Source organism: Novosphingobium sp. SG720 (genome assembly GCF_012275365.1).
GTDB classification, from domain to species: domain Bacteria; phylum Pseudomonadota; class Alphaproteobacteria; order Sphingomonadales; family Sphingomonadaceae; genus Novosphingobium; species Novosphingobium rhizosphaerae.
The window spans coordinates 1-111,260 of sequence record NZ_JAAZQN010000003.1; the positions used below are offsets into that span (position 1 = coordinate 1).

The window sequence follows — 111,260 nt, forward strand, 5'->3', positions numbered from 1 at the left end:
GGGCTTTGTTGCTAACATCGCGGGGTGGAGCAGCCCGGTAGCTCGTCAGGCTCATAACCTGAAGGTCGCAGGTTCAAATCCTGCCCCCGCAACCAATCTCATAACACTCAAAATAGCCGCCTCCAGGGCGGCTTTTTGTGTTTGGGCCAGCTGCACCAAGCCGACCGACGTATTTTATCTGCAAGATCAATAGCCCGTGCCGGGATTATCATGCCCATCCCGGGGCGCTTGCTGCTAAGGGGCGGCCAGGGGGCGGTCGTGCCCCCAGATCCATCGGGATTCACGACACTTGCCCATCGCCGCGCCCGCCACCGCCCCGCGCCATCCGCTGGCCATTCCGGCCTACCGCGCTTTCTGGATCGCGCGCATTTGCGCCATGCTGGCGCAAAGCAACCTGGTGGTCGTGCTGGGCTGGGCGGTTTACGACGTGGCGCGCTCGTCAATGGACATGAAAGCAGCCTCGCTGCGCATTGGGCTGATCGGCCTTTCACAGTTCCTGCCCGTGCTGCTGATCAATCCCTTTGCGGGCCTGGTGGCCGATCGGCACGACCGCCGCATGGTGGTACGCCTGGCCTTGCTGGCGCAGATGGCCGCGGTGGGCGTGCTCGTGGTGCTAGAAGCGCTGGGCCAGGCCGATTTGCCTGTGTTCTATCTGGTTGCCGCCGGATTTGCTGCGGGGCGTGGGTTCTATGCCCCGGCGATGAATGCCTTGGCCCCTGCGCTGGTGCCGCCCGAAATCCTGCCGCGGGCCATTGCCGTGAGCGCCATTGCCGGGCGTATCGGCGGCATCGTGGGCCCGGTGCTGGGCGGCTTTGCCTATGGCCTTGCCCCCGAGGCGGCCTATGGCCTGACCCTGGCGCTGTTGCTGGCTGCTTTGCTGGCGCAACTCGCCATCGGCCCGCATGGCGCCAACCGCCGCGTGGTGGAAGGCAAGCCCCTGGCCCACATCATCGAAGGGCTGCGCTATGTGACGCGCAACCGCATACTGCTGGGCGCCATCAGCCTGGACCTGTTCGCGGTGTTGCTGGGCGGCGCGACGGCGATGCTGCCTGTCTATGCACGCGATATTCTGCACGTCGGCCCGACCGGACTGGGCCTCTTGCGCTCGGCCTCGTCCGTGGGGGCGGTATCGACCGCGCTGTGGTTATCCTGGCGGCCCGTGGACGACCGCGTCGGGCCAAAGATGCTGGTGGCGGTGGCCTTGTTCGGTGTGGCTTCGGCCGTGTTCGGCGTGTCACGCTGGTTGCCGCTATCGCTGGCGATGCTGGCATTGGCCGGCGCGGCCGACATGATTTCGGTCTATGTGCGGCAGACCCTGGTCCAGGTGGTGACGCCAGACGCCATGCGGGGCCGGGTGGGGGCAACGTCGGCCCTGTTCATCACCGCCTCTAACGAACTGGGCGAAATGGAAAGCGGCTTGATGGGCGCGCTGTTGGGGCCGGTGGGATCGGTGGTGTTTGGTGGCGTGAGCGCCGTTGCCGTCGCACTGGCATGGGGACGGCTGTTTCCAGAACTGCGACGCGTGCAGCGCTTCGAGGAAGTGGTCGCGCACGATTGAACGAGCAAGGCCCCCCTTTCGCGATGAAAGAGGGGCCTGCTTGTTTTCACCCGTGCTTGGATTCTCGGGTGGACTGCACCATGCCCGGCGCGAGGAAGCCGATCGTGGGGCTCGGCTCCACGGCGCGCTTCTTCAACTCACCCTTCATCCGCGCATATTCCGCTTCCATTTCCTCGGTCACGGTGGCGCGCGAATCTGCCAACGCATCGCCAAAATCTGCGGCGGTCACCGATTGCACGCTGCCCCCGGCGCGACGGATCGCGTTGAGGCCAGCCCGGCGGACCACATCCTCGAGATCGGCGCCGGTAAAGCGTTCCGTCTGCCGGGCCACGTCCGTCAGGTCCACATCGGGCGCGAGCGGCATTTGGCTGGTGTGGATCTTGAGGATATGGGCACGCCCTTCCTGGCTGGGCGTGCCGACATAGACGAGTTCGTCAAAGCGCCCGGGCCGCAACAATGCCGGATCGACGAGGTTGGGACGGTTGGTGGCGCCGATCAGCACCACCGATTGCAGTTCCTCCAATCCGTCCATTTCGGCCAGGATGGTATTGACCACGCGGGCGGTCACCTGCGGCTCGCCCACGCCGGTTCCACGGGCCGGCACCAGGCTGTCGATTTCGTCGATGAAGATCACGCATGGCGCCACCTGGCGTGCGCGGGCGAACAGACGCGCGATCTGCTGCTCGCTTTCGCCATACCATTTGCTGAGCAGGTCAGACGACTTGATCGCGATGAAATTGGCTTCCGCCTCTTTCGCCACGGCCTTGGCCAAAAGCGTCTTGCCGGTGCCTGGCGGGCCATAAAGCAGGAAGCCCTTGGCCGGCCGAATGCCCAGGCGATGAAAGGCCTCGGGTGTTTTCAGCGGCAGTTCCACGCCTTCCTTGAGCAATGCCTGCGCGCTATCGAGCCCGCCGACATCGGACCAACTGGTGGTGGGCGCTTGCACCATCACCTCGCGCATGGCCGACGGCTGCACGCGCTTGAGCGCTTCGAGGAAATCGTCGCGCACCACGCGCAGGTTGTCGAGCACTTCGGGCGGGATCGTCTGGCGTTCGAAATCCAGGCGCGGCATGATCCGGCGCACGGCTTCGATTGCGGCCTCGCGCGCCAGGGCAGCGAGGTCTGCACCCACGAAGCCGTGGGTGGTGCGGGCCAGTTCGCGCAAATCGACGTCTTCGGCCAGCGGCATGCCGCGGGTGTGGATGCCGAGGATTTCGCGACGCCCCGGTTCATCCGGTACGCCCACGACGATTTCACGGTCGAAGCGGCCCGGGCGGCGCAGCGCCTCGTCCAGCGCGTCGGGGCGGTTGGTCGCCGCGATGACCACCAGGTTTGAGCGGCTGTGCAACCCGTCCATCAAGGTAAGCAACTGCGCGACCAGGCGCTTTTCGGCTTCGCCGGAAACCTGGCTGCGCTTGGGTGCGATCGAATCGATCTCGTCGATGAAAATGATCGAGGGCGCGTTCTGGGTCGCTTCCTCGAACACTTCGCGCAGGCGCTTTTCGCTCTCGCCATAGGCCGAGCCCATGATTTCCGGGCCATTGATGGTGAAGAAGCTGGCGTCGCTTTCATTCGCCACGGCGCGCGCCAGGCGCGTCTTGCCGGTGCCCGGCGGGCCATGCAGCAACACGCCCTTGGGCGGATCGACGCCAAGGCGGGTGAACAGTTCGGGATAGCGCAGCGGCAGTTCGACCATCTCGCGCAACTGGCGGATGGTATCGCCCATGCCGCCAACGTCGTCATAGTTGACGTCGGCGCGGCTGCTGCGCGGCTCCTCGTACTCGGCGCGCAGCTCCACCTCGGTGGATTCGTCGATGTGCACCACGCCCTTGGGCACGGTGGAGACCACGGTCAGGCGGATCTGCGTCAGCGCGAAGGCCGGCGCATTGAGCATCTGGCGCAACTGGGGCGGCATATCCCCGCGGTTGACCTGCTGCTGTCCTGCGGTGGCGACGAGATCGCCGGTGAGCAGCGGGCGGCCAGCGAAATTGCGCTTGAGCGCGGCGGCCGGCCCTTGCAGGCGCAGATCGCGCTGCGCCGGGGCAAAGACCACGCGCTGGGCCACGCGCGATTCGATGCGGCGCACTTCGACGTGGTCGCCCGAGCCGACATCGGCATTGGCGCGCTGTAGCCCATCGAGCCGGATCAGTTCCAGCCCTTCATCTTCCGGATAGGGCAGCATTGCGCGAGCGGCGGTGCTGCGCTTGCCGATGATTTCGATAACGTCGCCTTCGGTCACGCCCAGGCGGCCCATCACCGCGCGGCTGATGCGCGCGACGCCGTGGCCTGATTCCTCTTGCCTGGCGCCTGCGACCTGAAGGCGGGCGATGCGATTGTCGCCCAATGTTGCTGCCTCTGCCATTGCCCTGTTTCACCCTTGGGGGTTTGCGGATCGGGGCAGACCTGCCCCGCTTGCACACTAGCTAGGATCGCGTGCCACGGTTTTCAAACGCAAGGCGGTGGCTTTGGTTCTTCCGCCGCTGCGGCCGCGATAGTGCGAGGCTTTGCCGGGGGTGGCAAGCGACACGCAAAGCCAGGGCAAAAAAAGGGCCCGACCGTTGCCGGCCAGGCCTTGGAAGTTTTGGGAGAGGATGCCTGAAAGGCAGTTTTCGTATGCCTTGCATGCCTAATTTGTGCAAATGCGAAAGACGGAATATGAATTGCGTTTAACGCAACTGCCTATGGAAAGTCAGGCTGGCCGGGGGAATCGCAATGCAAAGCGATCGGTCTTTCCGCGCAACGCCGGATCGAAAACGATTGCAGTGTGGGGATCATCATTGCGTTGCAAAACAGCGCTTTCGCTGTCCAGCACAAACCCTGCGGCGAGCATATCGGCCTTGACCTGGGCGGGGTCGATCCGATGCAGCGTATCAGCGACGGTCGCGGGTTGGCCTGCGGGGCCGACGTGATCGACGATCACCACCGTGCCGCCCGGGCGCAGCGCGGCAAACCAGTTGGCCAGCGTAGCGGCAATCGGGCGCGCCGGCGTGCTGCCGCCGTGGGCCGCAGGCAGATAGAGATCGTGAAATTCGAGATGGGCGAAAATCGCATCGAGGCTGGCGGGCGCAAGGGCCATGGCCGCAGGTGAGGCCGCGAGCACCAGCACATTGGTGTGGGCCTTGGCCACCACATCGAGCGTACCTGGTTTCAGATAGGCGGGGTTCGCCAAGGCATAGACGCGGCCCTTGGGCCCGACCACATCGGCGATCAATTCGGAATAATAGCCGCCACCGGCACCCCAGTCAGCGACCACCTGGCCAGGCTTGAAACCGGCAAAAGCGAGAATTTCTGCCGGTTTGCGGCTTTCGTCCAAGGCGCGGTTGGCCGCGCTGCGCGCGGGATCGGCCAAGGCGTGGGCAATGGTCCCCGCCGGTGCTGGCGCGGCGTGGGCGGCCGTACCGGCCATGGCCAGGACAACGGCGGAAAAGGGCAGGAACAGGCGGCGTCGCATCGGCAATCACTCCCAGGTCAGGCGGCAGCCCCTGTGCCCCGCCTGGGATGTGATCATGCCAGAGCCACGTTTGCGGGCAAGGACTTACCCGATGCGGCGTTCAATGCGCCAGCAGCAACGGCAGGCTGGAATTGTCGAGCATCGCGCGCGATACACCGCCCAGCAGCAATTCGCGCAGCCGGCTGCGCCCGAACAGGCCCATCACGATCAGGCCGGCGCCCAGTCGGCGTGCAGTCTCGACCAAGGTGGCAGCGATCGGCCCGCTGGCGGGGATGGCGTGGGTTTCGGCATGGATGCCGTGGCGCGAAAGATAAGCCGCGGCATCGATCGCTGGCAGGGCGTCGGGCTTTTCCTCCACCGCCACGAGATGTACCGCACTGGCGCGGACCAACAGCGGCAGGGCAGCGCGCAGGGCATGGGCCGCCTCGATCCCGCCGTCCCAAGCAATCATTACCGGCCCGGTAAAGTCGGTCAGCGGGGCGCCCTTGGGCACGGCAAGGACCGGGCTGCGCACGCCCAGCACCAGTTCCTCGACCAGGGGATCAGCGAGGCTGGTGACCACCACATCGGCAAAGCGTGCACCGGCATAAGCGGCGGGAATCGGCGCCTGGGCGGTTTGCGCCACGTCGAACGGTACGTCCTGCCCGGCAAGGCGGGTGTCGACCTTTTGCGCCAGCACGGTGTCTTCCTGGCGGACCTGTTCGATCACTTCGGCCGTCAGCGCGGCGCCGCCGAACGGCTCCCAAACCGCGAGTTCGGCAAAGGGGCTGGCGATTTGCACGCTGACGTGGCCATCGGTGGCGCGGGCCAGGGCAAGGGCGGTTTCGAGGCGGTCATCCAAGGTCTTGGCGCCGTCGATCGGGCAGAGAATGGAGCGCATGGGGATCCTCCTTCTTCCAACAATGATCGCATTGTGGCACCCACGCAGAAGAAAGCCATGACCTGGATCAATGGTTGGCGGAAACGCAAAAAAGAGGCGGCTCGACGATGACTTATACCCTTATCACCGCCAACCGGAACTATTCGAGCTGGTCGCTGCGGCCGTGGCTGCTGATGAAGGCGTTGGGCCTGGATTTCGTCGATCGCGTCGAACCCTTTGCCAAGCCGGTCAACTATGACGCGTTCCGCGCCTTTTCGCCCACGGGCCAGGTGCCGGTGCTGATCGATGGCGACACCACGATCTGGGATTCCCTGGGCATCGCGCTCTATCTGGCCGATCGCCATTCCGGCGTCTGGCCGGCCGACGATGCGGCGCGCGCCTTTGCGCAAAGCGCGGTGTGCGAAATGCATGGCGGCTTTTCCGCGCTGCGCAACGATTGCACGATGAACGTGGGCGTGCGCGTCCAACCGGTGCCGATGCGGGCGGCATTGCTGCGCGACGTTGCGCGCTTGCGTGAGCTGTTCGAGCAGGGACTGGACCGGTTTGGCGGGCCATGGCTGGCCGGTGGGGCGTTCAGCCTGCTCGACGCGTTCTTTGCGCCCGTGGCCTTTCGCATCCGCACCTATGGTCTCGATGTCGGGCGTGGCCAGGCTTGGGTGGACCATGTGTTGGCCCACCCGGCGATGGTGGAATGGGAGCGCCAGGCCCTGGCGGAAACCTGGCGCGAGGAAAGTCACGAAGCCGAACTGGCTGCAGCGGGCATGATCACGGCCGATTATCGGCAGGGGTGAGATATCCTGCACCACCAGCCGCTTGATTGCGCAGGCCCACGATGAAAGGATGCCGCTCTGGCGGACGGTGCGCTCCGCTCTGAAGGGGGCAGCAATGCGGCAGGGGGCTTGGTTTTTTGGGGCGGCGCTGGCGTTGACGCTGGCTGGTGGTGTGGCCCAGGGCGCGAGCCAGCCTGCCCCGCCATCGGCGGAGGACCATTCCGGCCTGACGCGTGAGCGATTTAGGCGCAATTGTCTGATGTGCCACAACCGTGCCGCGCCCGAAGGGATCGCGCCCGAGATCATGGCGGGCCTCTATCCCGAACCGGGCAAGGCGCCGCGCGAGATGATGCCGGGCCTGGTATGTTGGCGGCGCTGCACCGCGTGCCGCCTGCCCGACCAGCCGGCGGGGCATTGAGCGCGGTTTAGGCCCTAATCGACATCTGGCTTGTCGGGACGTTCTTCCAGCTTGGCCCATAGCCCTTCGGTGCCAGCCTCCGTCGCACGATTCATATATTGCGAGGCCACCAGCCAACCCTTGAACGGGCGCAGCGAACCCAGGCAGCCGATGGCGAGGATCGGCACCGAAGTAAGCAGGTGCACCCACCATGGCGGGCTGTAAGCGACTTCCAGCCAGACCGCGAAAAAGGTGAGCGGAAAGGCTGTCAGGCACAGGGCAAAGAAGGCCGGGCCATCGTCTGCGCGGGCAAAGCCCAGGTCGAGACCGCAAGCCGGGCAACTGCGCGCCAGCTTGAGCCAGCCGGCAAACATGCTGGCCTTGCCGCAGCGCGGGCAAAGCCCTTTCCACCCGCAATGCGCAATCCATCGGAACTTAGGGTTAGCCAGCAGCGCCATCAACAGGTCCTCTCTCCCCCGACGGTAGGGGCCAGGCGATGGCGCTGCAACCTTGCCGTGCGTGATCAGTGCGCGATGACGTTGATCCGCTCTTCTATCGGCACCTGGCGCACCGGCACGGCGCCGATCCAGGCCTGCAGGGCATCAAGATCGGTCATGCCCACCACGGCATCGGGCTTGTCGGCGAGGAGGGTGAACGTGTCGCCACCCTGGGCCAGGAAGTTGTTGACGGTCACGCGGTATTTCGCGTCTGCCGTCACGGGCCTGCCATCGACCAGCAGCCTGGTCACGCGGCTGCCCACCGGGCGGGTTAGATCGGCAGTAAAGCGCACGTTGGCCGATGCAGCCAGGCCCTGGTTCGGTCCCTGCTCGTCCAATCCCTGTTCCAGCACGGCCTTGAGCTGGGCGCCGGTCAGCGTTTCCGTGATCAGCACGTTGCTGAACGGCTGCACGCGATAGATGTCACCAAACGTCACCGTGCCGTCGGCCGCCGGGACCAGGTCGGTGCGGATGCCAAACCGGTTCATCAGCGCCAATTGCGCACCGGCGCCGCGCGTGGCCGCCAGTTGCGAATCGGCGATGAGGTTGCCCAGCGGCCCGCCGATGGGCAGCGCGGGATTGTCGCCGCGCAGTGCCGGCCCCGACAGCCGGCCCACGGGCCTGCTGGAATAGACCTTGGCCGCATCGACATAGCGCTGCACATAGCTGGCCACGTCCGGCCGCGGGGTGAAGACCGGGAAGCGATCGTCGTGCGGGATCAGCCGCGTGGACGATTGATAGGGATCGGATTGCACGATCACGTTGTGCGCCTGGGCAGAAACCACCTTGTGCGTCGCCGGATCGATCTGCAGCGCGATGTCGGTGACCATTTCGCCATAGAGCCCGGCGCTGGTAAGTAGCAGCGGATGCGCGCTGCCGGCCGCCGGAAACTGGCAGATATAGGACGCATGGGTGTGGCCCGAAATGATCAAGTCCACGCCGGGATCAAGCCGCTTGATGATGTCGAGAATGGCGCCAGACATGCCATCGCAGCCTTGCGGATCGGGAGCGCCCTGCTGCTTGCCGCCTTCGTGGATCAGCACCACGATGGCGTCGGCGCCCTGCGCCTTGAGCGCGGGGACTGCGGCATTGATCGTGGCGGCTTCATCTTCGAACGTCAGCCCGGCAATGCCCGCCGGACTGACCAGCGTGGGCGTGGTCCGCGTGGTCAGCCCGATCACGCCGACGGTTACCTTGTCGGGCCCGGTGCCAAAGGTTTTCAGGCCAGTAGCGGGGAACAGCGTGTGGCCGTCCTTGTCCACCGTGCTGGCCGCCAGATAGCGGAAGCTCGCGCCGAGAAAGGGTTCGAGCTGGCAGGGTTTGTGCGCGGTGAACTGGGCGCAGCCGCCGTTCTGCATGCGCAGCAATTCGTCGCGGCCGCGATCGAACTCGTGGTTGCCGACGGCGTTGAAATCCACCCCGATGCGATTCATCACCCCGATCGAAGGCTCGTCGAGATAGAGCGAGGAGGCCACCTGGCTGGCGCTGATCATGTCGCCGGCCGAAAGCGTGAGATGGTTGGGATAATGCCCGCGCACCGCATCGACGGCCGAGGCGAGCCAGGCCGCGCCGCCCGCCGGCACTTGCGCCGTTCCGCCATGGCCATCGGGGACCAGCACCGATTGGTGCGGCGGTTCAAGCTGGCCGTGAAAATCGTTGAATGCGGCAATGCCGACAGTGACCAGGTGCGGCGCTGGCGGCGCCGTGGGGGCCTGGGCAAGGTGCGTTGGCTGGGTGGCGCAGGCGGCAAGGGCAAGCAGGGCAGGAAGAATTGCGCCGCGTCTTGCAACACGCGGAAACAATGGAAAAAGCGGCTTCATCGGCAGGGCGGCTTTCGTCAGCGGAAGGTGCCCGCCCATAGCCTGTTGCGGTTACATCGAAAAGGCAGCCGGCAACGATAGCGGTTTCATCTGCACCAATTTCCGCGGCGGCCCTGCCAGTGTTCGGCCAGGCCCTCTGCCTCGAGCGTGGCGCCCAGGCTTTGCCCCTGGCGCACCACCACGCGCAAGGCGCGGCCATAGCGATCGACCGGGCGGCCTTGGGTCACGAGCGAGAAATGCCCGGCGTTGAGCAATTGCGTGAGACGCTGGGTGGCCTTGGCCCCGAGTTGGGCTTCCTGCGGGCAGCCGGGATGGCTCACTTCCGGGGCATTGATATCGGCGATGCGAATCTTGGTGCCCTGGTACCAGAACGTGTCACCATCGACCACGCAGGTCACTCGCTTGTCCGCGCCGCATAGGGCAAAGCGCGCCGCTTCATCATCCACGCGGGGCATGGCCGTCTCGGCTGGCATGGCAAAGGGCGTGGGGGCAGCAATTGTGGGAGCAGCGGCGCAGAGCAGCAGGGCAGCGGCCGAAGCGGTGGCGAGCGGGGGCATGGGGCGTTTCATGGGGGGATCATGAACCCGTGATTGTGCCGTAACGAAGGCCGGATACTACTTATAGTACAGGCGCTTAGTGGCATTGCGGATAAGATTGTGGTGCAGTGCAGCACTGCAAGGATCGTGTTAACACAATCGATCCAAAATGGAAGAATGTTTGGGCCCCGACTCACCACGATCTTTGCCAGCCGATGGAAAGCGCTGTGGTGGGCTGCGGCTGTGTTGTTCCTGGCCTGGCAATTGACGCCGGCGCCGGACGATGACGATGGTGCTGAGGCTACGGCAAGCGCGCCTGCCAGCAGCAATCCCTGGGCCAAATCGAGCGGCTAATCGCGCCACGGCCGAATGATGGGATAAGCACCGCCTCGATCACGCGAGCAAGGTGACCGCAGCCAAGCGGCTCGGCATGGCAGACAGAATTTGCCTGGCACGGCATACAGCGCGGCCATCAGAGACGGTGCGGTGGGAAGGGTACTCCGCGCGTCCGTTGGCGACGGGCAATGGGGTGCGCTGGGGGACACGCGGAGCAAGCTCGTTGTCCCTTGCCGCCGAGAGGGAGGCAATTCGCACCGTATCTTAGGTTAAATACGTAGCGCGAGCAGGCTCAGCGAGGACGGCGCAAAACGATATAGACAGCGCCGGCGCCGCCGTGCCGCGGCTGGGCCGGGCGCACCGCGGCGATGCGATCGGCATAGGGGCTGGCGGCCAGCCAATCGAGCAGCTTGGCGCGAATGGCCCCGCGCCGCTCGCCACGCAGATCGTGATCGCCATGCGGACGCGGCTTGCCGGTAACGAGCAGGATCACCCGCGCGCCGATGGCAAGCGCCTGGGCAAGGCTGGCCAGCAAGCGCCCGTGTGCCAGATCCAGGTTGAGCCCGTGCAGGTCGATCGCCACGTCGGGCGACACCGTGCCACGCGCCAGCTTGCGGTCCCAACTGGCATCGAGCCCTTGCCCACTCGCCTGCAAGGGACGCGCAACCGGCACTGGCGGTGGCGGCGCCGGGCGCGGCGGCGGCACACGACCCTTGACCTTGCGCGCCGGCGTGGCGGGCGTCGGATCGACCGGGGCAGGCATGGCTACGGGCGCGGCGGCGCGGGCACGCGGGGCGGGGTGCAAGGGGGTCACGGTGTCGGCAACCTTGCGCCACAGCGCCATTTCCTCGGCGCTCAGACCACGGGGCGTGCGCCTCATAGGCCGAGCCGGGCCAGCGCGCCTTTGGGCAGCAGCACCAGCGCCTGGCCACGCGCGCTCATCCCGCCCGCGGTAAGGCGGGCATCGGCGCCCGCGCCCCAGAAACTGTCGAACCGGTTGGGGCCCTTGATCGCCCCGCCGGTATCTTGCGCCACCCACAGCCCGCTGACGTTGGGGCGATCGACCTGGAGCCATACCGGTGCCCCCAGCGGCACGAAGGCCGGATCCGCCGCCACGGTGGTGCGCGGGCTGACAGGCACGCCCATGGCGCCCACGGCGCTGGGCTGGGGGTTTTCTCGAAAGAACACGTAGCTGCGGTTCTGCCGCATCAGCGCGTCGCCCTCGGCCGGGTGATCGTGGATGTAGCGCAGGATGCCCTGCATCGATCCGGGATACTGGCCGGGCCCGGTGCCGATCAATCCCTGCTGGGCCATGATCGTGCCGATGCCGGTGTAATCCCAGCCGTTGACCGCGCCGTAACCCAGGCGGATCACGCTGCCATCGGGCGCGCGCAACCGGCCAGAGCCCTGGACCTGGAGGAAGAACAGTTCGGCCGGATCGGCCACCCAGGCGATTTCCAGCCCCTTGCCGGCGAGCGCGCCGTCCTCGATCTGCCCACGATCGAAGTAGGGCACGAAATGCCCGGTTTCATCATAGCGGCCCAGCGGCTGGCGGCCATCGGGCAGCGGCGTGGCGTCGCCAGGGCGGGCGCGGACCAGATCGGTGGGAACACCATAGACCGGCACATCGAACCCTGGCTGGTGCGTGCGCACGCCGGCAATCTCCGGCTCGAAATAGCCGGTGACGAACGTGCTGCCGTCACCGACGCGTGCGGTTTCGAAATAGCCGTCGAAAAAAGTGGCAGCCGATTCGCGCGGCCAGGTCCGTGCCGCCGCGCAGGCCAGTGCCCAGTCCTGCGGCTGGGTCAGCCCGCTGCCATCGGCGCGGCGAACAAGGCCCGGGCATGACAGAATGAATGCGTTGAGTGCAGCCCCGGCATTGCCCGGCGCCATGCCGAGCGCAGAGGGGGCCGGTCCGCGGGCCAATCCCGCGGTGAGTGCGCTGGCGGTGGCCGCTGGCGGGCGCGTGGTTGGCGGCATGCCGGGCCTGCCGGGCGGCGTGGTGGTAGGCACGCAGGCAGCCAGCAGCGAAAGGGCCAGTGCAAGACCGGCCCTTTGTGCAAGCAGACGAGAAGAGTGGGGGAGACCGGCGCTGGCCACGGGATCATTGGCCAAACCGGTCAGCCCTTGCAGGCTTCAGGCTTCATCGGTTTCGTCGAGCAGCCAGTCTGGATCACGCGAAGTGAGATCGCGTGAGAACGTCCACAAGTCGCGGCTTTCGATCGCATCGTTGAGCGAACCGGCCACGACCTGGCCCTGCGCGTTGCGGGTAACCGTGGCGATGTCGGCCACGAAGCGCACGCTGACGCGGGCAGTGGTGCCCACCAGTTCGGCCGTGATGATGCGCGCTTCTTCGATGCGGATCAGGCGCGCGTCGAGCGTTTCGCCCGCTGCCTCGCGCGCGTCGAGCGCGTCAGCAAAGCCGGCATAGACATCGGCATCGCACAGCGCCTTGAGTTCCTGACGGTTGCCGCGCCAGAATGCATCGAGCACCATGCCATAGGCGCTTTTGGCGCCGGCCATGAACAGGCCCACGTCGAAGCGGCGATCGGCGGCGATGATCGCGCGGATGCCCGGTTCGGCCGCAGGGTCGAAATCACGGGTTTCCGGTGCGGGGGGCGCCAGGCGATTGGCCGGGGCAGCGATCGTTTCGGGCAGGCGCGGCCCCATCGGGCGGGGCGCACCCTGCGGATCGGGTTGTTCGATGCGGCGGCGGACCGGCTCTTCGTTCTGTTCGGGGCGACGGCCCAGAACCGAATAGAGCCTCAGGCCCAGGAAGGCCGCGATCATGGCCAGGATGACGATCTCAACAATCACACGCACATGTCCCGCAAAGGTAGCTCTGGGTGCCGATCCACGTTTTCGCAGCTCGGCTCGCTGCCGGTTGATCGTGCCTTAAGTAGGTACGAATTACAAATGAACAACGCGTGGACGGCACAATGGCGGATTCCCGCGTCATGACGTTACCGTTGGTGCAAATTCGTGCCACACCGGGTAATTCCCCCGGCGGCTGCCGGTTCCCGTCCTTTCGGGCAAAGACGCGCAAGGCGGCCGCTGGCGCGGCGCCATCCAGTCGGTTGCCGGGCGTTGCGCACAATGCTAGGCGCCGGGCACGTTTACACGGCGCCGCCGCGCGCCCCACCCGAACGAAAGCATGCGACCATGGCCGACGAAGGCAACATCATCAGCAATCTCTCTCTCGATGGCGTCGAAGGCGTGCCCGCCAATGGCGAAGACACCTCGCCCGCGATCGGCCTGATTTCGCAATATATCAAGGACCTGTCGGTCGAAAATCCCAACGCGCCGGAAAGCTATCAGTGGACCGAGGCGCCCGAAATCCATGTCGATTTCAACATCGCGGCGCGCGCGCTGGCACCCGAAGTCCACGAGATCGAACTGAAGATCAACGTCACGTCCAAGGGCGCGCAGGGCACTGCGTTCATCGTCGAGCTGGCCTATGGCGCGCTGATCGGCATGCGCAACGTGACCGAGGAACAGGCCCATCCGTTCCTGTTTGCCGAAGGCCCGCGCCTGGTCTTCCCGTTTGCCCGCCGCATCGTGGCCGATGCCGTCCGTGACGCCGGTTATCCGCCGCTGCTGCTCGATCCGATCGACTTCAATGGCCTTTACCTGGCCCAGTTGGCACAGGCGCAGCAGACCGCCACGGCCGAACCGGCCGGCCACGCCTGATCGGTTTGGCCTGATTCGCCGATTCGCACCGGTCGCCTGAAGGACACCGCATGAACCTCCTCAAGGCGACCGGGACGATCGGCGGCCTCACTTTGGCCAGCCGCGTGCTGGGCTTGGTGCGCGACAGCCTGTTTGCCCGCTACGTGGGCGCGGGCTTTGCCTCCGACGCATTCCTGATCGCGTTCCGGTTGCCCAACATGTTCCGGGCGCTGTTTGCCGAAGGGGCGTTCTCTTCGGCGTTCATCCCGATGTTCAACAAGAAGGTGGGCGATCCGCAAGGGCAGGGCCTGCCTGATGGCCTGCGCTTTGCCGAAGAGGCACTGGCGGTGCTGCTGCCCGCGCTGATCGTGATGACGGTCGTGCTCGAAGTGCTGGCCTGGCCGGTCACGTTGCTGCTTTCGGGTGGGTTCAACGGCGTTTCGCCCGAACAGTTCGCCTTTGCGGTTTCGCTGTCGCGGCTGACGATCCCCTATCTCATGCTGATCAGCCTGGTTTCGCTGTTTGGCGGGATTCTCAATTCGCTGCACAAGTTCTGGGTCAACGCCGCCGCACCGATCCTGCTCAACCTGACGCTGATCGCGGCGCTGCTGGGCTTCCATAGCGCCGATCCGCTGGCAACGGCGCGGATCCAGTCGGTCGCGGTTTCGGTTTCGGGCGCGCTGCAACTGGGCTGGTTGGCCTGGGCGTGCCGGCAGAATGGGGTAAGCCTCAAGCTGCGGCGCCCGCGTCTCAATCCCGAAGTGAAGAAGCTGATCGGCCTGATCTGGCCTGCGGCCGCCGGGGCCGGCGCGGTGCAGATCAATCTGGTCATTTCCACGGCGCTGGCCGCCAAGCTGCTGGCCCACGGCAGCGTCACCTATATCTACATGGCCGACCGGTTGAACCAGTTGCCGCTGGGCCTGATCGGCATCGGGCTCGGCACCGTGCTGCTGCCCACGATCTCGCGCCAATTGGGCGCGGGGGAAGATGCCGCCGCGCAGGACACGCAGAATCGCGGCATGGAACTGGCGCTCTTGCTGACGCTGCCCGCCACCATGGCGCTGGTGCTGTGCGGGGAACCGATTGCCGCCGCGCTGTTCGGCTATGGCCGCTATACGCCGGCCGACACGCATTTTACCGCGCAGGCCCTGGCGGCGTTTTCCATCGGCCTGCCGAGCTATATCCTGGTCAAGGTGCTCACGCCCGGTTTCTACGCGCGGCATGATACCAAGACGCCGGTGCGCTATGCCACGATCTCGATGGTGGTGAACCTGGTGGGCAACCTGGTGCTGATCGTACCGCTGCAGCACATGGGGCCGCCGCTTGCCACCGCCATTGCCTCGACCGTCAATGTCGCCATGCTCTATCGCACACTGCGCAAGCGCGGGCATTTCACCCCCGATGCCCAATTGAAGCGCCGGGCCCCGCGCCTGGCGCTGGCCGCTCTGGCCATGGGCCTGGTGCTGTGGGCCGGGCAGGGGCTGTTGACGCCCTATGTTCACGGCACCTGGGCGCTGCGCATCGCCGCACTGGCCGCGCTGGTCAGCGTTGGAATCGTGGTCTATGGCCTCGCCACCCTCGTCATGGGGGCGTTCACGCGCGAAGACCTCGCGCTGCTCACCCGCCGCCGCAGGGCGGCACCCGCCAACAAATCGTAAGGCAAGACGTTTCATGCGTATCGTTTCCGGCATTCAGCCCACCGGCAATCTTCACCTTGGCAATTACCTGGGTGCGATCCGCAACTGGGTGGCGATGCAGGACGAATGGACCGCGAAAGGCGCCACCTGCCTCTATTTCCTGGCCGACCTCCACGCCATCTCGATGCCGCATGAACCCGCGCAGCTTGCCGCCAACACGCGCGAGATGGTGGCGGCGCTGGTGTCCTGCGGGATCGATCCGGATCGTTCGATCCTGTTCAACCAGGCGCAAGTGCCGGCCCATGCGGAACTGCAATGGCTGCTCAACGGCACGGCGCGGATGGGCTGGCTGAACCGCATGACGCAGTGGAAGGACAAGGCCGGCAAGAACCGCGAAGGTGCCTCGGTGGCGCTGTTCACTTACCCGGTGCTCCAGGCGGCCGACGTGTTGCTCTATCAGGCCACACACGTGCCGGTGGGCGAGGACCAGAAGCAGCACCTGGAACTGGCGCGCGACATCGCGCAGAAGTTCAACAACGACTTCGCCAGCGAAGATGCGCCGGTGTTCACCCAGCCCGATCCGATCATCCCGCCCGAAGCCGCGCGCATCATGAGCCTGCGCGATGGCAGTGCCAAGATGAGCAAGTCCGATCCTTCGGACATGAGCCGGATCAACCTGGTGGATGATGCCGATACCATCATGCAGAAGGTGAAGAAGGCCAAGACCGATCCTGAGCCGCTGCCGAGCGAGGCGGCCGGCCTGGAAGGGCGGCCCGAGGCGCGCAACCTCGTGGGCATCTATGCAACGATGGCAGGCACCGATGTGGCCGGCGTGCTGGCGCAGTTCGGCGGGCAGGGCTTTGGCCAGTTCAAGCCGGCACTGGGCGATCTGCTGGTGAGCAAGCTGGCGCCGATGGCCGCGCGCTATCGCGAATTGCGCGAAGACCGCGCGGCGCTGGATGCGATCCTGGCGCGCGGCGCGGAAAAGGCGCGAAGCCTTGCCGTGCCCACGCTGAACGCGGCCTATGCCGCATTGGGCCTGGTGCGTTGAGCGCCGCCTACACGCGATGATGACCGGCAAAAGGGCGCTCCGGCAAGGGGCGCCCTTTTGTGCAAGCGCCTTGGATTGCGGAGCATTTCGGCGCCTCGTGCGTTATCATTCAAGCTCCATTCAGCCCCTCGCAGGCATCATTTCGTCGTGCTAACACACGACCGGCGCCGGGGATTGGGGACACCGGTGCGCATGAGGAGTCGAAATAAATGACCAAGATGCTTCGGGCCGGCCGACTTGCCCTGCTGGCTGCTCCCCTTCTCCTGGCACTCTCGGGCTGTGCGACCAGCTTCGATGCCAAGGTTTCCCGTTTCCAGCGCGAACTGCCGGCTCCGGCCGGGCAGACCTTCGCCGTGGTCGCCGAAGACCCACGTGACAATGGCGGCCTGGAATTCTCGCAATATGCCAGCCTGGTGTCGGCCAAGATGGCCAGCCTGGGCTATGTTCCGGGTGATCCGCAGACCTCTGACCTCGTGGTCAAGTTCAATTACGGCGTCGATCGCGGGCGCGAGCACGTGCGCTCCACCGGCATGGCCGATCCGTTCTGGGGGCCGTGGTATGGCCCCGGCTTCTATGGCCGGCCCTATGGCGGCTTCTGGGGCCGGCGTGGCTGGGGCTATGGCTGGTACGATCCGTTCTGGGGCGCCGGTTATGGCGGCGTGGACGTGGTGACCGTCTACACCAGCGGCATCGACCTGAAGATCGAGCGCCGGGCCGATGGCAAGCGCGTGTTCGAAGGCAAGGCCGAAGCGGCCTCCACCTCCAACCGCCTGCCCTATCTGGTGCCCAATCTGGTCGATGCGATGTTCACCGATTTCCCCGGCCACAACGGGGAAACCGTGCGCATCTCGGTGGCGCCCGAAAAGAAGAAGTAACCCGGCCTGCTTGGCTTGCAAAAAGGCCCTCGCCCGTGTCGGGCGGGGGCTTTTTTCATGGCTCGGCTCAATGCACCGGCGGATCGACTTCGGGTACGGCAGCGATCGGGGCGACCGGTTCGCCGGGCTGGCGCGGGGGCAGCGCGTTTTCGGGCACATCCTCGATCTGCATCGCCGGCGTCGGCACGGCGTCGAGGTTGCGCACGGTGACATTTATATCGCCATTGCCCAGCACGAGATCGTTGAAGCTGGGCGGGGTGGAGCGCGTGCGCAGCGAGAGCGTGCCGGCGCCGATCATCCGCACCGGGCCATGGGGCGTGGGGCGGATCAGGTCGAATGCGTCATGCACATGGCCCGACAGCACGGCCAGGACATTGCGCCGCGCAAGCTCGGCCAGGGCGGCATTGCCGTGGCGGGTCATGGCGTTGCCGCGCGTGCCGGCTTCGACCAGGGGATGGTGGCAGGCCACCAAGGCACGGGTGCCCGGGGGCAGGGCGTCGATCCGGGCGAGGCAATCGGCCAGCGCTTTGCGCCCCACATGGCCCTTGGACCAGTTGAAGCGCCACTGCGCCCGCGCCGTGGTCTTGAGCGGCACGATTGCCACGCCCGGCAGATCGAGCGGCCGCTCCACCAGGTGTTCGATGGCGCGGAAACGCCGATAAGGATCGAAGAACCGTTCGACCGGGTTGAAATAGGGCAGGTCGTGGTTGCCCACTTCCACCGTGACCGGCACGTCCAATCCCTGGATCCAGCGGCATGCGGCAGCAAATTCGCGGTGCCGCGCGCGCATGGTCAGGTCGCCGGTGATGGCCACGGCATCGGGGCGTTCGCGCGCCACGCAATCGACCAGCCATGCCAGGGCACGGGGATCTTCCAGTCCGAAGTGAATGTCGCTGATGTGAAAGATGCGGGTCATGCCGGGCCAATTCCTTGGGGATGCGCGCTGCGCTTTCCCCTCAGGCGCTTGCGCGGTCAAGAGGGCGCCACCGCACTGGCCAGGAATTCGACCGGCAGGGTTATGCAGCGGAACTCTTCCTGCGTGGCGCCGTCGCGGCGTTCGCCATCGATCATCAGAGCGATCGGCTCGCGGCTGGTGCAGACCACGGCGTCGGCCTGGCCCAGTTCTTCGTGCGGACCCTGGCGGAAATCGCGCTTTACCAGCATGGAAACACCATGGGCCGCCAAGTCTGCCCAATCCTGCGCATCATAGCCATCGAGCGTGAGCGTGCCGTCATCGGCATCCATGCGCACCGCACGATAGCCTTCCGGCTTGCCCAGTGGCGGCTGGCTGACGCTGACGGCAGCACCGCCCGCAGTACTGCGCACCGCTTCGCCCAAGGCGCTGGCAATGCTCGACAAGTCCATGTCGCGCACGCCTTCACGCACGTCGGCCCACGTCGCGCCAGGGCCGGCGAGCACTTCGACCAGCGCGTCGCCGGCCGACGTCTTGACGGCGCTGCGGCGCGTGCGGCGCAATTCGCCACGGCCCAGGCGCGCGGCAATAGTGGGGGCATCGGCATCGCCATGCAGCGCCTTGGCCAGCAGGTTTTGCGTGCCGCCCGGCAGGACCAGCACCGCGCCTTCCCACCCGTGCAGCAGCGCAACTTGCGCGTTGACGGTGCCATCGCCGGTGAAGATCGCCAGCGTGGCAACGTTGGCCGCTTCCAGCGCAGCGCGGGTGGGCAGTTCATCGGCCGGCAAGCGCAGCACCCGCGTGGGCGCGTGGCCGCCTTCGGCCAAGGCGGCGGTAAGCGTGGCAACCGCCGCTTCGGAATTGCTGCCGCTGGCCGGATTGACGACGAGCCAAAGGGGAATGGTGGTCATGCGCGAAAGGTCCTCCCCCGGGCCAATGCGCGGGGGTGTTGGCGGTTCCCGCCAGCAGAACCGCGACCAAGCCCCCGATCCGGGATCAGACCCGGCCCGACAGGATGAGCCAGGCGGAAAAACCGTTCATCATGCTGTAGACGCCATAGCCGATCGCCCCCCAGGCCCAGCCTTGTGCGGCGAGCAGCATGCCGGCCACCAGCATCAGGTATTCGATCAGCAGCGAGAAGCGACGGTTCATCGCCTTGAGCATGGGCGGCATCTGCCGCATCAGCGGGTGGTTGCACGCCATCACCGCGCGGTTGAGCGCGAAGTTGACGATGCCCAGCACAAAGATGACTGCCACTGCCATGAGCATGTCATAGTGCGCCTTTCTTGCCGCCGGGCAAAGGGTTTGCTGCGCATTGATGCGCAGCCATCGACGAATCGAGCACGCGGTGCGGGTGGTTCGTCGGGCGGTGGCGATGTCGAAATGTGTCGTCCGCCGATGCGGCATGGCGGTTCGTCGGGGACAGGCGGCGCTGGTCGGCGTGGGGCCGTGCCTGGTCGAGGGGCGCGCGCCGACCCTCGAAGATGCGGTTAAACCAGCGACATACCGCAAGGCCTGAACCGCCAGGCGGCCAGTCCAACGAGACCAAGCCCGAACCCATTTCGATCCGTGCTTTTGTCCCACCACGCAAAAGGAAACGACCGATGTCCGTCTTCAGCCCCGCCTTCCGCCCGCTTGCCCTTTCCCTTGCCGCCGCCGGTGCCCTGGCCGGCAGCAGCATGCCCGCTTTCGCCCAGGCCCCGGCCGACTCGATGATCGACGCGCCGAGCGGCATGACGATGACCGTCACCCGCGTGCCGGTGAAGATTTCCGATCTCAACCTGATGAGCGTGGAAGGCCGCGCGGCGGCCGATCGCCGGGTGCGTGCCGCCGCACGCCAGGCCTGCGCCATTGGCTTGGGTAAGGTGACTCTGGAACAGGCCCAGGACCAGCGCAACTGCTTCAGCGCCGCGCTGCGCCAGGGCAAGGTTCAGGTTGCGCTGGCGCGCGAGCAGGTTCTGGCCAGCCGCTGAGATCGTGGCGGGTCCTGCCTGCCGCGAATGGGGATCCCAGGCGCAGTGCGCAATCTCATCATCGATGAATTTGCGCGAACGAAACCGTTTTGGCCCCATTCATGAAACAAAGCCCAGACAAGAGCTTGCCGCACGCGCAGTCCCCCGTGCGGTTGGCGGGGCAGGGTCGCCGTTTCCACCGGCGATCCTGCCCCGAATACTTTTCAGCGGATCATAAGCCCGTCGACGCGCGAACCTGCTGGATCAGGCGAGCGTTCAGGCCGGTTCCTTGGCCGGGGCAGGCGGCGCGATTTCTTCCCGCCGACGCCAGGCAAGGTCTGCCGGGCCCAGCGGACGCCCATCGTGCGCACGCAGGACTATCGGCGCGATCGGCTGGCCATCGCGCGCATCGCACAGCACCGGGTTGCAGGAAATGCCAGCGCCCCACTTCTCGCCCCATTGGCGCAAGGCCAGCATCGCCGGCAGCAGATCGAATCCCTTGGGAGTCAGCCGGTATTCCACCCGCCGCCGATCATCGGAACAGGGGATGCGCGCCAGGATGCCGTGATCGACCAGGCGCGACAGCCGGTTGGACAAGATGTTGCGCGCAATGCCCAACTGGGTGAGGAATTCCTCGAAATGGTAGATGCCGTTGAACGCGGCGCGCAGGATCATGAACGACCAGCGCTCACCCATCACCTCCAACGCCACGGGAAGGCTGCACTGGGCAATGTCTGCCAGAGGTTCTTGCAATTTTTCCATCACGAGGCCGTCATAGCGCATTGTGCGCCGCTTTTTAAGCGATGTGCGACAGGAAGTGCCAGTATGGTCTGCGAAGGCTCGAACAGGGGCGCCGCGGCGATGTTGTGGCGTGGCGCCCGCGACCCCATATGGGCGGCAAAGGAGATCCCATCCATGAGCGAAAAACTGAACCTGACCGAGGCGGAATGGCGCGAACGCCTGAGCCCGGAGCAGTATCACATCCTGCGCCAGGCCGGCACCGAGCGGGCGTTTACCGGCAAGTATGACAAGAACAAGGCCAGCGGCGATTACACCTGCGCCGGGTGCGGGCAGCCGCTGTTCACCTCGGCCACCAAGTTCGACAGCGGGTGCGGCTGGCCCAGCTTTACCCACCCGATGGACGAAACCGCGGTGGAGGAAAATCGCGACACGTCACACGGGATGATTCGCACCGAAGTGCGTTGTGCCCGCTGCGACGGGCACCTGGGCCACGTGTTTCCCGATGGGCCAGCGCCGACCGGGCTGCGCTATTGCATGAACTCTGCCGCGCTCGACTTCACGCCGGAAGAATGATCGGCTAGGGAGCGAGCCAGGGCGCCCTGGCAGGCATCCATTAACCCTGCGTTACGGATCGCCTGTGCAAGGGCGGCTGATGGCTCGCAAACTTGGCGCAGTGTTGCGCTTTCGAGGAAACCGGTAACCACTGATGGCCAGACGGGACGTGCCCCGCCGCGGACAAGACGGCGAAGACCCCGCGCAGCGCAGCCGCGCGCCTTCCACGATCGGCCGATGGCTGCGCCGCCTTGCGGTGTGGGGCATCGGCATCGTGCTGCTGGTGGCGCTGGGCATCACTGGCGCGGTGCTGGTGACGGCCCGTTCGCTGCCCAGCTACGACAAGCTCAAGTCCAGCCAGGCTGGCCAGATGATCGTGGTGCGAGCCAACGACGGTTCGGAAATCGTCACGCTCGGGCCCAGCTACGGCAAGTGGATTCCCTACAACCGCATTCCCCAGCCGATGAAGGATGCGCTGGTTTCGGTGGAAGACCGCCGCTTCCGCGAACACTGGGGCGTGGACCCGGTGGGCATTGTCCGCTCGGTCATGGTGCGTGCGCAAAGCGGGCGATGGCGCCAGGGCGGATCGACCATCACCCAGCAGTTGGCGCGCAACATCTTCCTCAACAACAGCCGCACGTTCGATCGCAAGATTCGCGAGGCGATCCTGTCGCTGGCTTTGGAAAGCAAGTTTTCCAAGGACCAGATCCTCGAGCTGTACCTCAACAAGGTCTATTTCGGCGGCGGCGCCTATGGCGTGGATTCGGCCGCGCGCAAGTTCTTCGGCCATTCGGGCGAGGAACTCTCGCTGGGCGAGGCAGCGATCATCGCCGGCCTGGTCAAGGCGCCTTCGCACTATTCGCCCACCGCCGATGCGCAAGCCGCGGTGGACCGCGCCAAGGTCGTGCTGGAAACCATGGTCGATGCTGGCACGCTGACCCCGGCGCAGGCGGCGGCGGTCGATCTCAAGGCCGTGCACCTTGCCGCCGAGCAGGGCCAGAATTCGGCCCGCTATTTCACCGATTGGGTGCTGCCGCAGCTTGACGTGCTGGTGCCCGACAACGACCAGCCGATCGAGGTCTGGACCACGCTCGATCCCGTGGCGCAGCGCGCGGCGACCGATGCGATCACCACGCAGGTGCCCAAGGGCGCCCAGGGCGCCCTGGTGAGCGTGGACCGCGATGGCGCCGTGCTGGCCATGGTGGGCGGCACCGATTACGTCACCTCTAACTACAACCGCGCGACCAATGCCGTGCGCCAGCCCGGTTCGGCGTGGAAGCTGTTCGTCTATCTCGCCGCGCTGGAACGCGGCTATCGCCCAGAAGACCGCGTGGTGGACGAGCCCGTTACGATCGATGGGTGGAGCCCGCGCAATTCGGGCGGCAGCTATGCCGGCCAGATCGACGTGCGCACCGCCTTTGCCTATTCCAAGAATACGGTGGCCGCGCAGCTGGGCAACGAAGTGGGCTTTAGCGCAGTAGCCAACATGGCCCGCCGGTTTGGCATCACCACCCCGATCAACACGATGCCCTCGATGGTGCTGGGCACCAGCGACGTGCGCGTGATCGACATGGTGCGTGCTTTCGCCTCGGTAGACGCCAAGGGCCGCCTGGTGACGCCCTATGGCATCCGCAAGGTGACGACGACGGACGGGGAAGTGCTGTACAGCCACCGCCCCGATGCGCAGCAGCAGCTTGTGCCCGATTACGTCGCGGCCGAGATCACCGACCTGCTGCAAACCGCGGTGAACATCGGCACCGGCCGGGCCGCGCAGATCGGCCGCCCGGTGGCGGGCAAGACCGGCACCACCAGTTCCAACAAGGATGGCTGGTTCCTGGGCTTTTCCAGCGGCGTGACCACGGGCGTGTGGATGGGGCGCGACGATGCGCACCCTGTGCCCGGCCTGCAGGGTGGGACCGCCCCGGCGCGCGCCTTTGCCGCCTATATGCGCGTGGCCACGGCCAAACGCCCGGTGGAGCAGTTCGACAACCAGCTCAAGTTGCCGGAATGGCAGCTTGAGCCCGACGACGAAGCCCTGCTCAACAATCCCAACGACTATTACTATACCGACGAGAACGGCAACACGGTCAACGGCCAGCAGGGCGATGGCCTGGAAGGTGCGCAGGGCAACGGGCCACAGGGCAACGGGCCGCAGGGCCGCACGCCCGATGACGCCATTCCCGTGGACCAGGATGGCCTGGGCACCGGGCCAGCCGCGCCGGCGCGCCAGGCGCCGCGCAATGCCCAGCCTGCCGCAAGCGATGACCTGCTCGATCGAGCGACGGGGCGCACGCGCCAGGCCCCGAGGCCAGCGCAACCGGCGGGCAAGCCACCGGCCAAGACCCCTGCGGACCGTAGGGCGCAGGATTGGCAGGGTTATTGAAACCTGTGATATGATGAAAATGCAGCCGGGGCGCGAACCATTCGCGCCCCGGTTCGTTTCTCGCCCATGACTGGCGGCTTATGCGCTGCCATCGATGGAGCTTGAAACATGAGCCTATTCCAATGGGCCGCCGCAGCGGCGGCAGGTTACGTCATTTATCGCGCCGTTCGCAAAAAGGGCGATGAAGCAACCAGCCCGGCCGCGTTCGCGCCTGGCGAAACGCCGGGCGAGAACTTTTCCAAGGTGCGTTCGGCCGGCACCCAGGGCATGCGTTCGGATCCGCCCAAGTGGGACAAGCAGGACGACGTGGTGGACGAAAGCTTCCCAGCCAGCGATCCGCCGTCGAACTACTGAAGTAGCTTACCCAGCCCGGTGCCGAGTGGATCGGTGCCGGGCAAGGGCAGATCAGTTGCGTACGCGGATCAATTCGGGCGGCTGACGCGCCGCGACCGAGACGTGGCCCTTGGCCATGTGGATATGCGACGCGCCGGCCGCTTCGGCCAGGTGCCAGTGTTCGACGGCGCCGGCACCAGCCTCTGCCCGCAATTCGATCATGTCGGCATCGACGGTGACCGCTTCGACCTGCTGAAACAGCAATTCCAGCGCAACGCGGCGGTGGGTGCGGCGATCGGGGCACGAGAGCAGCCGGATCGCGACCGTCTTGGCCAGAGTGTCGATCGCGATGTCCTGCACCAGCGAATCATGGCCGTGGTCCAGCGCTAGCTGCTGTTCGATCACATAGTTGGCCTGCATCGTCGCCCTCCTCGCAATCACAGGGCAGCATACGCGCAACGGCTGCCGAGACAAGACCGTGTTTGTGCCAGAACGAGACAGTCCGAACGCAACAAGGGCCGGCACCCCAGGTGGGATGCCGGCCCTTGTTGTATTTGCCCCTTGTGGCGGGCGCGATCAGCGCAGGCGGATCGGCAGGTAGATGGCCGGCTGGCCCGCGCGCTGCACGCGCAGCAGCACGGCTTCGCGATTCTCGGCCTTGGCCTGGCGCACCACGGCTTCCAGATCGGCCACGGTCGCCAGGACGCGATAGTTGGCCGAGAGGATGATGTCGCGACGCTGAAGACCCTTGGCACCGGCATCGGACGAGCTGTCCACCCCGGTGACCACCACGCCGCGCGTATCCTCGCTTACGCCCAGCTGGCGGGCGATCTGCGGGGTCAGCGGCACGGCAGCCACGCCCAGCGACTTCTGGATCAGGCCACCGGCCTGAGCCTGCTTTTGCTGTTGCTGCTGCTGGCCATCGCTGTTGTCACCAAAGCCGCCATCGTCTTGCTGGTCGGGGTCGAAGCTCTGGTTGGCCAGTTCTTCCTCGGTCGGGCGCTTGCCCACCACGGCGTTGACCGTCATCGGCTTGCCGTTGCGCACCAGGTCGATCGCCACGGTCTTGCCCGGGGCGGTGTTGGCGACGATGAACGAGAGCGTCTGGTCGGGCTTGACTTCCTTGCCATCGACGCGGGTGACCACGTCGCCCGCCTGGATGCCGGCCTTGGCCGCGCCGGCGCCGGGTTCGACCGACTGGATGAATTCACCGCGATTTTTGGGCAGGCCCAGCGAGGCGGCGAGATCATCGTTGATCGGCTGGATGCGCACGCCCAGGTAACCACGCTCGATGGTCTGGCCGTTCTTGAGCTTTTCCACGATCGGGGCGGCGATTTCGGCAGGGATCGCAAAGCCGATGCCGACGCTGCCGCCGGTGGGCGAATAGATCGCGTTGTTGATGCCGATCACGTTGCCGGCCATGTCGAACATCGGACCGCCCGAGTTGCCGCGGTTGATCGAGGCGTCGGTCTGCAGATAGCGGTCATAGGCGCTGCCCGAACCGGTGGCGCGATAGACCGCCGAGATGATGCCCTGCGTCACCGTGCCACCCAGGCCAAAGGGGTTGCCGATGGCAATAACCCAATCCCCCACGCGCGCCTTGCGCGAATCCCCGAACTTCACGAACGGGAACGGCTTGGTGCCGGTGATCTTGAGTACGGCGAGGTCGGACGCGGCATCCTTGCCCACCAGCTTGGCCGGGTATTCGGTGCCATCGGGCGTGGTAACCGAGATCGATTCCACTTCGCCCTGGCCATCGGCGGTGATCACGTGATTGTTGGTGACCACATAGCCATCGGCCGAGATGATGAAGCCCGAACCCAGCGACTGCGCTTCACGCGTGCCGCCGCCCTGGCCACCCTGGCCGCCGCCGAACAGATCGCCGAACGGCGTGCCGGCAAAGGGATTGTTGTTCTGGACCTTGACCCGCTGGCGGGTCGAGATGTTGACCACGGCCGGCTGCAACTGGGCAGTGAGGTCGGCGAAGCTGGATGGCGCGCCCTGGCGCGGGGTGATCGCCTGAATCTGCGAGCTGTCATTCTGCGCCACCTGGGCGCCGGCCGGGAAGCCCGTTGCCAGCGTGAGCGCGCTGCCGGCGAGAAGCAGTGCCGTAGTCACTCCATAAGCGTATCGCACGAGGGTTGATCCTTTATTCGCTTGTTGCTTGACGCGGCGTGAGGGAAAACCGCGCCCGATCCGGGTGCCGTTTCACGCTTCGTCGCATGAACGGACTTTGAATGGAACAGGTTCCGATTACGGCCCCCTGAATTGCTTCAGATAGCGGTTGTCGGGCGAGAGGATGATGCTGGTATTGCTGCCTTTCTGGGTGAAAGTGTAGTCATAACTCTGCATCGCGCGGTAAAAGTCATAGAATTCAGGATCCTTGCCAAAGCTGGCCGCATAAATACGGGCGGCTTCCGCTTCGGCCTGGGCACGAATGATCTGCGCGTTCTTTTGCCCTTGCGCGGCAATCGTGGCCGCTTCCTGCGCGCGCGCCGTGGCCATGCGGGCAAAGGCGGATTCCAGCGGCGTGCCATCGGGCAGATCGGCGCGCTTGATCCGCACGTCGATCACCTGGGCGCCATATTCGCGCGCCTCGCGATCCAGCCCTTCGCGAATGCGCGCCATGGCCTCGCCGCGTTCGGGGGTGAGCAGCGACGCGAACGTGCGGTTGCCCAGTTCCTGGCGCAGCACGGAATTGAGGATCGGCTGCAGTTGCTGCGCCACGCGATCCACCGTGCCGGCGGTTTCATACATCTTGATCGGATCGATCACGCGGAAGCGGGCATAGGCATCCACTTCCAGGCGGCGCTGGTCGAGCGAGGTGACCTGCTGGCGCTCCATATCGACATCGAGCACGCGGCGGTCGATGCGCACCGCCTGTTCGAAGAACGGCAGGCGCCAGACCAGGCCCGCCCCGCTGCGGCCGAAATCGCCGTGCGGGGTATAGCGGTTGACCACACGCACCGGCTGGCCCAGCCGCACGATTACGACCTGCTGGGTTTCGGGCACCACGATGAGGCACGAAAGCAGCGCCACGAGGGCGATCGCAGCGCCGATCAGCCCGCGCTTGTACTGCAGGAGAAGCGTTTCCATCAGCGCTGCCCTCCCTGGCGCGTATCGTCGGATGGCGGCGGCGTCTGGCGCATTGCGGGCAGCGGCAGATAGGGCACGGTGCCCGGCGCTTCGACGATGACCTTGTCGTTCTGGCCCAGCACGCGCTCCATCGTTTCGTAATACATGCGCCGCTTGGTCACTTCTGGGGCCAGCTTGTATTGTTCATAGACTTTGTCGAAGGCGGCCGCTTCGCCTTGCGCGGCGGCCAGTTTCTTCTGCGCCCAGCCTTGTGCCTCGTTCACGTCGCCCTGCGCTTTCTGCTGGGCGGCAAGTACTTCCTTGAACGCATCGACCACTTTGGCCGGCGGGTCGATCTTGGTGATTTCCACGCCCTGGATGCGCACGCCCGAGCGATAGGCATCGAGCACGCGCTGCATGCGGTCGCGCACGTTCTGCTCGATCGTGGCGCGGCCAGAGCCCATGGCATCGTTGAAGCCCACTTCGGCAATCGCCGCGCGCATCGCCGCTTCGGCCACTTCGCGCACCGACTGGTCGGGATCGGCCAACTGGAATGCGTAGAGCTTGAGATCCTTGATGTTCCAGCGCACCAAATAGTTGACGTTGACCAGATTCTGGTCGCCGGTCAGCATCAGGCGTTCGCCATCGCCTTCGGGGATGGTTTCGCGCTGGATCGAGGTGACGTCCCGCGTTTCGACTTGCTGGATCGGCCAGGGCGCAGTGAAGGAAACACCCGGCCCCAAAGTGCGCGAATAGGCGCCGAAAGTGGTGACCAGACCCTGTTCCTGGGGCGCGAGGCGATGCGTGCTCGATCCGCACAGCCACAGCAGCGCCAGCGCGGCAATGCCCAGCGGCCACCAAGACTTGCCATCGGGGCGTTGCGGCAGGCGCAAGTTGGGACCGCGCCCGCCGAGCAGCGGATTGCCGCCGCCCCCGCCGCCGCCATTGCTGCCGCCGCCCTTGCCGCTGCGTGCGCGAAAGATGTCTTCGATGCTGGGCGGACGGCGGCTATCGCCCGCGGGCGGCAACCAGGGATTGCGCGGGCCTTCCGGCTTGGCACCAGGCTTTTCAGAGCCGCTCGGGCTGCCGCTTGATTGCGGGCCCGCCTCGGGCGATGCGGGCTCGGGCGTGTCTTCGCCGTTGGGTGAATCTTCTGGTGGGGTGTTGCCATCGTCCCGGGCGGGCCGGTCAGGCTCACCATTATGGCCCCACGGGCTTTTGCGGTCTGTCATGACCAGGTTTCCGAAAGGGGCGCGAGAGGGCGCAGGGCCAGTCCACGAAAAGCAGTCATGCCCAGTCTTATAGGAAGGGATCGCGTGAAAAACAGTGTCTCGTTCCCAAAATTCGTCTGCTAGGGCCTTTCTGACAGGCTGCCGGTTGCGCCGGGGCCAGCGAACAACGAGCAGGATGAAAGCAGTGACGATCGATGAAGCGGCCGTGCGCCAGGCCATTGCCGATGCCGTGGGGGCTGCAAGGCTCCAGGTTCTGCGCGTGACGGGCGAGAGCGGCACGGCGGTGATCGATGTTGCCGGGCTGGATGCGGCGGCCCGATCCGCCGTGGAACAGGCCGCCAAGGATGCCGCACGCGGCGCGGGCCTGGCTGAACTGCGCGTGGCGCTTACCGCCGAAAAGCGGAACCGGCGCATCCTGGCCGTGGGTTCGGGCAAGGGGGGCGTGGGCAAGTCCACCCTTTCGGCGAACCTGGCCGTGGCCATGGCCCGGCTGGGGCGCAAGGTGGGCCTGGTCGATGCCGATATCTATGGTCCGTCGCAGCCGCGCCTGCTCGGTACCGAGGGGCGCAAGCCCGAAGCGCGCGACAAGACGATGATCCCGGTGCAGAGCCCATGGGGCGTGCCGATGCTTTCCATGGGGCATCTGGTGCAGCCGGGCCAAGCGATCGCCTGGCGCGGGCCGATGGCCGGCAGCGCGCTGGGCCAGCTGATCGAGGCCGATTGGGGTGATACCGAAATCCTGGTGGTCGACCTGCCGCCCGGCACCGGCGACGTGCAGTTGACCATGCTGCAGAAATACAAGCCCACGGCGGCGGTGATCGTCTCCACCCCGCAGGACCTGGCGCTGATCGACGCCACGCGCGCCATCGGCCTGTTCGACCAGGGCAAAGTGCCGGTGCTGGGCGTGGTGGAAAACATGGCTGGATACCTCTGCCCGCATTGCGGCCAGGTGAGCGATCCGTTTGGCCATGGCGGCGCGGAAGTGACGGCGCGCGAACTGGACCTGCCGTTCCTGGGCCGGGTGCCGCTGGATATTGCCATCCGCCAGAAAAGCGACGCGGGCGAACCGCCGGCTGCCGGCGAAGGCCCGCAGGCGCAGGCGTTCTCCGCCATTGCCCGCTCGGTGCTGGCAGCGCTCGACCAGCTGGCCTGATCCCTGCGCGCGCCATGGGTCCGTCATCAGCCCTGCGACGATTGAAGCCCACCCGGCGCGGCGTGCTGATCGGGGCTGGGGCGGGCGGCGCGCTGATTGCCGCCTTTGCCCTGGTGCCGCGCCATTATGCCTCGCCGCTGGTGGCCGGCAAGGATGGGCGCGCGGCCAATGCCTTTCTCAAGCTGGCGCGCGATGGCACGCTGACCGTGGCGGTGCCGGCCTGTGAAATGGGCCAGGGCGTAACCACGCTCATGGCGCAGATCGTGGCGGTGGAATTGGGCGCGGACTGGGCCCAAGTGGCGGTGGAGCCCGCGCCGCTCAGCCCCGCCTATGCCGATGCGGTGCTGGCGGCGCATTGGGCGCCGCTCTGGCTGCCCACCTGGCTGCCGATCCTGCCCGATGTTCTGGACGATCCGGCCAATGGTCTGACCCGGCTGAAAGCCGAGCGGGGGCCGATGATGCTGACCGTGGCGGGCACGAGCCTGGCCGCGTTCGAACAGCCCTTGCGCGAAGCGGCGGCCACGCTCCGCGCGCAATTGATCGCAGCCGCTGCAGCGCAATGGGGCGTGGCGGCCGACGGGCTCGATACGCAGGGCCATGCCGTGGTGGGCGGGGGCAAGCGCCTGCCCTTTGCGCGCCTGGTCGATGCCGCGCTCGATCTCGATCCGCCAGGCGAGGCTCCTTTGCGCGCCAGCCCGGCGCGCGAGGCGCCCAGCCGCTTCCCGGCCGGCAGCCGGCCCCCTTTTCCGCGGCTGGACTTGCCGGCCAAGGTGGATGGCAGTTTCGTCTTTGCCGCCGACGTGCGCCTGCCGGGCATGGTCCATGCGGCCATTGCGCATGGGCCCCAGGGCGATTGCGTGCTGTCTACCTGGGAAGCCCAGGCCGCCGCCCGCGTGCCGGGTTGCCTGGGCGTGGTCCATGCCAAGGGCTGGCTCGCGGCGATCGGGGTGACCTGGCATGCGGCCGATCGCGCGGTGGCGGCGATGGAGCCGCGCTTTCGCGCCCGAGGTGCCGTGGCCGATGGCAATGCGATCGATGCCGCGCTTGACACCGCGCTCGCCAAGGGTAGCCCCGAGCGGCTATGGGGCCGGGGCGATCCCACCGCCTTGCTGGAAAAACCCAGTCTTTCGGCGCGCTACGACATCGAGCTGGCCCTGCATGCCCCGCTTGAGCCGGCGACATGCACGGCGCGGATCGAGCATGGCCGGCTGGAACTGTGGCTGGCGACGCAGGCGCCCGAGGCGGCCCGGCGCGAGGGCGCGCGCGCCACAGGCCTTAGCGAAGGCAACGTGGTGGTCTATCCCATGGCGGCGGGCGGCAGTTTCGATGCGCGGCTTGATGCGCGGATTGCCGGCGAAGCGGCGGCGCTGGCCCGCGCCACGGGCAAGCCGGTGCAATTGATCTGGTCGCGCTGGCAGGAATCACTGGCGAGCCTGCCGCGTGCACCGGTTTCGGCCCTGCTGGAAGCAGGCATGAGCCCCGACAAGCAGCAATTGCTGGGCTGGCGCAGCCGTATTGCCATGCCGGCATCGCTGCGTGAAACGGCCGCGCGCGTGCTGGACGGGGAAAGCGCGGCCAGTGCGCGCCGCTGGCAGGGCATTGCCGATCCGCTGGCCCTGGAAGGGGCGATGCCGCCTTATGCCATTCCCGAATGCGCAGTCGATCATGTGCCGGTCGCGCTGCCGCTGGCCACGGCCCGCATGCGCGGCGGCGGCGCGGCGATCGCCGCGTTCCTCACCGAAAGCTTCATCGACGAATGCGCGCATTTCGGTGGCAGCGAGCCACTGGCGTTCCGCATGGCCATGCTGGGCGGCCAACCGCGCCTGGCGGCCTGCCTGCAAGGGGTGGCGCACCTGGCGATGTGGGGGGGCGGGGCCGATGCCTCGGGCCAGGGAATCGCCTGCCACGCGATGGAACTGGCCGGCCCCGATGGCCCGCGCCAAGGCTATATCGCGGTGGTGGCCACGGCGCGCCAGGCCGATGGCGCGATCCGGGTGGAGACCCTAAGCGCCTGCGTCGATATCGGCCGGGTGATCAATGCCGACATCGCGCGCCAGCAGATCGAAGGCGGGCTGTTCTTCGGGCTGGGACTGGCGGTGGGGGGCAGTACCGGCTATGCCGCCGGGCGGCCGCTGGCTGGGCATTTCAGCCAACTGGGCCTGCCGCTGCTGGCCGATTGCCCCAAGGTCGATGTTGTGTTTGTTGACAGCAGCGCCCAGCGGCAAGACCCGCCATCGCTCGATATGCCGTTCGATCCCGGCGATCTGGGCGTGGTGGCGGTGGCGCCGGCCATTGCCAATGCGTTGTTCTCGGCCACCGGGTTGCGGCTGCGCCGCCTGCCCCTCTTGTCTGAAGGCGTTTGATGACCGCTGCTGCTGCCCCCCATTCCTGCCCTGCGCACCTGCCGGCAGACCATCCGCCGGTGGCCACGGGGCGCATCGGCGTGCTGCTGGTCAACCTTGGCACGCCGGATGGGCCCGACGTGCAATCGGTGCGGCGCTATCTCAAGGAATTCCTGTCGGACAAGCGCGTGGTGGAAATCCCCACGCTGCTGTGGCAGCCGATCCTGCGCGGCATCATCCTGCGGACCAGGCCCAAGAAATCGGCCCATGCCTATGCCCAGGTGTGGGGCCCGGAAGGGTCTCCGCTGGCCGCGATCACCGCGGGCCAGGCGCGGGCGCTGCAGGCGCGGCTGGGCGAGAGCGTGATCGTGCGCCATGCCATGCGCTATCAGAACCCGGCGATGGGGGCAGAGCTGGACGCGCTGCTGGCCGCCGGGTGCGAGCGCATCCTGGTGGCACCGCTCTATCCGCAATATTCCGGGGCGACCACGGCCAGCGCGCTCGATGCCCTGGCAGACTGGATCAAGGCGCGGCGCCGCTTGCCCGCGCTGCGGACACTGCCGCCCTATCACGACGACGCTGCTGCGATCGGCGCGCTGCATGCCGATCTTGCCGGCCAGATCGGCGCCCTCTCGTTCGTGCCCGATGTGCTGCTGCTGAGTTATCACGGCATGCCCGAGCGCACGCTGCATCTGGGCGATCCCTATCATTGTCATTGCCGCAAGACCTCGCGCCTTCTCGCCGCGGCCTTTGCCCAAAGCCATCCGGGGCTGCGCGTGGAAACCAGTTTCCAGTCGCGCTTCGGCCGGGCCAAGTGGCTGGAGCCGGCCACCGACACCACGCTGGTGGAACTGGCCCGGGGCGGGACGCGCAAAGTGGCGATCGCGGCGCCGGGCTTTTCGGCCGATTGCCTGGAAACGCTGGAGGAACTGGCCTTGCGCGGGAAAGACGATTTCATCGCGGCGGGCGGCACTGATTTTGCTGCGCTGTCGTGCCTCAATACCTCGGGAGCGGGCATGGATCTGCTCGAAGCGATCGTGCGGCGCGAACTGGCGGGCTGGATCGCGCCCTGATCCTGCCGGTTTTGCGCATTTGACACGCCCGCGTGGCGTGGCATTCTCTCGGTCACGGCCAGAACCGGCAACAGGTTCGGCCAGATGGAGAGAGCATGCTGACGCCGGCGAACGATTTGCAGAACCTGAATCCCCGTGCCCCCCTTCCAGAGGGCCATGCATTGCCCCTGGCGGGCGATGGCGAGTCCCTGGTTGACACCACGCTGGCGAACGCGCCGCTGCCCGTTCCGGAAACCAGCGGCGGGCTCGGCTGGGGCGATCCGCTGGCACGCCTGCTGCGCGACAAGGCGCGTCTTGGCCCGGTCTTTCGCCAGGGCAAGCGCGTGATGCTGCTGGATGCGAGGTTCAACCGGCTGGTGCTGGACGATGACGGCACGCAGTTTGCAGCCCTGGGGGCCGATCGCGCCGCGGCCGCGCGGGATGCGGCGGGGCAGGCGCCAGCCGTTCAAGAAGCAGTGCTGGGCGCGGTATTCCATGCCGAACTGGCGCGCTGGCGGGCGGGCACGGTTCGTGTCCAGCCGGCCCTGGCGATGATGCTGGCGCGCGCGCTGGTGCCGGCGATGACCGGGCTGGCCGCAGGATCGGGCGCGGCCGAGCGGCTGGCCGGGGCGCTGGCCACCCTGGATGATGGCGGCAGCCTGCTGCGCCGCGCCATGCCGCGCGGGTTGCCGTCCTCGGCGATGGGCGCGCGCCAGGCCATGGCACGTGGCCTGGCCCAGGCCGGGCATACCGATCCGGTGATGCTGGAAACGCTGCAGGAATGCCATGCGGTGGGCTTGCGCCTGCTGTGTACCCTGGCGCGGCACCTGGCCGAAACGCCGGACTGGCAGGATACCTTGCGCGCCGAAGTGCGCAGCGCGCGCGCGGCAGGCCGCACCGCACCGGTGCCACTCGAACTGGTCGAAATGGCCACGCACGAGGCGTGGCGCCTGATGCCTGCCCCGCTGCTGGTAGAGCGGCGCCTGGTCGCACCGCTGCCGCTGGGCGAGCATTGCCTGGAGGCGGGCGCGGTCGTGGCGATCAGCCCGGCGGCAACCCATGTCGATGCGGCGCTGTGGCCCGAGCCGGCGCGGTTCGACCCGCTGCGCTTTTCGAAGGCGCGCCTGCACGACCGGCCCGGCGGGGCTTGGCTGGCCAAGGCCTTGCTGGCGCCTGCGGTGGCGCAGGGCGTGGAACTGGTCGCGCGCCAGGCCGTGGCGCATGTGCTCGATCGTTTTGCCCTGGCGCCCGCTGGCGAGGGCGGCAAGGTGGCGCTGCGGCTGGTCGATTGAGCTTTGGCCGATTGAGCTTGCCCGATTGAGCGCGGGGCCAACAGCGGCTATGGCCGCCCATCGAATCGCGCGACTTGGCGATCCGACATCGCGCCCGTCGGAAACGGGCAGGCCGGGTTGGCCGGACGAACGCGGGGTGCAAGCATCGCCTTGACGATTCGTCCACAGCCCGGTATGGGCGCCGCTTTCCAGCGGGCTTGCCCGCCTTGTCGAACGACCAAGTCGAGCAAGACCAGGACATTTTCCGGTCTGCCCCCCGGGGTGGCCCGCCAGAGGACAGAAACAGGACAGACATGGCCAATACGCCGCAAGCCCGCAAGCGCATCCGTCGCAACGAACGCCGCGCCGAAATCAACGGCAACCGCCTTTCGCGCATCCGTACCTTCGTGAAGAAGGTGGAAACCGCGATCGCCGGTGGTGACAAGGCCGTCGCGGCCGAAGCGCTCAAGGCTGCCCAGCCTGAACTGGCCCGTGGCGTTGCCCGCGGCGTGGTCCACAAGAACACCGTGGCCCGCAAGCTCTCGCGCTTGAGCAAGCGAGTCGCCGCTCTCTGATTCGGCGGCTTTGCGCCCTTTTTTGTTAGGGGACGCACTGCGCACAAATACGGCTTTGGCCGGCGTGATGAGCGCCGGCCATTTTCGTCTGCGCGATATGCGACGGTTCGATGACACGGCACGGACGTGCAAGTGACGGATTTGTGGCGATTCGCATGATGCGCATTTTGTTAATTAGCCAAATTTCAATGACTTAAGCGATTTTCGCGCAGTTGTTGAGTCAAGGCTAATTATTTCAGAAATTTTGCGCCTGATGGGCTTGCACAGCCCCCGCAGTGGCTCATAGACAGAGACCACGCCGCGCGTTGGCCGGTCCGTTACGACACGGATCGATCGGGGCACGGTGTCACGGAACATCGCTCGATACGGCAATCTGCCGTGCCCACTGCGGCACTGGCGGACAGGTAGGCTGTGTCCGCGGGACCCTGGCGGTTCGGTCTTTGCCGATACGCCATGCCCGTGGGCGTTTGCCTGCAACGCGGGGGCATCTGGCCGCAGGCCTGGATTATTTACGTGGGACGGCGAAGCGTGAAGATGGATCAGTTCGGCGGTGCAAGTGGCGGTGCGGGTGGCACGGCCGCAATCGGTTCCCAAGGTGGCGGCTCCCCCAATGGGGCAGCTGCGCTTGTGGCAGCCAGTGGACGCGCCGCGCAGGCCGCAGCGCCACGGAAAGGACGTGACGGGGGAATGGAGGACCAGGAAGCGCTCGACCTGGCGGCCGATTGGGCCGACATCAGCCAGGGCCTCAAGAAGGACCTGGGGCCGCAGCTGCACACGCAGTGGATCAAGCCGATCCAGCTGGGCAGTTTCTGCAAGGAAACCGGCACGCTGGACTTGTTCCTGCCCACCGAATTCTCGGCCAACTGGGTGGCCGATCGCTTTGCCGATCGCCTGTCCCTGGCTTGGAAGATCGCCCGGGCCGAAGTGCGCCAGGTGCGCATCACCGTGCACCCCCGCCGCCGGGCCATGCCCGAGTTGCGCGTGGGTGGCCGGGCAGCACCCGAGCTGCGCGTGGCGGCTGCCAACGAAAGCGCCCCGGTGCTGGCCCCGGCCAGCCGTCCGGCGCCGGCCCCGGCGCCGACCGTGGCAGGATTCGACACGGCCGCTTCGGGCATCGACCCGTCGCTGACCTTTGGCGATTTCGTCACCGGCAGTGCCAATGTCCTGGCGCTCAACGCGGCGCAGCGCATGGCCGCGGCCGAAACGCCGCAGTTCTCGCCGCTCTATCTCAAGGGCTCCACCGGCCAGGGCAAGACCCACCTGCTGCACGCCATTGCCAATGGCTTTATGGCGGCGCGCCCCGGCGCGCGGGTATTCTACTGCTCGGCTGAACGGTTCATGATCGAATTCGTCCAGGCCATGCGCCAGAACGAGATGATCGAGTTCAAGTCGCGCCTGCGCAGCTTCGACATGCTGCTGGTGGACGACATCCAGTTCATCATCGGCAAGGCCAGCACGCAGGAAGAATTCCTGCACACCATCGATGCCCTGCTCAGCGCCGGCAAGCGCTTGGTAGTGGCGGCCGATCGCGCGCCCCAGGCGCTCGACGGGGTCGAACAGCGCCTGCTCTCCCGCCTGTCGATGGGGCTCGTCGCCGATATACAGGCTGCTGACATCGAGCTGCGGCGCCAGATCCTGGAGCACCGCCTGTCGCGCTTCACCAGCGCCCAGGTGCCGCAAGACGTGGTCGAATTCCTGGCCCGCACGATCAATCGCAACGTGCGTGAACTGGTGGGCGGCCTCAACAAGCTGATCGCCTTTGCCCAGCTCACCGGCCAGCAGGTCAGCCTGCAACTGGCCGAAGAGCAGCTGACCGACATACTGTCGGCCAACCGCCGTCGCATCACGATCGACGAGATCCAGCGCACGGTGTGCCAGTTCTATCGCGTCGATCGCTCGGAAATGGCGTCCAAGCGCCGCGCCCGCGCGGTGGTGCGTCCGCGCCAGGTGGCGATGTACCTGGCCAAGGTGCTGACCCCCCGGTCCTATCCCGAGATCGGCCGCAAGTTCGGCGGGCGTGATCACTCCACCGTGATCCACGCCGTGCGCCTGATCGAAGACCTGCGCAGCCGCGACGCCGACATGGATGGCGACGTGCGCACCTTGCTGCGCCAGCTGGAAGACTGATCGCGGCATGATCCCGGCGCCCAACGGCGCCGGGGCATCCCGGATTGTCCCCGGCGTTTGCCGGGATTTGCCCAAGGTTATCCGCCGACCATCCCGTGGTTTATGCACAGGGTTGCGCGCGCGGTTGTCCGCAGCCTTGTCCACGCGCTGGGCACAGGTTTATGCCCAGCTTGTCGACAGTGTTATGCTGCGGTTTTGCACCGGGTTGCCCACCCCCGATCCACCGCGTGTGCTCAGGGTTTTGCGCTGACTTTTCCACAGGTGCTGGCGGTATCGAACCAGGTGCCGCCACTGGCGCGGCATTCCCGTTCGGCCCAACGCCCCTTGCCCCACCAGCCGATTACCACGCCCAGTAGCAGGGCCAGCACCAGCACGATCCAGATGCGATCTTTCATGCGCGTGCTTGTGGCCCAGCAAGGCGCCTTTGCAAATGGCCCTCTCGCCTTTTGGCGTTCGCGCGCCTACCTCCACCACCATGACGCCAGAACGCCTCGATCGCTTTGCCCGACACATCGTGCTGCCTGAAGTGGGAGGCGCCGGCCAGGCGCGGATCATGGGAAGCCATGTGGTGCTGGTGGGCGTGGGCGGGATCGGCGCCCCGGCGCTGCAATACCTGGCCGGGGCGGGCGTGGGGCGGCTGACCCTGATCGACGATGACGTGATCGAGCCATCGAATCTCCAGCGGCAGACGATCTTCACGCTGGCCGATGTCGGTCGGCCCAAGGCCGATGCGGCGGCCGACTGGGTGGCGCGCTTCGACCCCGCCTTGGCGGTGACGGCGCAGCGCACGCGCATCGCGCGCGACAATGCCGCCGGCTTGGTGGCAGGCGCCGATGTGGTGCTGGATGGATCGGACAATTTCGCCACTCGCCTTGCCGTATCGGATGCCTGCGTGGCGGCCGGCGTGCCGTTGACCAGCGCGGCGCTGGGCCGGTTCCAGGGGCAGGTGGCCAACTTTGCCGGGCATCGGCCGGGGCATGCCTGCTATCGCTGCTTCGTGGGCGATGCGTTTGACGCGGAGGATTGCGACACTTGCGCGGCACAAGGCGTGCTGGGGGCGATGGTGGGCATGGTAGGCACCTTTGGCGCCATGGCAGCCTTGCGCGTTCTGCTGGAAGGCGTCGCCAGCCTGGGCGATCCGCAATGGGGTGAATTGCATGTGCTCGACGGGCTCAAGCCATCGCTGCGCACCATGCGCATCGCGCAGGATCCCGGCTGCGCCACGTGCGGCCACGCCGCCCCGGCGGCCTGACAAAATACGCAATATACCGCGTTCGGGGGATGGCGGGCGGACGGCGGAAGCGTAGAATTATCGGGCGACCCGACAGGCGCGTGGTGCAAGCCATGAACCTGGGACTTGGCCCGGACCGAGGCTTCTTCGTAAACCTTGGCCGGGCTTTTTCGCATTTGCTGTCAGGGTGTCTTGAGCAGTTCGTCTACCCATTCAGGTACGACCTGCGTGGCCGGGCCCAGCCGCGTATCGTGGAACCATGCCGAGCCCTGGCTGCGTTCCAGATTGAGTTCGACCGTTTCGGCCCCCAACTCGCGCGCCAGGCGGACGAAGCCCGCTGCCGGATAGACCGCGCCGGAAGTGCCGATCGACACGAACAGGTCCGCGCGCTGCATGGCATCGTGGATATCGTCCATGCGATAGGGCACTTCGCCGAACCACACGATATCAGGCCGAAGGCTGGCTGCGCCGCATGCCGGGCAGGGCGGACGGTCGATCAGCGGGCCGGTCCAGCCGTGGCGCGTGTCGCATGCGGTGCACCAGGCCGACAGGTGCTGCCCGTGCATGGCGATGAGATGGCGCGAGCCGGCCCGCAGGTGCAGGTCGTCGACATTCTGGGTAACGAGCGTGACGCTGCCGCCGGGTACTTTTGCCGGCCATTCGTATTCGAGCCGGGCCAGCGCACGATGGGCGGCGTTGGGCGCCTTTTCCTGGATCGCAGCGCGCCGCAAGTCGTAGAAGCGCAGGACCAGGTCGGGATCACGCGCGAACGCCTCGGGCGTGGCGACGTCTTCGACGCGGTGCTGTTCCCACAGGCCGCCGCCATCCCGAAAGGTGTCGATGCCGCTTTCCGCCGAAACGCCGGCACCGGTGAGGATCACGATATGCTGGGGCAAGGTCATGCCCGCGATCATGCCGGATCGGCACGGGTGTGCCAATCCGGCATGAGGGTCAGTACAATCAGGCGAAGGTGCTGGAATCGATCACGAAGCGATAGCGCACGTCACCCTTTTCCATGCGGTCCCAGGCCTGGTTGATATCTTGGACGGCGATGGTTTCGATTTCCGAGACGATGCCATGCTCGGCGCAGAAATCGAGCATCTCCTGGGTTTCGGCGATGCCACCGATCAGCGAACCGGCGATCGAGCGGCGGCCAAAGATCAGGTTGAACACCGTTGGGCTGGGGTGCGGGTGCTCGGGCGCGCCAACCAGGCACAGCGTGCCATCGCGCTTGAGCAGCGTGACGAAGGCATCGAGGTTGTGGCTTGCGGCCACGGTATCGAGAATGAAATCGAGGCTGCCGGCTTGCGCGGCCATTTCATCCTCGTTGCGCGAGACGACCACTTCGTGCGCGCCAAGGGCCAGGGCTTCCTCGCGCTTGGAAGGGCTGGTGGTGAACGCCACGACATGGGCGCCGAGCGCACGGGCGAGCTTCACGCCCATGTGGCCCAGGCCGCCGATGCCGACGATGCCCACTTTCTTGCCCGGCCCCACGTTCCAGTGGCGCAGGGGCGACCACGTGGTGATGCCGGCGCAAAGCAGCGGTGCCACTGCGGCAAGCTGTTCGGGCGCGTGGCGCACATGGAGGACGAAGCCCTGGTTCACGACGATCGACTGGCTGTAGCCGCCCAGGGTGTGGCCGGGAGCATCGGCCGTGGGCGAATTGTAGGTCTGGACCATGCCTTCTTCGCAGAACTGTTCCAGCCCATCGTGGCACGAGCCGCAATGGCCGCACGAATCGACCATGCAGCCCACGCCCACGGTGTCACCCACCTTGAACTTCGTCACGTCGGCGCCCACGGCGGTGACGTGGCCGACGATCTCGTGGCCGGGGACTACCGGATAGACCGCGTTGTTCCATTCATTGCGGGCGGTGTGCAGGTCGGAATGGCAGACCCCGCACCAGGCGATGGTGATGGCCACATCATTGGGGCCGGGTTCGCGGCGGGAAATGGCAAGAGGGGCAAGCGGCTGGTCGGCCGCGGGCGCGGCATAGGCCATGACGGTCATGCAGCAGATCCTTTCAACAGGGGAGGGACGTGGCCGCGTTCTAGGCCATCGCCATTAATCTGATAATGGGCTAAATCCTGCATGAACTGATATCAGGAATGCATAAATGGCCCGGCCCGATCATGACGACCTGCGCGCCTTGCTGGCCGTGGTGCGCGAACGCAGCTTTACCCGCGCGGCGGCGCAGCTGGGCACGTCGCAATCGGCGTTGAGCCGCACGATTGCCGGGCTCGAAGCGCAGATCGGCGTGCGCCTGCTCAACCGCACGACCCGCGCCGTGGCGCCCACGCCCGAAGGGGAGCGGCTGGCGCAAGGCGTGGCACGCCACTTTGCCGCTATCGACGCGGCAGTGGACGCCTTGGGGGAGAGCCTGGCGCGGCCCGCCGGCCTGGTGCGGCTGACCGTGGACGAAGGTTCGGCCAACACCGTGGTGTGGCCGGGGCTGCGTCGCATCCTGCGGGCCTGGCCCGATATCCAGGTGGAAGTGCTGGTGGACAACGGCCTGGTCGATATCGTGGCGGCCGGGCTCGACGCCGGGGTGCGGTCGGGCGATATCCTGGCGCGCGACATGGTGGCCGTGCCGATCGGCCCGGCCTTGCGCATGGTGGTGGTGGCAACGCCGGCATTCTGTGCCGGGCGCGATCTGCCCCGCCATCCGCGCGATCTTGCCGCACACCCCTGCATCAACTTTCGCCTGCCCACGCGCGGAGCGATCTATGCCTGGGAGTTTTCCCGCGGCAGGGAAGCGCTGCGCATGCGGGTGGAAGGACCGGTGACCGTCAACACCCTAGCCATGGCCGAGCAGGCGATGCGCGATGGCCTGGGCTTTGCCATCCTGCCGGAAAGCATCGTGGCGGCCGACATTGCTGCCGGCCGCCTGGTGCAGGTGCTGGAAGACTGGTGTGAGCCCTATCCCGGCTATCACCTCTATTACCCCAGCCGCGCCCACGTTTCCCCGGCCTTGCGCGTGTTAATCGACGGTTTGCGCTGGCGCGGGTGATCAGGCGACCAGTGATCCTGCGGCAAGCGGTGCTCCTGCGCCAGCGAGCGAGGCCTTGCGCAGATGTGTCCCGCCCACTTGCGGGCGGCGGTCCGGGTCACGCGTGCGGAACTGGGCGACGAGCGAGTCGAGTGCGGCGGCTTCGGCGGTGAGATCGGCAGTGGCGGCGCTGGTCTGTTCCACCATCGCGGCATTCTGCTGGGTAACGCGGTCGATCTCCACCACCGAATTGCTGACTTCGCCGATGGCCGTGGCCTGATCGGCGGTGCCGGCGGCGATCTCGTCGACCATGCCGGTCAATTCGGCCACCTGGACCAGGATATGGCCCAGAACGTCGCCGGTCTGCTGCACCAGATCGACCCCGTCGCCCACATGGGCGGTGGATGTGGCGATCAATTCCTTGATGTTTTTGGCCGCGTCGGCGCTGCGCTGGGCCAGCGCGCGCACTTCGGTGGCGACCACGGCAAAGCCCTTGCCGGCGTCGCCGGCGCGCGCGGCTTCCACCCCGGCGTTGAGCGCGAGCAAGTTGGTCTGGAATGCGATGCCGTCGATCACGCCGATGATCTGGTTGATCTCTTGCGCCGATCGCTCGATCGCTTCCATCGCGCTGACCGCGTTGCCGACCACCATTTCGCCGCGCGTAGCCTGATCGTGTGTTTGCGTGACGCAATCGCGCATGATCCCCGCGCGGGTTGCCGTGCCCTGGATCGCGCCGTTTACCTGGCGCAGCGCAGCGGTGGTTTCCTCCACGGTGGCGGCCTGGCGAGTGTTGCGCTGGGAAAGATCGTCGGCCGCAGCGTTGATTTCGCGAATCGTGGTGAGCAGGCGCCGCGCGCCGATGCGGGCCGCGCCGATGGCCTTGGCCAGAGCCGTGCTGGCCTGGTTGTAGTTGCTGCGCAGTTCCTCGTACTGATCGGGGAACGGGGTGTGGATGCGATATTCCAGGTCTTGCGCAGCCAGGCGTTGCAGGCCGATGCTCAATTCCGACACCACTTGGCGCTGGACCGCCAGATCGCGGTCCGCCATCTCGCGCGTGCGGCGCTCCACGCCGTCCTTGATATCGAGCAGGGCATGGCTGATCGCGCCCACTTCGTCGGTCAGCTCGGTGCAGGGTACCGGCCGATCGAGATTGCCGCCGGCCATTTCGCGCATGGCGTGGGCCAGGCGGCGCAGCGGGCCGGTAACACGGTGGCGCAGCAGCATGACCACGCCGAGCGCGGCCAGGGCCGCCAGGACGCACAGCGTGGTGGAACTTCGAATCGATGCCGCGATCGAGGACGCGCCGTTCTGGCTCAATTCCTGGCCGCGCGCCTGCAGCGCATCGACGTGGGCGGAAATGGTCTTTTCCAGCTTGGGGCCAGCGGACTGAGGTGTTCTTCATAGAGCACAATGGCGTTTTCGCGGTTGGCTTGCACTTGCGCGCGGACGGCGGCCGATGCGGCTTTCCACTCGGTCCACTGGCGGGCGATTTCGTCCACCGCGCGGCGTTCCTCGTCGCGGGAACGGCCGCGCAAGGCGGCGATGCGCTGGTCGATCTCGGCGATCTGGCGGCCCATCTTGTTGTAGTTGGCGACGCGGTTTTCGTCGCTCAGCGGCACCAGCGTCTTTACCGAGCTGATGCGCACGGCGATCATCAGGCTTTTCAGGCCGCTCCATTCGGCAATGCCCGGAATGATCCGGCGTTCGAGTTCTTCGGTCTGGACATTGGCCTGAATGGCCGATTGCATGGGCACCACGGCGCAAGCGACGGCCATGGCCGCCAGCACCGTATTGCAGCTGAGCGAAATGGTCGTGATCTTCAAACGGCCCAGAATCACCATTGCGGACTCCATCTGAATTCGTGCTGTACATTGGCACAATGCGTCAATGCTGCCTGATTTAGATGTCGCTTATGAAATTAGCGTGGTTGGCAATTTACGGGATTCATCGCAGCCTCGGACCTGGCCGGCGCCATGGCCCTATGGGGCGGGCGCTGGCATAGCCGCTTTCCGGCTCGACCGGGCAAAGGCGCGGTCTTATGGAAGCGGGCAAACAGCGCAAGGGCAAAAGACATGGCACGCATCGGCATCATCGGCAGCGCAGGGCGCATGGGGCAGGCGCTGCAGGCAGCGGTGGTGGCCGCCGGTCACGAACTGGCCGGGGGCATCGACCGCGAGGGTGATCCTGTCGCGCTGGCCCAGGCGAGCGACGTGCTGGTGGATTTTTCCGCACCCGCCGCACTGGAATTCAACCTCGATGCCGCGATCGGCGCGGGCAAGCCGATCGTGGTGGGCACCACCGGCCTGGAAGAACGCCACCACTGGTTGATCGATGCGGCGGCGGTTTCGATTCCCGTGCTGCAGACCGGCAATACCTCGCTGGGCGTCACGCTGTTGGCGCACCTGGTGCAGGAAGCGGCCGCGCGGCTGGGCGAGGATTGGGACATCGAGATCGTCGAGACGCACCACCGCATGAAGGTCGATGCCCCCTCGGGCACGGCGCTGCTGCTGGGCGAAGCCGCGGCGCGCGGGCGGCAGGTGGGCCTCAAGGACGTGGCCGTGCGCGGGCGCGATGGCATTACCGGCAAGCGCGAGGCGGGCACGATCGGCTTTGCCGCACTGCGCGGCGGCAGCGTGGCGGGCGACCACAGCGTGCATTTCCTGGCCGATAGCGAGCGGCTCAGCCTGTCGCACCTGGCGGAAAACCGGGGCATCTTTGCCAAGGGGGCGATTCGCGCCGGCGAATGGCTGCTGGCGCAGGGGCCGGGGCGCTATACCATGCCGCAAGTGCTGGGGCTGGGGGGCTGACGGCCTTGAAGAAGGACCAGATCTTCGAGTTCTTTCGCCGCCTGGCCGAAGCCAACCCTTCGCCCGAGACCGAGCTGGCCTATGGCAACACCTATCAGTTGCTGGTGGCGGTGACGATTTCGGCGCAGGCGACCGACGTGGGCGTGAACAAGGCGACACGGCGCCTGTTCGAAGAGGTCAAGACCCCGGCACAGATGGTGGCGCTGGGCGAGGAAGGCCTGAAAGAGCACATCAAATCGATCGGCCTGTTCAACACCAAGGCCAAGAACGTGATCGCCCTGTCGGAAATGCTGGTCCGCGATCATGGCGGCGAAGTGCCGGCCGACCGCGACGCGCTGACCGCGCTGCCCGGCGTGGGCCGCAAGACGGCCAATGTCGTGCTCAACACCGCGTTCAGCATGGAAACCTTTGCGGTGGACACGCACATCTTTCGCGTGGGCAATCGCACCGGCCTGGCCAAGGGCAAGACGCCCGAGGCGGTGGAGGCCCAGCTCGACAAGAAAGTGCCCGGGCCCTTTCGGCTGGGCGCGCATCACTGGCTGATCCTGCACGGACGCTATGTGTGCAAGGCACGTACCCCGGAATGCTGGCGTTGCGCGGTGGTTGACCTCTGCGCGTTCAAGGGCAAAGTTCTGGAACAGGGCGCCAAGCCGCCGGTTGCCAAGAAGGGTGCTGCGCGCAAGAAGAAGGCCTGATCCGGCGCTGCGCTGAACACGGCCCCGATGGAGAGGATGCCATGGTTCGTTCGATCGCTGCTGCCGCCTGCCTTGTTGCCCTTGCCGCCTGCGCGCCCGCTGCAGGGCCGGATGGCGGGCCCCGATCGGCTTATGCCGATGGCCATTCACCCAAGACTCCGGCCGCCACGCCAATCGGCCCGGCGCAAAGCTGCATCCCGCTGGGCCAGATCAGCGAAAGCCGCGTGCGTGACGATTGGACCATCGATTTTCGCGTGGGCACGCGGTGGTATCGCAACGTCCTGCCCCAGCGCTGCAGCGGGCTGGGGTTCCAGCAGACCTTCGGCTATGCCACCAGCCAGGCGCAGCTGTGCAGCGTGGACATCATCACCGTGTTGCAGACCGGCGCCGGCGGCGGCCCGCGCGGATCGTGCGGGCTGGGCCAATTCCAGCCGGTGACGCTCCAGCCGGTGACGCCGGCGAAATAGCCGTTATTGCCCCTCGTCGAGGTGCAGCCCGCGCCGCCCGTGCTCGGCCGTGTCGTGCGGCGGCACCGGAGCGGGGGCATCGGGATCGAGCGGCACTTGCAGCATGCCTTCCCAGCGGGTGATGACCGCCGTGGCCACCGCATTGCCGACCACGTTGGTGGCGGTGCGGCCCATGTCGAGGAACGTGTCGACGCCGAGCAGCAGGGCGATCCCTTCCACCGGCAGGCCGAACTGGGTGAGCGTGGCGGCAATCACCACCAGGCTGGCGCGCGGCACGCCGGCGATGCCCTTGGACGTGACCATCAGCGTGAGCAGCATGGCGATCTGCTGCTGCCAGGACAGCGGGATGTTGTACGCCTGCGCGATGAACATCGTGGCAAAGCTGGTATACATCATCGAGCCATCGAGATTGAACGAATAGCCCAGCGGCAGGACGAAGCCCGAAATGCGGCGCGGCACGCCGAAGCGGTCGAGCTGTTCGAACAGGCGCGGCAGCGCGCTTTCCGAACTGGCGGTGGAAAAGGCCAGCAGCACGGGTTCGCGGATATAGCGCGCCAGCAGAAGGATACGCCGCCCCAGGAAAATCCCGCCCAGCCCCAGCAGCAGGCCCCACAGCACCAGCAGCGCGAAATAGAATTCCGACACGAACACGCCATAAGTGACGATGATGCCCAGGCCCTTGGTGGCAACCACCGCCGCAAGCGCGCCGAACACGGCAAGCGGGGCGGCCTTCATCACATAGTCGGTCATCGTCAGCATGAGACTGGCCAAGGCCTCGCTCGCGCGGAGGAGCGGCGCACCCTTTTCGCCGATGGCCGATAGCGCGAGGCCGGCAAACAGCGAAAAGACCAGGATCTGCAGCACGTTGTTCTGCGCCATGGCATCGAGCAGGCTGGTCGGCACGATTTGCAGCACGAAGTGGTGCACGGTGAAATCGGCCGTGGCGAGATCGCCCACTTTGGCATTGGCCGCAAATTGCAGGCCCTTGCCCGGTTCGAACATGTTGACCAGCAGGAGGCCAAGGCTGATCGAAATCAGGCTGGCGGTGATGAACCAGCCGAGCGCGCGCCCGCCGATGCGGCCAAGCGCAGTGCTATCACCCATCCCGGCAATGCCCGAAACCAGCGTGGCCAGGATCAACGGCGCGATGATCATCTTGATCAGGCGCAGGAACACATCGGGCAGCAACTTGAGCGTTTCCGCCGTGGTGGCCAGCGTGGCGCTGTCGGCGGGTAGCGTCTGGTTGAGTGCATAGCCCGTGGCGATGCCCAGGATCATGGCGATGAGAATGTAAAGCGTAAGGCGCCGGGCCAAGGGATGCTCCGCTCGTTTTGTTTCAGGTGTGACGGTCAGCCGCGAACCCTAGGCGGGAAACGGCGCAAATGCACCCCTTGGATTGGCCTAAGCCATGCCGGAGCCCTGCAGGCGGGCCAAGGGCGGCACGCAACTTTGCGCAAGGGTGTGGTGAGGCGATGTTTGCCATGGTCGCGGCAGTACATTGGCCGGGCCCGTCGCCCCGGTCGGCTCTGCGCTGCATTACGGTAATTTAACGCGGCCGCTAGGGGCGCGGACAGGCGCGGTGGGCCAGAGGGGCAGCATCGGCCTGGCGTGCACCTGCAACGGTTCACAGACGGGCTGCCATCTTTTGGACCGAAGAGAAGACTGCGCGCCATGAATTTTGAACACGCTGTGCCGCAAATGTCCCGTGCCCGGCAGATCCGGGTGCTTGCCTTGTCCGTTGCCGCGGTGGCTTTGGTGGCGACCGGGGCGACTGCCGTTCGCGCCTGGTTGCACCAGCCCGAGCCGGTCGCCGCTGCCCTGCCTGCGGGGCAAGTGCAATTGACCGACAGCCAGGTGGCCAGCCTCAAGATCGAAACCGTGGGGGCCGACGATGGCTTTGCCCGCACCGGCGCCAGCGGCCAGATCACGGTGGATGAAACCCGCTCCACCCCGGTGTTCCTGCCCTATTCCGGCCAAGTGCAGCAGGTCTTCGTGCAGAACGGCGATCGCGTCCAGGCCGGCAGCGCGCTGCTTTCGGTGCACACCACCGACATTGCCGATGCGCGCAATGCCCTGGCCGCCGCCTTGGCGCAGCGCACCGCCGCCGCCGCGCAAGTGCGCGTGGCCACCGAAAACGCGCAGCGGGCCGAGGAAATCTATCGCACCGCCGGTGGCGCGCTGAAGGACCTGCAACAGGCGCGCAGCGATCTGGTGGCGGCGCAATCGCAGCAGGGCATTGCCGACGCCGCCGTCACCGCCGCGCGCGCCAAGCTGGGCGTGTTCGGCGCCGGGAATGGCGGTGGCAGTGATGCCGTGCTGCGCGCGCCGATCGGCGGCGTGGTGGTGACGCGCTCGATCAGCCAGGGGCAGTATGTGGCGGGCGGCGCCAGTGCCGCCGGCAGCAGCCAGCCGGCCTTCCTGATCGCCGATCTTTCGCGCGTGTGGCTGGTGGCGCAAGTGGCCGAAAGCGATGCCGCGCGGGTGCACCTGGGCGACAAGGTGGTGGTAACGGCCACGGCTTTCCCCGGCCGCACGTTTGACGCCACGATCAACAACATCGGTGCGCAGATCGATCCGGTGTCGCACCGCCTGGCCGTGCGCGCCACGATTTCCAATCCCGATGGCGCCTTGAAGCCGCAGATGTTTGCCAACTTCACCATCGAGACGCCCGAAAAGGACGTGAACCCGGCACCGGCGACGCCGCACCTGCTGAGCCTGCCGACCGAAGCGGTGATCCACGAAGGGGACAGCGCCCGCGTGTGGGTGTGGCTGGGCCGCGGCCGTGTCGTGGCGCGCGACGTGGTGACCGGCGAAAGCCACGATGGCCGCGTGACCGTGGTTTCGGGCCTCAATCCGGGTGAAAAGGTGGTGACGCAGGGCGCCATCTTCGTGAACGAAGCGGGGCTCGACTGATGGTCAAGCTGGTACGCTATGCGCTGGGGCAGCGCCTGACCATCGTGGCTTTCTTCGTGTTGATGTTGGTGGCGGGCGGTATCGCCTTCTACAACCTCAACATTGAGGCCTATCCCGATCCAGTGCCGCCGATGGTGGAGATCGTGACGCAGTCTTCGGGCCTTTCGGCCGAGGAGATGGAGCGCAACATCACGATCCCGATCGAGGTGCAGATGTCGGGCCTGCCGCACATGACGGCAATCCGCGCGATCTCGCTGTTCGGCCTTTCGGACGTGAAGATCCAGTTCACCTACGATTTCAATTATGACCAGGCCCAGCAGCAGGTGATCAACCGCCTGGCCCAGCTGCCGCAATTGCCAGGCGGCGCTGTGCCGACGATTTCGCCGACGAGCCCGGTGGGCGAAATCTATCGCTATCGCATCGCTGCGCCCAAGGGCTTTTCGGTCGAAGACCTCAAGACCTTGCAGGACTGGGTTCTGCAACGCCGCTTCCGCGCGATTCCGGGCGTGGTGGACGTGACCGGCTGGGGCGGCAAGCTGCGCACCTATGACGTGGTTGTCGATAACGACCGGCTTCAGGCCCACCACCTGACGGTGGCGCAAGTGATCGCCGCGCTGGGCAAGGCCAATGCCAACGTCGGCGGGCAGACCATCAACTTTGGCGCGCAGAGCGCGATCGTGCGCGGGATCGGCCTGATCCAGTCGGTCGATGCGCTGGAAGACACCCCGGTCGGCCGCGACGGCAATGCCCCGGTGCTGGTGCGCGACGTGGCCACGGTGAAGATCGGCAACATGCCGCGCAACGGCATCGCCGGGCTCAACAAGGACGATGACATCGTCCAAGGCATCGTGCTGATGCGCCGCGGGGCGCAGTCGATGCCCACGATCGAGGCAGTCAAGGCCGAGATCGAGAAGATCAACACCACCGGCGTGCTGCCCCCGGGCGTGCACCTGGAACGTATCTACGACCGCTCCGACCTGATCGGCGTGACCACGCACACCGTGATGGAAAATCTGGTGGCGGGCGTGCTGCTGATCTTCCTCCTGCAATGGGCGTTCCTGGGCAACTTGCGCAGCGCCTTGATCGTGGCGGCGACCATTCCCTTTGCCCTGGCCTTTGCCGTGCTGATTCTGACGGTGCAGGGGGAAAGCGCCAACCTGCTATCCGTGGGCGCGCTCGATTTCGGGCTGGTGGTGGATGCCACCGTGATCATGGTGGAAAACATATTCAGGCACATGGCCGAGCGATCGCACCATGTGGAAACCCATGAAGGCGGGCACTACAGCTTTGCCAGCCGCATCGGCGCGGTGCTGGCCGCCAGCAGCGAAGTAAGCCGGGGCATCTTCTTTGCCGCCGCGATCATCATCACCAGCTTCCTGCCGCTGTTCACGCTGACGGGCGTGGAAGGGCACATCTTTGGCCCGATGGCCAAGACTTATGCCTATGCCATCATCGGCGGCCTTGTCGCCACGTTCACCGTGGCGCCGGTGCTTTCGGCGATGATGCTGCCCGACAAGCTGGACGAGGCCGAAACCTGGCTGGTTTCGCGCATCCGTCGGGTCTACGAGCCGGCCGCAGCCTTTTGTTTCCGCAACCAGGTGCTGGCAATCGGCGCGGGCGCACTGATGGTGATCGGCGCGTTCGTGGGCGTGCGTTCGCTGGGGGTGGAATTCCTGCCCCAGCTTGAAGAAGGCAACATGTATATCCGCGCCTCGCTGCCCGCGGCGATCTCGCTCGATGCGGGCGAGCCGGTGGCGCGCGCGATCCGGCGCGATATCATGCAGTATCCCGAAGTGACCGCGGTGCTTTCCGCCCATGGCCGCCCGGACGATGGCACCGATGCCACCGGCTTCTTCAACGTGGAATACTTCGTGCCCTTGAAGCCCTTCGACCAATGGCCGAGCGGGATGAACAAGGAAAAGCTGGTGGCTGATCTCTCGGCCAAGCTCAAGGCGCGCTATCCGGGAGTGGACTTCTCGTTCTCGCAGATCATCGAGGACAACGTGGAGGAAGCCGCATCGGGCGTGAAGGGCGCTAACTCGGTCAAGCTGTTCGGGCCTGACCTCGCCACGCTGGAGCGCATTGCCGGCCAGATTCGCGACCAGATGGCGCAAGTGCGCGGCATCACCGACCTGGGCATCTTCCAGTCGCTGGGCCAGCCGACTGTCCGGATCGACGTCGATCGCGAAAAGGCCGCGCGCTATGGCCTGAGCGTGGACGACGTGAACCAGACGGTGCAGGCCGCGATCGGCGGTACCTCGCCGGGCGATCTTTATGAACCGCACACCGACCGCCACTTCCCGATCATGGTGCGCCTGCAGGCTGACCAGCGAGATAGCCTTGAAGCAGTCAAGCGGATCACCGTGGGGGCGACGGCGCCCGACGGCACGGCGATTTCGGTGCCGCTGTCGGAACTGGCGGACATCCGCCTGACCACCGGGGCAAGCTTCATCTATCGCGAGCACCAGGAGCGCTACATTCCCATCAAGTTCTCGGTGCGCGATCGCGACCTGGGCAGCGCGGTGGAAGAGGCGCAGGCGCGGATTGCCAAGAACGTGCCGCTGCCGCCAGGCTATAGCCTGGAATGGGCGGGCGAGATGAGCAACCTCAAGAACGCCGTGGCGCGACTGGAAATCGTGGTGCCGATCAGCCTCCTACTGATGCTGGGCCTGCTCTACGCCAACTTCCGCTCGCTGCGCGATACGCTGCTGGCCTTCTCGGTGATCCCGATGGCGGTGGTCGGCGGGGTGTTGGGCCTGATGCTGACGGGCACGGCCTTTTCGATCTCTGCTGCGATCGGCTTTGTCGCGCTGTTCGGGATTGCGGTGATGGACGGCATCCTGCTGGTGACCAGCTTCAACCAGGCGATGGATGAAGGCATGGAGCGGCTGGCCGCACTGCGCCACGCCACCACCAACTCGCTGCGCCCCGTGCTGATGACCTGCCTGGTGGCGGCCATCGGGCTTGCCCCGGCCGCCGTTGCCACCGGCATCGGCAGCCAGGTGCAAAAACCGCTGGCCCTGGTGGTGGTGGGCGGCATGACGCTGGCCCCGGTGCTGATCCTCTTGGTGCTGCCGCTGCTGATCAACCGCTTTTCGAGCCGCGTGGCCGGGCCGCGCAAGCGCGCCGGCGCCGACCATGCCCTGCCCGAAACGACTCAAGATGGAGAACCGGCATGATCGCCCAAACCCTGCGTGGCCCGCGCTTGGGCCCGGTGCTGGGGACGGCCCTGGCTACCCTGGCTGCCGCCCAGATCGTGGCGGTGCCGCTTGCCAGTGCCAAGGCGCCGCCTGCGACGGCCAGCGTGGACGTGCCGCTGCCGCCAACGCCAACCGGCTACGCCCCGGCCAAAGTGCTGGACCAGCCGATGCAACAGGGCAATGCCGGCGCCCAGCAAGTGCATGCCGGCATGGCCGTTTCGGCCCAGTGGTGGGAAGCCTTTGGCAGCCCGGCGCTCAACGCACTCGTGGCGCGGGCGCTGGCCGCCAATACCGATCTTGCTGCGGCCCGCGCCCGCATGGCCCAGGCGCAGGCCCTGGCTGGGGCGGCGCGCGGTGGCTTGCTGCCGCAGGTCGACGCCGGGCTGACCAGCGAACGGCAGCGCCTTTCGGCAACGCTATCCACCCCGCTGGCTGATCCCAACCCGCAGGTCTTTTCGCTGCATACCGCCCAGGTGAGCGTGAGCTATGCCCCCGATCTGTTCGGCGGCGGGGCGGCACGGCTGCGCTCTGCCCGTGCGGCCGCCGCGCAGGCCCAGGCGCAGGCCGATGGCGTGCGCAACATGGTGGCGGCCAACGTGGTGCTGGAAGTGATTCGCCACGCCGCGCTGACGGCCGAGATCGAGGCCACGCGCGAGGCGATCGACAGCAACCAGCAAGTGCTTGGGCTGTTGCGGCAACGCGAGAAAGTGGGCGCCGCCGGCCGGGCAGACGTGACCGCGCAGGCCGCAGCCGTGGCCGCGGTCGAAGGCGCGTTGCCCCCGCTCAAGCAACAGCACGCGGCGAACCTGGCGGCGCTGTCTGTTTTGCTGGGCGAGGCGCCGGGCGCGCCACTGGAAACCGCACCGGGCGTCAAATCCGCGCCATTGCCGACGCTGGACGAACTGGCCGTTCCCGCCGACGTGCCGCTGGTGCTGTCTGCCGACCTGCTGGTGGTGCGTCCTGATGTGGCGGCGTCCGCGGCCGCGCTGGAAGGCGCCGCGGCCGATGTGAAAGTGGCGATGGCCGCGCGGCTGCCGCAGATCAACCTGTCGGCCACGGCCGGCGGCACGGCCGAGGATTTCGGCCGGATGTTCGTGGATGGCAATCCGTTCTGGCAATTGCTGGGCGGGATCACGGCGCCGATCTTCCACGGCGGCACGCTCAAGCGGCAGGAACAGGCGGCACGCGACGCGCTCGATGCGGCCAAGGCGGGATACAAGGGCACGGCCCTTCAGGCCTTTGCCGATGTCAGCAATGCTTTGTCGGCCCTGGCCAACGATACCGCCGCCCTCGATGTGGCGCAGCGCGGGGACGATGCCGCCGCCAGCAGCCTGATCATGGTCAAGCGCCAGCTGGAACTGGGCGCGGTGGGCACTTTGCAGGTGCTCAACGCCAGCGCCACGGCGCAAACCGCGCGCGCGCAGTTCGTGGCGGCGCGGGCGGCGCGCCTGGCCGACACGGTGGGCCTGTTCACCGCGCTGGGTGGCGGCGTGCGCCAGTTGCCCACCGGCCCGGCCGGCCCGGCACCCGTGGCATCCGGTCACTGATCGGCCCAGCGGGCAGCGCCGCCCCGCAAAACGGCGCTGCCCTGAATGGCAAAAGCCCGCACCGGAGAACCGGTGCGGGCTTTCCCCTGTTGCCCTTGGGCGAACGTCGCTAGGCGATCAGAACGTAGCCATCAGCGAGACCACGCCCACCGTCTTGGCGGCGCGGTACATCTGGAACGGTTCGACGCCAGCGAAGGGATTGGCGGCCGAATCGTTGCGGCTGACGTTGGTGCCGACCACCGAGAAATCCAGCGTCAGGTTCTTCCACGTGGTGCTGACGCCGGCGGTGTAGTCGAGATACTGCTTGGTATAGTCGAACGCGCCGCCGGTGTGGCCCAGGTGGGTGTGGATCGTGAACGGCGTGTTGGGAATGGCACCCGACAGTTCGCCATAAATATAGGCGTTGGTGTGGGTGGTGTAGACGTCCAGGTTCTTCTGCTTGGGCGCGAAGTTGATGCCGGCCTTGGCGTTGACCGGACCGACCGCCTTGGACAGCGAGCCATAGACTTCATAATAGTTGAGGCCCGGCGCGCCCGGATAGAGGTAGCCGTAGAGACCCACGTCGAACGTCACGCCGGTGGTGGCGATGGCGTGGGTAAAACCGCCGTAGACGTCGATTTCGGTGCCGCCAATGTTCACGGCCGGGCTGGCCGAGGCGCTCGAACCCCAGGTCGAGACATAGAAGCCCGAGCTGTGCGAAAGAGTGAGCGCGCCCTGGACGGCGGGCAGGTTGTTCGACTGAGAAATGCCGCGGAACCGGTACTGGCTGATTACGCCTGCCGAACCGGTCACCTTGAAATCGCTTGGGGGCGCGGTCTCGTCGGCCATCGCGGGCACAGCATAGCCAGCAGCGACGACAAGGCTGAGCGCCGTGGCAGCCTTGGCCACGCGCGACTTGATGGACGTACGCATGAAATACCTCTTTGTTTTGTCTTTGACGCGTCGCCCCGCCTGCACAAATCGCCCCGGCCTCTTTCTTGCGCGGGCTGGTTGACGACTTGCGCTTGTCTGGATGCCGGGGCCTGCTGCGTTGCACAAGACCAATCCGTGGGCCGTGGCATTCTCGTTCTGGAATGTGTCTTTTGTGCATCATAGTGTTTCTGACGCTTGTCTCTGCCCGCGCGAGGGCCATATATGTCCCGCGAAGTTCGTCACGGCCGGTGCATGCTCAAGTTGCTCAAGTCGCTAATTTCGGGTCCGCGGGCAGAACCGCCGGCCCCACCAACCCTGGTTCCGCCGGGTCAGCGCATCTATGCGGTGGGCGATATCCACGGCCGGCTTGATCTGTTCGAGCAGATGATTGCGCTGATCGAGGCAGACGACGCCACCCGCAATGCGCAAGCCGCGCTGCAAACCCCGATCGCAACCACTGTGATCCTGCTGGGCGATCTTATCGATCGCGGCCCTGACAGTGCTGGCGTGATCGCCACGGCGCGCGCCTGGGCAGAGCGGCGGAACGTGCGCATTCTGGCGGGCAATCACGAAGAAATGTTTCTGGGCGCATTCGAGCGCGAAGAAACCCTGCGCCATTTCCTGCGCCACGGCGGCCGCGAGACGCTGTTGAGCTATCCCATCGACCCGGACGATTATGCCCGGATGACGCTGGACGAATTGCGCGCTGCAATGCCGCAATTCGTGCCCGCTGCGGATCTGGCATTCCTGCGCGGCCTGGAAGACCAGATTCGCATCGGCGACTATGTCTTCGTGCATGCCGGCATCCGCCCCGGCGTGCCGCTCGATGAGCAGGTGCCCAGCGACATGCGGTGGATTCGCGGCGAATTCATTGCGGATCGAACGGCACGCGATTTTGCAGTCGTCCACGGCCACACCATCGTGGACGAGCCGGAACTATCGCCCTGGCGGGTGGGCATCGATACCGGCGCATATGCTTCCGGGCGATTGACCGCCATCGGCCTTGAAGCTGCCGAGCGCTGGCTGCTGGTGACGCAGGACGAATCGGCAGCTCCGCCAGCGGGCTGAGCCGGCGCGCGGCGCCTTGACGGACCGCCCTTCGCAGCCAACCGCAACGATTGCGCCTGTTGTGTTGCAAAACATTGCAAACAACCGCAAATCCGGGCGCACGTTTCGCAAGCGCGCAAAATCTTTGCTGTTGTTGCGAAGGCGCCACAGGCCGCACGATCGTTACGCAGGGATGCTTTCATCTGAAATGATCGGCAAGCGATTCATCGCTTGTCAGAAGCATTTGGTCGTGGCGTTCAACATCAAGTAAGAAATGCAGAAATTTTGTCATTTTCGTGTCACACGAAACCGGTCAGGGAAGGCTGCCGGTGCGCGGAAGCCTTGTGCCGGCCCCCTGCCAGCGTCGGGTCGCCTGGCGGCAGCGGGGGACGGATCATCTCGTGTCGCCGCAGTGCGGCGACCTGACACGCAACGGGGACACCAATGCATCGCTCGCACCTTACCGCCGGCTCGCTGCTGGCGCTGGGCATGGCTCTGGCCAGCACGCCCGCCCTGGCCCAATCCACCGGCTCGGTCGATTTCGAACAGCAGACCATCGTGGTCAGCGGCCGCACCACCAAGTCGGTGAACGGCGTTCAATTGCCCGACACGCCCAAGGCCAAGCAGGTTCTTGACCAGACCATCATTGCGCACCAGGCGCCGGGCCAGTCGATCAACGACATCATCAACCTGGTCCCGGGTGTGAGCTTCCAGAACAACGACCCGTTCGGTTCGTCGGGCGGCGTGCTTTATATCCGTGGCTTTGACAACACCCGCATCTCGCAGACGTTCGACGGTATCCCGCTGAACGACACCGGCGGCTATTCGATCTATTCGAACCAGCAGCTCGATCCCGAAGTCATCGACCAGGTCAACGTCAACCTGGGCACCACCGACGTCGACTCGCCCACGGCGGCCGCTTCGGGTTCGACGGTCAACTATCGTTCGCGCAATCCCACCGAGGATTTCCACGCGCGCATGATCGGTTCGGCCGGTGAATACGGCTACATGCGCATTTTCGGCGAAATCGACACCGGCAACCTCACCGCAGGCGGTCTGCGCGCCTATGCCACCGCGTCGAATTCGCGCAACGACACGATCTATGGCGGCATCGGCAAGATCCAGAAGCAGCAGTACAACGCCAAGCTGTACCAGCCGCTGGGCAGCAATGGCGACTTCATCTCGATCGCCGGCCACTACAACCGCAACCGCAACAACGCGTTCGGCTCGGTCCCGATGTGGATCGAAAACACCGGCACCCGCGTGGTCGGCACCGGTTCGGGCAACCGTTATCCGGTTTCGGGCGACGATCGCTTTTACCAGACCGCTCGCTGCACGATCGCGGCACCGGTGGCCGGTGCGGCTGACGCGGCCAGCGCCTGCGGTTCGGACTACGACTATCGCATCAACCCGTCCGACACCGCGAACATCCGCATTTCCTCGCGCTTCACCCTGGCCGATGGCCTGGTGCTGACGGTCGATCCGTCGATCCAGTGGACCAGCGCCAATGGCGGTACGCTGGGTTATGTGGCCAGCGAAAAGACCACCACCATCAACGGTGTGAGCGGTCTGACCGGCTATGACGGCACCAACTACTACTTCGGCAAGGATCTCAACGGCGACGGCGACAAGCTGGACACCGTTCGCCTGATTGCGCCGAGCCAGACCAAGACCATCCGCCTCGGCCTGATCGCCTCGCTGCGCTATGACATCAACCCCGACAACACGATCCGCCTGGCCTATTCGTACGACCGCGGCCGTCATCGCCAGACCGCGGAATTCGGCACGTACAACAGCAACGGCACGGCCGGGACCTACTTCCCTGTCAGCGACCCGATCACCGATGTGAACGGAAACGTGATGCAGCGCCGCAACCGCCTGTCCTACGCCATCCTGCACCAGGTTTCGGGTGAATACCGCGGCAAGTTCGGTGGCCTCACCGTCAATGCCGGCGTGCGCGTGCCGTTCTTCAAGCGCAACCTCAACCAGTATTGCTTTACCAGCCGTACCGGTGGCTATGCCTGCTTCGGCAGCGATGCGGCCAATGCAGCCTTTGCGGCGGCCAACCCCTATGTGGTCAGCACCACGACCGGGCTGCCCACCAGCGGCTATGCCGCGCCGCAGCAGCGCATCTTCACCTACAGCAAGGCCCTGCCGAGCGTGGGCGCGACCTTTGCGGTGAATTCGAATGTCGGCATCTTTGCCAACTATTCGAAGGGGCTGCAGGTGCCGGGCACCGACAACCTCTACAACTCGTTCTACTTCCCGATGGGCAATGACGCCGCCAAGCCCAACCCGGAAACGACCGACAACTTCGATCTGGGCGTGCGCTATCGTTCGGGCAAGGTCATGGCCCAGGTTTCGGCCTGGTACACGATCTACCAGAACCGCCTGGCTTCCTCGTTCGATCGTGACCTGAACACCACTATCTATCGGAACCTTGGCCGCGTGGACAAGTACGGCATCGACGGCTCGATCTCGTACTCGCCGGTGCGCGACCTGGCGATCTACCTCTATGGTTCGTACCTGCACTCCAAGATCCGCGACAACGTGGAAGCGGGCGACTGCTCGTCGCAGAACGTGCTCCTCAACATGTACGGCTGCACCGCGGCGACCGGTACCGCTTACTACCAGACCGCCGGCAAGCGTGAATCGGGCGCGCCGGTCTATACCTTCGGTGGTCGCGTCGATGGATCGGTTGGTCCGGTGTCGCTGGGCGTGCAGGCCAAGCGCACCGGTCCGCGTTACGTGAACGACCAGAACCTGCCGTTCTATGTCAACGTGGGTGGCACCACGCCGCGCCAGGAAATCTTCCCGGCCAAGGCCCCGGCCTATACCCAGGTTGACCTGGATGCGAAGCTGAGCCTCGACAAGGTCAGCCCGATCTTCAACAACCGCACGTTCCTGCAGCTGAACGTGATCAACGTGTTCGACGAAACCTATGTGGGTGGCTTCAGCGGCACGCTGAACAGCCAGTCCACCTCGACCTCGCCGATCAGCTATGCGCAGATCAGCCCGCCGCGCACGATCATGGGTTCGATCAGCTTCGGCTTCTGATCCCAGCGGCAAGATTGCAACCGAATGGCCCGCCGCCACCTTCAAGGGTGGCGGCGGGTTTTTTCATGGGGGCAGTGCGCTGTGCGCCGGGACGCGCCGATCGTGCGACCAGCCGTGCTGCGCTGCACTATCCATCGGGCGTGTTGTTGCGCCATGTTGCTGCAAGCTGCGCATATGCGGGAACGATACGGGAAATCGTTCATTGTGCGTTGCAGCATAGTAGATGCGGTTTATTGCGTGATCATGCGGCAAGAAGGGGGCAAGCCCTGCCTGCCACGATGCGTTATCCGGCGGCTCGGCTTACACGCTGGAGGGGGCTGCTTCCCGCAAAACGGGAAGCGGCCCTTTCGCGTGGGACGTTATTGGTAGACGCAGGTATCGTACTGCCCGCGCACCACGGCCGAACGCGCGGCAATCGCATTGCCATGGCGGCGCACGAAGCCACTGGCGCCGGTGACCTCGCGCACTTTGGGTTGGGGAAAGGCGGCGGCAATGCGCGCCGCCTCGATCCGTGACAGATGCAGCGCGCCCTTGTTGTAATAACGCTGCGCGCCGGCCTCGACCCCGTACGTGCCGATTCCGGTTTCGGCGACGTTGAGATAGACTTCCATGATCCGCCGCTTGCCCCAGATCTGCTCGATCAGTACGGTAAACCAGGCTTCCAGGCCCTTGCGGAAATAGCCGCCGCCCTGCCACAGGAACACGTTCTTGGCGGTCTGCTGGCTGATGGTGGAGCCGCCTCGGATACGGCCCCCCTGCTGGTTTCGCTCGAACGCCTGGAGCATTGCGGCCTGATCGAAGCCATGGTGGCTGCAAAAGCGCGAATCCTCGCCTGCTATCGCCGCATCCACCATGCTGCGGTCGATCCGCGTCAGCGGCGTCCAGTCCTTGGTGATGCCATTTCCATCCATCACCATCGTGGCGGTGATCGGCACGGGCACCCATTTGTAGACCAGCACCCACAGCACGCTGCCAACCAGGAACACGATGATGGCCCGGCCCAGCCACCAGCCCAGCCGCCAGGCCAGCGAGCGTTCCTGGGTGGGGCGGGACGGCATCAGTTGCTTGAACATGGGATGCTTTATGCCGCGCTGCGGGATGGCAATCAATCCGCACGCAGCCGATCCACAGATCTGCGCGCATGATCTTTTTCCCATGGCGTTGCGCAGCCGCGTTGCAACCCCCACGTTGCGGCCACCAGTCAAAGGAACCATGGCCCATGAAAACCAGCGGCAACACCATTCTCGTCACCGGCGGTGGCAGCGGCATCGGGCGCGCGCTGGCGCAAGCCTGGCACGCGGCGGGCAACACCGTGATCGTCACCGGTCGCACCCTGGCCAGCCTGGAAGAAACCGTGGCCGGGCGCGAAGGTCTTTATGCCATGGCGCTGGACGTGACCGATGCCGAAGCCATCGCGGGCTTTCCAGCCGACGTCGTTACCCGCTTTCCCGCGCTCAACGTGCTGGTCAACAATGCCGGCATCATGCGCTTTGAAGACCTGAGCGGGTCGCGTGACCTGGCCGACGCGCAAGCGACGGTGGTGACCAACCTGCTTGGCCCGATCCGCATGATCGATGCACTGGTCGACCATCTGGCCGCACAGGCCGATGCGGCGATCGTCAATGTCACTTCGGGCCTCGCCTTCGTGCCGTTGGCCGCGGCGCCCACTTACAGCGCCAGCAAGGCGGCGATGCATTCCTACAGCCAATCGCTGCGCGCGCAGTTGGGGGGCCGGGTGGAAGTCATCGAATTGGCCCCGCCCGCGGTGCAGACCGGATTGACGCCGGGGCAGGAAACCCGCGAAGGCTACTTGCCGCTCGATACTTATATCGCCCAGGTGATGGCGCTGTTCGACCAAGTGCCGACCCCGGCAGAAATCTGCGTGCCCAATACGCTGGCTTTCCGCAATGCCGAGCGGGACGGGCACTTCGACCATCTTTTTGCCCAGCTCAATGGCCAGGCCGACCGGCCGTGACGGCCTTGGCCTGACTGCAACCGACATATCGTTTTGAACGGAGCTGCCAGACAATGACCGAGTTTCTGCACACCATGATCCGCGTAACCGATCCGGACGCGACGGTTGCCTTTTTCAAGCTGCTGGGCGTTGAGGAAACGCGCCGCTTTTCCAGCGAACAAGGCCGCTTCACCCTGATCTACCTGGCCGCGCCCGGGCAGGACTATGAAGTGGAACTGACCTATAACTGGCCGGCCGAAGACGGCAGCGCCGAAACCTATACCGGTGGGCGCAATTTCGGCCACCTGGCGTTCCGCGTGGACGATATCTACGCCACGTGCCAGACGCTGCTTGATGCGGGCGTCACGATCAATCGGCCGCCGCGCGATGGCCACATGGCCTTCGTGAAGACGCCTGACGGCATCTCGATCGAACTGCTGCAGAATGGCCGTCTCGATCCAGCCGAACCCTGGGCCAGCATGCCCAACGCCGGCAGCTGGTAACCTCAGCGCTCGGCCTCTTCCGATAGTGTGACGGCGGTGTCCAGGCCAAGGGCCCAAGTGCGCAAGGCCAGGGCATAGGCCGTCACTTCGCTACAGGCCTGCACGTCCTGGTCGGATACCACGACACCAGCGGCGGGCACTGGCGGGCGAATGCTGGCAGCGTGATCCGTGGTGGGGGCAGGGGATGGGCTGGCAGCACGCGCACTGTTTGCGGGCTGCACGCGATGAGCGGCGCCATAGCGCAAAGCAGCAGCGCGGGCCGTTTCCAGTTCGTGATCATGGCGGGTTTCCTCGTTCTGCGCCAACTGCCGCAAGCGACGTTGTTGTTGGTCAAGGGCGGCGCGGGCGGTGGTTTCGGCCCTGGCCTGGGCGGCGCGGAAGCTGGTTTGCTGTTGCAACAGGGCCTCGGCCCTTGCGTGAGCCAGCACTGCGTAATGCCGGCACGCCAGCGCCAGGATCAGCGCCGCGATCCAGGGCAGGGCATGACGCGCCAGGCGCGCCAGCCAGGGGGCGGGGATCACCGCACCACCGCCACGGCATCGGGCACGATGGCCCCCAGCCGCGCCAGCGCCCGGCTGCGCTGCAGGCTGTGGCGCTGCCCCTGGATGATGGGCAGGGCAATCGCCACCAGGGCCAGCAGCAACGTGGCGCTGTCATCGGCCAGCCAGCCGCGCCCGACGGCGAAGGCAACAAGCGGCGGCAGCGCCTGGCGCACCAGGCTGACCAGCTGATAGGGCACCGGCGAGGCATCGATCTGGAGCGGGGCGGATTCGGTCACAGCAGCAATCCTTTTGCACGGGCGACCAGCCGGCGGCGGCTGTCGAGGCCGTTGGTGCCGCCGTTGATGCGGTGGGTGATGGCATCGTCCTGGCCGGCGTCGGCCAGGGCGGAGAGATGGCGCGCCGCCCAAAAGGCGATGGCGGTCCGCACGGCGCCTTCCGCCGTGGCGGCAAGGCCCGGATCGGTTTCCAAGGGCAGCTGCAGCGCCTGGCCCATCGCGCGATAGACGGCGCGCCCGGTGATCTGGAACAGCCCGCGCCCGCGATAGGCAAAGCCATCACCCGGCTTCACGTTGCCCAGATCGGTGCGACCGTCATATCCGGCCTGGGCCGGGGTGGGGCCCCAGATTTCGACCAGGTTGCGAAAGCCGCCACTTTCGTGCGCCGCCTGGCCCAGGAAATGGGCGAGGCGGGCAGGCGTCTCCAACAGGCCGGCTGCTGGCAGGTGAATCGCGGCTGCCGCCGCCAGTGGGCGCAGCGCGGCCATGGGGCGCCCTGCCACCGCAGCCATCAGCGCGGCCATGGTGCGTGTACCCATCTGGCCGTCCGCCGTGCCAATGTCGTGGCCAGCCGCCAGCAGCCGCTTTTGCAGCCTGGTGATGTCGATCATGGTTGTGGCTTTCGATTCAGCGCGAAAAGGTGCTCACCGCCCAGGCGATGAAGGCAGACAGCCCGCCGGCCAGCGCGGTCAGCGCGGCAAAGGCGCCGCGCCTGGCACTTTCGCGCGCTTCGATCTTGGCCAGGCGAGCATCGATTCTTTCCAGCGCGGTGGCCATCCGATCAAGGCTGTCCTCCATGGCGTCGAGCCTTCCCTCCATGCGTCCCATATCGCGGTGCAGGTCCTCGTGGCTCGTGGTCATGCGGCCGATGCCGTGCACAGCAGCCCCCAGCTGTCGTCCTCGGGGCATTCCCGGAACTGCAGGTTGGCCACGGACGACCACGCCTTGGGCACGGCGCTCGTGCTGTCGAGCAGCAGCGTATAAGGCGCCTGCGGGGCCGAGATGTCCGCTGTCAGAACGGGGTGTGTGGTGCCGTCGGGCAGCGTCGCAAGCGCGATCAGCAACCCGGCCGGCCCATGCCCGGCCGCGATCAGGCGACGGCGCTTTTCCGCCACGGCCTGGCCGGTCCAATCGATCCGGCTGGGCGGCAGCAATTCGGCATAGGCCACGGTTCGATCGTCAGCCATCAGGCTGCGACCCACGTAGAAGTGGGTGGTATCGTTGGTGAACGCAGGGTCGGCGTTGACGGCTGCATTGATGGCGGCAAGGTCGGCAAGAAGGGCCGGCGTTTCGATCAGCATGGCAGGCTCCCTTGGATCAGGCGTCGGCAACGCTGGCGGTCCAGCGCAGGTACTTGGACGCGCCCGGATCGGTGAAATTGATGCGGAACGTGGTGGCGCCGGCTGCGCTGATCCAGAAATTCGGCGCCCATCCCGATGACGTAGGAATGATGTTGAAATCGGTGGGCGTCAGCGAGAGGCCGTGGGTGATATCCACATATGTTTGCCCTGCAGCCACCGCAGTGGTCCCGCGTGCTTCAAGCCGGACCGACGGGAGCGAGCCGCTGCCGGTCTGCTTGTGGGCGAAGCGGTGATTGTTGAGTGTCTGGACCGAGAGCGTCGCTATGGCCGAATAGCGGTTGTAGCCGTTGAACAAACACTTGATGCCATCCACGAGCGTGTCGCACTGCAGGAAATAGTTGGCACCCAGCGTGGCTGTTGCCTTGTTCGTTCCGGTGCCGTGGAATACTAGGGTGGCCGAAAGCACGCAGTTTCCGGAAAAATCGATCGCGCTGGAATCGCTAGCACCGCCAAGGCCACGCGCGAAATCGATCGGATAGTTGACGTATTCGAAGAAGTTGTCGCGCACGCAAGCGCTGTGCAGGCTCCGAAAGTCGCCACTGGGGTCTGTGCCCACCAGACGCAATCCGCCGGTCATGGTCGTGACGGCCGTGCTCCCCGACAGGAACTTGCCGATGTGGTTGCCGCGCAGTTCGAACTCGAACATGGCATAGCCACAATTCAGGTCGCCCTCGATCACGACATTGGCGGGCGTGGAACCATCGAGGGGCGCGATCTTGCCGATGTAAAGCTGGTTGCGCGTGATATGGAAGTGGTCTTCGTTTTGCGTGTGCGTTGTCGGCCGGCGCAGCCAAAGACAGGCGCCGTTCACGTTGATCTGATTGCGATCGATATAGACCCACTGCACCCAGTTGGTCTTGATCCCGATGGTGAACGTGCTGCCGTCCTGGCTGGACGGGCCGATATCGCACAGCTCGATCAGTGTGCTATCGGCAAAATCGAGCAAAACGCATTCGCCTGGATGGTTGCCCTGCGGCTGGATCGCCAGCGAAGAGAGCGTGCAATATGAAACCTTCGTGCCGGTCTTGGTGATCTGTCCTGCGGTATCCGGGGCTCCCGGAAGGGCGCGCCCCAGCACGATCCGCGCGCCGCCGGTGCCCCGCAGCTTGCCATAGCCGCCGCCCACACCTTCGATCCGGGCGTTGTTCTGCAAGATCACCAGGTCAGAGGAAAAGGTGAACGCGGCTGTCGTGGTGGGGATCTGCAGGGTGCGCCCGCGCTTGGCGTTGAGCCAGTCGATGGCCGCCTGCATCGCGATGCTGTCATCGGTGTTGGGGGTGCCCACGGCGCCGAACCAGCGCACGTCGGCAATGGCGTCCGATCCTCCTGCACGCACCCATGCGCCGCTGGCGCCGGTCCGGTCGGTGCTGGGCGGGATATAGAACGCCTGCGCCGTATCGGCCGTAACCGCGCTCGCCAGGTTATCCGTGGAGAAATAGAAATACCCCTGCCGCCCGGTTTCCAGCAGATAGGCCATGACCGCGCGATTGGTGCGCGTGGCCAGCGCGCTGCGCGTGGCGCATGGCACGATCACGTCGTTCAGCGTGCCACCGCCGGGAATGCCCACGAGCGTGGCGCCTTTGTTGGCATCGGTGCTGGCCATGTCTGAGCGCAGCAACGCATCGCCGTTGACCGCGTCGGCCAGCACGGCGGTGCCGTCGATCGGCGAAAAGGCAAAGAACTTGCCCTTGCGCTTGGCCGCCGAAGGCAGCGTGCCGGCGTTCTCGCCCAAGGGAATGCGCATGCAGCGCTTGAGGTCGCGCGACAGCGCCTGGTCGCGCAGCGCAGCGCGGTCGTTGGCCAGGTTCACTGGCGCTGCCAGCCACGCCGATCCGTTCTCGAAGGCCGTGGTCTGGGTGAAATCGGGATCCAGCCACACCACCAGTTTGCCCGGGCCAGGGGCCGCAGCGAAGGTCACGGTGCCGCCGCCGCCTTCGTACAGCTCCACGGTGTAGCCGGCGGTGATCGGCTGGTCATCCAGCAGCACGGCCACGTCGGCGGTGCTCTGCGCTGTAAACGTGAAGGGAAATGAAAGCGTTACGCCATTGGCGCTGAACGGCCCATCATAGGCGTTGGTGGTGGAAACGGCCATGGAAAGGTGTCCCTGCAAGGCGCGCGGGGGCGGGCCGCCCAAGCGGGCGGGGCAACGCGCAAACGAAAAGGAAAGGTGGAAGGGCTGCCCTGGTCAGCCGATACGGGCGCGCATCGCGCCATATTGGCGCGCGCCCGAAAGCACCGACTGGCTCATGTCAACCAGGCCGCTCAGCAATGCGGTCTGGCGTTGGGCTGAAGCGGCGCTAGCGCGGCCCATGGCAAAGGCCGCGCCGGCATCGGCCTGGCGCACGGCGCGCGTGCCCTGCGCGGCCAGGTCGGTCACCCGCGCGCCGCCAACCAGGCGGGTGCTGTCCACCGCATCGGCTGCGGTACCGAAATCCACGCCCACGCCGCCGGCTGCGGCAGCCACGCGCTGGCGCCCTTCCTCGGCTGCCATCTGGCGATACTGATCCTGGATCGCGCGGGTGGTTTCATCCTGGGCATCGCGGGCTGCGCTGCGTTCCAGTTCGGCCTGGCGCAGCGCGGCCTGGCGCTGATACTGCGCCTGGTGCATGGCGCTGACGGTGCTGATGCCTTGGCCGGCCACGGCAAGGCCAGCGGCAATGATTGGAAGAGCGGGGCCACACATCAGGCATTCTCCTGTTGCAGGGTGGAAAGGGCGGGGCGGCGGCGGGCAAATCGGCGAAAGGCCAGATCGCCCACCAGCATGGTGTCTTCGTCCACGGTAAAACCCCATCGTTCGAGCAGGCGGATCGCCCGGGTGTTGCCGGTAGACACTAGGTTGGCCAGCACCGCGCTTGAATCGTGCATTGCTGCCAGGATCGGGGGGCCCAGGCGCAGCAAGGTGCGGCCGTGTCGCCAAACCTCGTTCGTGCCCAGGAACCAGGGCACGCCGCGGCCGGCGAGCGCCGATTCGACCACCACGCCGAACATCGCGTGCGGCCGGCCAGCCACCATCGCGGTCCAGCAATGGGTCGATGCGATCAGGCCATGGCGTAGGGCGGCCTTGGGTTCGCGCCCCATGGCGCGGCATTCGGCCTTGTCGATGGCGCGCATGTGTCGCGCCAGGAAACCCACATGGCGGGCATGGGCCGGCACGATTTCCACGTGGGTCTGGTTGGGCAGGATCATCCGCCCAGCACCGGATCGATCGCCACGCCCAGCAGGGTGAACGGCAAGGGTGCGGTCTGTCGCATCCAGATGGCGCAATCGTCGCGCGCCCGGTTGTCCAGGTTGACCAGGTATTCGCCATTCATCAGCGCATCGGGCGCGTTCCATGCCTCGTCCTTGCGCGATTTGACCGGGAACAGGTGATCGGCGTCGATCCCGGCTTCAATCTGGCGTGTGTCGGCCAGGGTCAGCACGGCCTGGCTTGCCTGGCAGATCCGGCCCACGCTGCTACCCGTCGTGGTGGACAGGCGCAGCGGCAATGTTTCCACATCCACCTGATACGGGATACCGAAGGTGACTTGCGTGGCGCCGCCCATGCCGGCTGGCAGGGTGATCGTGCCGTTCGTGACGGTCAGCCCCGAAATGGCCACGCCATCGACCAGCCCGGCAATATCGGTGCGCCCTTCAAGGTGCCACAATCCGGTAAAGCTGGTGCGTGGTTCATCGAACCGGCCTTTGACTGCGCAATCGAGATAGCAGGCATCCGCGATGTCCGACCATGCATGGCGCGCCATGCGCTCCACGAAGCGGCGGGTCGTTCCGGCGATGTCGCGCTCCACCACCAGGTAGACGCGATCCTCGCCCTCTTCGGAGATGCAGCACACCGACAGGACCTTCCCGTCGGTTTCGCACAGGGTCCAGCCCCACACGTTCTGTTCCTGCTCCCAAGTGAAGCAGACGAGCTTGCCATCCTCGCGCACCGCCCAGATCACGCTGCGCGGCTCCTGGGCATAGCACCAGGAAACGATGCTCATTCCGTCGAAGAAATGCGGCGAGAAGATCGAGACGTCGTTGGATTTCAGCCCGTCGATGGTGAAATCATAGCCGATCGTGCGCACCGTGCGGCCAACGCTTGGCTGGTAGAACACCACATTGTCGATCACCAGCGGCGAGATCCGCGACGATCCACGCCCGATCTGGCGCCGCGTGGCCGGCGCGCGCGTGGCATCGAGCACGCCACCCGATCCGTCGCCATCGATGTGAAACACGCTGTCCGATGTCAGCGCCAGCAGGCTGGTGGTGGTGACCAGCTGGTTCACCGAATTGACGCGGCCGGCCACGATGGTGAACGCCATGGAGTCATCGGCGCGCAATGGCCGCGAACGATCCATGTTCTCCAGTTGGCCGCTGCGCGTGGTCCAGATACCGTGTGGCACGTTGCGCGTGCGGGCCCACACCGCGCGCTGTTCGAACAGCGTGACGGTGGAGGGATAGTCATTCGGCCCGGAAAACGGGTTGGCCGCCTGGGGCGGGGCGCGATCCAGCGCCGGCGCGATATTGTCGTCGCGAAAGTTCGTGGTCTCGGTCGTGCCGATATAGCCGAAGAACTGCGAGTTATCCGCCTTGTAGACGTTATACCGCGTGGCCCCGGGCGCCGCTGTCCAGGTTATCGTGTTGAAATTGCGTTTGAGCGTCAGGTCGTTGGTGGCGGTCGATGCCGTGCTGGCGCGGCTTTCCATGCCGGTGTCATCGTTCACCGCCGTCACGCAATAGCTTGCCGGCTGCGGGAAATAGGCCGCGTTGCCATTGCTGCTGTCGGTGTTCGCCACCGTTGGCCAGGCATAGCAGCCTGCGGGCGCATCCACCGTGGGCGCAAAGGCGACAGTGCGAAACGACCAGTCGGTATGGCCCGCACGCACCAGCTTGGCGGGCGCGTGGTCGATATGCGCCAGATACATGGTATCGGCGGTCTGCTCGAAATCGAGCTCGGCCAGTTCCACCCCGTTGTAGGGCGAACCCACCTTGTAGATGCGTGCTCCGCCCATCAGAACCAGGCCTTTCCACCAAATTGCCCCGAACCGCCGAAATAGATCGCCGGGCGCGTGGGGGCGGGGGTTACGGGGGGCACCACCGGCGCGGCGGGGGCCACAGGCGGCGCGCTGCGGGTCGTCCCGCCACTGCAGCCGGCAAAGGTGGCCTCCCCGCTGGTATCGGCATCGATGCGAAAATGGCTGTCGTCGATCACGGCCACCACGGTCCAGGCGCGGCCGTTGAGCAGGCTGCCCATCTCGCCTGCGCATCCGGCAATGTAGAACCGGTCGCCCACGGCAAAGCCGTGATAGGCCACTTCCACCACGGCCTGCGCGGCATTGCTGATCGCGGTGATCGCCAGTTCCTCTTCCAGGATGCGGCCGCCGCCGGCGCAGGGGCTCATATAGCCTTGGCCCATTTCCAGCGCATATGTCTGGCTGAGCGAAAACTGGAACGGCACCAGTCGCACGGGCTGCGTGGGATCAAGCACTTCGGCCACCATTTCGGTGCCCGGTCGCTTGGTCACGCCGCCGTACTTGAGCACGATGACGTTGCGCGCCTTGCGCAGGGCGGTGCCCCAAGCGTCGACGTCGAACCGGCCGTACAGCTGCGGACCCAGCTCGCCACGGCAGAAATTGGCTTGCGCCGTGCGCCCGCCGATCATGCCGCGTCTCCTGGAAAGGCAAGGCCGGCGCGGGCCAGTTCCGCTTCGCTGACATACCGCGCCGGGCGCTCGCCACTCTTGTTCGCCTCGTCGGCGATCGCGCGCATCCGCGCGATTTCAGCGGCGCGGGCCAGCGTCTGCGCGGCGGTTGCGTCCTTCTTCACCGGTAGGGCCAGGCGCGCGGCCAGTTCCAGCTCGAATGCGCGCGCCACCAGCGGCGGCAGATCCGGGGCGGTTACGTTGTTGCGCACGAACACCAGCGTGGCGTTGGCCACGTTGGCGTAGATGCGCCCACCCTCGTAGAGGAACGCCAGCGGCGCCGCGTCCTGAAGCGGAAAGGGAAACGGGCCACCGCTCGGCAGCGTGGTGGCGTCGTCCTCCACCGCGCGTACGGCGATCGGCTGTGCCAGGTTCGTCGGGGCGGCATAGGCGTGCAGCCATTCGGCCGGGCGGTCGTTGCTCACCTCGGCCAGCACCACGCGCGTGCGCGCCCAGGGCCAGGGCGCCCATTCCGCCAGTTCGGCCAGCAGAGGCTTGGCAAAGCGCGTCGCTTCGCGGGCCTCGATGCTGCCTTCGGCAAAATCGGCGATCTGCCCAGCGGCAATCTGCGCCAAGGCGCGGTTACAGATGTCGATCAGTTGGGGCATGGGCTTGTCCTTGCTGCCAGGCGAAAGGGTGCCCCTTCCTGGCGGGAGGAAGGGGAAGGGGTGGCTATTCGCTCACCACCTGCCAGTCGGGCGTGCCGACATAGCTGAAGGCCTTGGTGCCAAAGTGCGCCTGTGCCAGCGCGCGGGTGAAGCCGTCCTCGCCCGGCTTCAAGTCCAGCCCGTCGTCGAACAGCTCGCCCAAGGTGTCGTCGTCGCGGCGCCAGATCGCCATGGAACGTGCTCCTTCAGGCGTAGTGGATGTTAAGGCACAGGATGTCGCCCGCCGCGATGGCCGTGGTGTCGCTGTCCACCGCCGCGCCGGTCAGGGCAAAGCCCAGGCCGGTGCTGAAATAGAGCGGCGTGTCGAAAGCGATCTCGAACGGGCTCGATGGCGGCAGGTAATAGGTCGCCACCGGGGTGTCGGTGCCCACGGTCGGTGCGCTGGCCTTGTTGTAGAGCTTGAGGTAGCGGGCCGATGCACTCGCATTGTGCCCGCGCACGCGAAACAGGTCGGCCATGCTGGTCTTCACGCTGGTGGCGTTCGTCGTGGCCGCGGCAGAAAGCAGGCGCGTCGTGCTCGACGGCTTCTTGGCGCGGTCCCACGTGGCCCCGTTGAACACGCCTGGCCGCGCATAGACGTTCACGCCGTTCACGCTGCCGCCGGCATCGGCGCCCACGCCCGTCACCACGCTGGCGACGTTGCCAGATGACCCGATCGAAGTGATCACTTCGCCGCGCGAGGAAAGCTGCAGGTTCCCACGCTGGCCGTCGGTCAGGGTTGGCTGGGTGGCGTTGTAGACGCCGCCGATCTTCACCGGATTGCCACTGTCGCTGGCGCCGGCAGGCACGTTGCCCAGGCTGGCCACATTGCCCGAAACACCGCCCGAATAGCCCACCGTCACGGCCAGGGCCGTGCCTCCGGGAGAGCGAACCCACACGTTGGCGGCATTGCCGACGATCGTGCCCTGGCGATAGACAGTCACTCCGGCCAGGTCGCTGACGGGCGCGGTCGCGCCGCCAAAGCATACTTTCACCGGCTGCTGGCCGATGTTCTGCAACAGCACGTCGGCATTCGCCGCAGCGGTAAGGGTGGCGGCAATATCCTGCCAGATGCCGTTCGCGGCAAAGCTGCTCTGGGTGGCGGCTGCCATCTGCGTCTCCTTGGAAAGCGGAAGGGGAAGGGGCAAGGTGCCGGGCACGCCTCGGTCCGCCCGCGGCGGGGCGCGCCCGGCAGGGCCTTTACTGGCCGCCCACGCCCAGGTTGGTCTGGCGGCTGGCCACCACCGCGGCGGTGATCTTGCCGGCGGTGGCATTGCTGCCGCCCACGGTGTAGTACAGCCGCAGGTAGCGGGCGTTGACACCTTCCTCGATGCTGCCGGGCACCTTGAACTGGTATCCGGCTGCCAGGCTGGCCAGCGGCACCACCGCGCCGCTGGAAACGGTCGTCCACGTGGCATTGTCGGGCGAAGCCTGCACGCTCACCTGCAGGTTGCTCAGCCCGGCAAAGGTCTGCGAAACGGTCACGGCCAGATCCACTTCCTGGCCACGGCCCAGATCGCGCACCAGGGCGGCACTGGCGCCATAAGGGGTCCCGGTGGTGCCCAAGTCGATGACATTGGCCGAAGCGGCCGAGGCGGTCACCGCCTGGGCATCGCTCAGCAACAGCGAATTGTCGAAAATCATGCGGGAATACTCCGGATTGGGAGAGGAGCGTCGCCCCGGCTCCAGCGCCCTTTACGGCGCCGGAACCAGAGCTTGCGCGTCAGGCGACGAGTGCTTCGTTGGTGACGAGGGCGTCGGTTTCGCGAATGGGGATGCCGCGCCAGGTCATCACTTCCTCGCCCTGGATTTCCATGGGCGTCAGGCGCACGAAGTTGTCCACGCCGCTGCGACCGTTGCTGGTTTCGGCGTCCAGCGCTTCAAGCAGCACCCGGTTCATGTAGATCACGGTGCGGCCGGGGCTCACCTGGCCTTCACGCTCCATGTGATAGGCGCGGCGGCCCTGGAGCTTGTAGTACAGCTTGCGCAGCAGCGGGTTGAGCGCCACCGTGCCGGCCACCACGTCCGACACGTCGATGTTGGCGATGCGCCCGTTGAAGCGCCAGTCCTTCACGCACAGCCCCATGTGCTGGGTGAACTTCTCTTCCTTGACGTAATAGGGGTTGCCATTGCCATCGAGCACGCGCTGGCGCCCCATGTCTTCGCGCTGCACGCCGGCCGGCACCGAATCCGGCACGATCACGCTGGTCTGCATGTCACCATGGGTGACGAACCAGATCGATGCATTGTCGGCCTGTGCGCCGCCGGCATTCACCACGTTGGCGTTCGACAGCGAGTTGTAGCGCGGCGCCAGGCCGTGGAACTGCTTGCCGTTCACCTTGACGTCGGAATACCAGATCGCGCTTTCCACCGTCTGGGCGATCGATTCCAGGAAGCCCTGGCCTTCCACCAGCCGCAGCTTGGCCGCTTCGGCGGGCTTGAGGTTGAGCAGGCGTTCGTCCACCGAGGAAAGACCTTCGACGAACCCGGTCGTGTCCTTCACTTCGGTGTAGTTGCCCTTGGACTGGGCGATGCCCTGGTAGAGCGCGCCCCATGAAACGCTGGGCAGGCCGGTGCGGATCGTCGAGCGATGCTCGGTGCCGCTGTTGCAGCTCACCACGTTGGCGTCCTTCATGAAGGGCGTCAGCTGGGTCAGCGCCTCCACCACGTCGCCCAGGCCGTCGCCGCCGGCCTTGAGCACATCGATCAGGTTCCAGTAACTCGAGCCGAGAATGGCCATGAAGCTATCTCCTTACTTCGCTTCTTGGGGGTAGAGACGTTCCCAGACGGGGCGCTGGTTGGCGCTGCCGGCATGGGCACGGGCAAAGCCGCTGTCCTCGCTGAGCAATTCGCCCAGGCGGCGGAACGCGCGGATCATGTCGGGGTGGTTGCCAAAGCCGCTGTCGGCCAGCGCCTGGCGGAACGGGTGCCCCTCGTTGAAACCCAGGGCATCCAGGCCGCGTGCGGCCAGGTGCTCGCTCTGCGCGCGCCGGGCACCGCCGATTTCGGGATCGGCGGCAAACTCCTCGGCCCAGGCGCGCTTCTGCGCGGCGGCGGCATCGGCGAAATGGGCCAGCAGGCTTTCCTGCGTGCGCTGCATCACGCCTTGCGCCAAGGGCAGCAGCTTGCCGGCCTGCTCGTTGGAAAGGCCCAACTCGCGCAGCACCGGCTCGGCGCTTTCCACCAGTTGGGAGTCCAGCGCCATGCCGTCGAGTGCCAGGTCATAGCGTTCGGGAACGCCCGCCTGCGTCGGTTCGGTTGCGACAGAAGGGGAGTGGGCCGGTTCAGCGGCGCCCGGCTGGGCGGTCGAACCGGCGCTGGCCGGGGCCGTTGCCGGCTGGCCCGTCGGCGCCGGGTTCATCGTCGGGAAGCTCGTCGTATCGGGTGCGGGGATGGGGTCGCTCAAGGCGGTTTTCCTTTGCACTGAGGGCAGCATCGAGCACGGCCTGCATGGTCGTCAGGCCCAGCGGATCCTGGGCGCGGATCGCCTCGTCCTGGCCGCGATGGGCGAGCGCGATCAGGTCGAAACCCAAGCTGCGCCGCCCTTCGAGGAAGGCGAGCAGGGTACCATCGGCCCCGCTGACCATTGTCTGTTGCCCCAGCAGCCCCGCCGCTTGAATCGCTGCGTGCAGGAAGCGGCGGAATTCGAGACGGCCCAGCAAGGCGGCGGCATCTTCACTGGTAACGCTCACGGTTGGATCAGCCGCTTGAGCAGGTTTTCGCCGCCCACGTCGGCGCGCGAGAGCAGTTCTGCTGCGGCGGCCGCGTCTTTCATCGCGGGCACCATCTGGCTGATCTGCGCGGCCGCCTGGGCGGCATGGGCCGCCTCTCCTCGCTGGGTGCGCAAGTGCGCCACTTGGGCGGCCGGTCGCATGATCCGCGCTGGGGTACCGGCGCGCCAGGCGTATTCGTCCACCGCCTCGTCGAAGTCGATCTTGTCCAGAACTTCGGGATGGGCGGCCGCCAGATTGCCGACAAAGCCCACCACCCGCTCGATCTGGCCGATGCCGACCATGCGCTGCATCTGCTGCAGGATGCTCACGAATTCCACGCGCACTCCGCGCCCGTGGAGGGCTGGCGGAGCCGGCGGCAACATGGCCCCGCGGCTCAGGATCGCAAAGGCGCGATCGATCGCCACTTGCAGCTTTTCGTTGGCCACGCGTTCGATCACGGGGCCAAGCTGGGTCAGCTTTTCCTCGTTGCGGCTGACGATTTCCTCAACATTGCGGGGCTGCACGCCGCGCATGTTGGTGATGGCGTTGAACAGGTCGGCAAAGCTCAAGCCGTCGATCTGGCGGCGGCATTTGTCCATTTCCTCGCCGATCGCCGCCACGGCCTGGTAGGGCATCTGGTAGGGGATCACCACGCCGTCGCGGTCCAGCCCAGATGCCGTTACCGTGCGCCCCGGTTCGCCGGTCAGGTGCACGCCCGGCGGCACGATCTTCTCGGGCTTGACCATCTGGTCGATGGCCTCGTTGCGGCGCTTGGCCTGCATCTGCAATTCGCGCAGCGCCGGCAGGGCTTCCATGCCGGGCGAATGGCCGTAAGTGTCCCCACCCACCACGTCCCAGCGCGGGGCCCAGAACGGCTGCTCGTTATAGCCCGCAAGCTTGAGCAGGCTGTCACCGCGTGCGCCCGCTTCCCAATAGACGCTGCGCCAGGCCTTGGAGCCAAAGCGATGCGGGTCGTGGTCCGGGTCCGGCTCGATGGCGTGGAACACTTCCACCACCGTCTCGTACTGGCTGCGATCATAGAGCGCGCGCACGGCCGGAGAGACGGCGGGGCCAAAGGTTTGCACCGCCTGGCGCACGCTCATCGGGCAGGTGCGATAAAGCGTATCGGGCACCAGCGCGTCAGACAACGCGATCCAGTATTCGCCAAAGGTCAGTGCGTGGCACACCGCGCCTGCCAGCGGATGCTCCACCATCACGCAGGCTTCGGTGCCGAACAGGCCCATCTCGCCATAGCCGGCCTTGGCCGCCCCATAGAAGTTGGTCGATGCCAGAAAGGCATAGAGCCGGCGCTCCACCGCCGAAAGCCAGGCGCGCACGCCTTGCGCGTCCATCAGGTCGTCGTCGGCGGTCTTGAGGGTAAACCAAGGGCGCGATGCACTGGAAAGGCCCGATGTCATCCCGTTGGTCAGCGTGCGGAATGCCTCGATCCCGTGTGGGTCGAACAGCGTGCGGTTCCACTGTCGGCGCCGCGCGCCCGAACGATCCTTGCTCCCGGCCAGGAACCGCGAACGGGCTGGCTGGGCAAAGCGGGCGATCTGCTCGGCTTCGGCTTCATAATCCTGGCGAACGGATTTCATCCCGGCCAGACGTGCCTCGCAATGGGCGCGGATCGATTTGTGATCAGCCAAGAGTGCCTCCCGAACCGAGAGTGGCCGAACCAAGCGTGGTGGAAGAAATCCGCGCTGCGCCGGTCAGGCCCAGCGGCGAAGTGACCATCCCGGCCAGGATCGCGCGGCGCCAGCGGCTGTTGTCCATGGCGCCGGCTGGCGCTCCCTGGTCAGGCAGTTTCAGGCTTTGCCGCTCGGGCGCGGTGGGAACGGTGGGCGTGCTGCACATCTAGGCACCTCCATGGATTGAAGGCGCTTGTAAGCCGGGGGCGGCCCAGCTTGAATCGCTGGTGCAGGGCTCCATGATCGCAATGAAACGCGCATGAAAAAGGCCCCGCCCGAACTGGGACAGGGCCTTTTAAAGCGTCCTGTTGATAGTGGGTTATGCTTCCTTGATCGAAGCGTCACCATTCCTGGCCAGGCGAATGACTTTCATCGAAGGCGGTGCATTGGTGTAGATCGGCCGCCGCGCGGCATAGAGACGCTCGCGCGGCACGCTGCGAATGCACACCTGGTCGCTCTGGTTGCCGCCCAGCACGTGAAAATTGGCGTTGTCCTCGCCCACGTAAAGCCCAACGTGCCCGCCGCCGGGGCGGATGAATACCAGCGTATCGCCCAGCATCGGTTGACCGGCCTGCTCACCGAATTTGGCCCAGTTCAGCGCCCACAGCGGATTGGGCGGCAGCGGCTTGCCCGCTCGCTTGGCCACCACGGCCATGAACAGGCCGCACCATGGTACAGAGTCTGCATAATAGTCATGCGCCACTTGCGTGCCGACTTCTTCAGCCCATTTTATGATGACCGGATTGTCACCCGGCCCCGGCTGCTCCTTGGTGCCGAACAGCTTGAGAGCTTCGACTATCATCTTGGGCGGATTGGCAATATTTCCGAGATAGGCATAAGCTGCGGGTAGTTTCATGATCGATCCCTCCCTCATCATGCCTGCGCCGGCATTTACCAATATTCCAGGCGCAGAGACGCGTTTGTGGCAACAGATGTTCCACAATGAATTATTGGATATGGGCAAGATGGAGGCGCGTTTTGTGCTGTCCCGAAGCGAATCGCGCCGATTTATATTTGCATATTTCTGAATATATTGTCTGATGGCAAGTTAAATCGCAGCCGCTCAACCCAGCTCGCCATAGCGTCCCGCTCCGTCATCGGCCTGGGCTGCGGGTTCCAGCCAGGCCGGCAGCGCGCGCGGACCCACCGCTTCGGCAAATGTGCAGGCCAGTGCATCGGCCCAGTCCGGACTGGGCAATCCGCGCCGCTTCATCTCGGGCTTCTTTTCCAGCTGCACGCGGGTGTCGTCGGCGGCGAAGGAATAGGTCGGTCCGATCAGGTCGTCGCACAGTCGGTCGCTGTCGGGCACCGCGCCCTGGCCCAGCCACGCGCGCATCCGCGTCCAGATCTCGGCACGTTTGTTGGCTGTCGGCACGGAAACGCCGGGTTCCAGTTCGGCCTCGCGCCCCTTGCCGCCAAACCACACCTCGATCACTGGCGTATCGCCCAGCAACTGGCGCAGGCGATCGACCACCGCCGCGCCCACGTTGCCCGCGTCCACAAAGATCGCATCGGGCCGGTGTCGCGCCGCCTCCAGGGCGATGTCGCCGGCCAGTTGCATGGCATCCACCCCGCGCCAGTTCTTCCACGGCCGGCTGCGCGCATCGCGGCCACAGCGGATCGCCAGCACGCTTTCATCGTCGCCAAACCGCGCACAGTCCACGCCAAAGATCACCGGGTCGGTCGGCAATCCGGCGGGCACCACGCGCCGTCGCGCGGCTTCGGCCAGGTCCTGCGGGATGAACTGCATCGTGCTGCTCGATGGGAACTGGCCTCGCACGCGCACGCGCACCACGTCACTGTCTGCGCCGTAGGCGGCCACCAGCTCGTTGAGGTAATCGGCGTTCACGCCTTCCACTTCGCGCGCGTCGATCTGCGCGGTGCGCCACAGGTTGCGATGCTTGCCAAAGCATTCGCGGAACGCGCCGGTGTTCTGCGTCGGATTGCCGAATGCCAGCCAGATCAATTCGGTATCGGCATCGGTCAGGGCGCCCAGCGCCACTTCCCACACTTTGTCGGCAATGCCCGACGCCTCGTCGAAGATCAGCACGATGCGCCGGCCCATGTTGTGCAGGCCGGCAAAGGCCTCGGTGTTGTGCTCACTCCACGTCACCAGGTCGGCCCGCCATGATGGGCCCCGGCCCTGCGCGGTCGAGGCCAGTGCCCGCCGGGTCTGGGCAAACCAGTCGGCCGTCAGCGCGAGGCCCGCCCACTTGGCGATTTCCGGTGCTGTCTTGGTATCGAGTTGGCTTTCGGTATTGGCGGTGACCAGCACGCGCGCATCGGGGCAGGTGTCCAGCGCCCACTTGACGATCATTGCCACCAGTGCCGATTTGCCGATGCCATGTCCCGATGCCCGCGCCAGGCGCAGCGGGGTATGCCGCGTGACCGGATCGGCCAGATGCGCGCCGATCTCCTCCAGCACGTCGCGTTGCCAGCGGCGCGGCCCGGCCATGCCCGCCAACGGCCCCTGGCCCCAGGGATAGGCAAACAATGCGTGTCCCAACGGATCGTGGGTAAACGCGCCGATCGCCTCGGCCAGATCCGCCGTTCTCGACAATTTCCCCGCCATTCACCGCCCCTTCAATACCCGCGCCCGCGCCGCGGCCAACCGCTCGCTCCAGTCCTGGCTTTCGCCTGGCCCCGCGCTTTCGCCGTATTTCCCCGGTGCCCATTTCGAGAGCAGTTTCAATCGCGTCTCCACCCGCAGCCGGGCACGGGCCACGTTGTCCGGGTTCTTGGTGGCGGAAACCGTGCCGTCGGCCTTTTCCTTGCAGATCACGTCGCCGGCATCGTCGTCGGCAATTTCCAGGGTTTCCTCCGCGATCGCCTCGAACCCCGCTTCGCGCGCCAGGGAAAAGCGGCGGGCAAAGTCCTTGTCTTCCAGCCGCCAGCGCTGCACCAATCCCGGTGCCACCTGGTGCCGCCGGCACAGCTTGCGCAGCGTGATGCCTTCGGCCAGCCCGGCGAGCAGCAGGTCTTCCAGCGCCGGATCGCGCCCCGCCTTGCGCACGCGCGTCATCAGCGCAGGCCCTTTCCGGTCTTGTAGGGCTTGCGGTCGGTCGGACGCGGCGTTGCACTGGTCGGCAGGCGCGCGGGCGGCGGCGTGTGGGTGCCCTTGGGCACATGCGGGGTGTCGTCGCGCATGTTGGCGGCCCGCGCCGTGCGCTCACCCGTGGCCACGATTTCCACGATGCGAAACCGCTGGTATCGCTCCACCCGGATCAGTCCCTTGCGTTCCAGGCGCTTGACCATGACCGGCCCCATCGAGCACGAATTGTACCCGCACAGCATTTCGATATCGATGTTGGTAGGGCAGGGCAGCCCGGCCTGTGCGGCTTCGGCCAGTGCGCGATAGGCGGTTCGTTCGGTCCAGGTCAGGCCGGCCAGCGAAACCTTGGCGGGGGCATCGGCAGCAACGGTGGCGATGGCATCGGTCATCAGGACTTTTCCTTTGACGGTTGATTTCGCTGCAGCATCCGCAGCACTCCAAGCAGGCCGACGCCCCGCGCCGTTGCGTTTTCTGCAGTGTGGATGCAGGCTTTAAATCAAGGATTTGTGCTCTTGCCCGGCGTGTGCTTGGCCAGCTTGCCGCCGTTGCCCCTTGGCGGGAGAGGGCTAGGCGGAAAGGGCGCCGGGCTCAGCGGGCATAGGAACTAGATATAGGAAAAATCCTAAATATCCAGTCGAGATGCTGCCAAATCCGCGTCAAAATCGCTAAACGGCGATTCAATAAAAGGAAATTTCCTTTAACCGAAGCGGTAAATTCCGTCCGCTCGTGCGGCATTTTTGCCAAGGTGAACCATGGCCGATTCGTCCGTGCCCAGCCGCCCGCCTAGCCTTCCGCCCGGCTGGATCTGGTATGATGCCCGGTTGCCCGATGGTCGCCAGCATCGCTTTGCCCACGCCGTTTCAGACGATCACGCCGCATTGCTGGCGCGGGCTTGGGCAATCTGGTCGCCGGCGCGCGCGGGCCGCGATGGTCGTTTCCTGGCGCCTGGCCTTTTGGTGCAGGCAGCCATGGAACAGGTTGATCGCTTCATTCCATTGTGACGAAGATTTCGGCCACAATCACCCAGACACCACCGATCTCGCGCCACTTCGCGCTATATTGGCCTGCCGCCTGGATCGTGCCGCTCTGGGCGTCGCGGCCTTGCCACGCCCCGTGTTCCAGGGCGATGGGCGCCACTGGTGATGGCACGATCGTGGTGGGCGTTCGCACATAGATGCTGCTCGTCCGCGCCGAGAATTCGCGCTTCCAGGCCAGCAGTTGCGCCTTGCGACCGGCAAGAATCGCACTGTCGCTTCCCGTCACCAATACCACGTCGGGTGCCAGCAACGGCCCGATCGCGGCCAGATCGGCGTCGGCCAAGGCCCGGTTGAATGCGGCGCGGCGCAGGCGGATGGCAAGGTCGGCTGGGTGATTCATCGTGCGTCTCTCACCACGTCACGGTGGGCCGGGCAACCGTTCGTCGCGTTTAACCTTGTTCTTGCGGGTTTTCCCTGTCGCCCGCTTAGCCACGCGGGAAGCCGGCCCGCGCATTCTGTCCGGCATGATCCGCCAGATTCCTCCCGAACACGTCAAGCTTGGCATGTTCATATGCGGATTCGGCGGATCGTGGTTCGATCATCCGTTCTGGCGGACGCGCTTCGTCATCGCGAGCCATGACGATCTCGAAAAGGTGCACGCCGCCGACGTGCCCTACGTCATCATCGATGAGTCGCGCGGCGCCAAGCACGAAGGCGCAGCGTCAGATGCCGCGCCAGCCGCCGCCCGCCCGCCGGCAATCCCGGCACCTGCTCCCAGGCATTGCCGCCGCGTGCCCGTTCCCCCACCCGATCGTTCCGGCGCGTTGGCACAAAGCATCGCTCGCCAGCGCCGTCGCCAGGTCCAGCAGATGGTCGGCCAGGCGCGGCAAACCATGCGTGGCCTGTTTGACGATGCGCGGATGGGCCGCGCAGTGCGCGTGGCCGATACCCACCAGCTGGTTGACGATATCGCCCAGGCGGTGGCCAACAGTCCGCGCACCGTGCTCGATATCGTCCGGCTCAAGAGCAAGGATGAATATACCTTCGCCCATTCGGTGGCGGTGTGCACGCTGATGATCAACGTTGCCACGTTCCTGGGATTGAGCGAGGCGGAAACGCGCGACTATGGCCAGGCCGGGTTGCTGCACGATCTGGGCAAGATCGGCATCCCGCAAGACGTGCTCAACAAGCCCGACATGCTCACGCGGGAAGAGTTCGCCGTGGTTCGCGATCATCCCGAACACGGATTTCGCCTGCTCCAGGCTTCGGGGGACGTATGTGCCACGGCGCTCGATGTCTGCCGTCATCATCATGAACGGCAGGATGGCAACGGCTATCCTCTGGGCCTGGCTGCCCACCAGATCAGCCGCGCCGCCGCGCTTGGCGCGATCTGCGATTGCTATGATGCGCTGACGTCGGATCGCATCTACAAGCAGGCGTGGTCACCGCCCCAGGCCCTGGCCGCGATGTGGAGTTGGGAGGGCCACTTCGATCGCGACCTGCTGTTCACGTTCATGCAAAGCATCGGCGTCTTTCCGCCTGGCATGGTCGTGCGCTTGCGTTCCAATCGGCTCGCACTGGTCCAGCCCGGCCGCCGACAGGATACCGGTCCCCACGTTACGGCCTTCTTCTGCACACGCGAACGCGAAGCGCTGCCCCCGCAGGACATGCTTCTCGACGACACCAATCCCCTCGACAGCATCGTTGGCCATGCCTGCCCCCACGAATGGGGTGTGCCGCAGTGGCAACAACTGCGCCTGCGGTTGTGGCGCGGTGCGGTAGATGCGTTGCCTGCCTGACCCGTCGCATAAGTAAACTTAATGCGTCACATCGGGGTCAGTGATAGGTGTAGCAAAATAAATAATTGTTTTTTATAGTAATTTCCAGAAGGCTCGGAATCCCCAACAGTTCGGAAAAATTGATTCCGCCGCGCCATCACGTATTCTGTGTGCTTGTGACGCCAGACAGAGGGCATGATGGCACCGGCTACCTTCGAAACGATCAATCCCGCCACGGGTGAAGTGCTCGCCACGATCCCAATTGCCGGGGCGGTGGAAATCGATGCCGCCGTGGCTCGCGCCAAAGTCGCGCAGAAGCAGTGGGCCCGTCTCACCGGAACCGAGCGCGGCCGCATCCTGCGCCGAGCCGTGGAAATCCTGCGCGCGCGCAACGATGAACTCGCCCTGCTGGAAACGCGTGATACCGGCAAGCCGATCCAAGAAACCATTGCCGTCGATGTGCTCTCGGGCGCCGACTGCATAGAATACTATGCCAATGTTGCGGCCACGATTGCCGGAGAGCATGTCGATCTTGGCCCTGGCGCGTTCGGCTATACCCGGCGCGAGCCGCTGGGGGTCACCGCCGGCATCGGCGCGTGGAACTATCCCCTGCAGATCGCCTGCTGGAAATCGGCGCCTGCGCTGGTCTGCGGCAATGCCATGATCTTCAAGCCTGCCGAACTCACCCCGCTCACCGCGATCGAACTGGAAAAGATCTATATCGAGGCCGGCGTCCCCGAAGGCGTGTTTCAGGTGGTTCAGGGCTTTGCCGCCACTGGCCAGTTGCTCTCGCGTCATCCCGGCATCGCCAAGATTTCTCTGACGGGCGAAGTCGGCACTGGCCGCAAGGTCATGGCTGACGCTGCCGCCACGCTCAAGCAGGTCACGCTGGAACTGGGCGGCAAGAGCCCACTCATCGTGTTTCCCGATGCCGATCTCGACAATGCGGTGTCTGGCGCACTCCTGGCCAATTTCTATTCCGCCGGCGAAGTCTGTTCCAACGGTACCCGCGTGTTCGTCCACGCCTCGGTCATCGATGATTTCCTTGCCCGGTTGAAGGCGCGCACCGAAGCGATGGTGGTGGGCGATCCCGCCGATCCGGCCACCCACGTCGGCGCGCTGATCAGCCAGGCCCACATGGACAAGGTCCTGGGCTACATCGAAAAGGGCAAGGCCGAAGGCGCTACGCTTGTCACAGGCGGCCACCGCGTTACGGCCAACGGCTGCGACAAGGGCGCGTTCGTCGCGCCCACGGTCTTTGCTGCCTGCCACGATGGCATGACCATCGTGCAGGAGGAAATCTTCGGCCCGGTCATGGCCGTGCTGCCTTTCACCGAAGAAGCCGAGGTGGTCGAGCGTGCCAACGCCACCGAGTTCGGCCTCGCCGGCGCTGTGTTCACGCAAGACATCACGCGCGCTCACCGCGTGGTGGCGGCGCTCGATGCCGGTACCTGCTGGATCAATACCTACAACATCACGCCGATCGAACTGCCGTTTGGCGGGGTCAAGCAATCGGGCCTCGGCCGCGAAAACAGCCGCGCCGCCATCGAGCATTATACGCGCCTCAAGAGCGTCTATGTCGCCATGGAGCCGATCGATGCCCCCTACTGACGCCGAAACCTTCGATTATGTGATCGTGGGGGCAGGGTCGGCCGGCTGCGTCCTGGCCAACCGGCTCACCGCCGACGGCCGCCACCGCGTGCTGCTGCTCGAATTCGGCGGTTCGGATCGCTCGATCTTCATCCAGATGCCGGCCGCGCTGGCCTATCCGATGAACACCACGCGGTGGAACTGGCGCTACGAATCCGAACCCGAACCCCACCTCAACAACCGCCGCCTGCATTGCCCGCGCGGCAAGGGGCTGGGCGGCTCCTCCTCGATCAATGGCCTCGTCTATGTGCGCGGCAATCCGCTCGATTTCGAAGAGTGGCAGGAACAGGGCGCGCATGGTTGGGGCTATGCCCAGGTGCTGCCCTATTTCAAGCGCGCGGAAACCCGCGCCGAAGGCGGCAACGCCTATCGTGGAGGGGATGGCCCGCTTTCCACCACCTATGGCACGCTCGACAATCCGCTCCACCACGCCTGGATGGAGGCCGCGCGCCAGGCTGGCTACCAATTGACCGAGGATTACAACGGCTTCCAGCAGGAAGGCTTTGGCCGCATGGACATGACCGTGCGCAACGGCGAACGTTGTTCGTCGGCCAAGGCGCACCTCTATGACGCGGTCAAGCGCCCGAACCTGAAAGTTGAACAGCACGCGTTGGCCACCCGCATCCTGTTCGAAGGCACGCGCGCCGTGGGCGTGGAATACGAGCGTGGCGGCACCCTCCATACCGTGCGCGCCAGCCTCGAAGTCATTCTGTCGGGCGGCCCGATCAATTCGGTCCAGTTGCTCAAGCTGTCGGGCATCGGCCCGGCCGATGAACTCGCCAGCCATGGCATTCCCGTCCTGGCCGATCGCGCCGGGGTCGGCGCCAATCTGCAGGATCACCTGGAATTCTATTTCCAGATGGCCTGCACCCAGCCGATCACCCTGTTCGGCCATGCCAATCTGGTCGGGAAAGCCAAGGTGGGCCTCGAATGGCTGCTCCGCCGCACCGGTCTTGGCGCGTCCAACCACTTTGAATCCTGCGGTTTCATCCGCAGCCGCGCGGGCATCCGCTATCCTGATATCCAGTACCACTTCTTCCCGATGGCCATCAATTACGACGGCTCCTCGCTCGCCACGGAGCATGGCTTCCAGGCCCACGTTGGCCCGATGCGCTCGAAAAGTCGCGGCACGGTCACGCTGCGCAGCGCCGACCCGCGCGAAAAGCCGGCGATCCGCTTCAACTACATGAGCCACCCGGATGATTGGGCCGAAATGCGCGCCTGCGTGCGCCTGACGCGCGAAATCTTCCAGCAGCCCGCCTTTGCCGCATTCCGTGGCCGGGAAATCCAGCCCGGCGCCGATTGTGTTACCGACGAACAGATCGATGCTTTCATCGCCGACAAAGTGGAAAGCGCGCTGCACCCTTCGTGCACCGCGCGCATGGGCCGCCCTGATGATCCTTTGGCGGTGGTCGATCCCGAATTGCGCGTGATCGGCGTCTCCGGCCTGCGCGTGGTCGATAGCTCGGTGATGCCCTCGATCACCACCGGCAATCTCAACGCGCCCACGATCATGATCGGGGAAAAGGCGGCTGACCATATCCTGGGCAAGCCGCTGCTGCCTGCGTCGAACGAACCCTATTACGTCCACCCCCACTGGGAGACGCAGCAGCGATGAGCGGTCAAGACCACGCCACGGCCCTGGCCGCCCCCGCCGGCGAACTGCATCGCTCGCTCGATTGGAAGGGGGCGTTCTGGGCCTCCTCGGGCGTGCCGGCCGGCGTGCTGCTCACCATGGGGGGCATCGCCGCCACGATCGGCCAGCCCAGTTGGGTGGTGTGGATCGCCTCGATCCTGATGGGTTTCATCCAAAGCTTCGTCTACGCCGAAATCGCCGGGCTCTATCCGCACAAGTCGGGCGGCGCCTCGGTCTATGGCGCGGCCGCCTGGCTGCCTTACAGCCGTTTCGTCGCGCCCATTTCCATCTGGGCCAACTGGCTCGCCTGGTCCCCGGTGCTTACCCTCGCCACCAGCCTGGCTGCGGGGTACATCATGGCCAGCCTGTTCGCGCCCGACGCCGCGATCATGACTTGGCAGATCAAGCTGGTCGATCTCGGCTTCGTGCGCCCCGGCCTCAGCTTGCGCATCAACGCGGTCTCGCTCATCGCCACCGCGTTCCTGCTGCTGACATTTGCCCTGCAGCACGGCGGCGCCGCGCGCGCGGCCCACGCGCAAAAGATCCTGGGCCTGGTGTGCCTCGCGCCGCTGATCCTCGTCGGCCTCATCCCGGTTTTCACCGGCAACCTGCCGCGCGAACATCTCTTCCCCCTCCTGCCGATGCTGCGTGATGCTGCGGGCCATGCCGGGTTCGGTTCGTGGAACGGCTATGGCCTCGTCCTGCTCATGGGCGCCATGTTCGGAGCCGGCTGGTCCACCTACGGCTTTGAAACGGCGGTGTGCTACACCCGCGAATTCCGCAACCCGGCGCGCGATACGCCGCGCGCGATCATCGCCTCGGGCGTGTTGTGCATCCTCGTCTTCGCGCTGGTGCCGCTGGCTTTCCAGGCCTCGCTCGGCCTCGATGCGATGCTATCGCCCTCGATCTACGATGGCTCTGGCGTGGCGCAGGCACTGGCGGCCATCGTGGTCAAGGGGCTGGGGCTGGTCGCCTCCAGCCATGCGGGCGTGCTGATTGCCAACCTGTTCATCGCCATGCTGATCCTGTCGTTGCTGCTCATCGTGATGACGTCGATGATGGGATCCTCGCGCACGCTGTACCAGGCTTCGGTCGATGGCTGGCTGCCGCGCTATCTCTCGCGCGTGAACAGCCACGGTGCCCCCACCGCCGCGATGTGGACGGACCTGGGCTTCAACCTCATCCTGCTCCTGGCATCAGACTATTTTGCCGTACTGATGATCAGCAACGTCTGCTACCTGGCGTTCAATTTCCTCAATCTCCAGGCCGGCTGGATTCATCGCATCGATCGCGGAGAGCGGGAACGTCCGTTCCGCTGCCCCACCTGGCTCCTGGCGCTGGGTTGCACTTTCGGCTTCGTCAACATGGCTTTCATGGGGGCGGGCGCCGATGTCTGGGGCGCGGGTACCCTGCGTAACGGCCTTATCGCTCTGCTGCTGATCGTGCCGGTCTTCGCCTGGCGCCATTATGTCCAGGACAAGGGTGTGTTCCCGCACGCCTTGGTCGAAGACTATGCCCGCAATGCGGATGGCAGCATGACGCGCCGTGCCGGTTGGCTGCCCTGGCTCGCTCTTGCTGGTTGCGCGGGGTTGATTGCCGTCACTCACGCCTTCGCGTTGCACCATACCGCCGGGTGAACCGGCGCGTGCGTGCGCATCTGGCGATCAGATCGCCGGGCTGAACAGCGCGGGAATTGCCTGGGGCAGGTCGGCTTCGGCCTGGGCATGGGCGCGGGGGTCATCCACGTCGATCCACCAGGCGCCGTCGATTTCCATAGTCGCGGCGCGGCCGGCATCGGCCAAGACCTGCATCCCGTCAGACAGCGATCCCGGCTTGCCCTGGGCAACGGCCTGGGCAATTGCGGCCGGCAAGGCTGCTGTGGCCAGGAATGCGCCGCAATCGACGGCGTCATAGGGAAAGATGGTCTTGCCGATCGCGGCAATCGTGCCGTCTGGGCGCGTGCGTACCCAGGTGGCATCATCAGGATCGACCAACGGATTGTCCAGCCGCCGATCGATCGCCAGCGTCACATCACGCGTGTCTGCGCCTTCGCCCGTCAGGCGTTGCAAGATTTCAGCGGAAAAGATGTGGTCTGCCATCATCAGCAGGAACGGACCATCCACCAAGGCGGCGCCGGCGATCACCGAATGGCCGTTGGGCAGGGTCCAGTCCGCCACGCGGGCGGCCGTGATCGTCACGCCGCAGCGGGCGGCAAGATCGGGCAGGGCGGCTTCCACGCGGGCGGCCTCGTGCCCGGTCACCACCACGATATGGGCAATGCCGGCAGCGGCGGCCTGGCGCACGCCCAGTTCCAGCAAGGGGAAACCGCAAACCGGGGTCAGCGGTTTCGACTGGCTGAGATCGCGCAGGCGCGATCCCAGTCCAGCAGCCAGGATAACCGCATGCCGGGGCACGACAACGGCATTGGCGGGCCGCAGCCCGGCAGCGGTATCCATGCTTATTCGGCGGCCTGCGGCACCGCCGCGATATATTCGTCCACCATGCGCAGGGCGACATCGTCGATGAACTGCTGCGGCGGGTGTTTGCAGAAATAGGCCGACGGGCCGATCAGCGCGCCACCTTCACCGCGTTCCAGCGCCACCTTGCAGCAACGGATCGCATCCATCACGCAAGCTGCAGCGTTGGGGCTGTCTTCCACCGAGAGACGCAGTTCCAGGTTCACCGGAACGTTGCCCCATTGCACGCCTTCCATGCGCAGGAAGCAGATCTTGTTGTCCTTCTGCCACGGAACGTATTCCGACGGGCCGATGAGGATATTTTCCTCGGCCAGGCGCTGGGCCAGCATGGCCTGCACGGCTTCGGTCTTCGATTCCTTCTTGCTCGACAGGCGATGGCGGTCGAGCATGTTGAGGAAGTCGGTGTTGCCGCCGGTGTTGAGCTGGTAGGTGCGCTCGGTGGTCACGCCGCGCGCCGAAAACAGCGTGGACAGCGTGCGGTGCACGATGGTGGCGCCCACCTGGGCCTTGATGTCGTCGCCCACGATCGGAAGGCCGGCGGCGCGGAAGCGCGCTTCCCATTCCGGGTTGCTGGCGATGAACACGGGGATGCAGTTTACCACGGCAACGCCGGCTTCCAGCGCGCATTCCATGTAGAATTCGCTGGCCTTTTGCGAACCCACGGGCAGGAAGTTGAGCAGGATTTCAGCGCCTGACGCCTTGAGCGCTGCCACGATGTCCGCCTGGCTGGGGTCTTCGCCCTCGGCCACGATGAACCCGCGTTCGCCGGCCACGGTCATGTGGTCGGCCACGCCGTCCAGCACGCGCCCGCGCATCACCTTGGCGCCGATGGTCGGCACGTCCTTGTAGAACACGGTGGTGTTGTTGGGTGCGGCAAAGATCGCCTCGCCCAGGTCCTTGCCCACCTTGCGGGCATCGACATCGATCCCCAGAACGAATTCCACGTCACCGGGCACGTAATCGCCGATGACATCGTGGATCAGGCCTTGGGAAGAGTTGTTGTTCTTGTAATAGAAAACACCCTGAACCAGTGAACTGGCGCAGTTCCCGACGCCAATAACCGCGACTTTGATCGATGGCATTTTAGGTAATTCTCCTGCGGCCAGACCGGCGCCCCAGCTGATTTTCAGCGAGATGCCTGCCTGACACTCAAACGAAACTGCCTTTTCGCGGTGCTGCCCATCGTGCCCCTGCACAGGGTGGAATGGGTGGAACCCGGACGGTCCGGACCGGAATGGCCAAAATAGAGCAATACTGGGAACATGGCAATGGAGGGTGGAGCACTTGTTACATTATGACTGCCGTGCTGCATCTATGTTGCAATCAAGCGCTCGCTTCGCCGCTCTCTTGCAACGCTTCACCGCTCTCACCGGCTTTTTCAGGCGTCACCCAGCGAGGCGACAAAATCTTTTTCAAGCCGCTTTGCCGCGCTGCCCGCATGATGGATCGAGGCGATCAGCACCAGATTGAGCAGCACCGCCTCGAACAGGAAGTAATAAAGCGGCGATCCGGCCAGAACGGCCAGGCCCAGCAGGATCGTGCGGCTGTTCGCGCCCAGGATGCGCCACGACGGCAAAAGGTCTGCCGCATGCGCGCGGGCGATGTCGTGCGCCCTGCCGGCACGCGTCGGGTCGCTCGCAAGCCGGTCGAACGCGGCATCCACCTCGGCGCCGCCCGGCGCCAGGGCACGGCCCAATAGCAGGTAAAGCCGTGCCAGCGCAGTGCCGGGCCCGGTGATCGGCACGTCATCCTGCCGCAGCCAGGCGTTGCCATAGGCCCACCACTGATACTGCCGGCGTTGCACTTCGTAATGATTGGCCTGCACGATCCGGCTTAGCCCCGCAGCCACCACGGCGATCCAGCACCAGGCGCTGACATGCTGCTGCAGCCACCAGCCGAGCATCAGATAGACCACGGTATGGCTGCCATAATCGCACAGCCCGTCGACCATCTCACCGTTGGGTCCGCTGCGCTTGGTCAGCCGCGCAAGGTCGCCGTCGGCGCCGTCCACCACGTGCCAGCTCATGTGCAGCACCAGGCCGAGCAGTGCGGTCCAGGGCCAGCCCGGCTGGCAATAGGCGATGCCCGCTGCCACCACCATCGCTGCGCCAAAGACCGAGACCATGTTGGGCGTGATCGGCGTGGGCGCCAGCGCCCAGGCCATGCGCCATGACAGGGGGTGATAGATCCGGCTGTTGAGCCAGTCCTGCAGTTCGCGCGGGCGCAGCGGCCGGTCCGGGCGCACGCGGGAGCGGCCGTCTCTCGGGGCGGGCGTGGCAGGTGGCGTGGTAACGGTTTCGGCTGTGGCCAGAGGACGCGACGGGTTCATCGGCGGCACCCTATACCGCAGCATCGGCGTAGCCAATTGCAAACAACACGGGGTCATCCGCCGGGCCGGCAGCCCAGGGCTCAGCGCAGATAGGCCTTGATGATCGCCACCAGTTCTTCGGCGGCCTGGGTCTTGGGGTCGCTTCCAGGCAGGCTGGGATCGACCATGTGCTCGCGAATATGGTCCTCGATTACTTCGGCAATGAACCCTTCCAATGCGCCGCGGCACGCCGTCGCCTGCTGCAGCACGCGGGCGCATTCCACCTCGGCGCCTACCGCCCGCTCCAGCGCGTCGAGTTGTCCCTTGATGCGCTTGAGACGGTTGAGCAGTTTCTGTTTCTCGGCGGCCACGTGGCTCACGATCCTGTCCCTTTTTTAACTTGATACCATACTCCCCTAGGGTACAGGGGCGCCCAAGTCGAGTCGCCCCCATTCCGCATCAGCGGGGTGGGGCTGGCCCGATGATCTCCAAGGAATCTCATGATGCCGCGAAGTTGCAAACATGCCGCCGACGAGGGAGACAGTAGGCTCGAAAGCCTCACTGGCGCTTGCGTTGCGGCCGGCAGCTTGCCCAACCGGATTGCGCGGCACGTCGTGTGATGTGTCTTCGGTCCGGTCGGGTGACTGCTTCCCGACCAAGGACCGAATGAATGACCGGAATCGTTTTCCCGCTCGTGGCGCGCGCCCTGCGCGCGTCCGCTCTTCGCAACATTGGCTTGTCACATTCCGCCGCTAGGCACGCGGCGGTGACGCGCGTGATGGCTGCATGGATTGATGGCTGCAGGACTGGCCGGCTGGCTCTTGCCGGCGCTGCCGCTTGTGGCCTGGCCCACGCGCCGGCATTTGCCGACACGCCAGATCAAGCCTCGGATCAGGCTGCCGCCATCCATGGCCAGTATACCCTGGTGGCCCAGGGCGTCGGCAGCTTTGCCTCGCCCTATATGGGGGATAACAGCCTGGCGCCGCGCCAGGTCAAGGCCACCAACGATGTCACGCTCTATCTTGGCGCGCGGCCCTGGCAGGGCGCGGAAATCTGGGTGAATCCCGAAATCGACCAGGGCTTTGGCCTGTCGAACACGCTGGGCGCCGGCGGGTTTCCCAGTGCAGAGGCCTACAAGGTTGGCCAGTTCAGCCCCTATTTCAAGCTGCAGCGGGCGTTCCTGCGGCAGACGATTGCGCTCGGCGGCAGTGCCCTTGCGCTCGATGCCGGGATCAACCAGCTGCGCGGCGTCACCACGGCCAACCGTGTGGTGATCACGGCCGGCAAGATGGGCGTTGGCGATGTATTCGACACCAACCGCTATGCCCACGATCCGCGCGGCGATTTCCTCAATTGGTCCCTCGTCGATACCGGCAGCTTCGATTACGCCGCCAACGCTTGGGGCTATACCTACGGCGTCGCCGCGGAATGGTACCAGGGCCCCTGGACCCTGCGGGCCGGGCTCTACAACTTGTCCAAGGTCCCCAATGGCATCGCGCTGGAAAGCGATTTTCGGCAGAATGCCATCATCGTGGAAGGGGAGCGGCGTTTTTCCCTGGGTGGCCATCCTGGTGCGGTACGCGTCACCGCGTTTCGCAACCGCGGTCGCTTTGCCCGCTTCGATGATGCACTGGCCCTGGCCCGCGCCACCGGCCAGGCGCCCGATCTGGCACCGGTGCGCACCATGCGCGATCGCCTCGGCATCGCCATGAATGCCGAACAGGAAATTACTGCCAACCTCGGCCTGTTCCTGCGCGCGGGATACAGCGACGGCACCATCGAAACGTATGATTTCACCGATATCGATCGCACCGTCGCGTTGGGTGCAGCGCTGCAGGGCAAAGCCTGGGGCCGCCCGCAGGACACCGTGGCCCTGGCCGGCGTGGTCAACGGCATCTCGTCCGCGCACCAGCGCTGGCTCGCCGCCGGCGGGCTGGGTGTGCTGGTCGGAGATGGCGCGCTGCCCGATCCCGGCAACGAGCAGATCGTGGAGGCCTATTACGCGTTCCGCCCGGTCGGGTGGGGTTCATTGACGTTCGATTACCAGCACATCGCCAATCCGGGCTACAACCGCGATCGCGGCCCGGCCAATGTCTTTGCCCTGCGCGTCCACGCCGGCTTCTAAAAGGGCCTCAGGATCATGACGTCCACCCGCCTGCCCAGCTTTTCGCGCATGTTGCGTCTCTCCCGGCCCAACCGGGAGGATGCGATTGCCTTCGCCATTCTTTCGGGGCTCGCCGTGCTGGTGTTTCGCACGGCCGAGGGCGTGGTGGCGCCGCTCTCCAGCCTGAACCTCGAACCGGTCACGCTCGATCCGGCGCATCTGCCCTATTACGCCTTGCGCACGGTGTTGCGCATGTTCGCCGCGCTGTTCGCCTCCACCGTGTTCACCCTGGTGGTGGCCACGCTGGCCGCGCGCAGCCGGCATGCGGGCCGCTTGATCGTCCCCGCGCTCGACATCCTGCAATCGGTACCGATCCTGGGCTTCCTCACGTTCACGGTCACGTTCTTCATGAACCTGTTTCCCGGCAGCGTTCTAGGGGTGGAACTGGCCAGCGTCTTTGCCATCTTTACCTCGCAGGCGTGGAACATGGCGTTCAGCTTCTATCAGTCGCTGCGCAGCGTGCCCGACGACCTGGAAGAGGTGTGCCACGGCTTTGGGCTGTCACCGCTGCGCCGCTTCCTGCGCCTCGATCTGCCCTATGCCACGCCGGCATTGGTGTGGAACGCGATAATGTCGATGTCGGGTGGCTGGTTCTTCGTCGTCGCATCCGAAGCCATCACCGTGGGCAACACCACCGCCACGCTGCCAGGGATCGGGTCCTACCTTGCCCTGGCGATCCAGCAGCAGGATTTCCGCGCAGTCGGCTGGGCGGTGGGGGCGATGGCGGTGGTGATCCTGGCCTATGACCAATTGTTCTTCCGCCCCATCGTGGCCTGGGCCGATCGCTTCCGGTTCGAACAGACCGCCGGTGCCGATGCCCCGCGCAGCTGGTTCCATGGCCTGCTGCGCCGCACCCGGTTGCTGCCGGTGGTGCTGGCGCCGCTTGGTGCGCTTGGCCGCTTGCTCCTCACGCTCGAACCGCGGCCGCGTCGTTCAGGGGCAGCGCGGGTGCGTCAGCCAGGCCCTTGGGCAGAGCGGGCCTGGCAACTCGGGGTGTGGCTCGGCGTGGCGGTGGCGCTGGGCTGGACCGGCCATTATCTGCTCAGCTGGTTGACCATGGCCGATCTCACGCAGGCCCTGGGCGATGCGCTGATCACGATGCTGCGCGTGATCGTGCTGATCGCGCTGGCCAGCCTGGTGTGGGTGCCGCTCGGCGTCATGATCGGCCTGCGCCCGCGGCTGGCGGAGCGAGTCCAGCCCGTCGCGCAGTTCCTGGCCGCCTTTCCGGCCAACGTCCTGTTCCCCTTTGCGGTCATCGCCATCGTCCGCTTCGATCTCGCACCCGATGTCTGGCTTTCGCCGCTGATGATCCTGGGTACCCAGTGGTATATCCTGTTCAACGTGATCGCCGGGGCCAGCGCCATCCCCAATGACCTGCGCGAGGCGGCTGGCATGTTCGGCGTAAAAGGCTGGCAATGGTGGCGCCAGGTCGCGCTGCCGGGCGTATTCCCCTATTACGTGACCGGTGCGCTCACCGCCTCGGGCGGCTCGTGGAACGCCTCGATCGTCGCCGAAGTGGTCACCTGGGGCGATCATCATCTTCGCGCCCATGGCCTGGGTGCTTATATTGCCGATGCCACCACGGCCGGAAACTATCGCCAGGTGGCCTTGGGCATCGCCGTGATGAGCCTGTTCGTGCTGGGCTTCAATCGCCTGGTCTGGCGTCCGCTCTATGCCTTCGGCGAACGTCGCCTGCGCCTTTCCTGACCCCACTTTCTCCGGAGTATCCGCCATGGCAACCATCGTGCCGGCTCGGCCGCTGATCGAGGTCAAGGGCCTCAACCATTTCTACGGTCCGCCACCGGGCGGCCATCTCGTGCTCGAAAACGTGGATCTCATGCTTTATCAGAACGAGGTTGTCGGCCTGCTCGGCCGCTCGGGCTCGGGCAAGTCCACGCTCTTGCGCTCCATCGCCGGCCTGATCCAGCCGCGCCAGGGCACCGTCACGCGCATCGCCAGCCCGGATTGCCCCGATCCCAGCGTGGCCATGGTGTTTCAGACCTTCGCCCTGTTCCCCTGGCTCACCGTGCTGCAAAACGTGGAACTCGGGCTGGAAGCACAAAAGGTGCCCGCACCCGAACGCCGCACCCGCGCGCTCGCCGCGATCGACCTGATCGGCCTCGACGGCTTTGAAAACGCATATCCCAAGGAACTGTCGGGCGGCATGCGGCAGCGCGTCGGACTTGCGCGTGCGCTGGTCGTCAATCCAGCGCTGCTGTTGATGGACGAACCGTTTTCCGCGCTCGACGTGCTCACCGCCGAAACCCTGCGCACCGATCTGCTCGATCTGTGGTCGGAAGGGCGCATGCCGATCCAGTCGATCCTGATCGTCACCCACAATATCGAGGAGGCGGTCCAGATGTGCGACCGCATCCTGGTGTTCTCGTCCAATCCCGGCCGGGTCGTGGCGGAAATCAAGGTGGATATCCCGCGCCCGCGCGATCGCCTCGATCCCCCGTTCCGCGCCTTGGTCGATGATATCTATGTCCGCATGACCGCGCGCCCGTCTGATGTCGCGCCTTTGCGGGAAGGGGTGTTCCCCGGCACCGGCATCGCCATGGTGCTGCCGCACGTTTCCACCAACACGCTCGCCGGGTTGATCGAGGAAGTGGACGGCACCCCGTTCAATGGCCAAGCCAGCATGGCCGAACTGGCCGACTCGCTCAATTTCGAGATCGACGATCTGTTTCCCATGGCCGAAACCCTGCAACTGCTGCGCTTTGCCGAACTGCGCGGCGCGCAACTGCTGCTCACCCCTGCCGCGCGCCGCTATGCCCAGGCCGATGTCGATCACCGCAAGGCGATGTTCGGCGAAGCCCTGCTCGCCCACGTTCCGCTGGCCGGCCACATCCGCCGCATCCTGGATGAACGCGCCAGCCACAAGGCACCCGCCCGCCGCTTCCGCGACGAGCTCGAAGACCACATGAGCCCCGACTTCGCCAGCGAAACGCTCAAGACCGTCACCAACTGGGGCCGCTATGCCGAAGTCTTTACCTACCACGAGGACGACGACCAGTTCAGCCTCGAAGACCCGCAATAGCCGGGCAGGATGGGCGGCGAGAGGTTTTTTGTGCTAACGCCGTGATATGAACATCGAAGGACTTACGATCGACGCCCTTAAGGTTCTTGCTCCAGATGACCTGGACGTATTACTAGCGTTTGGCAGGCCGATTACATTTCGAATGGGAACGGCGAATCTTCTCGTGGAATTTAACAAGTCCGACGACGAGCTATGCGTAAACTTGGCGCATGTGGACGGCGGTGGAGAGGGCGTGCTGGTGTTACTTTGGAAGCTGATAGCAATCTACGCCAGAGATCCAAAGTACACGCGTATTCGTTGGAACGTACATGCGCTGACTTGCGCGAATCCCAATCCTCGCCTTCAAAAATTTCTCCGAGATCGGGGGTTCACGGAAACATCTAGCGACCTTCATGGCCGGGTTTTGACACTATGTCAGAAGTTGTGATGTTCTCAGCGCAGTCATCAAGAAGGCTTTCGCAACCGTAAACCTCATGGCGGACATCTTTCATTTCTTCTCGCCGCGCAGGCAGTGGAGATTGCTCAAGAGCTCGCGTCGGTTCATGAGCATGGCCGGCCCGGCGCTGCCAAGGGCGCGGCCGTAAACGCCATATGGGGAACCGACGGCAGCATGATCCGATCGACGCCATGACCACGATTAGCAGGCGCGTCATTTTCGCCCAGGCCTGGCCGATCATTGTTGGACAGGCGTTGGTGCCCTTGGTCGGCATCGTTGATGTGGCGGTGATCGGCCGGCTCAGTGATGCGCGCAACCTCGGCGGCGTCGCGCTCGGGGCGACCATCCTCAACCTCGTGTTCTGGACCTTCGGATTCTTGCGGATGGGGGTCACGGGCATCACCGCGCAGGCGCACGGAGCGCGTGACGAAACGGAAATCCTCGCCACCATCCTGCGCGGGCTCGGCCTCGGCCTCGCGCTGGGCACGGCGGTGCTGGCGCTCTCGCCGGTGATCGTGCCGATGAGCCTGTCAATCATGGCGCCGCCGGGCGGCGTGGGCGCTGCGGCGCGGGCGTTTCTCACCATGCGCCTGTTCGGTGCGCCTGCAGCGCTGGGATTCTACGCCATCAACGGATGGCTGCTGGGCCTTGGGCGCACGCGCTTGGCGCTGGGTGTGCAGGCGGTGATGAACGGGGTGAACATCGGGCTCGACCTGCTGTTCGTTGGCGGGCTGGGCCTGGGCGCGCGCGGCGTTGGCCTCGGTACGACGCTGGCCGAATGGAGCGCACTGGGCGGTGGCATCGTTGCGATCCGCCTCGTGCTTGGCCCGGCGTGGCGGGGGCAGATGGGCGCCATTGGCCAGGCACGACTGCTCGAGGCAGCGGCAATCCGGCGTCTGGTCGTGGTCAATGCCGACATCATGGTGCGAACGCTCGCCATGCTGGGCATCTTCACATGGTTTACGCGGTCGGCCGCCATGTTGGGGCCGGTTCCGCTGGCGGCCAACCACGTGCTCATGCAGTTCGTCAGCATCAGTGCCTTCGTGCTTGACGGATTCGCCTTCACGGCCGAGGCGCGGGTCGGTGCTGCAATCGGCGCGGGCTCCCGGCCGGCCCTGTTGCGCGCGATCCGGTTGACCGGCGAGTTTTCGCTGGCTGGCGGCGTGCTGTTTTCGGTGTTGATCCTGATCTTCGGAAACGATGCGATCGCATTCCTCACCCCCGACGCGGCCATCCGCGCATCGGCCGAGGCGATGTTGCCGTTGTGCGCGGCGATCCCCACGGTCGGCGTGGCCAGCTGGCTGCTTGACGGCATCTTCATCGGCGCCGTCGCGGGCAGCATCTTGCGCAACGCTGCGTTGGTGGCACTGGTGCTTTACCTGCTGACCGATTTTGCGCTGAAACCGCTTGGCGACATGGGCATCTGGCTCGCGCTCCTGGCAAGCTATGCCTATCGCGCGATCGCACTCGGATTGGCAATGCCAGCGTTGCTGAAACGGGTGGCGAGGGCGGCATAGAAGCCTATTCGCCCAAGGGTGGCGGCACATTTTACGCCTGTTGCCCCGGCGGCGCCGGCGATAGACGCAAAAGGGCATCAGCAACAGGAAGCAAGCGTGGCCGACCCCAAGCATTCGAGCGAACGGCGGATCGAAATCGGGCAACTGCGCCGGGCAAAGACCCGCGCCCGCATCATCGCGGCCGCCTTCGAACTGTTCGGCAGCCAGGATGGCCTTCAGGTTCGCGTCGAGGAAGTTTCGCAGCGTGCCGGCATTACCCGGGCCACGTTCTACGATCATTTCACCGGCATGGCGGAACTGCGCGAGGCGGTCACTTATGAAGTGACGCACGATTTCCTGACGGCGGTGAATAGCGCGGTTTCCATGCTGGAAGATCCGCGCGAGCGGGCAGCCGCCGCCATTCGCTTCTATCTGCACAAGACGCGCGAGGATCCGCGCTGGGGTTGGTCGATGGTCAATCTCAGCGCCAACGGCATCATTTTCGGTGCGGAAACCTACAAGCAGGCCGAACTGACCGCGATCGATGGAATCAAGGCGGGGCTGCTGCGTCCGGTCAGCAGCGCCATCGCGCGCGATTGCATCCTGGGAACCTCGCTGGCGGCGATGGGATCGATGCTGCGCGGCCTCGTGCTGCCTGACTATCCCGAGCAGACCGTTGAAATCATCCTTGTATCTCTTGGGGTTGATCAGGTGCTGGCAGCACAGATCGCCGGCCGCCCCCTGCCGCGCCTTTGCGTGACGCCGAGTCCTGCAGACTGAAACTTGACACAATGAAAGATTGTGCCTAGCCATCACCAATCTTGCGAAGCGTCTGATTTGAGTTGGCGCGGCAGCGATCAGAACAAAATCTGACGATTGGGAGACGGGATGATGCCGAAATGGAGCGGCGAGGGTTCCTGCTTGCGGGCTGCACGCAGGGCAGCCTTGCTCATGGTCAGGACTATGGTGGCGGCCGGCCTGTGCGGAGCGGGCGCCAGTGCCTCGGCGCAGGAAACGCCGCGTCCGCCCGAGCGAATCTATGCCACGACCTGCGGCTATTGCCACGGCGCCCATGTGGCCCCGATTATCCGGGGCCGCAAGCTGCCTGCGTCCTACATCGCGCAAATGGTCCGTTCCGGGCCGCTTGCCATGCCCGCGTTTCGTCCCACCGAAATCACCGACGCGGAATTGCGGGCGCTGTCCGTCTGGGTGAGCCGGTCCAAAGCCGATCCCAAGGAGTTGGCGCAATGAGCAGCCTGTCCCGACGTGACATGATGCGTGCCGGCGTGGCCGGTGCCGCCGCGCTGGCAACGCCGGCGATAGCCTCCCCGCTCGATGGGCCGCGGGTGCTGCCAGTCCATCTCGATCGTGCGGCTTTTGCTTCGGTCGTGGCCGAATTGCGGGCGATCGTAGGGGCGGAATGGGTCTTTGCCGATCCCGAAAGCACGTTGCCCTATGCCAAGAGCTTTACCCCCGATCCGCGTGGCGAGCATATCCCGAGCGGGGCAGTGGCGCCTGCATCGGTCGAGCAGGTCCAGGCGATCCTGAAAGTGGCCAATCGCCACAAGCTGCCGCTGTGGACGGTCAGCACCGGCAAGAACATGGGTTATGGCTGTGCCACGCCGGCCAGCAGCGGCCAGATGATCCTCGATCTCAAGCGGATGAACCGGATCATCGCGATCGATGCAGACCTTGGCACTGCCCTGGTCGAACCGGGCGTGACCTACCAGGACCTGCACGATTATCTGGTGGCGCACGACCTGCCGTTCTGGATCGACGTGCCGACGGTTGGGCCGATCGTCTCGCCGCTCGGCAATACGCTGGAGCGCGGGGTCGGCTATACCCCCTATGGCGATCACTTCTTCATGCAGTGCGGGATGGAGGTCGTGCTGGCGGATGGCACGCTGGTGCGCACCGGGATGGGTTCGGTCAAGAACTCCACCACCTGGCAGGCGTTCAAGTGGGGCTATGGGCCTTATGTCGATGGCATTTTCACCCAGTCGAACTTTGGCGTGGTGACGAAACTGGGCTTCTGGTTGATGCCCAAGCCGCCGGCGTTCAAGCCGTTCATGGTGCGCCACGATGCAATGGGCGATGTGGCCCGGATCGTGGATGCCATGCGCCCGTTCCGCATGAACAATCTCATCCCCAATGTCGTGCTGATGATGGGCGCGGCCTATCAACTGGCGATGTTCCACCGGCGCGAGGAAATCTGGGACAAACCCGGCCCGGTGCCCGATGCGGTGATCCATGACTTCGCCCGCCGCCAAGGCCTGGGCATGTGGAATACCTACTTTGCCCTCTACGGCACCGAAGAGATCATCGCTGCGGTCGAACCGATCGTGCGCCACGCGTTCGAGAGTTCGGGTGGCGAAGTGCTGACCGAGCAGGAGATGGGTGGCAACAAGTGGTTCAACCACCACAAGAACCTGATGAGCGGCCAGCTCTCGCTGGAGGAAAAGGGCATCATGCGCTGGCGCGGCGGCGGGATGACCTGCTTTGCCCCGGTGGCCCCGGCCAAGGGCGAGGAAACCAGCGCGCAGACCGAACTGGCCAAGCAGATTCTGGGCAAATACGATCTCGACTATTCCGTGGCCTATGCAATCGGCGGGCGCGAACTGCACCACCTGATCTTCATTCTCTATGACAAATCGGTGCCCGAGGAAGAGCGCAAGGCCGACGCCTGCATCCGCGAGATGGTGACGACGTTCGGCGAGCGCGGTTGGGCGGCCTATCGCACTGGCGTGGCGACGATGGACTTGGTAGCCAGCCAGTATGGCGAGGCGAACCGCGCGCTCAATGCCCGGCTCAAGCAGGCGCTCGATCCCAACCACATTCTCTCGCCCGGCAAGCAGGGCATCGCATGACAGGCCAAGCCCGATAGGCGTGCGCGCCGGCCGGCCACCACGTTCTATTATCTGATGCGCCGCGCCACGCCGCGCCGCACGCCATGGCGTGCGGCGTTGACAGGTCCTGATGGCCGGCGGCATATGATGCATATGCATCAAGATTCGATCTCCATCGATGGCCTTGCCTGCGCGTGCAATGCGCTGCGCAAGGCGTCGCGCGCGGTTACCCGCTTCTATGACGAGGTGATGGAAGACACTGCGCTTTCCCTCGCGCAATTTGCCGTCCTGCGAAACATCGCCCGGCACGAGCCCGTCCCGCTGATGGACCTCGCGCATATCCTGGTGATGGATCGCACGACGCTTTATCGCACGCTCAAACCGTTGGAGCGGGAAGGGTGGGTTGCCATCGACGAGGGCAAGGGGCGTGCCAAGCAGGCCAGGCTGACAACGTCGGGCCATAAGGCGATCGCTGCTGCCAAGGATGCCTGGGACCAGGCACAGCAGCGGCTGATCGGCCAGTTCGGCCTGCAGCGCTGGGCCGATGTCGAGGCCGCCCTGCAGGATCTCGTGGCAATCTCGCAAGGAGGCCGGGCATGAGCCGTCTGCTCCACAAGACCGGGCTGGTGCCTGCCCGCGCGCATATCATCCTCGTCGTTGCGGCCACGTTCCTTGCGTTGCTCGTGTCTGCAGGGTTGCGCGCCACTCCGGGCGTGCTGATGGTGCCGCTCCAGGCCCACTTCGGCTGGGATCGGGCCACCATTTCCCTGTCGGCGGCGATCGGCATTTTCCTCTATGGCCTGGTCGGTCCGTTCGCTGCAGCGCTGATGGTGTCCTTCGGCATTCGCCGAACCATGCTGGCTGGCCTCGTGCTCATGGCGGCATCCACTTTCGCGAGCCTGTGGATGCGGGAGCCCTGGCACTATCTGCTGACTTGGGGCGTGCTGTCGGGCATCGGCAGCGGTGCGGTCGCATCGGTGCTGGGCGCCGCAGTGGTCAATCGCTGGTTCGCCACGCGGCAGGGGCTGGTCATGGGGCTGCTGAGCGCCAGCACCGCGACCGGCGCCTTGATCTTCCTGCCCCTGCTGGCCTGGCTATCGCGCGAGGGAGCCTGGCGGCCGGTGGTCTTGGCCGTGAGCCTGGCCTGCCTCGCCTTGGTGCCGATCGTGGCGCTGGTCTTGCCCGAGCATCCCGGCGATATCGGCACGCGCCGCTTTGGCGAAGGCCCCGACAGTGCGCCGGCACCCGCACCCAGGCAGGCACGCACGGCCGGCCTGGCGATCAGCGTGTTGTTGCGTGCCGGCCGGCGGCCGATGTTCTGGCTGCTGTTCGGCACATTCTTCGTCTGCGGCTTGACCACCAATGGACTGGTCGGCACGCACATGATCGCCTTTTGCGGTGACCACGGCATCGCGCCGGTGGCGGCGGCCGGCCTGCTTTCGACCATGGGCCTCTTCGACTTGTTCGGAACCACCGCTTCGGGTTGGCTGACCGATCGCTACAATCCGCGCGTGTTGCTGATCGTCTATTATGGCCTGCGCGGCCTTTCGCTTCTGGCGCTGCCCTTCCTCAGCTTCGATGCCACCAGCCTGGGCGTCTTCGCGGTGTTCTATGGCCTGGACTGGATCGCCACGGTGCCGCCCACCGTAAAGCTCGCCAACCAGGCCTTCGGCGAACAGGAAGCGCCGATCGTGTTCGGCTGGATCCAGACCGGCCATCAACTCGGCGCGGCCTGCGCGGCCTTTGCTGCCGGTGTCATCCGCGAACAGAGCGGCAGCTATGCGCCTGCCTTCGTGGCCGCCGGGATCATGGGCGTGGCAGCGGCGGTGGTTCTGCTGGTCACTTTGCAACGCCGCCAGGCAGCACCGGGATCGCCGTTGGCCGCGTGATCCGGGCTGCCGTGGCTATGGCTGCTTTCTCTCCTGCAGCGCCTCGCCCAGGCTTCGGGCCGTGTCGCGGACTGTGGCATCCGACTGGCGCGCCGCTTCCAGGAAGTCCACTTGCGATGCGGGTGTATAATTGCATCCCACAAACAGGCTGTCGCTTGGCCCGGCGTCCGGCAGTTCGCCACCGAAAGCCTTGGCAAGCATGGCGGCCGTGGCATTGCCGGTCGGTTCGAACGCGCCCAGCATCGGGCCGCTGTCCGGATCGATGAACCGATAATACTGCTCGGTGCCCTTGATCGGCGCCCGCGCCATTTTCTGGGCAGCGATGAACGCTTCGGCCTTCTTGCGCGGCCAGAGCGTGACCACCCAGTTCTGGAGGAAATAGACGCGGTCGACCGGCTCCTCCAACATCAGGACCGGCCGCGACAGCGTATAGCCATAGAGGCCCAGCATACCTTGCGTCTGTTTGTCGTCGTCCTTGATCTCGTGCATCCAGGCCGGCGAGGTATCACCGAGAAACAGCGCGCCGGCAAAGGCTTCGAGTGCCTCGCGCGATCGGCACGACAGCGCCTCGCCCAGCGCCTGGGGCGTCAGGGCGGGATCCTGGTTTTCCTGTTGCCCAGCGCTCTGCGCGCCCGCATGCGCGCTTGCCGTGGCAAGAAACGCCGCAGCCAAAGTCGCGGCGGAAAAGAGAAATTTTTTCATCGGGATACCTGAAACCAGCGACACGGATCGTCAACCGATAAAGCCGATCGTGCCGGCCGGTTCCAGCGTGCCGCGCGATCAGACCTCGAGGATGACCGAAGGCCGCGTGTTGGGATAGACCGGTAGATCGTTGCGCTTGCCCGGCGTCAACGACGTTGCCATGCCATAGGCATTGACCGGCTGCGACCGGTTGACCCACAGCGCATAGTAGAGATGATCGGCGCGCGGGTTGTCGGTGTTCGGATGGATCAGGATCGTCAGGCCCAGGCTGTTGAGCTGAAGCCATGGAATGATCACCGGCAACTGTTCCACGGTAAAACCGAAATAGAACGACGGGGTGACATGCGGCCCGCGAGGTTCCTTGTTCCAGTTGCCCAGTTCCACGGCAAAGCGCTCTGCCGCCCATTTTCGCAGCAAGGCGGCCTTGTGATAGGTATCCTCGTCGAAATAGACGTGCGCGTGATAGCTTTTGATCGCGGTGTAGGGCCGGGGCGTTGCGGGCAACTGCGCCTCTCCCGGCCGGGTCGATCCGGGGCGACCGGTAGGCTCGGCAAAGGTCTCATACCCCCACTCGCTGTCGCCTGTCGTCGTGCTCGGTTGCAGCTTGCCTGCGGTGATTGCCTGGCCACCGGGCGAAGCACCCTGCGCCTGCTGTGGCATGGTGCCGGCGGCCGCAGCGCCAAGCCCGGCAATTCCGGCGCCCAGCACCGCGCGGCGCGTTGGGGCCAACCGGTCGGCCCATTCCTGATCAATCTGTTCGCTCATGCGATCTGCCCTGCGGTGTGGTTGAATGTCCAGGTTTTCACGGCGGCATGCGGTGCTTGGATCGGATCGCGGCATGCCTCATAGACGACCTGCCGTGCCAGGCACTCGGGCGTGCTGGCCGGCGCGATCGGCAGTTATCGACCAATCGACGCCATCATTCTGCGGCGACGCGGGCCATGTCCCGCTCCGCCACCGCGGCGCGGACCAGTGGCAGCAGATCGCGGCCATATTCGATGGCATCTTCCAGCGGGTCGAACCCGCGGATGAGGAAAGTGTCGATGCCCAGATCGTAATAGTCGAGCAGGCTTTCCGCGACTTGTTCGGCAGTGCCGACCAGCGCGGTGGAATTCCCGCTGCCTCCGGTCAGCGCGGCAATTTCGGTCCACAGCCGCTTGTCGCGCACACGGCCGCCGGCGGCGGCGTCCAGCAGGCGCTGGGACCCGACATTGGGCACTGTGCCATCGTCATTGCGGAACAGTTGCACCGGATATGCGCCTTGGGCCTTGGCGCGCTGCGCCTTGGCTGCGGCCAGGATGCGATCGGCCCGCGCCCAGGCTTCGTCTTCCGTGCGGGCGAGCACGGGGCGCAGCGACAGGCTGAAGCCGATCTGGTCTGACCGCCCGTGCCGCGCGGCTGCCGCGCGGACGCGGGCGATGGTTGCGCGGTCTGCTCCAGCGTTTCGCCCCACAGTGCAAAAACGTCGGCATGTTTGCCCGCCACGGCGATGGCCTCGTCCGACGAGCCGCCGAAATAGACCGGCAGATGCGGTTGCTGCACCGGCTTTACTGCAGCAAAGCTTTGGCGGACCTGGTAAAACGGACCGTCGTGATCGAATGCCTCGGTCGCGGTCCAAGTGCGCTTCACCACGTCCAGATAATCGTCGGTGCGGGTATAGCGTTCAGCCTTGCCCAGGAAGTCGCCGTCGCGCTGCTGCTCGGCATCAGAGCCGCCGGTGATGATATGCACCGCCAGCCGCCCATCGATGAACTGGTCCAGCGTGGCCAGTTGGCGTGCGGCCAATGTCGGTGCAACAAAGCCCGGGCGATGGGCGAGCAGGAACTGGAGCCGCTCGGTTTGCTGCGCGGCATAGGCTGCGATCTGGAACCCGTCCGGGGCGCTGCTGAAATAGCCGATCAGGACGCGGTCGAAACCGGCCAATTCGTGCGCCCGCGCGATCGCGCCCAGATAGACTTTGTCGACGACCGGGCCATGTGGCGCGCGGCTTTCCGATCCGCCGCTGGTGCCGATGGCCCCGATGAACTGCACGGGCATGTTTGCGCTCCAGGTTTGCGTTTGGTGCCGCGATCAGGCGGGTTCGGGCAGCGTGGGCCCGTGCGTTGCGCGCAGGGTGGGATAGTCGGTGCAGCCGTGGGCGCCGCCGCTATACCAAGTGGCTTCATCCTGCGGATTGAGCACCCCGCTGGCGCGCTGGGCATAGTATTCAACCCACAGGCCACCCGGTTCGCGGGTGTCCGCATCGTTGCGGGCACGGCCGAGCGGCGCCATGACGATACGGTTGGGCGCGGTCAGCCGGCCAAGCCGACCCGGTTCGAATAGACCCATGGAAACCACTCCTAGCCAAGGGGGCCAAGGCTATGGCTGCCGGCGTGGCGGGACAAACGAGTTCGGCACGTGGGTGCTTCAGCGTTCATGATACGTCATGCAGCTGGTTGACCAAGCGCAGCGGCGATCGTCCAGTTTTGCTGCATGGTATATTGGACATTGCCATGCCGATTTCCATCGCATGGCAACCGCGCTAGTCTCTTGCGGCATAGTCGGGGGAAGAGCAGGCGATGGTGCGATCCGAAGCAGATGGCGAAGAGGCAGGCGGTGCCATTCCACTCGCGCGCCGGGCGGTGACGACTGGCCTGCTGGCAACCGCTGCCGGCGCCGCCATGGCTGTGGATGGGCACGCGGCCGTGCCCCATGGCACTGCTCACCTGCCCTTTGCCAATGGTGAACGGCCGCTCGCCCGCTTTCCGCAAAAGCGGCCGTTGATCCTGCAGACCAGCCGCCCGCCGCAGTTGGAAACACCCTTCGCCGTGTTCGACGAAGGGCTGCTGACACCCAACGACGCGTTCTTCGTGCGCTATCACCTGAGCGACCTGCCCACCGATCTCGATGCGCGCAGCCATCGCGTGGACGTGGGCGGCCTGGTCGATCGCGCGCTGTCGCTGTCGCTGGCAGATCTGCAGCGCGATTTTCCGGCGGTCGAACTGGTGGCGGTGAACCAGTGCTCGGGCAACGGGCGGGGTCTTGTTGCCCCACGCGTGGCGGGTGGGCAGCTTGGCAACGGGGCCATGGGCAATGCCCGCTGGCATGGCGTGCCGTTGCGCGCCGTGCTCGAACGCGCGGGCGTCAAGGCTGGCGCGCGGCAGGTGGTGTTCGACGGGCTGGACCAGCCGGCCGCCGCCTCCGTGCCCGACTTTATCAAGGCCCTCGATCTCGATCATGTGCTGCAGGGCGAAGTGCTGCTCGCCTGGGGCATGAACGGCCAGGCGCTGCCCTTTCTCAATGGCTATCCGCTGCGGCTGGTCGTGCCGGGCTATTACGGCACCTATTGGATCAAGCACCTGTCCCGCATCACGGTGACCGACAGCGTGTTCGACGGCTATTGGATGAGCAAGGCCTATCGCATTCCTGATACCGCCTGCGGCTGCGTGGCCCCTGGCGCCAAGCCCGATCGCACCCGCCCGATCGGCAGGCTCAACGTTCGCTCGTTCGTGACCAGCCACGCCGATGGCGCGGTGGTGCGCGCCAACGCGCCGGTGCGACTGCGCGGGATCGCGTTCGACGGGGGCAGCGGCATTGCCAGCGTGGCGATCACCCGCGATGGCGGCAGCACGTGGCAACCTGCGCAGCTTGGTGAAGATCTCGGGCGCTATTCGTTTCGCGGCTGGCAGGCAGAAGTGGCCTTGCCGCCCGGCGTTCATGCCATCGGCGCGCGTGCCACCAGCCAAAACGGCGAGGTCCAGCCGCTGGAGCCGCAATGGAACCCCGCAGGCTATCGCCGCAACGTGGTCGAAACCGTCCACATCGAGGCACGGGCATGATGCGGCGGCTGGGCATTGCAGCCCTGGCCGTGGCGGCGCTGGTCACGCTCTGCGCGGCCACCTATCGCCTGCCGCCAGAACCCACGGTGCGGCTGGGCACCGGCAGCGAGGCCGAGCTGGCCGAGGCGCATTGCGCCGCGTGCCATTCGCTCGATTATATCGTCAACCAGCCACCGGGCATGGGCATCGCCTTCTGGACTGCCGAAGTCGCCAAGATGCGCACCGTCTATGGCGCGGCTATCGATGACGAGACGGCAAAGCGGATCGCGACCTATCTGGCAGAACGCAAGGGCACGTAAGGCCGGTGCGTCGGAACACCGGCAGGACCGCGCCTTGTGCTCTGGTGCCGCGCTCGACAGGCTGGGTTTAGGTATGGTGCCAGCGAGGCGGATTTCATGTTCTTTGCCAGTCCGGTTCCCGCCACAGGCTTGCGGGCAAGACCGGCCGAGGTTGGCATGCAGGTTGCGCGACCTTCCCGCCGTTTGATGACTGGGTGCGCCCCACTGTGGGGACGCCCGTTGAAATAACGCGTACGATTGCGGCGCTACAGCGGGCGCTCAAGATTTAGGCGCGGCGCCTTGGCCTTGTCGCATCCTTTACCATGCGCTGCCCCGGTTTTCGGCAATTGTGGCCCGCTGTTGCCTGCGCTAGCGTGCGCGCCGGCCATTTCGGCCCCCGGGGGGAACATGCGACGCAACCTCATTGTGCTGGCCTCGGCCTTGCTGGCAACCACCACTTTCGCCCTGCCGGCGGCGCGGGCCGCCACCGATCCCTTGTTGCTGCAACAACCCACGCTTTCGGCCACGCAGATCGCGTTCGTCTATGGCGGTGAAATCTGGATTGTGCCGCGCAGCGGCGGGCGCGCGGTGCGATTGGTGAGCGGCCAGGGCGCCCTGTCGGGCCCGGTGTTTTCGCCCGACGGCAGCCAGATCGCGTTTACCGGCCGCTATGACGGCAATACCGATGTCTATGTCGTGCCCGCGCTTGGCGGGGAACCGCGCCGCCTGACCTGGCATCCCGGTGCCGACGTGGCACTGGGCTGGTCGGCCGATGGCAGCCGCGTGCTGTTCCGCTCCCCACGCGTGGCGGTGCGCGATGCGCACCAGATGTTCCTGGTGCCCGCCAGCGGCGGCGCGCCCACGCCCGTGCCGCTGCCCAGCGGCGAGGAAGGCGCCTTTTCCCCCGATGGCAGCCGCATCGCCTATTCCCCGATCGAGCGGTGGCAGCCCGCGTGGAAGCAATATCGTGGTGGGCAGACCGCTCGAATCTGGATTGCCCGCCTTTCCGATTCCGCGGTCACGCCGATCCCGCGCCCCAACAGCAATGACACGCACCCGCTATGGATCGGCGACAAGGTCTATTTCCTGTCCGATCGCGATGGCCCCGTCACGCTCTACAGCTATGATCCGGCCAATGGCGCGGTAACGCGGCTGGTGGACAACGCCCAGGGTTTCGACATGGCGGCGATCGGCGCGGGGCCTGGGGGAGTGGTGATCGACCATTTCGGCAGGCTTGAGATCTATGACATTGCCAGTGGCAAGGTCAGCCCGGTGCCGGTGACGATCGATGCCGATCTGCCGCAGCGGCGGGCCCATTTCGTGGAGATCAAGCCGGATGGCGTCACGCATGCGCGGCTGAGCGGCACGGGCAAGCGCGTAATCCTCGAGGCGCGCGGCGACGTGCTTTCGGCGCCGGCCGAAAAGGGTGACGTGCGCAACATCACCCACTCGCCCGGCGTGGCCGACCGCGATCCGGCGCCATCGCCCGATGGCAGCAAGATCGCCTGGTTTTCCGATGAATCGGGCGAATATGCGCTGCATGTCGGCGCCGCAGACGGCCTGGGCCCAGTGCGCAAGATCGCCTTGGGAACGCCGCCGTCGTTCTTCTACAACCCGCGCTGGTCGCCCGACAGCAAGAAGATCGTGTTCGAGGACAAGCGCCTCAACCTGTGGTTGATCGACCTCGCCAGTGGCGCGGCGCCGGCAAAGATCGACACCAATCTGTATGACGCGCCCGGTTCAAATTTCGACGCGGCCTGGTCGGCCGACAGCCAGTGGATCGTCTACACCCGGCAGTTGCCCAGCCACTTGCACGCCGCCTGGGTGCATTCGCTGGCCACGGGCAAGAACACCCAGGTCACCGACGGGCTGAGCGACGTGATCTCCCCCCGGTTCGATCGCAACGGGAAGTACCTCTACTTCGCGGCCACCACCGCCACCGGGCCGGCGACGGGCTGGCTCGATATGTCGAGCATGGGGCGCGCTATCGACGGGGCAGCCTATGTCATGGTCTTGCGCAAGGACACCGCCTCGCCGATCGCCCCCGAAAGCGACGAGGAAAGCCCGGCCGATACGATGCCCGGCCGCGATAAGCCGGCCAAGCGCAAGGCCCGCGCCAAGGACGACGGTGCCAGTTCTGCCGCCGAAAAGCCCGATGAAAAGGCGGACAGCAAGAACGATAAAGACGAGAAGACCGAAAAGGATGCCCCGCCACCGCCGGTGCGCATCGATTTCGACGGGCTGGACCAGCGCATCCTCGCCCTGCCGATCCCGCGCGCCAATATCGTGCAACTGGAAACCGGCAAGGAGGGCGTGGTCTACACCCTGACCATTCCGCCCGCCGCGACCGATGCCGATTACCTGGAAGGCGACGAGGCCGGCCCGCCGCGCACGCTGTTCCGGTTCGAGTTGAAGGAACGCAAGAACAAGGAACTTGCGCAAGGCGTGCTGCCCGACAGCTTCTCGGTTTCCGCCGACGGCACCAAGATCCTGCTGCAGCGGAGCGGCACCTGGCTGGTCGCCGACGCCGACAAGGAAGTGAAGGACGGCGACAGCGCCAAGCCGGTCAAGTTCGAAGACGTGCGCGTGTGGGTCGATCCCCAGGCGGAATGGAAGCAGATCTACCACGAGGTCTGGCGCATCGAGCGTGACTTCCTCTACGATCCCAACCACCATGGCCTGGACTTGGCGCGGGCCGAAGCGCTCTATGCCCGCTTCCTGCCGGGCCTGGCCGCGCGGCAGGATCTCAATGTGCTGCTGGAAGAGATGACCGGCCATATCTCGATCGGCCACACGTTCATCAACGGCGGCGACGTGCCCGAGCAGCAGACGGCCAAGGGCGGGTTGCTCGGCGCCGATTATGAAGCGGTGGACGGGCGCTGGCGCATTGCCCGCGTGCTGCTGGGCGAGAACTGGAATCCCAAGCTGGTTGCCCCGCTCAGCCAGCCTGGCGTCAATGTCCATGCCGGCGAGTTCATCCTGGCGGTAAACGGCCAGAGTGTGACCACCGATACTGAAATCGACCGCGCGCTCGATGGCACGGCGGGCAAGCAGACGGTCTTGACCGTGGCCACAACGGCCAGCGGGGCTGGCGCGCGCAAGGTCACCGTGGTCCCGATCGCCAGCGAGGGGCAGTTGCGCCTGCGCAGCTGGATGGAGGGCAACCGCCGCACCGTCGATCGCCTTTCGGGCGGCAAGCTTGCCTATGTCTATGTGCCCGATACGGCGGCGGGTGGCTTTGCCAATTTCAACCGCTATTATTTTGCGCAAGTGGGCAAGCAGGGCGCGGTGATCGACGAGCGCTTCAACCATGGCGGGCAGATCGCAGACTACATCGTCGATCAGTTGAAGCGCACGCCGCAGATGATCAACGTGACCAGGGAAGGGGCTGACCAGATTGAGCCGGCGGCGGCCATCTTTGGCCCCAAGGTGATGATCATCAATGAAATGTCGGGGTCTGGCGGGGATGCGCTACCCTGGTTGTTCCACAAGGAAAAGGTGGGCCCGCTGGTGGGCAAGCGCACCTGGGGCGGCCTGGTCGGCATCGGCAATTACCCGCCGCTGATCGATGGCGGCAGTGTCACGGCGCCGCGCTGGGCGATCTATGGCACCAGTGGGCAGTGGGAAGTGGAAGGGATCGGCATCCCGCCCGATATCGAGGTGGAACAGGACCCCGCGCTGATCCGCCAGGGCCATGATCCGCAACTGGAGCGGGCTGTCGCCGAGGCGCTTACCTTGCTCCAGGCCAATCCGCCGCAGCAGTTCCCCAAGCCGCCACCGATTGTGAAGCACCCCGTGCTGCCGCAATAACCAGCGCAAGAACCGGGCCGGGGTTGTCGTCCCGGCCCGGTTCTGCCTAGTTTTGCGCTGTTTTCAGGCGGCAACGGGCGCCAGGATGCGGTCGGCCAGTGCCGTGCCCGAAAGCCATGCGCCTTCGATCGTCGGTTCGGTCAACCAATCGCCGCAAGCGCCCAGGCGCAGCGTATGGTCCCACAACGCGGTGTTGCCGGTGCCGGCGGGGCGGGCAAAGCGCCAGCGGTGCGCGCGCGCCACCAGCGGCTCTGGCAGGGCCATCCCGGCCAGCGCGGCGAATTCCTCGACCATCAGCCCGATCACGGCGTCGGGCTCCATTTCCAGGTGGCGACGCGACCAATCCGGCGCGGCGTGAACCACCCAGCATTCGGGATCACCCAGCGCGGGGCCGCCGCGCCCCGGTTTGGCCGAATTGCGTGCAGCCCAGGCCAGCGCGCCATTGCCCTTTGCGTCTTTGGCCTGCCACACCGACCAGTCCAGCGGCAGCGGATCGGCCCAGGCCAACATCGCGGTCCAGCAGGCCTGCGAGGCAGTGCCTGCCGCCGCGCGCGCCATCGGAAAGGCATGCAGCGAAAGCAGTGGCGCCGCCTGTTCGGCCGGCGTTGCCACGATCACGGCATCAAATGGCCCGCGCCGCTCACCGTCCAGCACCAGCCACCACTGCCGGCCATCGTGGACCAGGCCCTTGACCAGGCACCCAAAAGTCACGTCGTGCTGCTGTGCCAGATCGGCCACCAGGGCATTCATGCCCGGCACGCCGACATGGGCATCGGGCCCCGCTGCCGGCCAGGGGGCGGCGACGCCGCGTGCCGCCCAGTCGGCCAGTTGCCGGGCAAAGCCAGGGGTGGTGGCCGCACAGAACTGCGCGCCATGGTCGAACCGGGCCTGGCCCAGCGGCGTTTCGACCCGCCGCGTGGACATGCGCCCGCCCGGTCCGCGCCCTTTGTCAAAAGCGCTGACCGCGTGGCCGGCCCCCACCAGCCTGGCCGCGCAGGTCAACCCGGCAAGCCCGGCCCCGATGATCCCGAAATGCACCGCTTCCCCTCCCTGCCGCGTCAGCTGCGGCCCATCAGGGACATGACTTCGCGGCGCGAGCTGGCATCGTTGAGGAAGCAGCCGAGCATGCGGCTGGTGACCATGCCCACGCCTGGCGTGCATACGCCGCGTGCCGTCATGCAGCCGTGCTGCGCTTCGATCACCACGGCCACGCCCTGGGGCTGAAGATGGTCCCAGATGCACTGCGCCACTTGCGCGGTCAGGCGCTCTTGCACCTGCAGGCGGCGGGCATAGCCGTGCAGCACGCGGGCCAGCTTGGAAATGCCCACCACGCGGTTGTGCGGCAGATAGGCGATCGAGGCCTTGCCGGTGATCGGCGCCATGTGGTGCTCGCAGTGCGATTGGAACGGAATGTCACGCAGCAACACGATTTCATCATAGCCGCCCACTTCCTCGAACGTGCGGGTCAGGTGCACGCTGGGATCTTCGCGATAGCCCTGGCAATATTCCAGCCAGGCCCGGCCCACGCGGGCCGGCGTGTCGATCAGTCCCTCGCGGCTGGGATCCTCGCCGGCAAAGCGCAGCAGCGTGCGGATTGCTTCCTGCACCTGCTCGGGCACCGGGGGCTTGGCCGCAGATGCATGGTGGCGCACGGCGTTGTCATGCGCGACACGATCATGGGCGGCGTGGTCGCAACCATCGTGAGTGCCTTGGTCGGCAGCGAAATCGAGGGTGATAAGGTTCATGGCGGAAGTCTCCGGCCCGGGGAGGCTGCACGCAGAAGATGCGCATCAGGGCAAGACCGGGCATATACTTGGGACTTGCAGTTGGCGGCGCGCAGCTACAACATGGCCGAAAGGACACTGGAGCGAAGCGCGCACCGTGCCACATGAGGAAACATGCTGATATCCGAGATGATAACGGCAAGCCCGGTCGCTGCGGTCATCAGCAACCCCCGCTTGCCCGACAACCCGATCGTGGAATGCAATGCCGCGTTCGAAGCGCTGACCGGCTATGAGCGGGACGAGATCATCGGCCGCAACTGCCGATTCCTGCGCGGGCCCGGTACCGAAGCAGACCTGACCGAGGAACTGCGCGCGGGCATCCGCGAAGGGCGCCCGGTGCTGGTGGAGATCATCAATTACAAGAAAGATGGCACCCCATTCCGCAACGCGGTGATGGTCGCCCCCATCTTCGATGCGCAAGGCGAGCTTGAATATTTCCTTGGTTCCCAAGTGGATGTTAGCAAGGCGGCGGATCTGGAAGCAGGGCACAACGTGGCCACTGCGCGATCGCAGGCGGCGCGCGATGCGGTGGCGCTGCTTTCGCCCCGGCAGCGCGAAATCCTGGTGCACATGGCTGCGGGCAAGCTCAACAAACAGATCGCCTATGAGCTGGGCCTGTCGGAACGCACGGTAAAGATGCACCGCTCCTCGGTGATCCGCACCCTGGGCGTGCGCACCAGCGCCGACGCCATCCGCATGGCGGTGGAAGCGGGCTACTGATCGCGCGCAAACAGGGGGGTGCCTTTAAG

General features: G+C 65.8%; 108 protein-coding genes, 1 tRNA gene and 1 pseudogene (1 of these 110 running past the window's edge). 50 read left to right on the forward strand and 60 right to left on the reverse strand.

The annotated features are described in order from the left end of the window. Positions 1–18 precede the first annotated feature (18 nt). Positions 19–95 (forward strand) — tRNA-Met (locus FHW94_RS12220). 194 nt (positions 96–289) lie between these two features. After that, entirely contained in the window at positions 290–1,558 is a 1,269-nt protein-coding gene (locus FHW94_RS12225) for an MFS transporter (protein ID WP_168556134.1), read from the forward strand. 46 nt (positions 1,559–1,604) lie between these two features. On the opposite strand, the gene FHW94_RS12230 is transcribed toward FHW94_RS12225, so the two are convergent. The 3 genes from FHW94_RS12230 to FHW94_RS12240 all read right to left on the reverse strand — a co-directional run bounded on the left by FHW94_RS12230 (position 1,605) and on the right by FHW94_RS12240 (position 5,889). Then, positions 1,605–3,920, reverse strand: a complete 2,316-nt coding sequence (locus FHW94_RS12230) for a CDC48 family AAA ATPase (protein WP_168556135.1) — start codon at positions 3,918–3,920, stop codon at positions 1,605–1,607. Positions 3,921–4,247: 327 nt separating this feature from the next. Beyond that, positions 4,248–5,009, reverse strand: a complete 762-nt coding sequence (locus FHW94_RS12235) for a class I SAM-dependent methyltransferase (RefSeq protein ID WP_168556136.1) — start codon at positions 5,007–5,009, stop codon at positions 4,248–4,250. 100 nt (positions 5,010–5,109) lie between these two features. Then, complete coding sequence (locus tag FHW94_RS12240; protein ID WP_168556137.1) at positions 5,110–5,889, reverse strand: universal stress protein; 780 nt, start codon at positions 5,887–5,889, stop codon at positions 5,110–5,112. Positions 5,890–5,996: 107 nt separating this feature from the next. Between FHW94_RS12240 and FHW94_RS12245 the strand changes: the two genes are divergently transcribed. Continuing rightward, on the forward strand, positions 5,997–6,680 hold the full coding sequence (locus FHW94_RS12245) for a glutathione S-transferase family protein (protein WP_168556138.1): 684 nt from the start codon (positions 5,997–5,999) through the stop codon (positions 6,678–6,680). Positions 6,681–6,918: 238 nt separating this feature from the next. Beyond that, entirely contained in the window at positions 6,919–7,077 is a 159-nt protein-coding gene (locus tag FHW94_RS23255) for a hypothetical protein (protein ID WP_246866112.1), read from the forward strand. A gap of 14 nt (positions 7,078–7,091) precedes the next feature. On the opposite strand, the gene FHW94_RS12255 is transcribed toward FHW94_RS23255, so the two are convergent. The 3 genes from FHW94_RS12255 to FHW94_RS12265 form a co-directional block, all read right to left on the reverse strand. After that, a complete protein-coding gene (locus FHW94_RS12255; RefSeq protein WP_168556139.1) occupies positions 7,092–7,514 on the reverse strand; it encodes a DUF983 domain-containing protein in 423 nt (140 codons plus the stop codon). 65 nt (positions 7,515–7,579) lie between these two features. Continuing rightward, positions 7,580–9,373 (reverse strand): bifunctional metallophosphatase/5'-nucleotidase, encoded by a 1,794-nt coding sequence (locus tag FHW94_RS12260; RefSeq protein ID WP_168556140.1) that lies wholly within the window; start codon positions 9,371–9,373, stop codon positions 7,580–7,582. An 86-nt stretch (positions 9,374–9,459) separates the two neighbouring features. Then, positions 9,460–9,942, reverse strand: coding sequence for a thermonuclease family protein (locus tag FHW94_RS12265; protein ID WP_168556141.1), 483 nt, complete (start codon positions 9,940–9,942; stop codon positions 9,460–9,462). A 144-nt stretch (positions 9,943–10,086) separates the two neighbouring features. Between FHW94_RS12265 and FHW94_RS12270 the strand changes: the two genes are divergently transcribed. After that, positions 10,087–10,263, forward strand: coding sequence for a hypothetical protein (locus FHW94_RS12270; protein WP_168556142.1), 177 nt, complete (start codon positions 10,087–10,089; stop codon positions 10,261–10,263). A 274-nt stretch (positions 10,264–10,537) separates the two neighbouring features. Here the strand turns inward: FHW94_RS12270 and FHW94_RS12275 are convergent, their stop codons facing one another. The 3 genes from FHW94_RS12275 to FHW94_RS12285 all read right to left on the reverse strand — a co-directional run bounded on the left by FHW94_RS12275 (position 10,538) and on the right by FHW94_RS12285 (position 13,062). Next, positions 10,538–11,125, reverse strand: coding sequence for a Smr/MutS family protein (locus FHW94_RS12275; RefSeq protein ID WP_168556143.1), 588 nt, complete (start codon positions 11,123–11,125; stop codon positions 10,538–10,540). Then, positions 11,122–12,312 carry an MltA domain-containing protein gene (locus FHW94_RS12280; protein WP_168556534.1) on the reverse strand — a complete coding sequence of 397 codons (1,191 nt, stop codon included), beginning with the start codon at positions 12,310–12,312 and terminating at the stop codon, positions 11,122–11,124. The genes FHW94_RS12275 and FHW94_RS12280 overlap by 4 nt, the downstream gene beginning before the upstream one ends. Before the next feature lie 69 nt (positions 12,313–12,381). Next, positions 12,382–13,062, reverse strand: a complete 681-nt coding sequence (locus FHW94_RS12285; protein ID WP_168556533.1) for a Tim44/TimA family putative adaptor protein — start codon at positions 13,060–13,062, stop codon at positions 12,382–12,384. Between the two features lie 345 nt (positions 13,063–13,407). Between FHW94_RS12285 and secB the strand changes: the two genes are divergently transcribed. The 4 genes from secB to FHW94_RS12305 all read left to right on the forward strand — a co-directional run bounded on the left by secB (position 13,408) and on the right by FHW94_RS12305 (position 17,477). Further along, on the forward strand, positions 13,408–13,935 hold the full coding sequence (gene secB, locus FHW94_RS12290; RefSeq protein ID WP_168556144.1) for a protein-export chaperone SecB: 528 nt from the start codon (positions 13,408–13,410) through the stop codon (positions 13,933–13,935). 50 nt (positions 13,936–13,985) lie between these two features. Further along, positions 13,986–15,572, forward strand: a complete 1,587-nt coding sequence (gene murJ, locus FHW94_RS12295; RefSeq protein ID WP_168556145.1) for a murein biosynthesis integral membrane protein MurJ — start codon at positions 13,986–13,988, stop codon at positions 15,570–15,572. 13 nt (positions 15,573–15,585) lie between these two features. Then, positions 15,586–16,602: a tryptophan--tRNA ligase gene (gene trpS, locus FHW94_RS12300; RefSeq protein WP_168556146.1), complete on the forward strand. Its 1,017-nt coding sequence runs from the start codon at positions 15,586–15,588 to the stop codon at positions 16,600–16,602. Positions 16,603–16,811: 209 nt separating this feature from the next. Then, positions 16,812–17,477 (forward strand): DUF4136 domain-containing protein, encoded by a 666-nt coding sequence (locus tag FHW94_RS12305; RefSeq protein ID WP_168556147.1) that lies wholly within the window; start codon positions 16,812–16,814, stop codon positions 17,475–17,477. Positions 17,478–17,544: 67 nt separating this feature from the next. Here the strand turns inward: FHW94_RS12305 and FHW94_RS12310 are convergent, their stop codons facing one another. From FHW94_RS12310 to FHW94_RS12320, 3 genes are all read right to left on the reverse strand, one after another. Further along, positions 17,545–18,393, reverse strand: a complete 849-nt coding sequence (locus tag FHW94_RS12310) for a metallophosphoesterase (RefSeq protein ID WP_168556148.1) — start codon at positions 18,391–18,393, stop codon at positions 17,545–17,547. Between the two features lie 56 nt (positions 18,394–18,449). Next, positions 18,450–19,301 (reverse strand): diacylglycerol kinase family protein, encoded by an 852-nt coding sequence (locus FHW94_RS12315; RefSeq protein WP_168556149.1) that lies wholly within the window; start codon positions 19,299–19,301, stop codon positions 18,450–18,452. Between the two features lie 85 nt (positions 19,302–19,386). Further along, positions 19,387–19,659 (reverse strand): hypothetical protein, encoded by a 273-nt coding sequence (locus tag FHW94_RS12320; RefSeq protein WP_246866113.1) that lies wholly within the window; start codon positions 19,657–19,659, stop codon positions 19,387–19,389. A 335-nt stretch (positions 19,660–19,994) separates the two neighbouring features. Here FHW94_RS12320 and FHW94_RS12325 point away from each other — a divergent pair, with 335 nt between their 5' ends. Beyond that, the gene (locus FHW94_RS12325) at positions 19,995–20,363 is read left to right on the forward strand and encodes a UrcA family protein (RefSeq protein WP_168556150.1); all 369 of its coding nucleotides are present in this window, start codon (positions 19,995–19,997) and stop codon (positions 20,361–20,363) included. A 255-nt stretch (positions 20,364–20,618) separates the two neighbouring features. On the opposite strand, the gene FHW94_RS12330 is transcribed toward FHW94_RS12325, so the two are convergent. Beyond that, positions 20,619–21,104: a helix-turn-helix domain-containing protein gene (locus FHW94_RS12330; protein WP_168556151.1), complete on the reverse strand. Its 486-nt coding sequence runs from the start codon at positions 21,102–21,104 to the stop codon at positions 20,619–20,621. A 153-nt stretch (positions 21,105–21,257) separates the two neighbouring features. Here FHW94_RS12330 and msrB point away from each other — a divergent pair, with 153 nt between their 5' ends. The 3 genes from msrB to FHW94_RS12345 all read left to right on the forward strand — a co-directional run bounded on the left by msrB (position 21,258) and on the right by FHW94_RS12345 (position 24,372). Beyond that, a complete protein-coding gene (msrB, locus tag FHW94_RS12335) occupies positions 21,258–21,656 on the forward strand; it encodes a peptide-methionine (R)-S-oxide reductase MsrB (protein ID WP_168556152.1) in 399 nt (132 codons plus the stop codon). Positions 21,657–21,789: 133 nt separating this feature from the next. Continuing rightward, positions 21,790–24,018 carry a PBP1A family penicillin-binding protein gene (locus FHW94_RS12340; protein WP_168556153.1) on the forward strand — a complete coding sequence of 743 codons (2,229 nt, stop codon included), beginning with the start codon at positions 21,790–21,792 and terminating at the stop codon, positions 24,016–24,018. A gap of 108 nt (positions 24,019–24,126) precedes the next feature. After that, positions 24,127–24,372, forward strand: a complete 246-nt coding sequence (locus FHW94_RS12345) for a hypothetical protein (protein ID WP_168556154.1) — start codon at positions 24,127–24,129, stop codon at positions 24,370–24,372. 51 nt (positions 24,373–24,423) lie between these two features. On the opposite strand, the gene FHW94_RS12350 is transcribed toward FHW94_RS12345, so the two are convergent. From FHW94_RS12350 to FHW94_RS12365, 4 genes are all read right to left on the reverse strand, one after another. Beyond that, positions 24,424–24,771: a hypothetical protein gene (locus tag FHW94_RS12350; protein ID WP_168556155.1), complete on the reverse strand. Its 348-nt coding sequence runs from the start codon at positions 24,769–24,771 to the stop codon at positions 24,424–24,426. Positions 24,772–24,927: 156 nt separating this feature from the next. Continuing rightward, positions 24,928–26,487: a Do family serine endopeptidase gene (locus FHW94_RS12355; RefSeq protein ID WP_168556156.1), complete on the reverse strand. Its 1,560-nt coding sequence runs from the start codon at positions 26,485–26,487 to the stop codon at positions 24,928–24,930. A 117-nt stretch (positions 26,488–26,604) separates the two neighbouring features. Further along, positions 26,605–27,447: a protease modulator HflC gene (locus tag FHW94_RS12360; RefSeq protein WP_168556157.1), complete on the reverse strand. Its 843-nt coding sequence runs from the start codon at positions 27,445–27,447 to the stop codon at positions 26,605–26,607. After that, entirely contained in the window at positions 27,447–28,658 is a 1,212-nt protein-coding gene (locus FHW94_RS12365; RefSeq protein WP_168556158.1) for a protease modulator HflK, read from the reverse strand. The genes FHW94_RS12360 and FHW94_RS12365 overlap by 1 nt, the downstream gene beginning before the upstream one ends. Before the next feature lie 229 nt (positions 28,659–28,887). On the opposite strand from FHW94_RS12365, the gene FHW94_RS12370 reads away from it, so the two are divergent. The 6 genes from FHW94_RS12370 to dnaA all read left to right on the forward strand — a co-directional run bounded on the left by FHW94_RS12370 (position 28,888) and on the right by dnaA (position 37,178). Beyond that, positions 28,888–29,811 carry an Mrp/NBP35 family ATP-binding protein gene (locus FHW94_RS12370; protein ID WP_349237524.1) on the forward strand — a complete coding sequence of 308 codons (924 nt, stop codon included), beginning with the start codon at positions 28,888–28,890 and terminating at the stop codon, positions 29,809–29,811. Between the two features lie 41 nt (positions 29,812–29,852). After that, positions 29,853–32,174 (forward strand): molybdopterin cofactor-binding domain-containing protein, encoded by a 2,322-nt coding sequence (locus FHW94_RS12375; protein ID WP_210425651.1) that lies wholly within the window; start codon positions 29,853–29,855, stop codon positions 32,172–32,174. Then, a complete protein-coding gene (hemH, locus tag FHW94_RS12380) occupies positions 32,174–33,226 on the forward strand; it encodes a ferrochelatase (RefSeq protein WP_168556161.1) in 1,053 nt (350 codons plus the stop codon). Before FHW94_RS12375 ends, hemH begins: the two co-directional genes overlap by 1 nt. A gap of 95 nt (positions 33,227–33,321) precedes the next feature. Continuing rightward, entirely contained in the window at positions 33,322–34,497 is a 1,176-nt protein-coding gene (locus tag FHW94_RS12385; protein WP_168556162.1) for a cytochrome P450, read from the forward strand. A gap of 293 nt (positions 34,498–34,790) precedes the next feature. Beyond that, positions 34,791–35,051: a 30S ribosomal protein S20 gene (rpsT, locus tag FHW94_RS12390; protein WP_168556163.1), complete on the forward strand. Its 261-nt coding sequence runs from the start codon at positions 34,791–34,793 to the stop codon at positions 35,049–35,051. Positions 35,052–35,738: 687 nt separating this feature from the next. Then, on the forward strand, positions 35,739–37,178 hold the full coding sequence (dnaA, locus tag FHW94_RS12395; protein ID WP_246866114.1) for a chromosomal replication initiator protein DnaA: 1,440 nt from the start codon (positions 35,739–35,741) through the stop codon (positions 37,176–37,178). A 233-nt stretch (positions 37,179–37,411) separates the two neighbouring features. Here dnaA and FHW94_RS12400 read toward each other — a convergent pair whose 3' ends face one another. Beyond that, positions 37,412–37,573 (reverse strand): hypothetical protein, encoded by a 162-nt coding sequence (locus FHW94_RS12400; RefSeq protein WP_168556165.1) that lies wholly within the window; start codon positions 37,571–37,573, stop codon positions 37,412–37,414. Positions 37,574–37,608: 35 nt separating this feature from the next. Between FHW94_RS12400 and FHW94_RS12405 the strand changes: the two genes are divergently transcribed. Next, entirely contained in the window at positions 37,609–38,430 is an 822-nt protein-coding gene (locus FHW94_RS12405; protein ID WP_246866115.1) for a HesA/MoeB/ThiF family protein, read from the forward strand. Between the two features lie 161 nt (positions 38,431–38,591). Here the strand turns inward: FHW94_RS12405 and FHW94_RS12410 are convergent, their stop codons facing one another. Next, complete coding sequence (locus tag FHW94_RS12410) at positions 38,592–39,311, reverse strand: NAD-dependent deacylase (RefSeq protein WP_168556166.1); 720 nt, start codon at positions 39,309–39,311, stop codon at positions 38,592–38,594. A 58-nt stretch (positions 39,312–39,369) separates the two neighbouring features. Beyond that, positions 39,370–40,419 (reverse strand): NAD(P)-dependent alcohol dehydrogenase, encoded by a 1,050-nt coding sequence (locus tag FHW94_RS12415; protein ID WP_168556167.1) that lies wholly within the window; start codon positions 40,417–40,419, stop codon positions 39,370–39,372. Positions 40,420–40,525: 106 nt separating this feature from the next. On the opposite strand from FHW94_RS12415, the gene FHW94_RS12420 reads away from it, so the two are divergent. Next, positions 40,526–41,419, forward strand: coding sequence for a LysR family transcriptional regulator (locus FHW94_RS12420; protein ID WP_168556168.1), 894 nt, complete (start codon positions 40,526–40,528; stop codon positions 41,417–41,419). On the opposite strand, the gene FHW94_RS12425 is transcribed toward FHW94_RS12420, so the two are convergent. Continuing rightward, positions 41,420–42,715 (reverse strand): HAMP domain-containing methyl-accepting chemotaxis protein, encoded by a 1,296-nt coding sequence (locus FHW94_RS12425; protein WP_168556169.1) that lies wholly within the window; start codon positions 42,713–42,715, stop codon positions 41,420–41,422. It abuts the gene before it with no gap. Next, positions 42,712–43,239 carry an MCP four helix bundle domain-containing protein gene (locus FHW94_RS12430; RefSeq protein WP_168556170.1) on the reverse strand — a complete coding sequence of 176 codons (528 nt, stop codon included), beginning with the start codon at positions 43,237–43,239 and terminating at the stop codon, positions 42,712–42,714. The genes FHW94_RS12425 and FHW94_RS12430 overlap by 4 nt, the downstream gene beginning before the upstream one ends. Before the next feature lie 231 nt (positions 43,240–43,470). On the opposite strand from FHW94_RS12430, the gene dapB reads away from it, so the two are divergent. The 3 genes from dapB to FHW94_RS12445 are packed head-to-tail and all read left to right on the forward strand — an operon-like array spanning position 43,471 to position 45,367. Next, complete coding sequence (dapB, locus tag FHW94_RS12435) at positions 43,471–44,205, forward strand: 4-hydroxy-tetrahydrodipicolinate reductase (protein WP_168556171.1); 735 nt, start codon at positions 43,471–43,473, stop codon at positions 44,203–44,205. Positions 44,206–44,210: 5 nt separating this feature from the next. Continuing rightward, a complete protein-coding gene (gene nth / locus FHW94_RS12440; protein WP_168556172.1) occupies positions 44,211–44,900 on the forward strand; it encodes an endonuclease III in 690 nt (229 codons plus the stop codon). Between the two features lie 41 nt (positions 44,901–44,941). Beyond that, on the forward strand, positions 44,942–45,367 hold the full coding sequence (locus FHW94_RS12445) for a hypothetical protein (protein ID WP_168556173.1): 426 nt from the start codon (positions 44,942–44,944) through the stop codon (positions 45,365–45,367). Positions 45,368–45,370: 3 nt separating this feature from the next. Here FHW94_RS12445 and FHW94_RS12450 read toward each other — a convergent pair whose 3' ends face one another. Continuing rightward, positions 45,371–46,681, reverse strand: a complete 1,311-nt coding sequence (locus FHW94_RS12450; protein ID WP_168556174.1) for a dicarboxylate/amino acid:cation symporter — start codon at positions 46,679–46,681, stop codon at positions 45,371–45,373. 357 nt (positions 46,682–47,038) lie between these two features. On the opposite strand from FHW94_RS12450, the gene FHW94_RS12455 reads away from it, so the two are divergent. The 3 genes from FHW94_RS12455 to FHW94_RS12465 are packed head-to-tail and all read left to right on the forward strand — an operon-like array spanning position 47,039 to position 53,027. Continuing rightward, positions 47,039–48,280, forward strand: coding sequence for an efflux RND transporter periplasmic adaptor subunit (locus FHW94_RS12455; protein ID WP_168556175.1), 1,242 nt, complete (start codon positions 47,039–47,041; stop codon positions 48,278–48,280). Beyond that, positions 48,280–51,459, forward strand: coding sequence for a CusA/CzcA family heavy metal efflux RND transporter (locus tag FHW94_RS12460; protein ID WP_168556176.1), 3,180 nt, complete (start codon positions 48,280–48,282; stop codon positions 51,457–51,459). The genes FHW94_RS12455 and FHW94_RS12460 overlap by 1 nt, the downstream gene beginning before the upstream one ends. Beyond that, positions 51,456–53,027 (forward strand): efflux transporter outer membrane subunit, encoded by a 1,572-nt coding sequence (locus tag FHW94_RS12465; protein ID WP_168556177.1) that lies wholly within the window; start codon positions 51,456–51,458, stop codon positions 53,025–53,027. The genes FHW94_RS12460 and FHW94_RS12465 overlap by 4 nt, the downstream gene beginning before the upstream one ends. Before the next feature lie 117 nt (positions 53,028–53,144). Here FHW94_RS12465 and FHW94_RS12470 read toward each other — a convergent pair whose 3' ends face one another. Continuing rightward, complete coding sequence (locus FHW94_RS12470) at positions 53,145–53,939, reverse strand: TorF family putative porin (protein WP_168556178.1); 795 nt, start codon at positions 53,937–53,939, stop codon at positions 53,145–53,147. 252 nt (positions 53,940–54,191) lie between these two features. Here FHW94_RS12470 and FHW94_RS12475 point away from each other — a divergent pair, with 252 nt between their 5' ends. Next, entirely contained in the window at positions 54,192–55,007 is an 816-nt protein-coding gene (locus FHW94_RS12475) for a metallophosphoesterase family protein (protein ID WP_168556179.1), read from the forward strand. 423 nt (positions 55,008–55,430) lie between these two features. Further along, the gene (locus FHW94_RS12480) at positions 55,431–58,043 is read left to right on the forward strand and encodes a TonB-dependent receptor (RefSeq protein ID WP_168556180.1); all 2,613 of its coding nucleotides are present in this window, start codon (positions 55,431–55,433) and stop codon (positions 58,041–58,043) included. Between the two features lie 359 nt (positions 58,044–58,402). Here the strand turns inward: FHW94_RS12480 and mtgA are convergent, their stop codons facing one another. Further along, on the reverse strand, positions 58,403–59,116 hold the full coding sequence (gene mtgA / locus FHW94_RS12485; protein WP_168556181.1) for a monofunctional biosynthetic peptidoglycan transglycosylase: 714 nt from the start codon (positions 59,114–59,116) through the stop codon (positions 58,403–58,405). 146 nt (positions 59,117–59,262) lie between these two features. Here mtgA and FHW94_RS12490 point away from each other — a divergent pair, with 146 nt between their 5' ends. Both FHW94_RS12490 and FHW94_RS12495 read left to right on the forward strand, forming a co-directional pair. Continuing rightward, positions 59,263–60,018 (forward strand): SDR family oxidoreductase, encoded by a 756-nt coding sequence (locus FHW94_RS12490; protein WP_168556182.1) that lies wholly within the window; start codon positions 59,263–59,265, stop codon positions 60,016–60,018. A gap of 53 nt (positions 60,019–60,071) precedes the next feature. Next, positions 60,072–60,500, forward strand: coding sequence for a VOC family protein (locus tag FHW94_RS12495; protein ID WP_168556183.1), 429 nt, complete (start codon positions 60,072–60,074; stop codon positions 60,498–60,500). 2 nt (positions 60,501–60,502) lie between these two features. Here the strand turns inward: FHW94_RS12495 and FHW94_RS12500 are convergent, their stop codons facing one another. The 19 genes from FHW94_RS12500 to FHW94_RS12590 all read right to left on the reverse strand — a co-directional run bounded on the left by FHW94_RS12500 (position 60,503) and on the right by FHW94_RS12590 (position 75,226). Further along, complete coding sequence (locus tag FHW94_RS12500; RefSeq protein WP_168556184.1) at positions 60,503–61,021, reverse strand: hypothetical protein; 519 nt, start codon at positions 61,019–61,021, stop codon at positions 60,503–60,505. Beyond that, positions 61,018–61,278 (reverse strand): hypothetical protein, encoded by a 261-nt coding sequence (locus FHW94_RS12505; protein ID WP_168556185.1) that lies wholly within the window; start codon positions 61,276–61,278, stop codon positions 61,018–61,020. Before FHW94_RS12505 ends, FHW94_RS12500 begins: the two co-directional genes overlap by 4 nt. After that, positions 61,275–61,889 carry a glycoside hydrolase family 19 protein gene (locus tag FHW94_RS12510; protein WP_210425652.1) on the reverse strand — a complete coding sequence of 205 codons (615 nt, stop codon included), beginning with the start codon at positions 61,887–61,889 and terminating at the stop codon, positions 61,275–61,277. Before FHW94_RS12510 ends, FHW94_RS12505 begins: the two co-directional genes overlap by 4 nt. Positions 61,890–61,905: 16 nt before the next feature. Then, entirely contained in the window at positions 61,906–62,139 is a 234-nt protein-coding gene (locus FHW94_RS12515) for a hypothetical protein (protein ID WP_168556186.1), read from the reverse strand. After that, positions 62,136–62,579 (reverse strand): transglutaminase-like cysteine peptidase, encoded by a 444-nt coding sequence (locus tag FHW94_RS12520; RefSeq protein ID WP_168556187.1) that lies wholly within the window; start codon positions 62,577–62,579, stop codon positions 62,136–62,138. Before FHW94_RS12520 ends, FHW94_RS12515 begins: the two co-directional genes overlap by 4 nt. Before the next feature lie 16 nt (positions 62,580–62,595). Beyond that, the gene (locus tag FHW94_RS12525) at positions 62,596–64,731 is read right to left on the reverse strand and encodes a hypothetical protein (protein ID WP_168556188.1); all 2,136 of its coding nucleotides are present in this window, start codon (positions 64,729–64,731) and stop codon (positions 62,596–62,598) included. A 93-nt stretch (positions 64,732–64,824) separates the two neighbouring features. Then, complete coding sequence (locus tag FHW94_RS12530; RefSeq protein ID WP_168556189.1) at positions 64,825–65,322, reverse strand: hypothetical protein; 498 nt, start codon at positions 65,320–65,322, stop codon at positions 64,825–64,827. Continuing rightward, positions 65,322–65,825 (reverse strand): hypothetical protein, encoded by a 504-nt coding sequence (locus tag FHW94_RS12535; protein ID WP_168556190.1) that lies wholly within the window; start codon positions 65,823–65,825, stop codon positions 65,322–65,324. Before FHW94_RS12535 ends, FHW94_RS12530 begins: the two co-directional genes overlap by 1 nt. After that, the gene (locus FHW94_RS12540; RefSeq protein WP_168556191.1) at positions 65,822–67,630 is read right to left on the reverse strand and encodes a hypothetical protein; all 1,809 of its coding nucleotides are present in this window, start codon (positions 67,628–67,630) and stop codon (positions 65,822–65,824) included. Before FHW94_RS12540 ends, FHW94_RS12535 begins: the two co-directional genes overlap by 4 nt. Beyond that, the gene (locus FHW94_RS12545; RefSeq protein WP_168556192.1) at positions 67,630–68,280 is read right to left on the reverse strand and encodes a hypothetical protein; all 651 of its coding nucleotides are present in this window, start codon (positions 68,278–68,280) and stop codon (positions 67,630–67,632) included. The genes FHW94_RS12540 and FHW94_RS12545 overlap by 1 nt, the downstream gene beginning before the upstream one ends. Then, positions 68,277–68,927, reverse strand: coding sequence for a hypothetical protein (locus FHW94_RS12550; RefSeq protein WP_168556193.1), 651 nt, complete (start codon positions 68,925–68,927; stop codon positions 68,277–68,279). The genes FHW94_RS12545 and FHW94_RS12550 overlap by 4 nt, the downstream gene beginning before the upstream one ends. Before the next feature lie 64 nt (positions 68,928–68,991). Next, positions 68,992–69,159 carry a hypothetical protein gene (locus FHW94_RS12555; RefSeq protein WP_168556194.1) on the reverse strand — a complete coding sequence of 56 codons (168 nt, stop codon included), beginning with the start codon at positions 69,157–69,159 and terminating at the stop codon, positions 68,992–68,994. Between the two features lie 13 nt (positions 69,160–69,172). Continuing rightward, positions 69,173–70,078 (reverse strand): hypothetical protein, encoded by a 906-nt coding sequence (locus FHW94_RS12560; protein WP_168556195.1) that lies wholly within the window; start codon positions 70,076–70,078, stop codon positions 69,173–69,175. An 88-nt stretch (positions 70,079–70,166) separates the two neighbouring features. Next, on the reverse strand, positions 70,167–70,610 hold the full coding sequence (locus FHW94_RS12565; RefSeq protein WP_168556196.1) for a Bbp16 family capsid cement protein: 444 nt from the start codon (positions 70,608–70,610) through the stop codon (positions 70,167–70,169). A 79-nt stretch (positions 70,611–70,689) separates the two neighbouring features. Continuing rightward, a complete protein-coding gene (locus FHW94_RS12570) occupies positions 70,690–71,706 on the reverse strand; it encodes a major capsid protein (RefSeq protein ID WP_168556197.1) in 1,017 nt (338 codons plus the stop codon). Between the two features lie 12 nt (positions 71,707–71,718). Then, positions 71,719–72,372 carry a hypothetical protein gene (locus FHW94_RS12575; protein WP_168556198.1) on the reverse strand — a complete coding sequence of 218 codons (654 nt, stop codon included), beginning with the start codon at positions 72,370–72,372 and terminating at the stop codon, positions 71,719–71,721. 282 nt (positions 72,373–72,654) lie between these two features. After that, positions 72,655–74,328, reverse strand: coding sequence for a portal protein (locus tag FHW94_RS12580; protein ID WP_246866116.1), 1,674 nt, complete (start codon positions 74,326–74,328; stop codon positions 72,655–72,657). Further along, positions 74,321–74,536, reverse strand: coding sequence for a hypothetical protein (locus FHW94_RS12585; protein ID WP_168556199.1), 216 nt, complete (start codon positions 74,534–74,536; stop codon positions 74,321–74,323). The genes FHW94_RS12580 and FHW94_RS12585 overlap by 8 nt, the downstream gene beginning before the upstream one ends. Positions 74,537–74,689: 153 nt before the next feature. Then, the gene (locus FHW94_RS12590) at positions 74,690–75,226 is read right to left on the reverse strand and encodes a TIGR02594 family protein (RefSeq protein WP_168556200.1); all 537 of its coding nucleotides are present in this window, start codon (positions 75,224–75,226) and stop codon (positions 74,690–74,692) included. Between FHW94_RS12590 and FHW94_RS12595 the strand changes: the two genes are divergently transcribed. Continuing rightward, positions 75,225–75,398, forward strand: a complete 174-nt coding sequence (locus tag FHW94_RS12595; protein ID WP_168556201.1) for a hypothetical protein — start codon at positions 75,225–75,227, stop codon at positions 75,396–75,398. The genes FHW94_RS12590 and FHW94_RS12595 overlap by 2 nt on opposite strands. Positions 75,399–75,433: 35 nt before the next feature. On the opposite strand, the gene FHW94_RS12600 is transcribed toward FHW94_RS12595, so the two are convergent. The 3 genes from FHW94_RS12600 to FHW94_RS12610 are packed head-to-tail and all read right to left on the reverse strand — an operon-like array spanning position 75,434 to position 77,811. Further along, a complete protein-coding gene (locus FHW94_RS12600; RefSeq protein ID WP_246866117.1) occupies positions 75,434–76,930 on the reverse strand; it encodes a terminase in 1,497 nt (498 codons plus the stop codon). 12 nt (positions 76,931–76,942) lie between these two features. Next, on the reverse strand, positions 76,943–77,392 hold the full coding sequence (locus FHW94_RS12605) for a hypothetical protein (protein ID WP_168556203.1): 450 nt from the start codon (positions 77,390–77,392) through the stop codon (positions 76,943–76,945). Next, on the reverse strand, positions 77,392–77,811 hold the full coding sequence (locus tag FHW94_RS12610; protein WP_168556204.1) for a hypothetical protein: 420 nt from the start codon (positions 77,809–77,811) through the stop codon (positions 77,392–77,394). Before FHW94_RS12610 ends, FHW94_RS12605 begins: the two co-directional genes overlap by 1 nt. Positions 77,812–78,174: 363 nt before the next feature. On the opposite strand from FHW94_RS12610, the gene FHW94_RS12615 reads away from it, so the two are divergent. Next, a complete protein-coding gene (locus FHW94_RS12615; protein ID WP_168556205.1) occupies positions 78,175–78,423 on the forward strand; it encodes a hypothetical protein in 249 nt (82 codons plus the stop codon). Here FHW94_RS12615 and FHW94_RS12620 read toward each other — a convergent pair. Continuing rightward, a complete protein-coding gene (locus tag FHW94_RS12620; protein ID WP_168556206.1) occupies positions 78,410–78,799 on the reverse strand; it encodes a DUF4440 domain-containing protein in 390 nt (129 codons plus the stop codon). The two genes, FHW94_RS12615 and FHW94_RS12620, sit on opposite strands and share 14 nt — an antisense overlap. A gap of 124 nt (positions 78,800–78,923) precedes the next feature. Here FHW94_RS12620 and FHW94_RS12625 point away from each other — a divergent pair, with 124 nt between their 5' ends. The 4 genes from FHW94_RS12625 (at position 78,924) to FHW94_RS12640 (ending at position 85,100) form a co-directional block, all read left to right on the forward strand. After that, positions 78,924–80,198 carry an HD-GYP domain-containing protein gene (locus FHW94_RS12625; RefSeq protein WP_169476782.1) on the forward strand — a complete coding sequence of 425 codons (1,275 nt, stop codon included), beginning with the start codon at positions 78,924–78,926 and terminating at the stop codon, positions 80,196–80,198. A 177-nt stretch (positions 80,199–80,375) separates the two neighbouring features. Next, positions 80,376–81,788 (forward strand): betaine-aldehyde dehydrogenase, encoded by a 1,413-nt coding sequence (gene betB, locus FHW94_RS12630; protein WP_246866118.1) that lies wholly within the window; start codon positions 80,376–80,378, stop codon positions 81,786–81,788. Continuing rightward, positions 81,775–83,445 (forward strand): choline dehydrogenase, encoded by a 1,671-nt coding sequence (betA, locus tag FHW94_RS12635; RefSeq protein WP_168556209.1) that lies wholly within the window; start codon positions 81,775–81,777, stop codon positions 83,443–83,445. The genes betB and betA overlap by 14 nt, the downstream gene beginning before the upstream one ends. Then, a complete protein-coding gene (locus FHW94_RS12640) occupies positions 83,442–85,100 on the forward strand; it encodes an APC family permease (RefSeq protein ID WP_168556210.1) in 1,659 nt (552 codons plus the stop codon). The genes betA and FHW94_RS12640 overlap by 4 nt, the downstream gene beginning before the upstream one ends. 27 nt (positions 85,101–85,127) lie before the next feature. Here FHW94_RS12640 and FHW94_RS12645 read toward each other — a convergent pair whose 3' ends face one another. From FHW94_RS12645 to FHW94_RS12660, 4 genes are all read right to left on the reverse strand, one after another. Then, a complete protein-coding gene (locus tag FHW94_RS12645; RefSeq protein ID WP_168556211.1) occupies positions 85,128–85,919 on the reverse strand; it encodes an NTP transferase domain-containing protein in 792 nt (263 codons plus the stop codon). Between the two features lie 2 nt (positions 85,920–85,921). Beyond that, positions 85,922–87,022: an inositol-3-phosphate synthase gene (locus FHW94_RS12650; protein ID WP_168556212.1), complete on the reverse strand. Its 1,101-nt coding sequence runs from the start codon at positions 87,020–87,022 to the stop codon at positions 85,922–85,924. Positions 87,023–87,318: 296 nt separating this feature from the next. Next, positions 87,319–88,269 carry a CDP-alcohol phosphatidyltransferase family protein gene (locus FHW94_RS12655; RefSeq protein ID WP_168556213.1) on the reverse strand — a complete coding sequence of 317 codons (951 nt, stop codon included), beginning with the start codon at positions 88,267–88,269 and terminating at the stop codon, positions 87,319–87,321. Positions 88,270–88,349: 80 nt separating this feature from the next. Continuing rightward, a complete protein-coding gene (locus tag FHW94_RS12660; protein WP_168556214.1) occupies positions 88,350–88,628 on the reverse strand; it encodes a metal/formaldehyde-sensitive transcriptional repressor in 279 nt (92 codons plus the stop codon). A 398-nt stretch (positions 88,629–89,026) separates the two neighbouring features. On the opposite strand from FHW94_RS12660, the gene FHW94_RS12665 reads away from it, so the two are divergent. The 9 genes from FHW94_RS12665 to FHW94_RS12705 all read left to right on the forward strand — a co-directional run bounded on the left by FHW94_RS12665 (position 89,027) and on the right by FHW94_RS12705 (position 100,119). Beyond that, on the forward strand, positions 89,027–90,373 hold the full coding sequence (locus FHW94_RS12665; protein ID WP_168556215.1) for a carbohydrate porin: 1,347 nt from the start codon (positions 89,027–89,029) through the stop codon (positions 90,371–90,373). Positions 90,374–90,388: 15 nt separating this feature from the next. Further along, the gene (locus FHW94_RS12670) at positions 90,389–92,119 is read left to right on the forward strand and encodes an ABC transporter permease subunit (protein ID WP_168556216.1); all 1,731 of its coding nucleotides are present in this window, start codon (positions 90,389–90,391) and stop codon (positions 92,117–92,119) included. 25 nt (positions 92,120–92,144) lie between these two features. After that, positions 92,145–93,452, forward strand: coding sequence for a nitrate/sulfonate/bicarbonate ABC transporter ATP-binding protein (locus FHW94_RS12675; protein WP_168556217.1), 1,308 nt, complete (start codon positions 92,145–92,147; stop codon positions 93,450–93,452). A gap of 627 nt (positions 93,453–94,079) precedes the next feature. Beyond that, on the forward strand, positions 94,080–95,405 hold the full coding sequence (locus FHW94_RS12680; RefSeq protein WP_168556218.1) for an MATE family efflux transporter: 1,326 nt from the start codon (positions 94,080–94,082) through the stop codon (positions 95,403–95,405). Between the two features lie 96 nt (positions 95,406–95,501). Continuing rightward, a complete protein-coding gene (locus FHW94_RS12685; RefSeq protein ID WP_168556219.1) occupies positions 95,502–96,164 on the forward strand; it encodes a TetR/AcrR family transcriptional regulator in 663 nt (220 codons plus the stop codon). 171 nt (positions 96,165–96,335) lie between these two features. Beyond that, positions 96,336–96,635 (forward strand): cytochrome c, encoded by a 300-nt coding sequence (locus tag FHW94_RS12690; RefSeq protein WP_168556220.1) that lies wholly within the window; start codon positions 96,336–96,338, stop codon positions 96,633–96,635. After that, entirely contained in the window at positions 96,632–98,251 is a 1,620-nt protein-coding gene (locus FHW94_RS12695) for an FAD-binding oxidoreductase (protein ID WP_168556221.1), read from the forward strand. Before FHW94_RS12690 ends, FHW94_RS12695 begins: the two co-directional genes overlap by 4 nt. Before the next feature lie 54 nt (positions 98,252–98,305). Beyond that, positions 98,306–98,830: a MarR family winged helix-turn-helix transcriptional regulator gene (locus tag FHW94_RS12700; protein WP_168556222.1), complete on the forward strand. Its 525-nt coding sequence runs from the start codon at positions 98,306–98,308 to the stop codon at positions 98,828–98,830. Next, entirely contained in the window at positions 98,827–100,119 is a 1,293-nt protein-coding gene (locus FHW94_RS12705; protein WP_168556223.1) for an MFS transporter, read from the forward strand. The genes FHW94_RS12700 and FHW94_RS12705 overlap by 4 nt, the downstream gene beginning before the upstream one ends. 15 nt (positions 100,120–100,134) lie before the next feature. On the opposite strand, the gene FHW94_RS12710 is transcribed toward FHW94_RS12705, so the two are convergent. From FHW94_RS12710 to FHW94_RS23270, 5 genes and pseudogenes are all read right to left on the reverse strand, one after another. Beyond that, entirely contained in the window at positions 100,135–100,821 is a 687-nt protein-coding gene (locus tag FHW94_RS12710) for a hypothetical protein (protein WP_168556224.1), read from the reverse strand. A gap of 78 nt (positions 100,822–100,899) precedes the next feature. After that, the gene (locus FHW94_RS12715) at positions 100,900–101,586 is read right to left on the reverse strand and encodes a DOPA 4,5-dioxygenase family protein (RefSeq protein ID WP_168556225.1); all 687 of its coding nucleotides are present in this window, start codon (positions 101,584–101,586) and stop codon (positions 100,900–100,902) included. A gap of 154 nt (positions 101,587–101,740) precedes the next feature. Then, positions 101,741–102,274, reverse strand: a complete 534-nt coding sequence (locus FHW94_RS23260; RefSeq protein WP_349237511.1) for an LLM class flavin-dependent oxidoreductase — start codon at positions 102,272–102,274, stop codon at positions 101,741–101,743. 29 nt (positions 102,275–102,303) lie between these two features. Further along, positions 102,304–102,858, reverse strand: a pseudogene (locus tag FHW94_RS23265) (LLM class flavin-dependent oxidoreductase); the annotation flags it as partial. A 33-nt stretch (positions 102,859–102,891) separates the two neighbouring features. Beyond that, positions 102,892–103,149, reverse strand: coding sequence for a hypothetical protein (locus FHW94_RS23270; protein ID WP_246866119.1), 258 nt, complete (start codon positions 103,147–103,149; stop codon positions 102,892–102,894). Positions 103,150–103,379: 230 nt separating this feature from the next. Here FHW94_RS23270 and FHW94_RS12730 point away from each other — a divergent pair, with 230 nt between their 5' ends. The 3 genes from FHW94_RS12730 to FHW94_RS12740 all read left to right on the forward strand — a co-directional run bounded on the left by FHW94_RS12730 (position 103,380) and on the right by FHW94_RS12740 (position 108,727). Beyond that, on the forward strand, positions 103,380–104,639 hold the full coding sequence (locus FHW94_RS12730) for a molybdopterin-dependent oxidoreductase (RefSeq protein WP_168556226.1): 1,260 nt from the start codon (positions 103,380–103,382) through the stop codon (positions 104,637–104,639). Next, entirely contained in the window at positions 104,636–104,938 is a 303-nt protein-coding gene (locus FHW94_RS12735; protein WP_246866120.1) for a cytochrome C, read from the forward strand. Before FHW94_RS12730 ends, FHW94_RS12735 begins: the two co-directional genes overlap by 4 nt. Before the next feature lie 387 nt (positions 104,939–105,325). After that, the gene (locus FHW94_RS12740; protein WP_168556227.1) at positions 105,326–108,727 is read left to right on the forward strand and encodes a S41 family peptidase; all 3,402 of its coding nucleotides are present in this window, start codon (positions 105,326–105,328) and stop codon (positions 108,725–108,727) included. Between the two features lie 63 nt (positions 108,728–108,790). On the opposite strand, the gene FHW94_RS12745 is transcribed toward FHW94_RS12740, so the two are convergent. Together FHW94_RS12745 and folE are read right to left on the reverse strand one after the other, a co-directional pair. Then, complete coding sequence (locus tag FHW94_RS12745) at positions 108,791–109,765, reverse strand: FAD-dependent oxidoreductase (protein ID WP_168556228.1); 975 nt, start codon at positions 109,763–109,765, stop codon at positions 108,791–108,793. Positions 109,766–109,785: 20 nt separating this feature from the next. After that, complete coding sequence (gene folE, locus FHW94_RS12750; protein ID WP_168556229.1) at positions 109,786–110,472, reverse strand: GTP cyclohydrolase I FolE; 687 nt, start codon at positions 110,470–110,472, stop codon at positions 109,786–109,788. Positions 110,473–110,625: 153 nt separating this feature from the next. Here folE and FHW94_RS12755 point away from each other — a divergent pair, with 153 nt between their 5' ends. After that, on the forward strand, positions 110,626–111,231 hold the full coding sequence (locus FHW94_RS12755; protein WP_168556230.1) for a PAS domain-containing protein: 606 nt from the start codon (positions 110,626–110,628) through the stop codon (positions 111,229–111,231). Here the strand turns inward: FHW94_RS12755 and FHW94_RS12760 are convergent. Then, positions 111,225–111,260: the final stretch of a methyl-accepting chemotaxis protein gene (locus FHW94_RS12760; RefSeq protein ID WP_246866121.1), read on the reverse strand. Its footprint extends 1,704 nt past the window's final position; 36 of the gene's 1,740 nt are visible here — the last part of the coding sequence; its start codon lies beyond the right edge, outside the window; it ends in the stop codon at positions 111,225–111,227. The genes FHW94_RS12755 and FHW94_RS12760 overlap by 7 nt on opposite strands.

What these genes read in the sequence shown, in the direction of transcription:
- FHW94_RS12610 (WP_168556204.1), bottom strand. Translation starts at nt 77,811, where the DNA reads ATGACCGATGCCATCGCCACCGTTGCTGCCGATGCCCCCGCCAAGGTT.
- FHW94_RS12330 (WP_168556151.1), bottom strand. Translation starts at nt 21,104, where the DNA reads ATGGAAAAATTGCAAGAACCTCTGGCAGACATTGCCCAGTGCAGCCTT.
- FHW94_RS12385 (WP_168556162.1), top strand. Translation starts at nt 33,322, where the DNA reads ATGCTGACGCCGGCGAACGATTTGCAGAACCTGAATCCCCGTGCCCCC.
- FHW94_RS12240 (WP_168556137.1), bottom strand. Translation starts at nt 5,889, where the DNA reads ATGCGCTCCATTCTCTGCCCGATCGACGGCGCCAAGACCTTGGATGAC.
- murJ (WP_168556145.1), top strand. Translation starts at nt 13,986, where the DNA reads ATGAACCTCCTCAAGGCGACCGGGACGATCGGCGGCCTCACTTTGGCC.
- FHW94_RS12430 (WP_168556170.1), bottom strand. Translation starts at nt 43,239, where the DNA reads ATGGTGATTCTGGGCCGTTTGAAGATCACGACCATTTCGCTCAGCTGC.
- FHW94_RS12525 (WP_168556188.1), bottom strand. Translation starts at nt 64,731, where the DNA reads ATGGCCGTTTCCACCACCAACGCCTATGATGGGCCGTTCAGCGCCAAT.
- FHW94_RS23270 (WP_246866119.1), bottom strand. Translation starts at nt 103,149, where the DNA reads ATGGGTCTATTCGAACCGGGTCGGCTTGGCCGGCTGACCGCGCCCAAC.
- FHW94_RS12690 (WP_168556220.1), top strand. Translation starts at nt 96,336, where the DNA reads ATGGTCAGGACTATGGTGGCGGCCGGCCTGTGCGGAGCGGGCGCCAGT.
- FHW94_RS12755 (WP_168556230.1), top strand. Translation starts at nt 110,626, where the DNA reads ATGCTGATATCCGAGATGATAACGGCAAGCCCGGTCGCTGCGGTCATC.
- FHW94_RS12445 (WP_168556173.1), top strand. Translation starts at nt 44,942, where the DNA reads ATGGTTCGTTCGATCGCTGCTGCCGCCTGCCTTGTTGCCCTTGCCGCC.
- rpsT (WP_168556163.1), top strand. Translation starts at nt 34,791, where the DNA reads ATGGCCAATACGCCGCAAGCCCGCAAGCGCATCCGTCGCAACGAACGC.
- FHW94_RS12365 (WP_168556158.1), bottom strand. Translation starts at nt 28,658, where the DNA reads ATGACAGACCGCAAAAGCCCGTGGGGCCATAATGGTGAGCCTGACCGG.
- FHW94_RS12455 (WP_168556175.1), top strand. Translation starts at nt 47,039, where the DNA reads ATGAATTTTGAACACGCTGTGCCGCAAATGTCCCGTGCCCGGCAGATC.
- FHW94_RS12665 (WP_168556215.1), top strand. Translation starts at nt 89,027, where the DNA reads ATGGCTGCATGGATTGATGGCTGCAGGACTGGCCGGCTGGCTCTTGCC.
- dapB (WP_168556171.1), top strand. Translation starts at nt 43,471, where the DNA reads ATGGCACGCATCGGCATCATCGGCAGCGCAGGGCGCATGGGGCAGGCG.
- FHW94_RS12465 (WP_168556177.1), top strand. Translation starts at nt 51,456, where the DNA reads ATGATCGCCCAAACCCTGCGTGGCCCGCGCTTGGGCCCGGTGCTGGGG.
- FHW94_RS12620 (WP_168556206.1), bottom strand. Translation starts at nt 78,799, where the DNA reads ATGAATCACCCAGCCGACCTTGCCATCCGCCTGCGCCGCGCCGCATTC.
- FHW94_RS12570 (WP_168556197.1), bottom strand. Translation starts at nt 71,706, where the DNA reads ATGGCCATTCTCGGCTCGAGTTACTGGAACCTGATCGATGTGCTCAAG.
- betB (WP_246866118.1), top strand. Translation starts at nt 80,376, where the DNA reads ATGGCACCGGCTACCTTCGAAACGATCAATCCCGCCACGGGTGAAGTG.
- FHW94_RS12350 (WP_168556155.1), bottom strand. Translation starts at nt 24,771, where the DNA reads ATGCAGGCCAACTATGTGATCGAACAGCAGCTAGCGCTGGACCACGGC.
- FHW94_RS12325 (WP_168556150.1), top strand. Translation starts at nt 19,995, where the DNA reads ATGTCCGTCTTCAGCCCCGCCTTCCGCCCGCTTGCCCTTTCCCTTGCC.
- FHW94_RS12715 (WP_168556225.1), bottom strand. Translation starts at nt 101,586, where the DNA reads ATGAGCGAACAGATTGATCAGGAATGGGCCGACCGGTTGGCCCCAACG.
- FHW94_RS12315 (WP_168556149.1), bottom strand. Translation starts at nt 19,301, where the DNA reads ATGACCACCATTCCCCTTTGGCTCGTCGTCAATCCGGCCAGCGGCAGC.
- FHW94_RS12640 (WP_168556210.1), top strand. Translation starts at nt 83,442, where the DNA reads ATGAGCGGTCAAGACCACGCCACGGCCCTGGCCGCCCCCGCCGGCGAA.
- FHW94_RS23255 (WP_246866112.1), top strand. Translation starts at nt 6,919, where the DNA reads ATGTGCCACAACCGTGCCGCGCCCGAAGGGATCGCGCCCGAGATCATG.
- FHW94_RS12320 (WP_246866113.1), bottom strand. Translation starts at nt 19,659, where the DNA reads ATGCTCATGGCAGTGGCAGTCATCTTTGTGCTGGGCATCGTCAACTTC.
- FHW94_RS12490 (WP_168556182.1), top strand. Translation starts at nt 59,263, where the DNA reads ATGAAAACCAGCGGCAACACCATTCTCGTCACCGGCGGTGGCAGCGGC.
- trpS (WP_168556146.1), top strand. Translation starts at nt 15,586, where the DNA reads ATGCGTATCGTTTCCGGCATTCAGCCCACCGGCAATCTTCACCTTGGC.
- FHW94_RS12565 (WP_168556196.1), bottom strand. Translation starts at nt 70,610, where the DNA reads ATGATTTTCGACAATTCGCTGTTGCTGAGCGATGCCCAGGCGGTGACC.
- FHW94_RS12360 (WP_168556157.1), bottom strand. Translation starts at nt 27,447, where the DNA reads ATGGAAACGCTTCTCCTGCAGTACAAGCGCGGGCTGATCGGCGCTGCG.
- FHW94_RS12310 (WP_168556148.1), bottom strand. Translation starts at nt 18,393, where the DNA reads ATGACCCGCATCTTTCACATCAGCGACATTCACTTCGGACTGGAAGAT.
- FHW94_RS12680 (WP_168556218.1), top strand. Translation starts at nt 94,080, where the DNA reads ATGACCACGATTAGCAGGCGCGTCATTTTCGCCCAGGCCTGGCCGATC.
- FHW94_RS12710 (WP_168556224.1), bottom strand. Translation starts at nt 100,821, where the DNA reads ATGAAAAAATTTCTCTTTTCCGCCGCGACTTTGGCTGCGGCGTTTCTT.
- FHW94_RS12265 (WP_168556141.1), bottom strand. Translation starts at nt 9,942, where the DNA reads ATGAAACGCCCCATGCCCCCGCTCGCCACCGCTTCGGCCGCTGCCCTG.
- FHW94_RS12550 (WP_168556193.1), bottom strand. Translation starts at nt 68,927, where the DNA reads ATGCCCCAACTGATCGACATCTGTAACCGCGCCTTGGCGCAGATTGCC.
- FHW94_RS12235 (WP_168556136.1), bottom strand. Translation starts at nt 5,009, where the DNA reads ATGCGACGCCGCCTGTTCCTGCCCTTTTCCGCCGTTGTCCTGGCCATG.
- FHW94_RS12740 (WP_168556227.1), top strand. Translation starts at nt 105,326, where the DNA reads ATGCGACGCAACCTCATTGTGCTGGCCTCGGCCTTGCTGGCAACCACC.
- FHW94_RS12480 (WP_168556180.1), top strand. Translation starts at nt 55,431, where the DNA reads ATGCATCGCTCGCACCTTACCGCCGGCTCGCTGCTGGCGCTGGGCATG.
- FHW94_RS12255 (WP_168556139.1), bottom strand. Translation starts at nt 7,514, where the DNA reads ATGGCGCTGCTGGCTAACCCTAAGTTCCGATGGATTGCGCATTGCGGG.
- FHW94_RS12470 (WP_168556178.1), bottom strand. Translation starts at nt 53,939, where the DNA reads ATGCGTACGTCCATCAAGTCGCGCGTGGCCAAGGCTGCCACGGCGCTC.
- FHW94_RS12260 (WP_168556140.1), bottom strand. Translation starts at nt 9,373, where the DNA reads ATGAAGCCGCTTTTTCCATTGTTTCCGCGTGTTGCAAGACGCGGCGCA.
- secB (WP_168556144.1), top strand. Translation starts at nt 13,408, where the DNA reads ATGGCCGACGAAGGCAACATCATCAGCAATCTCTCTCTCGATGGCGTC.
- FHW94_RS12345 (WP_168556154.1), top strand. Translation starts at nt 24,127, where the DNA reads ATGAGCCTATTCCAATGGGCCGCCGCAGCGGCGGCAGGTTACGTCATT.
- FHW94_RS12650 (WP_168556212.1), bottom strand. Translation starts at nt 87,022, where the DNA reads ATGCCATCGATCAAAGTCGCGGTTATTGGCGTCGGGAACTGCGCCAGT.
- FHW94_RS12275 (WP_168556143.1), bottom strand. Translation starts at nt 11,125, where the DNA reads ATGAGGCGCACGCCCCGTGGTCTGAGCGCCGAGGAAATGGCGCTGTGG.
- FHW94_RS12230 (WP_168556135.1), bottom strand. Translation starts at nt 3,920, where the DNA reads ATGGCAGAGGCAGCAACATTGGGCGACAATCGCATCGCCCGCCTTCAG.
- FHW94_RS12245 (WP_168556138.1), top strand. Translation starts at nt 5,997, where the DNA reads ATGACTTATACCCTTATCACCGCCAACCGGAACTATTCGAGCTGGTCG.
- FHW94_RS12530 (WP_168556189.1), bottom strand. Translation starts at nt 65,322, where the DNA reads ATGTGTGGCCCCGCTCTTCCAATCATTGCCGCTGGCCTTGCCGTGGCC.
- FHW94_RS12615 (WP_168556205.1), top strand. Translation starts at nt 78,175, where the DNA reads ATGGCCGATTCGTCCGTGCCCAGCCGCCCGCCTAGCCTTCCGCCCGGC.
- FHW94_RS12675 (WP_168556217.1), top strand. Translation starts at nt 92,145, where the DNA reads ATGGCAACCATCGTGCCGGCTCGGCCGCTGATCGAGGTCAAGGGCCTC.
- dnaA (WP_246866114.1), top strand. Translation starts at nt 35,739, where the DNA reads ATGGAGGACCAGGAAGCGCTCGACCTGGCGGCCGATTGGGCCGACATC.
- FHW94_RS12535 (WP_168556190.1), bottom strand. Translation starts at nt 65,825, where the DNA reads ATGATCCTGCCCAACCAGACCCACGTGGAAATCGTGCCGGCCCATGCC.
- FHW94_RS12735 (WP_246866120.1), top strand. Translation starts at nt 104,636, where the DNA reads ATGATGCGGCGGCTGGGCATTGCAGCCCTGGCCGTGGCGGCGCTGGTC.
- FHW94_RS12340 (WP_168556153.1), top strand. Translation starts at nt 21,790, where the DNA reads ATGGCCAGACGGGACGTGCCCCGCCGCGGACAAGACGGCGAAGACCCC.
- betA (WP_168556209.1), top strand. Translation starts at nt 81,775, where the DNA reads ATGCCCCCTACTGACGCCGAAACCTTCGATTATGTGATCGTGGGGGCA.
- FHW94_RS12540 (WP_168556191.1), bottom strand. Translation starts at nt 67,630, where the DNA reads ATGGGCGGAGCACGCATCTACAAGGTGGGTTCGCCCTACAACGGGGTG.
- FHW94_RS12405 (WP_246866115.1), top strand. Translation starts at nt 37,609, where the DNA reads ATGGCCCTCTCGCCTTTTGGCGTTCGCGCGCCTACCTCCACCACCATG.
- FHW94_RS12510 (WP_210425652.1), bottom strand. Translation starts at nt 61,889, where the DNA reads ATGATCGACATCACCAGGCTGCAAAAGCGGCTGCTGGCGGCTGGCCAC.
- hemH (WP_168556161.1), top strand. Translation starts at nt 32,174, where the DNA reads ATGACCGCTGCTGCTGCCCCCCATTCCTGCCCTGCGCACCTGCCGGCA.
- FHW94_RS12655 (WP_168556213.1), bottom strand. Translation starts at nt 88,269, where the DNA reads ATGAACCCGTCGCGTCCTCTGGCCACAGCCGAAACCGTTACCACGCCA.
- FHW94_RS12705 (WP_168556223.1), top strand. Translation starts at nt 98,827, where the DNA reads ATGAGCCGTCTGCTCCACAAGACCGGGCTGGTGCCTGCCCGCGCGCAT.
- FHW94_RS12555 (WP_168556194.1), bottom strand. Translation starts at nt 69,159, where the DNA reads ATGGCGATCTGGCGCCGCGACGACGACACCTTGGGCGAGCTGTTCGAC.
- folE (WP_168556229.1), bottom strand. Translation starts at nt 110,472, where the DNA reads ATGAACCTTATCACCCTCGATTTCGCTGCCGACCAAGGCACTCACGAT.
- FHW94_RS12270 (WP_168556142.1), top strand. Translation starts at nt 10,087, where the DNA reads ATGTTTGGGCCCCGACTCACCACGATCTTTGCCAGCCGATGGAAAGCG.
- FHW94_RS12495 (WP_168556183.1), top strand. Translation starts at nt 60,072, where the DNA reads ATGACCGAGTTTCTGCACACCATGATCCGCGTAACCGATCCGGACGCG.
- FHW94_RS12700 (WP_168556222.1), top strand. Translation starts at nt 98,306, where the DNA reads ATGCGCCGCGCCACGCCGCGCCGCACGCCATGGCGTGCGGCGTTGACA.
- FHW94_RS12645 (WP_168556211.1), bottom strand. Translation starts at nt 85,919, where the DNA reads ATGGATACCGCTGCCGGGCTGCGGCCCGCCAATGCCGTTGTCGTGCCC.
- FHW94_RS12595 (WP_168556201.1), top strand. Translation starts at nt 75,225, where the DNA reads ATGATCGATCCCTCCCTCATCATGCCTGCGCCGGCATTTACCAATATT.
- FHW94_RS12585 (WP_168556199.1), bottom strand. Translation starts at nt 74,536, where the DNA reads ATGTGCAGCACGCCCACCGTTCCCACCGCGCCCGAGCGGCAAAGCCTG.
- FHW94_RS12420 (WP_168556168.1), top strand. Translation starts at nt 40,526, where the DNA reads ATGGCCCGGCCCGATCATGACGACCTGCGCGCCTTGCTGGCCGTGGTG.
- FHW94_RS12415 (WP_168556167.1), bottom strand. Translation starts at nt 40,419, where the DNA reads ATGACCGTCATGGCCTATGCCGCGCCCGCGGCCGACCAGCCGCTTGCC.
- FHW94_RS12520 (WP_168556187.1), bottom strand. Translation starts at nt 62,579, where the DNA reads ATGCTGATCGAAACGCCGGCCCTTCTTGCCGACCTTGCCGCCATCAAT.
- FHW94_RS12730 (WP_168556226.1), top strand. Translation starts at nt 103,380, where the DNA reads ATGGTGCGATCCGAAGCAGATGGCGAAGAGGCAGGCGGTGCCATTCCA.
- FHW94_RS12515 (WP_168556186.1), bottom strand. Translation starts at nt 62,139, where the DNA reads ATGACCACGAGCCACGAGGACCTGCACCGCGATATGGGACGCATGGAG.
- FHW94_RS12475 (WP_168556179.1), top strand. Translation starts at nt 54,192, where the DNA reads ATGCTCAAGTTGCTCAAGTCGCTAATTTCGGGTCCGCGGGCAGAACCG.
- FHW94_RS12625 (WP_169476782.1), top strand. Translation starts at nt 78,924, where the DNA reads ATGATCCGCCAGATTCCTCCCGAACACGTCAAGCTTGGCATGTTCATA.
- FHW94_RS12590 (WP_168556200.1), bottom strand. Translation starts at nt 75,226, where the DNA reads ATGAAACTACCCGCAGCTTATGCCTATCTCGGAAATATTGCCAATCCG.
- msrB (WP_168556152.1), top strand. Translation starts at nt 21,258, where the DNA reads ATGAGCGAAAAACTGAACCTGACCGAGGCGGAATGGCGCGAACGCCTG.
- FHW94_RS12560 (WP_168556195.1), bottom strand. Translation starts at nt 70,078, where the DNA reads ATGGCAGCCGCCACCCAGAGCAGCTTTGCCGCGAACGGCATCTGGCAG.
- FHW94_RS12410 (WP_168556166.1), bottom strand. Translation starts at nt 39,311, where the DNA reads ATGACCTTGCCCCAGCATATCGTGATCCTCACCGGTGCCGGCGTTTCG.
- FHW94_RS12670 (WP_168556216.1), top strand. Translation starts at nt 90,389, where the DNA reads ATGACGTCCACCCGCCTGCCCAGCTTTTCGCGCATGTTGCGTCTCTCC.
- FHW94_RS12545 (WP_168556192.1), bottom strand. Translation starts at nt 68,280, where the DNA reads ATGATCGGCGGGCGCACGGCGCAAGCCAATTTCTGCCGTGGCGAGCTG.
- FHW94_RS12605 (WP_168556203.1), bottom strand. Translation starts at nt 77,392, where the DNA reads ATGACGCGCGTGCGCAAGGCGGGGCGCGATCCGGCGCTGGAAGACCTG.
- mtgA (WP_168556181.1), bottom strand. Translation starts at nt 59,116, where the DNA reads ATGTTCAAGCAACTGATGCCGTCCCGCCCCACCCAGGAACGCTCGCTG.
- FHW94_RS12695 (WP_168556221.1), top strand. Translation starts at nt 96,632, where the DNA reads ATGAGCAGCCTGTCCCGACGTGACATGATGCGTGCCGGCGTGGCCGGT.
- FHW94_RS12400 (WP_168556165.1), bottom strand. Translation starts at nt 37,573, where the DNA reads ATGAAAGATCGCATCTGGATCGTGCTGGTGCTGGCCCTGCTACTGGGC.
- FHW94_RS12305 (WP_168556147.1), top strand. Translation starts at nt 16,812, where the DNA reads ATGACCAAGATGCTTCGGGCCGGCCGACTTGCCCTGCTGGCTGCTCCC.
- FHW94_RS12460 (WP_168556176.1), top strand. Translation starts at nt 48,280, where the DNA reads ATGGTCAAGCTGGTACGCTATGCGCTGGGGCAGCGCCTGACCATCGTG.